The organism is Lactococcus formosensis (genome assembly GCF_037892375.1).
Taxonomy (GTDB): domain Bacteria; phylum Bacillota; class Bacilli; order Lactobacillales; family Streptococcaceae; genus Lactococcus; species Lactococcus formosensis.
Window position 1 is genome coordinate 519,044 of record NZ_CP141721.1, and the last position, 115,343, is coordinate 634,386.

Consider the following 115,343-nt stretch of genomic DNA (forward strand, 5'->3'; position numbering starts at 1 on the left):
AGCTCTTTCCTAAGCGTCTTATTATAGATACATGATTTTGAACAAAGCGACAGCCGCAAGTGCTGCAAGGATAGGTGCTGTAACAGGTACCCATGAATACCACCATTTACTGTCCCCTTTGTTTTCACCTAAAATTGATTTTGGTAAAAGTGAGTGCAAGATACGTGGACCGAGGTCACGTGCTGGGTTCAAACCAGGACCTGTAGGTCCTCCAAGTGAAGCAACCAATACAAGCACGAGGAAGCCAAGAACAACGTGGCTGATTGCTGCTGATGAAGCTGCACCTGATACTGATGCTGCGATTTGTCCAGTAACATCAGCACTCGTTACATCTGCACCTTGTTGAGATGCGTAGTTTGTCATCCAGTTGATTGACTCAACACCACGATAAAGTTTTGTTAAGCCCATCGCTCCAAAGAAGAGAACGAATGATCCAACAAACTCGTTCAAGAAACCATTAACCAAGGCACCTGTATGTGTAGTGATTGTGCCATCATCAACGTTATCGATTGTTGAGAAAGTTCCTAAAATAGCATTTGGATTTTCTGTTTTGAGATAGTAAGGGCGATAAACCATTACAACGATCAACTGACCAAACATCGCTCCAAGAAGTTGAGCAAGAATATAGAATGGCACTTGTGCCCAAGGGAAAAATCCTGATGCTGCAAGTCCAAGTGTAAAGGCTGGGTTGATTTGAGCTGTGACATTCCCTAAAGCTACGGCTGGCAACATTACACCAAGTCCGTAACCCCAAGCGATAATCAACCAAGATTGACCAAAGGCTTTTGTACCTTTAAGTTCAACGTTCGCTACGGCACCATTACCCAAGATAAGCAAAAGGGCAGTACCAATAAATTCAGTGAGATATTTCACTGTCCATGAATAGTCCATGAATTCCTCCAAGTAATAAAAATTAATGACAAAATAAAAACGAGATTAACTAATGTTAAACTCTTTTGTTATACATAGACATTATAGCACGTTTTTTTTATTTTGGCTAAAAAGATGTGAAATCTTGAACAGAAAATTTATTGAGCAAGAAAAATGAGAGAAAACGGCTCTATGTAAGCGATTGCTATAGTCTTTAAAATTAAAAAACAACACTATTTATAAAAGAAAAAAGACTGAATTCAGTCTTTTTAGCTAATATAATCCTCAAAATATTCTGAGTTGTAGACCATAATCCTGTTATCAATAATATCAATAATTTCTTCCGTTTTGAGATCTCGGATGATGCGGTTCACACTATTGCGTGTTGATATACCACAAAAACCAGCGATGTCCTCATTTGTCACCGGAAAATCAATCAGAATTCCGTTTCTTTTCTTTATCCCAAATTCGTTAATTAAGCTATTAATGCAGGCACAAACTGCACCTTTTTTCCCATTGATTGTCATCTTTTGCAAGAGCTCTAAGTTCATGGCTAATCTTCTTTGATAAAAGTCATCAACGATACGGAACAAGGTTAAGTCACTCATCACCCATTTCCAAAACTCTTGACGTTGTACACGATAAAAACTCGCTTCTTCTGATTCGACCCGTACATTGAAAAGCGCTGAGATACCATTTTCTTGCTTTTCTTCCAGCAAGGAAACAAAGTCTGGTTCTGTTACATAAGCAATATTAAACTCACGGCCATCTCTCATAATATTGCTGATTTTAGCTACACCTTCTTTAAGTATATACACGTAATCTGACTCAATACCTTGATACATCACATAACTATGCCGTCTTTGAGTCACAACATTTACTTCTTTTTCTTCCAGTAATCGCAGTAAATATTCTATAAATTCTTTTGTCATCTTCCTTTTTTATTCATCTACTCCTTTAATACAACAGTTATTATACCACCATTTAAACGTGTTTATTAAAATAATGGCTTCAATTTTATATTAAAGCTTTTCTACTCTCCTTACTTATTTTAAAAAAATGTACATACTTTGTCGCTAACATTTGTTACTCTTCGTCTTAAGAAGAATATTTTCTATGGCATTTCGCTCCCTGCGTATTATCGTTCTAATTTGCTAAAGCAAAAAGAACTTTAAGTTGCTCACAACTCGCTTCGCTCCCTGCGTATTATCGTTCTAATTTGCTAAAGCAAAAAGAACGATAATAAAAACATGCTTTTTAGCATGCTTTTAACATTTTATTCATCAACTTGAGTGATGGTACGGATATGGAAGGCAAATTTGCCATTGTCTGTAACCATAAAACCATTATTATCCACAACATGCTGAATGGCTTGATCCATGTTGTCGAACTCTTTTATAATACTGTGTGAATTTGCTTCCCCCATAAAGTTTGGTGTTGCTTTTTCCTCATATGAAGAAATCCCACTGAATTTGAATTTCATAATTATTCTCCTCTCTGTTTTGTTCTTCTTTACTCCTTCATTATAGCACTCTTTTTACCTACTGCTCAACCAAAGCCTTTTTCTTTTTCAATTTTTGCTTCTTCACGTAAGATATATGCCAAAGCGGCAAAGACTCTTTTCTGATATAATGGCTATAATAGTGTATCGAAAGGAAGATATTGCATGAAATTTAATCACTTTTCCATCGTTGAAAAAACCTTTGACGAACAGCTCATTGAGCTAGATCATCTCGGCTTTACTTGGTCTGTTTTTTGGGAAGAAAAGAAAATCCTTAAAAACTTTTTAATGGTTGCGCCTGTCGACAGTGAAAGCATTCAAGCAACACCTACAGCCTCTTTCCAAGAATTCCTAACTTCCGATGAAGTACTCACATGGAATATCTTTTGGGCGGTAAGTTTACAATTACTAGGTTTTGTGCCAAATTTTGAGTTTCAAGTGGACCAAGCAGAAGCTTTTGCAAAATCTGTAAATTTACCGATGGTCGATGAGGAAGCGCTTCACAGTGAAAACCTCATCAGCGCGCTTTACCTCCTTCTTTGTAGCCGTCGCAAAAACGGAATGTCATTGGTTGAACATTGGGTATCTGAAGGTTTGCTTCCTTTAAGCAATACCTATCACTTTTTCAATGATAAATCGCTCGCTACTTTTGATACTGCAAACCTGATTCGTGAAACTGTCTGGGTTGAATCTCAAGTCGATACTTACAATACTGGAAAAAAAGATTTAATAAAAGTTCAAATTATTCGTCCTGTATTCGAGGGGCAATTGCCAGCAGTCATGACTGCAAGTCCTTACCATCTGGGTATCAATGAAATCGCTAATGACAAACAATTGCACGACATGAATGTGTCTTTAGAAGAAAAAGCGCCTGGAAAAATCAAGGTTACAGCACAACTTCCTAATCTTCCAGACTACGAAAAAGAACCTGCCCTAGAAGCTACTCCTGAAACGCCGACTCAAAAGTTCACGCACGGTTGGACTTATTCACTTAATGATTATTTCTTAGCACGTGGTTTTGCTTCACTTTATGTTGCCGGTGTCGGGACTCTGGATTCGGATGGTTTCCAAACTTCAGGTGATTACCAACAAATTTATAGTATGACCGCTGCGATTGACTGGCTCAATGGTCGAGCGCGTGCTTTCTCTTCCCGCAAGAGAACACAAGAAGTGACTGCGGATTGGGCCAATGGTAAAGTTGCGATGACGGGTAAATCCTACTTGGGTACAATGGCTTATGGTGCAGCAACTACCGGCATTGATGGTCTAGAAGTAATTTTAGCCGAAGCAGGCATCACCTCTTGGTACTCTTATTATCGTGAAAACGGTTTGGTGCGCTCACCTGGTGGCTATCCCGGCGAAGATTTAGACGTTTTGGCAGCATTGACTTATTCACGTAATCTTCAGGGCGCTGACTTCCTCGCGCATAATGCGCAATATGAAGCTCACCTTTCGCAAATGCTTGAGGCTCTGGAGCGTTCAACGGGCGATTATAACCAATATTGGCACGACAGGAATTATTTACCTCATGCAAAAAACACCAAGGCAGATGTTCTGATTGTGCATGGTTTACAAGACTGGAATGTTACACCAGATCAAGCCTATCATTTTTGGCAAACTCTGCCAAAAGAAACGGTTAAACACGCCTTCTTACACCGCGGCGCCCATATTTATATGAACAATTGGCAGTCTATCGACTTTAGCGAAACCATCAACAGTTATTTCACCGCTAAACTCTTAGACCGCAAGCTGACTTTGAGCTTACCTCCTCTTGTTTTGCAAGAAAATGGCAAGTCCCAAAGTTGGACAGGCGTAGACGACTGGGGCAGTACAGAGATCGCCAAATGGCCTCTTGGCAAGACGGCTGCTTCCATCCTCACGTTTGAAAATCATTATAACGAAGAAGTTTTCGAGGCCTACAGTAAAGATTTCCATAGTTTCAAAAAGGATTTGTATGAAGGCAAAGCCCAAGCAGCTGTAGTTGACTTAGAGGTTCCGACAGACATGATGGTAAACGGTCAAGTCGAACTGGACCTCAAAATCAAAGTCAACGACAGTAAGGCCCTTCTCTCTGCGCAACTTCTTGACTTTGGAAACAAGAAACGTCTCTCAGAAAACGCACAAACACTGGATCTGAAAGCTCTGGATCGTGGCCGTAATTTTATGTTAGAAAATCTGATGGAAATCCCTCTGGTGGATAGTCCTTATCAACTTATGACCAAAGGTTTCCTCAATCTGCAAAACCGTGAGGATTTGCTTACAATCAGTCCTGTCGAGGAAAACGAATGGATGACAGTAAATCTTAAATTACAGCCGACGCTTCACCAGCTGAAAAAAGGCGACAAGCTTCGTCTCTTGCTTTACAGTACAGATTTTGAACATACTGTACGTGATAACCGTGAGTTGACTTATGAAGTTGATCTTGGTGCTTCTAAGATTATCTTCCCAATTGACTCTAAATAACTGTAAAAAAGCGCCATCATTCTCGATGGCGCTTTTTTATTTTCTATAAATTAAGTTTTTTCTTTTTCATCAGTACAAGACTTGCACCTAGAAGTGTAACGATTCCTGAAACCAAAAGCCACAATCCGAGATTGTCCCCGACGATAGGAAGATTTGCTCTTGATTTGTTGATCAGTTTTCCTGCATCAATCACACCAGTCACACCTTCTTCTACCGTGACCTCTTTTGGCGTTTCATCTAAAACATAACCGTTAGGTGCTTGCGTTTCGATAAAACGATAGCGTCCTGGGCCTGGTACACTTGTAGTAACAAGACCATCAGCACCTGATTGGAGGTTGTCAACTAAAAGTTCCCAAGTTTGACTTTCTGCATTATAAGCTTCGACCTTGAAGACTGCACCTGCGAGTGCATGGTTTTGCTCATCCACTTTGAGAAGTTGGATGGCGTTGCTCTGCACATTTGGTCCTTCTACACGTCTATTTTCCAAAGTTCCAGCTTCAAAGATAGCTTGTTGACCTTCAACTACTGTAACTTCTTTTGGTGTCGTATCTAGGACATAGTTTGTTGGCGCTTGTGTTTCAATGAAGCGGTAGCGCCCATCTTCTTCTACGTCAAGTCTTACGAGACCATCCGCAGTCGATGTCAAGCCTGTCTCAATCGTTTCCCAAGTGCCATTGTTATAGAACTCTACCTTGAAGACCGCACCTGCGAGTGGGTTGCCTGCCTCATCCACTTTTTTCAGTTGGATAAGGGTTCTCATATGATTTTCAATCTCGCCAAAGTAGACCGGATTATCGTTTGTTCCGACACCCCCATCAACGATCGTCTGAACATTACTGATTGGGTTATCTGCCATGTCAAAACCGTCTGGTGCTTTTGTTTCGACAAAGCGGTAATCTCCAGGCTTACCGACCGATGTGTTGACGAAACCTTCTGCATTAGACGTTAGATTAGCAAGGTAAGTTTCCCAACGATTGGTCTCTGGGTTACGTTTTTCTAGTCTAAAGATAGCCCCCGCAACGCCTTGATTATGTTGATCAACTTTTTTCAACTGTACGGGATAAACCATCACAGGTGGTAAGATGGCTGCACCTTGAAGGTAACGGTTATAAATATTAACAGTCACATCATTATTACCGATAAGGCCCGGGATAGTTACTTTGTAGGTCGGTTGTTGCCCTTCTGGTGTTGCTTGTGGGTCTCTTTCGACTTGGGCATTACCTTCAAAGTTGCGCCCTTCAATCTCATAATTGTATTCCTTGATGGTGTATTTACCCGGTAGGAGGCCTGAGATTTTTTCATTTGTCGTTAACCCTGTCAGTTCTCCACGTTCTATACGAATCGCTTCAAAATCAGGATCATCATCCTTCGTTATCTTGATGTAGAAGTCTTCAGGGATTTGATTAAAAGTTACTCCTTCAAAATTCTTCGTCAAGTCGATCGAGCCTAAAGGCTCATAGTAGTTGTCAAAGCGGAAGACGATTTGGCTATCCTCACCTACCGTAACCGTGTGTGAAGTACTGCTGTCTTCGCCAGACTTACCCGCGTTAGCTGGGTTATCTAAATCAATAAAGCGCCAATGAGCCAATCTATGATTGTATCCTTCAACATCCATACCTGTTTCCGTGATTTCATAATCACCTAAAGGTATTTGAGCGAAGTTCACACCAGCTATAGCAACTGCATAGGAGAGCCTTCTTTCATAATAACCCTCTGCATTTAGGCTAAAGTTGAGTGACTCAAGAGTCGTTGCATCAGCACCACTAAATGTCTGCTTAGCTGTTATGGTCATTGCAAAGCTAGCCTCAGCCTGTGCTAAAGCTGCTGCATCCAAGCCATGGAAGACTTTTTGAACACGGAGCAGCTGGGTATCTGCGACTTGAGCATAGAGGTTTACAAAGCTAGCGATACCTGTTCCACCAGGTGGAACCGTTACTCGCTGGGTCGTTGCACCAGGAACATGGATATAATTATCTCCTGTAGTGTTGCTTTCAATATCTCCCCCTGTCTCGGTAACCATGTAAACACCTGGTTGCAAGTTCATAGGTTGTCCATTGGTATCCAAGAGTGTCAGAGTGACTCTACCATCATTAGCTATTGCTTGGTCAAGGACCGCTCCATCATTCAAATCAATCGTAGCCGCACCAACCGTTGTCGGCACTAAGCCAGTACTTATCACTTCAAAGTGTAATGGTGCGAGATTAAGAGAGCCATCTCTAAGAACTGCATCTAGAGTGTTGATATCGATTTTCGTTCCATCTTGACCTTGGAAGATAAACTCTTTCTGGATTTGGACTTGCCCTTGATATTGCAGTTGGAAAGTTCCGTTATTACCGAGGGTATTGACAACGATATTATCCCCTGTAGCTCGCGTTGGATCTGGTGTAATACTTTGTGTGCTGACCCATCCATCAGAAGCTGTTGGGTTTTGGGTTTTGTTAACCACGCGATTGCCATCGACATTTTGATAGAAAGGATTATCCTCACTTGGCTCAAAAGTTGCAAAAGAGTCATTAGCCGTCGCTGGCATTATCCAATCGTTCGACCAGAAGTTTGCAGGTACACTTGCACGATCAGCATTAAAGTCTGTCAAAAGACGTGCCTCGTCCAATGCGACATCAAACTTAACTTGGATCGGTGTTTGGTCTCCCGATACAGTTGTGCTGCCATTATTTGCACTTACTGTCCGCATCGGTAAGAGCTCACTCGGAATCCCCCAATGCACAAACTGATCATTTTCTTGAAGATCACGTGTTCCTGTTTCTCCAATACCGTAATCTGTCTCAACAGTTGTATCACTGAGTGCTGTATTTACACTAAAGAAGAGACGACTGATACTTTCAGCTGAACCAGACACTTCACTATTTACTGTTGCCTGCTGGAAAGGATAGACTTCTACCCTTAGAACGGCACCTGAAGAATCCGTAGCATTTCGGTAGTGACCATAGTTGTCTGCATAGTAGGTAAAACGACCGTTATCAAAAGTAGCAAGAATCGCTGCAACCTCAACACTGCTTGGTGTCAAAGCAACACCGTTTGCTCCACCTTCACCACGCACATACTCCGCCAAAGTTTCAGCAAAGTCTGTTGGCACTGATGTCGAAGGACTAAAGGTGCCCTTATCTGCAAAGGTGATGTTCTTCACCGCAGTAAAGTTCATATAATCGCCAAGAACATCAGAGAAGTCAAGAGAGTCTGAACCTAAATCTCCTTCGGCTTCGCCATCAACGATTGGCTTGTTACTTGTTTCTTGAATACTGTTGGTGATTTGTTGGAACGCTTCGCGCAAGTCTTCAATATTGCTCGCTTCGAAAAAGTCATCAGCATAGGCCAAGTCTGTTGGTGTTGTGAGGCTCGGCGTGGTATTGGCAATATTGACCGTACTTTCTGGCTGATTCCAGCGGTAACCACCAAAGCTTTCACGGTATTGTGCCAAGAAGTTGCCTGTTGTACCACTTGCAAAGTTATTGAGCAATGTCGTCATCGAGGGTGTTGTCACCGTTGGTCCCGGAAGATAGCTTGAATTTCCAGGTAAGAAACTATGACGGATGTTTGGCAAAATCTTGTCTGTATTCGTCGGAATGGGATTTAAGGTCGCATTGATGAGGTTTCTCTGTGACTCTGTCGGTTGAACACCTGTCGAGATGGTAAAGAAGCCTACATCTGCAGCTGGCTGACCTTCAGCCTCACTCGGTGCTGAGAAATACGCATCTAAAATTGTTGTTTTACGATAAGCCGCTGTCAAAGCAGTCATCACAGCAAGTCCTTGCTTACCGTAAGACCCATCCCCATAGAAAGGGCCTTGACCTGGTGCGGCAGCATTATCAATACGATTTCCGTTTGGACCAAGTACAACAGGAGCAGACGAGTCAAAGGCATAGTCAGGACGTCCCATGGTCGGCTTACCATCTGTCAACAAAATCATGTTGGGACGGCGTGTGACGTTAGCTTCTTCTGTCACGTTGCCATCAGTATCTGTTACAGGTACATTAACCTGTTTGTTGCTTGCATTCTCTAGGATACGGGCTGACTCACGAATGCCCCATTGAGTGGGTGTTGAGCCAACGACTGGAATATTAGCGGCTGGGGGAGCTATTGCTCCTTCACCTGCTGCTGTCGCATTCACGTTAACAGAATCACCTGATGAAGCGAGGGTAAAGAAGTTCCCACCTCCATTTGGCGCATAACGACCGAGATCCAAAACTTTTTGCACACGGGCATAACCACCTGTACGACCGCCATAAGCAACAACAGACACACGGTTAAGTGGGTTAGCATCCTGTAAAATACCGATAGCTTCATTAAGCGCATCAACCAGCAATGCAATACGTGAGCGACCAGCTCCTGGATCAATCTTCGTCATAGAGCCAGAAACGTCAATCGTAAAGACCGTATCCGCAGGAATCTGATAGCCTTCGCGCGTTGGCACGCTTTGAGACAAGGCTGATAGTGTAACTTCAAAGTCAGTTGCCCCCCCAAGCGTTCTTACCGTCTTATCTGTCCAGACGCGGCCATCATCAACAGCAGGAAGATTTGAGAAGATATTAGAGACATCATCGCTTGCAGGATCAGCTACCTTACTGCCTGCAATAACTGACCAAGGATAACCAGCCGTCGGCAAGACCGAACTCAGTCCCAGCCCACGTTCTCTTGGCGTTGTACCTCCTAGCGTAGCTGCTGCTTTCTCTGCTTTCTCCGTTTTCTCTGTTTCAGCTTCCGCTTTTTCCTTTTCGGTTGCCTTTAGTGGCACCGTTAAGACTTGATCTCCTAAAGTTACTTGAATCTCACCGTCTGTGATGCTCTCTTTAACGATTTGTAATTTTAGTGAGAAGTTACCTGTACTGGCTTTCGTCAAGCTTAGAACAACTTTATTGTCATCCACTTTATAAGTTGCCTCAGGTATTTCTCCAAGTCCTTCTTCTTGTTCTGTGGCAATAAAATCTGCCCCAGATAGAGTAATCTCTGTGTTTTCGGATGCTTCACTTTCTTTCACCTCGCCTTGGAGGGTAAGAAATTCTGGCTCTGCTTCATTATCCAGCTCAGCCACCGTAAGATTGACTCTTGGCGGTTCTCCCCCAAGGTCTAAGGTATCAGCTATCGCTCGAAGAGATGAACCTGGAAAAATCTGCGCTACAAGCAAAGCAATAGCAGCGATGTTCAATACTTTCGAGAGTAATTTACGCTTCATAAAACGAACTCCTTTGTAGTTTCGATACTTCAAGGGTATTTTTACACATTTTTACCCTATTGTATATTTTATATAACTTAAGTTTAACATAAGTTTACTTTTTGTCAAATCCTTTTCTTTAAATACCCAAACAAACAATAAAGACACATTCGTAATCTTTTTGTATATTTTATTTTTCATCAGCCACAACTCCGTCTATCCAGAAGTTTGCTATAATAAAGCCATGTACAAGTCATTCATTTACGAAAGCTATGGGCTGCCTCATCAGGTATTAACCCTTAAAGAAAGGTGTCAACCAAGTTTACACCCTCAAGAACTCCTTGTAAAAATGCTCTATGCCCCGGTAAATCCTTCGGATTTAATCCCGATGACAGGCGCTTATGCCCATCGGATAAGTTTACCTGCTGTTGCTGGCTATGAAGGAGTTGGGCTAGTAGTCGATGTCGGAAGCTCACTTTCACGAAAGCTTATCGGACAACGCGTTTTACCCTTGGAAGGAGAGGGTACTTGGCAAACTTATGTCAAATGCCCTGCTTCCCATACTTTTGTCATCCCTGAATGCTTAGACTCAATATCTGCCAGCCAACTCTATATTAATCCTCTGACAGCTTGGCTTCTCTGTACAGAAGTACTGAACCTTCATCCTGGGCAAAAACTAGCTGTTAATGCAGCAGGATCTGCTATTGGGCAAGTCTTTGCCCAACTTTCACGCATCTTAGGCTTCGACTTTATCGCTATTACCCGAGATGATAAGAAACACAAACTTTTAAAGGAGCGTGGAGCTCATGAATTACGCACAAACTTAATCAATTTAGAAGTAGATGCTGCTATTGATTGTGTCGGTGGAAAAGCAGGAACTGATTTGGCTGCTTGTGTCCGATCAGGTGGGAGGTTTCAAGCGCTTGGTCTACTTTCAGGTCAACAGGTAGATTGGGCAAAATTAGCCAAACTTCCCATCGACGTCAGCATCTTTCACCTGCGGCATTGGAATACCAAACTCAGTCCTGAAGAGTGGCAAAAAAGTCTGCAAACTTTAGCTAACTTGGTTGTTGATGGACACTTAATCCTCAACCAAGCTGTGGACATTATCCCTTATGACCAACTTATTGAAGCTTTAGAGTATTCACAAAAAAACAAACGCCTGATTTCATTCATACAAAAAACGCACGAGCTTTAACTCGTGCGTTTTTTTATTTTATTCTATTATAAGAATTGAGCCATATGTTCAAGAACTTTTTCTTTACCTAAAAGAGCGATTGTTTCAGGTAATTCTGGACCGTGCATACTACCAGAGGCAGCTATACGGATCGGCATCCAAAGATTTTTCCCTTTAACACCTGTTTCTTTTTGCGTTTCTTTGAAAAGTGGGAAGATGTTTTCGGCAGTGAAATCTTCTAAGTTTTCAAGTTTCGCGCGGAAAGCACCCACCGCAACGGGTGAAGTTTCCAAGTCCATCATTTGACGGGCTTCATCTGTGAGTTCTGGGAATTCACCAAAGAAGAGATCTGTTAACTCAAGAATTTCTTCTGCATACTTCATTTGCGGCTTATAAAGTTTAACCAGTTCTTCTGCACGCGCATCAAAACGGCCAGCTTCTTCAAGGAAAGGTTTTGTCAATTCGAAGACAGATTCAAACTCTGCATGCTTGATGTATTCGTTGTCCATCCATTCCAGTTTCTTTTGGTCAAACGCTGCTGGAGATTTACTCAAACGTTTTTCATCAAAAAGTTTCACAAGTTCTTCTGGGCTGAATTTTTCTTGTTCTCCCCCTGGGTTCCATCCTAAGAGAGCAATAAAGTTGAAGATTGCATCTGCCATGAAACCTTTTTTACGGTAATCTTCGATAAATTGAAGCGTGTTAGTATCACGTTTCGACAACTTTTTACCTGTTTCAGAGTTAATAATTAATGTCATATGGCCAAAGACAGGTGCTTCCCATCCTAAAGCTTCATAAACCATCAACTGTTTCGGTGTATTCGCAATATGATCATCACCACGAATAACGTGTGAAATTTGCATATCATGATCATCTACTACTACGGCAAAGTTGTAAGTTGGATAACCATCGCGTTTTTGAATAACCCAATCACCACCTATATTCCCACCTTCAAATTCGATATCGCCTTTAACCATATCTGTCCATTTGTAGATGGCTGTTTCATTTACAGAAATACGAACAACTGGTGTAATCCCTGCAGCTTTACGTTCTGCAACATAAGCCTCTTTCTCAGCTTCTGTCATCCCTGCATATTCATTAACATAATGAGGTGCAACACCTGCTGCTTCTTGTGCTTCGTGATCAGCTTCAAGCTCTTCTGGTGTTTTATAAGAATAATAAGCTTTACCTTCATTCAAAAGTTGGTCAATATATTTTTGATAAAGTTCTAAACGTTCTGATTGACGGTAATTTTCATGTGTTTCTGGGCTTTCATCCCAGTCAATCCCCAACCAACGTAGGTTTTCAAGTTGAGAGCGTTCCCCATCTTCTACGTGACGTTCACGGTCTGTATCTTCGATACGAATGATGAAATCTCCATTGTAATGACGCGCAAAAAGATAGTTAAAAAGTGCAGTACGGGCATTACCAATATGTAAAAGCCCTGTGGGTGATGGTGCATAGCGCACACGAATGTTATTAGACATATTTTTCTCCTGTTAGTTTCGGTCCTTTTTATTCTACCATATTATGAGCAATGTTTCTAACAGTGAGTCATTATAAAATCATACTGTAATTAAAGAAACACAAGCTTCATTGACTCGACAAGGAGGACCATGTTAGAATAGAGATATGACTAAAATTACATATGACAAAGCAAAAATCACAGACATTGATGATGTGATGCACATTGAAGAGACTTCTTTCCCGGCGGATGAAGTTCTCTCACGCGCTTCAATGTTAGAACGTATCCAAGTCATTCCTGAGCGCTTTTTTGTCGCTCGAAATGAAGAAGGTAAGGTGGTCGGTATCCTTGTGGGCCCAACTTCTGATAAATGTTACCTGACAGACGATATGTTTGAAAAAACAGAAGCAAGTCTTCCGACTGATCGCTTTCAAATTATCGTCAGCCTTGCTGTCGATAGTGAATACCAAGGACTGGGTATTGCTACAACATTGCTTGATTTGATGAAAGAAGCTGCAGCTGAGGAAAGTCGTCAAGGCATCAGCTTGACTTGTGTAGAAAACCTTATTCCTTACTACGAACGCTATGGTTTCGTTTCTAAAGGAATTTCCGACTCACAACTTGCAGGAGAAACATGGTACAACATGGTTCTACCTCTATGAAAAAACGCTGCTTAAGCAGCGTTTTTTTATTTATTCACTTATGACTTCATCAATATCTGTGTAAACCATATTATAGAAGTCAGCTACAGGTTTACATGTCAATTTACCATGGTCCGCATTTAAACCTTCTTTAAGCCCTGGGTTAGCTCTCAAAGCTTCTTTGTAACCTTTGTTTGCTATAGCTAAACCATTTGCAAGGGTTGCATTATTTAAGGCAGCTGTAGAAGTTACGGGAACAGCACCAGGCATATTACCAACACAGTAATGGATAACACCTTCTTCTTCAAAAACAGGATTGTCATGATAAGTCACATGAGAACTTTGACATGTCCCCCCTTGGTCAATCGCTACATCGACAATAACTGCGCCTTTTTTCATCAAAGGCAGATGTTCACGACGAATAAGTTGAGGTGTTGCTGCACCAGGGATAAGCGCTGCACCAATCACTAAGTCTGCTTTTGAAATAAGATCTTTGACTGTGTGATCTGTACTGTAAACAGTATTTACACGTCCCTCATAAAGTTTATCTAGTTCTGTTAAAGCATCTAAATTTACATCTACAGCAGTAACATTTGCATGCATACCAACAGCCATTGCAACAGCATTACGCCCTACAACCCCGGCACCACCAAGTACAAGAACATTTGCTGGAAGAACGCCAGTCACTCCGCCAAGAAGAACACCCCGTCCACCAAAAGGACGTTCTAAATACTTTGCACCTTCTTGAACAGATAGACGCCCCGCGATTTCTGACATTGGTTTAAGTGCTGGGAGAGCACCATTACGGTCACGTATGGTTTCATAAGCAATAGCGACAATTTTCTTATCTAAAACAGCTTTTGTCAGTGCTTTGTCTGCTGCTAAGTGGAAATAGGTATAAAATATTTGTCCCTCACGCATCAACGAATATTCTGGTTCAAGTGGTTCTTTAACCTTAATAATCATATCTGCTGTTTCATAAATATCTTCGGCAGTTGGTAGGATATTACACCCAACTGCTGTGTAAAGTTCATCAGAATATGATGACCCCTCACCTGCTCCTTTTTGAATATAGACATCATGTCCAGCTGCAACATAAGCTGCAGCGAATTCTGGTGCAAGGCCTACACGATATTCGTGTTTTTTGATCTCTGTTGGAACACCTATTTTCATAAATTTATCCTCCATATAGATATATGTTCGGGGCTTTTCCCCTTTTTATTTAAAACCATAATACGATAAAAGCGAGAATGTAACCGCCTTCATACTTAGAATAACATTTCTAAAGTTTTATTGCAACTATGAACTTATACGTATTTTTATTGTTAATGTAACAAAAAAAAAGCAAACTTTTTCAAGTTTGCTTTTTAATTGTCAATCCCAATCGCCTGTCTCAAATTTTACGATATCTCCCGTATAGACATCAATGTAAAACTCATGGGAAAGACCATCTGTTCCACGGTATTCAAGCTCCCAAACACGTGTTCCTGCCTCACGATCAATGCCTGAATGATTACGGAAAGTAGCCTGAATATTTCGTGACTGTAGGTGCCTTTCCGCAATTGCTCGTGCTTCGTCCAGGCCTATCTGCCGACCTTGCTGACCTGCTGCAGGAAGCTGTTCTGGGGCTGCTACTGGTAAATCTTGCGCAGGTGGCGGTGGTTCTTCTTGTACCGGTGGTTGCTCTGCTAAGGGAGGCTCAATGTCAATCACATTCATATCTTCTGCTTGTTGTGGAGGTTGCTGCTGATGCGTGAGTTGTTGGCGCTCTTGTTGTTCCTCAATAAAGTCAAGGGCGATGTACAAACCTCCAAGAGCCAAGATGACCACTCCTGCAATCGAGGCGATGATAATCAAAAGCCTATTTCTGTCCCTCTCCATTTTTTTCTCCTTTCTATATTTTTTATTAGAAAAAAATAAGTTTTTTATTACTTATATTATAACAAAGGACATTTTATAACTAAAAAGATATGCAAACATCAAAATTTTCCATAAATAAAAAGAAGTCCTTGGACTTCATTTAAATTCTATAATCTCAGCTCCATCTCTAAAACTTTCATGGACTAAGGAATGAATCTTAAGTTTGATAATAGCCATATTTGTCGCATTTTCATGTAGTTTAAGCAGATTTGGCTCATGTTTAACAACTTCTTTTGCAGATAAACCTTCTAAAATCTCGGCATCCACCTGATTAGAGGATAAACGCTCCCCTTTTTCCAAGCTGTCAAACCATGTGGTAAAAGAAACCCGAGGTCTGACCTTGATGTTTTGCACCTTACTGGCATGCTTATCAGCAACCATATAAAATACATTTTCTTCATGTACTGATTGGATAAAGCTCATGATTGTCGTTTCTTGCATGCCGTCTTTTGTTTGGCAACTCAAAATGAGGTAACCAGGAAGGCCGGATAATACTTGTCTGACCTTTCCCCCTTGACCTTGCGCACCAACGCTAGTTGCTTTTTTATTGGTTTTCAACACAGTCAACAGGACTAAAGGCAAGGTTAATACTGTATAGGAGACAAGTACAGCCAGAACGAAAGTTAAACTTTTATTTTGTAAAAAATTTGTCGAAACAATACCAGTAAGAACAAGTGCTGCTAGTATGTAGATCAGAAAAAGTTGTAAAAAGCGCTTAAAGTACATATTTCTCCCTATTTTGCATTAACGAGTTCAGCAAAAATCATACGTCCTGCACTTGTTTGCAAGACTTTTGCGACCTCAACCAAAACTTTTTGATCAATCATTTTGGCCGTATCTTCAATGACAATCATCGTACCATCCGGCAAATAAGCCACACCTTGTTGACGTTCAGAACCTTCACGAATAATCGTTACTTCAATCTGTTCTCCAACCACTAGCTGTGTCTTAACAGCATTTGCGAGATCATTAATATTCAAGACAATAACGCCTTGGATTTCCGCGACTTTATTCAAATTAAAGTCGTTTGTAACTAATTTTGCACTGATTTCGCTGGCATAGCGAAGCAGTTTAGTGTCAACCTCACGTATGTCCTTATAGTCTTTGTTTGAAATTTCCACATTGTCAAACTCTTTCAGGGAGTTTACAAGATCTAAACCTCGACGACCTTTGGCACGTTTCAGTGGGTCAGCACTGTCTGAAATAAGTTGAAGCTCTAGCAATACAAAATTCGGCACGATAACTTTATCACTGATAAATCCTGTTTTTAGAACATCCAAAATACGACCATCAATGACCGAACTTGTATCCAAAATCATAGCATGTTGAACTTGAACCTCTTCTTTTACAAGAGGCTTATCCACTGCAGCGACTTCTTTACGTTTACGAAAAACGATTTTAAAGATTTCATCCCCTCGCTTATCAAAAACAGTATAGCCTAGATACAGCAGACCAATAATAAGCACAAAAGAAATAATGTTACTCAATACTGGAATACCGAGTAAAGAGAGAGGAGTGGTTAAAAGCACACCTACGGTCAGACCCAAAATGGCACCAATAAAATTAAACACCATCTTTGAGAGATTGACTCTCGTGATTTTTTGATCTAGTTTTTTCAAAGCTCGCATCAGCAAATTGGACATAAAGAATGATAAAATAACAAAAATAATTGCTCCAATTAACCCATTTACAATTTCCTGATTAAAAGCATTTCCCTCTTGTCTAAAGAGGTGCCATACCCAAGGGAGAGTTGTGATACCCAAAGAGGCACCCACAATACCCATGAGAACATGAATTATCCAACGACGCATAAGACTTCCTTTCCATACATAGCCTCTATTTTTTTATAACTAAAAAGCTCTGTGTCAATTATATCACACATCATAACAAGATACCTGTTTGTCTCATTACAATTATGACAGAATGACTCACAAAGCCTCTTTTTTTAACCAAATACTTTTTTCAAACATTCAGATAAAGTTGTCACACCAACCACTTTCAAGTTTTCTGGAGTATTTACGCCTGCTAAGCTATTCTTAGGCGCATAAACTTTTTGGAAACCTAATTTACTCGCTTCATTAAGACGTTGCTCCATGCGTGTGACACGACGGATTTCACCAGTTAAGCCAATTTCACCAATAAAGCAATCGCGTGCATCTGTTGGCTCTTCTTTGTAGCTAGAAGCAATAGCTACTGCAACTGCTAAGTCAATTGCAGGCTCATCCAATTTAACGCCACCTGCTGACTTCAAGTAAGCGTCTTGTTGCTGCAAAAGAAATCCGGCCCGCTTTTCAAGTACTGCCATGATTAAACTCACACGGTTAAAGTCTAAACCGGAGGTTGTACGTTTGGCATTCCCAAACATGGTTGGTGTAGTCAAAGCTTGAATTTCAACTAATATTGGACGAGTACCTTCTAATGCACAAACAATAGCAGATCCGGTAGAACCCTCGAGACGTTCTTCCAGAAAGACTTCACTCGGGTTGGTTACTTCCACTAAACCACTGCCTTGCATCTCGAAAATTCCAATTTCATTTGTTGAACCAAAGCGGTTTTTGACCGCACGTAAAATTCGGAATGTATTTTGGCGTTCTCCTTCAAAATACAAGACGGTATCAACCATATGTTCCAACATACGTGGGCCTGCAAGTTGCCCTTCCTTGGTAACATGTCCCACAATAAAAGTCGCAATATCGTTAGTTTTGGCCAATTGCATTAATTCTCCTGTCACCTCACGCACTTGACTAACTGAACCCTGGGTACTCTGAATTTCAGGCGTCATGATAGTTTGAATCGAATCTACAATAAGAAAATCTGGCTGTAGACGTTCCACTTCATTTCGGATACTTTGCATATTGGTTTCGGCATAAAGATAAAAATCTGTATCAATGTCGCCCAAACGCTCAGCACGCAGCTTAATTTGTTGAGCTGACTCCTCCCCACTCACATAAAGGACCCGCCCTCTTGAAGCAAGTTGTGTAGATACTTGAAGCAGTAGAGTCGATTTACCAATCCCTGGATCGCCCCCAATAAGGACAAGACTTCCTGGAACAACACCGCCTCCAAGGACTCGGTTAAACTCATCTAGGTCGGTTTCCACGCGCGGTGTATCAAAAAGTTCAACCTGATCTAACTTCATGGGTTTAGAGTGCTGACCTGTCAAACTTACTCTCTGATTTTTTACCTCTTGGACTTCTACTTCTTCCACAAAGGAGCCCCAAGCGCCACAATTGGGACAACGTCCGAGTTTTTTTACTGATTTATAACCACATTCTTGACAAAGAAATGTTGATTTTTTTTTAGCTATTTTTCTGTCCTCATTTCTATTATTCTTATAGACTTTTATTCGTATTTTTGTTAAAATAATTATGGTTTAACTGTAAGCCGCTATAGCTCAGTCGGTGGAGTTGGAAGCACTTCTTCCAATATGTAGATAGAGATTTGCAAAGCAAATCCTCATCTGTTGCTCTCCGAGTGGGCGAAAACACAAATATAGCCGCTGTAGCTCAGTCGGTAGAGCAACACCATGGTAAGGTGGAGGTCGATGGTTCGATTCCATTCAGTGGCATGACTAAATTTTAGCCTTTTGAGGCTTTTTTATTTTCCCTATTATCTGATTATAACATATCAAAAGACGGAGTTCACTGACTGTTTCCCTTTCTTCTCAAAGAATTTTTCAAATCTTTAAAACATCTTCCTTATGATAACTCAATATAATAAAAATGGTAGTGTCGTCACAACTACCATTTTTATTATATTTACTAGAGAAGTACAGTCTAAGACACTCTGTACAGCTTATTTTTAGCTTTAAACAACGTTATTGTCCGAGAAGTTCTTTTACATTTTTTACAAATTCGTCCTTGTCTTTTGATCGTTCCCAGACAGTTAAAATTTCATTATCCGTCATACTGTGGGAATCAATACCCGCTTCATAAAGTGCAATCCGTGCTTGACCTAAGTCCGTGGTACTGCCTGATTCAGTTCTTATCGTGTGATCTGCTTCTGGAGCTTGGGGATCTGGAGATACTTTGGAAGCCTCTGTACTGGTACTATCCTTACTTGTTGATTCTTGTATTTTTTCTGGCTTAGACTGGTCTGCACTTACATCACTTTTTGATGTTTCTGTACTTTCTTTGCTTTTTCCTGCCACTGTACTGGAATCCGTCTGCGGTTTATTATTTGTTTGATGATTTCCACATCCAGATAAACCAAGCATACTGACAACGAGTAGAACTACTACTGATATTTTTTTCATGGTTTTCTCCTACTTAATCGCAAATACAGGACGACCTGCATTCCAATCCATAGCATCTTGACTAGGGCGCCCCCATAATTCACGTAAAGTTGTTTTTCCTGAAGGATAAAATAGCTTCCCATAAGGATCATTAATATTTACTCGTCCATTAGTGGCGTCATAGTCGGAAACGACAACGGCATGACCGATACCCACATTAATATAAAAGATGAGAGGATATCCTGCTCTGAGCAAAGTTTCTGCTCGGTTGATATTACTAATAACCTCTACACCACGCCCATAAGCTTTCGCCGTATTGATCAAATCCTTACCTGAGAGTCCAAAGCTCTCTTGGCTAATCGCATCTGCTTTTTTAGCAACAATTCCTGGATCAACATTTTGTCCATAGCTTCCACGTAGAATCATAGCCAAACTCGTAGGCACACACCCAGAAACTCCTACATTGGAGCCATTCAATCGGTTATTCTTCCATCTTGCATCCAACTGAGAATAATATATTGGTTGATTAGCATATGGCTGAGGTGCTGCAGGAAGCTTCTGATTATTCACTACAACACTATAGAAACGATAGAGAAATGCGGCCATCTCTCCACGGGTAATATCCGCATCAGGTTTAAAAGATGTTGCTGTATATCCTGTCGTTATCCCCTTTGAACTTAGCCAGCCTATATCATTTTTAAACATATGATTTTGGACATCCCAAAATTTTGGATTATATTTTGCAGAAGCAGGGGTTTTTCCTGATTCTTTTGCCATTCTGTGTAGAAAGGCCGCCATTTGTCCACGAGTTACCTTACCATTAGGATTATAGTGAGGGGCTGTCCCATTGGATACTGTTGTCGCTGTCAACCAAAGGATTTGGTTTTTATACTGACTAACGTCTGTATAAACATTGAAAGGTGCTTTGTATGCTGGAGCTCCTGCCAAGCGGTGTAGAAACACAGCCATCTCTCCGCGTGTTACTTTTGCATTAGGGTTATAGGTGGTTGGTGTATAGCCTGTCGTAATGCCACGTCCATAAATCCAGTTGATGTTATTTTTGAACATTGACTGTGAGATATCTCTAAAAGGAGACCCCGAATTTTTTACTGGTAATTGTTTAAGACTGACACCCACTCTCGGGAGATTTTTGCGTGAGAAATACTCTTGGGCAACCGGCTTCTTGCTCACTTCCTTCTCGTTATTTTTCTCCTCTGGTTTTTCGGTTGTGTTTCCTGGAGTTGTCCCTATTTCTTCAGTTTCCTTGTCTGAAGAGTGAGAACTCTGATGGTCACTTTCAGAACCACTTTCTTCAAGAGAGCTATCAGCAGTAGAGCTATTTTCAGAACTTTCTTCTAAACTACTAGAAGCTTCTACCTCTTCTTGTCCGTTACTCGATATCGGGGCACTACTGTCCATATTTGTTGCTATAAGTTCACTGGCACCTACCAAGGTTCCTTGTGTGGACGATAAAAAGAGAGCGCTAAGCATGAGTATTTTTTTATATTTTTTCACAAATGATATTCCTTTTTTTCATAAATTCCTATTCATACGTCCTTAACAAAAAAGCGTCCTCGTGATTTATTACAATCATTCCACACTACAACAGACACTATATCCTCTCCTAAGTTCGTAGTCCATAATTTGATTATACCATATCAAAGGAAAGAATTTTCTACTATTTTAAATTTCACAGTTAAAAAAAGCCCCTTCACATAAAAGAGACAAAAATTTTTTTATAAAAAGCAAAAAAAAAAAACATATTGAGTGAACTACCGAAATAAATATTTCGGCAGACAGAGCTAGACTAAGCAGTGCTACTCGACGTTTATACGTCAACTCAAACACAGCGCCATCATCATAACACTCAATAAGTAATCTTATATAATATTTAAATCCGAACTCTCTTAAACAAGCTCGATGATTGCCATAGGGGCAGCATCACCACGACGTGGTTCAACTTTCAAGATACGAGTGTAACCACCGTTACGGCCTTCGTAGCGTTTAGCAATATCGTCGAACAATTTTTGAAGTGCAGTTGGGAAAGTTTCAGTTTCTTCGTTGAAATCTTTAATAGCGATTTCGTTACGAACGTAAGCTGCTGCTTGACGACGAGCGTGCAAGTCACCACGTTTACCAAGAGTGATCATCTTTTCAACTGTTTTACGGATTTCTTTAGCACGAGCTTCAGTTGTAACGATTGTTTCGTTGATGATAAGATCAGTTGTCAAATCACGAAGCATAGCTTTACGTTGTGAAGATGTGCGTCCAAGTTTACGGTAACCCATTTTTTTCCTCCTGTATTATTTTCGTTTTTTGAGCTCCAAGCCCAAGTCAGTCAATTTAACCTTGACTTCTTCTACTGATTTGTGACCGAGGTTTTTGACTTTAATCATGTCAGCTTCACTCATTTCCACAATATCAGCTACGGTATTGATTCCAGCGCGTTTCAAACCATTATAAGCACGAACTGAGAAGTCCATTTCTTCGATAATTTTATCGAGAACACGTTCTGTTTTAACTTCTTCTTTAGCCACGAGAGTTTCAGATTCTGAAGCTGTTTCTGACAAGTCAACAAACAAGTTCAAGTGATCTGTCAAAATCTTCGCAGAGAGAGACAAAGCATCGTCAGCAACGATTGTGCCGTTAGTAGTGATTTCCAAAGTCAATTTATCGTAAGATGCATCACCACCTACACGAGCTGGTTCTACTTGATAGTTAACTTTGCTAACTGGTGTGTAAATTGAGTCCACAGCAATTGTACCGATAGGTGCACCTTCGACTTTGTTTTCGTCAGCAGGAACATATCCGTAACCTTTGTTTACTGTCATCACAGCACGCATAGAATGACCTTCTGCGATAGAGAAAAGATAATGGTCTTTGTTGACAATTTCGATATCACTATCTGTCAAAATGTCACCTGCAGTTACTGTCATAGGTCCAGTAACGTCAAGCTCAATTTGTTTTTCATTTTCAACGTAAGATTTGATCGCAAGTCCTTTAATAGCAAGGATGATTTGGACCACATCTTCACGTACACCAGGGATTGTTGCGAATTCGTGTTGAACACCTTCAATTTGGATTGAAGTAACAGCAGACCCAGGCAATGAAGACAAGAGAACGCGACGCAAAGAATTACCTAAAGTTGTACCATAACCACGTTCAAGCGGCTCTACTACAAACTTACCGTAAAATTCTGTTTCGTCAAATTTAATAATTTTTGGTTTTTCAAACTCAATCATGTATAGTCTCCTCTAAAAGAAAAGTAAAGTGATTTTGCAACTCACTAACGATTATACACGACGACGTTTTGGAGGACGTGCACCATTGTGAGGTACAGGAGTCACATCACTAATAGAAGTTACGTTAAGACCAGCAGCCGCGAGTGCACGGATTGCAGATTCACGACCTGAACCAGGACCTTTAACTGTAACAGATACTGTTTTCAACCCTTGCTCTTGAGCAGCTTTAGCAGCAGCTTCAGATGCCATTTGTGCAGCGAATGGTGTAGATTTTTTAGAACCTTTGAAACCAAGTGAGCCTGCAGATGACCAAGCAAGAGCGTTACCATGAACGTCAGTAATCATAATGATAGTGTTGTTAAAAGTTGATTGAATGTGGGCGATACCAGTTTCAATATTCTTTTTCACACGACGTTTACGAGTAATTTTTGCCATTTTAACTCCTTTCTAGATTATTTTTTCTTACCAGCGATAGCTTTAGCAGGACCCTTACGAGTACGTGCGTTGTTTTTTGTGTTTTGTCCACGTGTAGGAAGTCCACGACGGTGACGCATACCACGGTAGCTACCAATTTCCATTAAGCGTTTGATGTTGAGGTTTACTTCACGACGAAGATCTCCTTCGAGTTTCAAGCCGTCAAGTTCACGACGAATTGCGTCTTCTTGATCAGATGTAAGATCTTTAGTACGTACATCTTCTGAAACACCTGCAGCAGCAAGCACTTTTTTAGCAGTTTGAAGTCCAACACCGTAAACGTATGTCAATGAAATAACGATACGTTTTTCGTTTGGAATATCAACTCCAGCAAAACGAGCCATAATTTAATAGTTCCTTTCTATCCCTGACGTTGTTTATGTTTTGGATTTACAGGGCAAATTACCATAACACGACCGTTACGACGAATTACTTTACAGTATTCGCAGATTGGTTTAACTGATGGTCTTACTTTCATTGTGTCTTCCTTTCTATGGTTACTGTGCTTTCGCACTCAATGAATGTCCAGGTTATTTAAAACGGTAGGTAATGCGTCCACGTGTCAAATCATATGGTGACATTTCCACTTGCACGCGGTCGCCAGGCAGGATACGGATATAATTCTTACGAATTTTTCCAGAAATCGTCGCCAAAACTTTGTGACCATTTTCAAGTTCAACAGTGAACATCGCATTCGGCATAGTATCAACTACTTTACCTTCAATTTCGATAACATCATCTTTTGCCAAGCAAAAGTACCTCCTTAAAAATCCCCGAAAGATACAAGTGTATCTAAAAAGTCGGACTGATATATTATAGCACACTGACTGACAAATAACAAGTCCTCTATTTATTTTTTTCCTTTATTTTTCTTTCTGTTTTAATATTAACCGGTTGACATTTAATAGGAGGCGTGTTATCATTAACCAGTAAACGAAAGGAGAGGGATTATGCATACAAATTTAGAAACCCAAATTGATCAATTTTTATCTCAAGTCATGCAATTTGCTGAAAACAAGCACGAAATTCTTCTCGGAAAGTGTCAGAGTGATATTAAATTAACTTCTACTCAAGAACACCTCCTGATGCTCCTGAACGGAGAACCAACAACAAATGCTCGGATGGCAGAAACCCTCTCGGTTTCCCCTGCTGCCATCACCAAAGCTTTAAAAAAGTTACAAGATTTAGAACTTATATCGCCCACCAAAAGTGAGACCGATGAACGTGTTGTTTTATGGAATCTAACAGAAAAAGCACTGCCCATTGCACGTGAACACGCTGCACATCACGAGGCAACACTAGACAGTTATCAGCAACTTACACAGAAATATACAGAAGATGAACAAAAAGTAATCCAAGACTTTCTTCATCAACTTGCTGAAAAATTTAAGTAGTTTAGAAAGTAAATAAAAATTATGCCTTATATTGATGTTCAAAATGTAAGCTTTTATTATGACAACAATCCTGTTTTAGAAGATGTGAGTTACTCCGTTAACCCGGGGGAGTTCGTAACTTTGACCGGAGAAAACGGCGCTGCAAAGTCAACGCTAATCAAAATAACGCTCGGTATTTTAAAACCGAAGTCAGGTAAAATCATCATCGCACGCCACGACACACAAAATCGCCGTTTACGTATCGCCTACGTCCCACAACAAATCTCAAGTTTTAATGCAGGCTTTCCCTCAACTGTTCATGAATTTGTTCGCTCTGGACGCTACCCACGCAAAGGTTGGTTCCGTAAACTTAATGCACATGATGAGGAACACGTGGAAGCTGCGCTTAATGCTGTAGGCATGTGGGATTTTCGCCATAAAAAAATCGGAGAACTTTCCGGTGGACAAAAGCAACGTATCATCATTGCCCGTACGTTCGCTTCTGACCCTGATGTATTTGTTCTGGATGAACCAACTGTCGGCATGGACGATGTAACCACAGAAGCCTTTTACGAGCTCATGGCTCATGCTGCACATGAGCATGGTAAAAGCGTCCTCATGGTTACACACGATCCTGATTCTGTTAAAAAATACATGGACCGAAACATCCATCTCGCTCGAGACAAAAATGGAAAATTTGAATGTTTTGAAGTCCATGGCACTCCTAATGGAAAAATGAAAAAGGAGGTAAAAGCTAATGCTTGAAATCCTCTCTTATGACTTTATGCGTAACGCCTTACTGGCGACAACAGCCATCTCACTCTTTGCACCACTTCTCGGTGTTTTCCTTGTCCTTCGTCGTCAGTCCTTACTCTCTGATACACTCTCGCACGTTTCTCTAGCAGGTGTTGCTTTCGGAGTCCTCTTTAGTTTAAATCCTACGTGGACAACTTTAATTGTCGTTATTATTGCTGCTATCTTTATGGAATTTCTCCGGACTGTCTATAAAAATTACCTTGAGCTCGCAACGGCTATTTTAATGTCTGCTGGGCTCGCTTTAGCCATGTTTATTATCAATGTGGCAGGAAGTAAAACCAGCATTAGTATCGACCAATACCTTTTTGGTTCTATTGTAACTATTGCTACCCCACAAGTTGTAATGCTCTACATCATCGCTCTGATTGTTCTTGCTGGATTTATCTTCTTCCTCCGTCCACTTTATGTAATGACTTTTGATGAAGATACCGCATTAGTAGATGGCCTTCCTGTCCGAGCCATGTCAATGATTTTTAATATCGTGACTGGGCTGGCAATTGCCTTGATGATCCCAGCCTGTGGCGCCCTACTGGTTTCCGCAATCATGGTTTTACCTGCTAGTGTTTCTATGCTTATTGGAAAATCCTTTAAAACCGTACTCATCTGGTCGGTCATCATTGGATTTATTGGTATGAACAGTGGATTAATAATTTCTTATTATTTCAATGCACCTGCAAGTTCTGCGATTACCTTGATCTTCGTTGCACTTTTTTTAATTGTTTCCTTATTGAAGCGTCTTTTCCGAAGATAAATAAAAAACCTGAGCTAATGCTTAGGTTTTTTATTTTTAGCCAAGTACAGCCTTAATGTCTTCTGTTACTTTTTCCATTTCTTGTCCACCATCAACAGATTTAACTAAACCAAGTTCTGTATAGTGTTTCAAGATTGGCGCTGATTCTTTGATATTTACTTCTAGGCGATTTTTAACTGTTTCTGGAACATCATCGGCACGTTGATAAAGATCATGTCCACCACATACATCACATGTGCCTTCAACTTTTGTAGGTTTGAAGAGTTTGTGATATGTTGCACCACATGTGCGACAGATATAACGTCCGCTTAAACGTTCGACCAAGATATCTGGATTTACTTCAATATTGATGACAGCATCAAGTTTAATGCCAAGTTCTACCAACATTTTGTCCAAAGCTTCTGCTTGGTCAAAGGTACGTGGGTATCCATCAAGCAAGAAACCTGAAGCTTTAATGTCATCCTGTGCCAAACGTTCTTTGACGATACCGTTTGTTACTTCATCTGGAACCAAAGCGCCTTTGTCGATATAAGATTTAGCAAGTTTGCCCATCTCTGTTTCATTTTTCATCGCTGCACGGAACATATCTCCTGTAGAGATGTGATTTACACCGTAATTTTTGACGATAAATTCTGCCTGTGTACCTTTACCTGCGCCTGGCAAGCCCATGATTAACAAGTTCATTGTTTTCTCCCGTTTTCTTCTTACAAGTTTTACTATAGATGCTGCAACTCTTGCTTATGAGTTTACAGACAACATAATATAAATTATACCTTAATATTTTACCGCATTTCTTACGATAAATAAAGAAAAACCTTGCCGAAGCAAGATTTTTTTAGCCTTCAATCGGATTATCCATAAATCCTTTGTAGTTTTTCTTGTAAAGATAACCTTCAAGCTGTTTAACTGCTTGAATAGCCACCTGAATCAAGATCAGAAGGGAAGTCCCTCCAAGTGCAACTATTTTTGGTAAGCCCCAAATGTTTTGAGCAACGATTGGTAAAATCGAGATAAAACCAAGGAATAAAGCTCCAACTGTTGCTAAACGGATAAGTAAACTTGAAACATATTTCTCCGTTCCTTTACCTGGACGAACTGAAGGGATATATGAACCTTGCTTTTGTAGATTTTCTGCCATCTTTTCTGGATTAACTTGTACAAAAGAGTAAAAGAAAGTAAAGAGAACAATCAATAAGCCATAAAGCAGCATCCCTGTCCATGTGTTATAAGAAAGAGCTTCTTGTAAACTGTTTAACCAACCCACATTGTTACCTTGAGCACGCTGCAAGAACTGCAAAATTGTTGCTGGAGCTGTTGTGATAGAACCTGCAAAGATTACCGGAATAACACCTGCTGGGTTGACACGAAGTGGCAAGTATGAACTTGTAGGTGCACCTTGTGTTAACTTTGTGTATTGAATAGGAACTTTACGCTCTGCTTGTTGTACAAATGTTGTAAAGTAAATAATCAATGCTGAAGCAACAACCAAGATACCGACCATTACCCATGACATTGGAATTTGACTCGGGCGAACATTTACAAACCATTCCGTATAAACTTCATGAATGGCACTTGGTATACCCGAAACGATACCCGCAAAGATGATAACAGAAATACCAGAACCAAATCCTTTTTCATTGATTTGTTCACCCATCCATGTCACAACCATTGATCCTGTTGTCAAAATGACCCCAATCATCAAATAAGTTTGCCAGTTAGGATTTTGTACAATATTTGCCGTGCTCATAGCTTGGAAACCTGCGGTAATACCAATAGATTGAGCCATAGCCAAAACTAAAGTAATATAACGTGTGGCTTGATTAAGCTTACGACGTCCTATTTCCCCTTGTTTTGACCACTCTACAAACTTCGGCAAAATATCCATTTGTAAAAGTTGAACGATAATTGATGCTGTGATGTAAGGTGATACCCCCATAGCAAATAATGAGTAGTTTTGCATGGCATTACCAGACACCAAGTTCATCATGTTCAAGAATGGTAAATCACTCAGGGCATTCAAGTTTTCAACATTGATCCCCGGTACTGTGATATGCGCACCTAATCGAAAGACAAACAGAATAAAGATGGTGAAGATAATCCGTGCTCTTACATCTTTTATTTTGAAAGCTTCCTTTAGAGTTTTGAAAAACATAATTTCCCTCTAAACTTTCTTAAAAATTAACCCTATAAAATAAGCGGTTGAAAATCAACCGCCAATTGAATTATTTTGCTTCAAGAAGTTCTACAGAACCACCAGCAGCTTCAATAGCAGCTTTCGCAGCAGAAGATGCTTTAGCAACATTAACCTTAAGGTTTTTCACTGTCAATTCGCCGTTAGCAAGAACTTTGATACCAGATTTAACATCTTTGATGATTTTAGCAGCTACAAGAGTTTCAGCTGTAACTTCAGCACCATCGCCAAGACGGTTCAAAGTGTCAAGGTTTACGATTGCGTATTCTTTACGGTTTACGTTAGTAAATCCGCGTTTTGGAAGACGACGGAACAATTCTGTTTGTCCACCTTCAAAACCAGGACGTACGCCACCACCTGAACGTGATTTTTGACCTTTTTGTCCACGACCAGATGTTTTACCGTTACCAGATGAAGTACCACGACCTACACGGTTGCGAACTTTACGGCTGCCTTCAGCAGCTTTCATTTCATGAAGTTTCATGTTTTCTCCTTATTTTGTACAATGCTGCCGCCTCGCTCCACTCTAAGGAAGGATGGAGTTCAACTCGCCTGTACTTTTTTCGAATTTTGGGCTTTTAAACCTTTTCCATTTTACTAAATTTACTCTGAAAAAGCAAATCATTCCATAGCTTTCTTTTGAGAGACAGAGATAGAAAAAAGAGTATATCTTTCATACCCTTTTTTTATTTTATTTTGCTGGAACTTCAATTTTTCCTGAAACAATATCAGCTTTTGCTGCTTCAACTGCTTTCCAAGCTTCATCTGAAGCATTATCTCGAGCAAGTGTTACACCACCGTTAGAAAGATCATACTTGAGTTTTTCGCCACCAGGGAATTTTCCTTTTTCTGTTCTATTAGCAATGTCTTTAACTGCATTTCCCACTTCTTTGACTGTTGAAACAAGAACAAAGTTTGATTTTTTACCGTCTTTTGATGTATAACCACCTAGGTATTCTTGGTCTTGGTCAACACCAATAACCCAGACTTTGTCTTCTTCTTTTCTTGTTTCATTTAAATTCTTAGCTTCTGTAAACAAGCCTGTTCCAACGCTACCTGCTGCTTGATAAATAACGTCTGCACCACTTGCATACATTGCAGAAGCCATTGTTTTACCTTTACCTGCATCTGTGAAAGATTGAGCATATTGTACATCAACTTTAATGTCTGGAGATACTGATTTGGCACCCGCTGTAAATCCTGTTTCAAAAGCAGCAAGCACGTCTGACTTGATCCCACCGATGAAACCAACATGGTTTGTTTTACTTGTTTTTGCTGCTGCAACACCCGCAAGGTAAGCTGACTGTTGATCTGCAAAAGTTGCAGAGACAACATTGTCTTTACCTTCGATTACAGAATCAATAACAGCAAATTTTGTATCAGGATTATTTTGTGCGGCTTGAGAAGTTGCTTCTTGTAAGACAAAACCAATACTAAACACAAGATCATAACCACCTGAAACGGCCGAATTAAAGTTTGAAGTGAATTCAGCTGGAGAGTTAGATTGGAAGTAGTTAATTCCTTTTCCTTTTGAAAGCCCGTTATCTTTCCCCCAAGCTTGAAGACCTTCCCAAGCTGATTGGTTAAATGAGCGATCATCAACCCCATCGTTACCTAAAACGAGGGCTGCATTAAGGTCTGTTTTTCCTTGCGATCTTTCTGTATTGCGTCCTCCGCAACCTGCAAGTACAATTACTGATGCAAGTGCTACTGTCGCAAGTGCAAAAATTCGTTTGTTCATTCTTCTCTTCCTTTCACATTTAAAAACAATTATACCTTAAAATTTAATGTACATTTTTACTTATTTTATTCGACATCTTGAAAATTTTTACAATTTCCTCAGAAAAAAAGTCCAGATAATCTGAACTTTTTTTAATTATTATTTAACTTCTTCAATTGTTACCAAGTGTGAAATTGAATTAGCCATGCCGCGAAGCGCTGCATTGTCTTCTTTCACAACTGATGAACCAAGTTTACCAAGGCCAAGTGCAACAACAGTTTTACGTTGTGCAGGGATACGGCCGATTGGTGATTTTACCAATGTAATTTTGATTTGAGCCATGATATCCTCCTTATGCCAAATCGCTTACTGATTTGCCGCGGAGTTCCGCAACTTCTTCAGCGCGTTTCAATTGTTGCAAACCTTCAACTGTTGCACGAACAACGTTGATAGCTGTGTTTGAACCTAATGATTTAGATGTTACGTCAGCAACACCTGCGAGTTCGAGGACGGCACGAACGGCACCACCTGCGGCAACTCCAGAACCTTCTACAGCTGGTTTGATAAGGATTTTACCACCGCCGAATACACCAAGTACTTCGTGAGGTACAGTAGTTCCTACCATAGGAACTGTCACGATGTTTTTCTTAGCTGCTTCGATAGCTTTACGGATTGCTTCTGGAACTTCTTGAGCTTTACCAGTACCGAAACCTACGCGACCGTTACGGTAACCAACTACAACAAGTGCAGCAAAGCGGAGACGACGTCCACCTTTAACAACTTTAGTAACGCGGTTAATACCAACAACGCGTTCTTCGAATTCTTTAACTTCTTCGTTTCTAGCCATTTTAATGATTACCCCTTTCCTTAGAATTTCAATCCAGCTTCACGTGCAGCTTCTGCAAGTGCTTGGATACGTCCGTGATAGAGATAACCACCGCGGTCAAATACAACTGCTTCGATGCCTTTAGCTTTAGCAGCTTCAGCAACAAGTTTACCAACTTCAGCAGCTTGTTCTGTTTTAGTACCAGTCAATTTGAGTGATGATGCAGATGCAAGTGTTACAGCTGCTTCGTCATCAATAACTTGTGCATAAATGTTTGTGTTTGAACGGAAAACGTTCAAACGTGGAGTCTCAGCAGTACCTGAGATTTTTCCGCGAACGCGAATGTGGCGTTTTTGACGGAGTTTGTTTTTATCTGGTTTAGAAATCACAATTCTACCTCTTTAAATATTTTATATTTCGATAGTTTTTGCCATCGATTTTCTTGCAAAAAATGCAAGCGGGAAGTTTCTGTTTGTACAGAATTTTGGCAAACTTACATTCACCAAATGACGGATCATAATCTCAAAGAGATTATTTACCAGTTTTACCTTCTTTACGACGTACGAATTCGCCAACGTAACGAATACCTTTACCTTTATAAGGTTCTGGTAAACGACGGCTACGGATGTAAGCAGCTGTTTGACCAACTACTTCTTTATCTGAACCTGAAACGTTGATGTGTGTAGCATCTGGAACTTCGAAAGTGATTCCTGCTGGAGCTTCGATTTCGTCTGGGTAAGATTTACCAACAGCCAATACAAGTTTTGAACCTTGAAGTTGTGCACGGTAACCAACCCCGATCATTTCGAGTTCTTTACGGAAACCTTCGCTAACACCAACAACCATGTTGTTGAAGTTTGCACGAGTTGTTCCGTGGATAGTTTTCATTTCTTTAGAATCATCCGGACGTTTGAATGTTACTTCAGAACCATTGATTTCCATTGTGATAGCTTCTGCAAATGTACGAGTCAATTCGCCTTTAGGGCCTTTAACTGTTACTGTTGTGCCATTTTGTTCAACTGTTACACCAGCTGGCAAAACAACGACTTTATTACCAATACGTGACATGTTTTTTTACCTTTTCTGTTAAATTATCAAGAGTATTACTACTACCTGTTTTCACAATTATAATACTTTCAGCTTACGGGTAAAAGATTACCAGATGTAAGCAAGAACTTCACCACCGATGTTCTTAGAACGTGCAGCTTTGTCAGTTACAACGCCTTCAGAAGTTGAGATGATTGCTGTACCAAGTCCATTAAGTACGCGTGGTACTTCGTCAGATTTAACGTAAACACGGAGACCTGGTTTAGAGATACGTTTCAAGTTAGTGATAACTTTTTCGTTGTTTTTTCCGTATTTCAAGAATACACGGATAACACCTTGTTTGTTATCTTCAACGTACTCAACGTCTTTCACATAACCTTCAGCTTTGAGGATTTCTGCGATTTCACGTTTGATTTTTGAAGCAGGTGCTTCAACAACTTCGAAACGACGCATGTTTCCGTTACGGATACGTGTGAGGAAGTCTGCAATTGGGTCTGTCATTACCATAATGTAATTTCTCCTTATTTGTAGTTTGGGTTTGTTCAATCCCACTTTCAAATTAATGAGGTCTTTTTAAAAAGACCGAACTTATATAGTTTATCAAATTATTTCTCTCGTGTCAATAGGCTCGGGTGTTTCTTCCTCCATTTAATTTTTGAAAGATAAAAAACACAGCTTCTAAAATATACGCTGTGTTTTCTCATTAATAAAGATATCTCGACTAAAGAGTTATTCTTCTCTCTCTTCCGTTTTTTCCTGAAGAACCGAGGTTTTGGAAAAAGAAAATATTTTAAAGACAAGGAAACTTAATAAGATACAAATAATAAGAATTTCCATCATCTATTCTCCATTTTCTAACCTCTGCATAGTATTTAAAGCTTCTTGCCAGGTTGGCACTGAAAAACCAATAGCTTCTGTTTTCTTTAAACTCAATGCGGAATTATAAGGTCGTTTTATATTTGATGCAAGCTCTACTGAAGCAATGGGTAAAAGCTTGACCTCATCTTTGTGTAAGATATATTTTGCAAAATCAAACCAAGAAAGATTTTCAGTTTCAGCTTTTGCGTTAGACAGATGGTAGATGCCATATTCCGGTTTATGCTGCACCAAGTAAATCATAAAATCAGCTAAAGTTCTGGTCCAAGTTGGACAACCAAATTGATCATCGACCACCATAATTACTTGATCATCTTTATTCTTGGCTTTATTTTTCATAGTGGAGACAAAATTATTACCGTAACATCCAAAAAGCCAGCTTGTACGGATGATATAATGCTCGGTAGTGTTGCTCCGCACAGCATTTTCTCCCAATAGTTTTGTATAGCCATAGTGGGTTTGCGGTTGTGGAAGATCGTCTACTTCCCATTCTTTCCCAAGCGCTAAGTCGCCGCTGAAGACATAATCAGTGGAAACATAGAGTAACAATGCCCCCACCTGCTCGGCGGCTTGCGCGATATTTTCGGTACCAACAGCATTGACCTGCTCGGCTAAATGTCGCTCTTCTTGTTCTGCTTTTTCGACCGCAGTATAGCCTGCACAAAGATAAATAATTTGTGGTTTATGACGAGAAAAATACGCATCGACTGCAACTTTATCGGTAATATCTAGCTCGTGTGATCCCGTAGCCAGATAAGGAATTCTTTGTGCATCAAACCGTAAACAAAGTTCCCGTCCTAATAAACCATTCTTTCCTATAATCAGATTCATTCTTGACTTTCTAGTGACTGAATCACTTCACGCAACAGTTTAACGGAGTTTTTAAAAGCTTTACGTTCGTATGCATCAATGTTTAATTCGATAATTTCTCTTACACCGGTTTGGTTTACAACAGACGGCACACCAGTGAAGATGCCTTCTTCTCCATATTGGCCTTCTAAGTATGATGAAACAGGAAGAACTGCTTGTTCATTATTAAGAATAGCTTTTACTATTCTAGCTGTACTCATTCCGATACCGTAATAAGTCGCCTTTTTACGGTCAATAATTTCATAAGCTGCATTTTTAACCTTGTCTGATAAAGTTTGTAAATCGGCAACTTCTAAGCGGTTGTTTTGCACGATAAACTCAAGAATTGGTTTACCACCAACCGTCGTATGTGACCATACCGCAACTTCTGAATCCCCATGTTCACCAATGATATAACCGTGGATGCTCCGAGGATCCATCTCAAGTTTTGTCGCGAGTTCTTTACGAAAACGTGTCGTATCTAAGGTTGTTCCTGTTCCGACAACCCTTGAAGCTGGTAGACCTGAGGCTTTCCAAGCACAGTAAGTCAGGACATCTACAGGATTAGATGCAATAACAAAGACACCATCAAAACCAGACTTCATTACCTCCTTCACAATAGATTTCATGATTTTCGCATTTGTATCTACAAGTTCTAAACGTGTTTGCCCTGGTTTTTGATTAATTCCTGCTGTAATGACAACCACATTTGCATCTTTGCATTCTTCATAGCCACCAGATTTGACATTTACATTTTCTTGACCCCAAGCAATTCCATCAAGAAGGTCTAAAGCTTCACCCTCAGCCTTTTCCTGATTTACATCGATCAGCACAAGGTCATTGACAATCCCTTGGTTAATCATCGAGTAAGCAATGCTTGTTCCGACAAATCCTGTTCCGACAACGACTACTTTTCTATTTGTTACTTGCATATTTACACTTCCTTCTGTATTATTTCTCTATCTCTATATTAAGCCATAATTAAACATTTGTAAAATGAATTAATTTAATAATAGATATTAATTTATTTAATTAAATTTGGCGTTTATACTGGTGCAGAAAAATACTGCTCATTCGATAATAGCGTGGGGCAAACTGTCGAATATTTTCGGAATGATAGCCCACTAAAAATTTATTGTGATCAACAATCAGAGGTGTCTGTAACATCTCGACGTTTTTACTAAGATAAACAATTGCTTCATTGAAATGCATCTGTTGGAGCTGGAGAATCTTCCAGTGCAAATCCTCGGTGCAGCGTTTCGTAGACTTCACGATGTCATCAATTCCGTTTTCGGTTAATCTAAGCATATACGACAAGTCTTCACAGCTCACACAATCTATCGTACATTTTCGGTAAGGAATATGGTGGGCATTCAGCCAGTTTATCGCCTTTCTACTGGATAAACAAGAGTTGCGATAGTAGATAGTAATCATTTTTTCTCCTTTATTATGTCTGTGTTTTTTCTATAAACATTGTAGAGTTTTCTTTTTAATTTGTAAAATAAATCTATTTAATCTCAAACATTAATAAATATAATCAAAAGTTTCGGTTATTAATTAATATACATAATCACAACTATAAAAAAGATTCATTTTACCTATTTCTGGCTTTGTAGTATACTGAAAGCGTAGTTAATCACTCAATCATGTTAAAGACACCTTGAAAAGTTTTCTGGTCCTTAGAAAAGACCCTTTACCCTAAAAAATTTATGATAAAAAACAATTACAATTCTCTTTTCAATCTGTTAAAAACTTGATTTTAGAGCAGTACTTCCATACTGCTTTTTTTTATAAAAAAAAAGGAATAAATTCCTTTTATTACACTTTATAATCCAATACTTCTGCGATATGAAGGATATCCGTACTTACTTTTCGTAAATTATTAAGAATTCGAATATCTTCAAAGTCTGCTCGTAGTAAATCTCTATTGACTTGAGTAAGATTAAAAATTTCTCGTTCTAACTTTTCAATTTCATAAAGTATTGTTTCTTCTTCCTGATATTTTTTATCTTTAAAGAACATAAAAACTCGATTGAGCATTCTTTCTATTAATGGTACGATGGCCTCCATGACCATCTTAATAGCCAATTCATTTTTTTCCTTGTCGACTTCCTCCTCGGAATAATCATAATCTTTTAGAGTCAGTGCGATGTCTTTTGTACATGCTTCAATCTGAGCCAGATAATTTATTATTTTATACGCTCTTCCGACAGAAATAGCATAACTGTCTTTTAAATCAACTGTATTAAGATTGACAAGTGTACGGTTTATTTCCTGAACTAAGTAGTTAATCAAAGTTTCGTTCGTAAGGATTGTGTTGTCTTTTTTCACACTTTGAGCATTCGTCCCTTCGACAAAATCCTCCTGTACAAGTTCAAATGTTCTTTGAATTTCTTTAAGAATATGCTCGACTTCAATTTCAGGTGTATGGAGTAACCTTCGGTCAATAAATTTTAGTTTGAGCTGTGCTGTACCATCTGGTGTATTTTTAATACTCTTTTCAGCTAGAGCAATAATAAATCTCGAGAGCGGCAGCAAAATAAAAAGTGTTGCAACATTAAAAACAATATGTGCATAAACCAGCTGTAGCGCAATATTCTCGGAAGTATTCTGAATAAGACTCACAAACCCAAAAGGCAAAACAGTCAAAACAGTGAAAATAAGCGCTCCAATAATATTGAACCATACGTGCACCATTGCAGCTCGCTTGGCTGTTTTATTTCCACGGAGTGAAGCTAGGAGAGTCGTCACAACAGTCCCCACATTAAAACCATATAGGATAAATATAGCTTGATGCAAATCTACTACAATCCCCGCAGTAACCATCGCCAATAAAATACCTACTGAAGCAGTTGAACTTTGGATCAAAGCGGTAACAGCAAAACCAACCAATAAACCCACGAGGGGCATTTGCGTATGAGTAAAGAGTTCTGCCATGAGAGGAGCTTCTCTTAAAGGTACCATAGAGACACTCATCAAATTTAGCCCTAAAAATAAGAGCCCAAACCCTAGCAAAATCATCCCCATATGATTGAAAGCTTTGCGCTTCATAAACAGCGTAGCAATCGTGCCGATAAAGATAACAAAGGGAACAATGTCTTGAATATTAAATGTAAATAAAATGCCCGTTAAGGTTGTGCCAGCATTGGCCCCCATAATGATTCCTGTAGCTTGACTCAGATTCATTAATGAAGAATCAATAAATCCTAAAACCATGACCGTTGTTGCTGTCGAACTTTGAATGATAGCTGTTATAATAAAACCTAAAAGAGCGCCAAACCATTTATTCCGTGTTAGACGTTGCAATATTTTTTTTAATTGAGATCCGGCAATCAAGCTTAAACCATCACTCATCAAGCTCATACCGTATAAAAAAAGGCCCAAACCGCCTAATAAGAAAAAGATGTCGTAGATGGTCATCACAAAGTCTCCAGTTTTAATTCATGCTCAATTTGTTATTCCTTATATTTAAGTATATCTCATTTTAATTTCATAAAGAAATAATATCGTAACAAAACCTCTTTTATAAAACAAAAAAACTTTCTCATTTGAGAAAGTATTTTTATATGTTAGAACCACAATCCCCCGTGGAGATTGCATGGGCAATAAGCTAAACTTCTGACATGCCCTTTTTATATCAATTTCAAATTACCAAGATGCTTTCTTAACGCCTGGAAGTTGACCTTTGTAAGCCAACTCACGAAGACAGATACGGCAAAGTTTAAATTTGCGGTAAACTGAATGTGGGCGTCCGCAGCGTTCGCAACGAGTGTAGGCTTGCGTTGAGAATTTTGCAGGGCGTTGGTTTTTAACAACCATAGATTTCTTAGCCATTAGTTATTCTCCTATCCTATTATTTAGCAAACGGCATGCCAAGTTTAGCAAGCAATTCATGTGATTCTTCGTCAGTGTTCGCAGTTGTTACGATAACAACATCCAAACCACGTACTTTATCAACATCATCGTATGAGATTTCTGGGAAGATCAATTGTTCTTTCACACCAAGTGTGTAGTTTCCGCGTCCATCAAACGCTTTGTTTGATACACCGTGGAAGTCACGTACACGTGGAAGAGAAACAGTTACGAGTTTATCCAAAAATTCGTACATGCGTTCGCCACGAAGAGTTACTTTCGCACCGATAGCTTGACCTTCACGAAGACGGAAAGCCGCGATTGATTTTTTAGCTTTAGTAATCAACGGTTTTTGACCAGAGATCAAAGCCAATTCAGCAACGGCTTTGTCAAGGTTTTTAGAGTTGCTTACTGCATCCCCAACACCCATGTTAAGCACGATTTTTTCAACTTTTGGCACTGCCATGATTGAAGTGTAACCGAATTTTTCAGTCAATGCTGGTACTACTTCGTTAGAGTATTTTTCTTTTAAACGATTAGTCATATTCTTTCTCCTTCCCGTCTTAGTCTAGGACTTCGCCTGATTTTTTGTTGAAACGAACTTTTTTGCCGTCAACTTCTTTATAACCAACACGACCAGCTACACCGTTTTTGTCGAGCACTTGTACGTTAGAAACGTGGATAGGTGCTTCGATTTCAAGGATAGCGCCGTTTGGATTAACAGCGTCTGGTTTTTGGTGTTTCTTCATGATAGCAACACCTTCAACGATGACTTTGTTCATTTTTGGCAAAGCTTTGATTACTTTACCTGTTGTACCGCGGTCTTTACCTGCGATAACTTTTACAGTATCTCCAGTTTTTACAAACATTTGATATTCCTTTCTTACGCCCTCTGGGCACCCTACATGTAGGGGACTATTTCTATCTATGATAGAAGTGGATTTATAAATGTGGAATAAAATTCCTTTTGTTGATTTTGACATCAATAGCGGGATACTCTCCCGCTATTTCGACATCCTCTAAATATTAGAGAACCTCAGGTGCCAAAGAAACAATCTTCATGTAACCAGCTTCGCGAAGTTCACGAGCTACTGGGCCAAAGATACGTGTTCCTTTAGGTGTTTTATCGTCACGGATAATAACTGCTGCGTTTTCGTCAAATTTGATGTAAGATCCATCAGGACGTTTAGCACCAGATTTAGTACGAACGATAACAGCTTTAACAACTTCACCTTTTTTAACAGCTCCACCAGGGGCAGCTGATTTTACTGTAGCTACGATAACATCACCAATACCAGCGAATTTACGGCTTGAACCACCGAGTACACGGATAGTCAAGATTTCTTTGGCACCAGAGTTATCTGCAACTTTCAAACGGCTTTCTGTTTGAATCATGCTTTTTTCCTCCTAGTTAGCTTAGATAATTACAGCTTCTTCAACGATTTCGATCAAGCGGAAACGTTTGTCTTTTGAAAGAGGACGAGTTTCCATGATACGTACGATATCACCAGTTTTGGCAGTATTGTTTTCGTCATGAGCTTTGTATTTTTTAGAGTAGTTAATGCGTTTACCATAGACTGGGTGGTTACGTTTAGTTTCTACGACAACTGTGATAGTTTTATCCATTTTGTCTGAAACCACGCGGCCTTGATAAACTTTACGTTGATTACGTTCCATTTATGTATTTCTCCCGATCTATTTAGTCAATTCGCGTTGCACAGTTTTAACACGTGCAATTGTTTTCTTCACTTCGTCAAGTTTCGCTGTGTTTTCGAGACGACCAGCTGCAGCTTGGAAACGAAGTTCAAACAATTCTTTTTTCAATTCAGCTTCGCGTGTAGCCAATTCGTCGATTGACAAAGCGCGGAGATCCTTGAGAAGTGATTTTGTTTCGTTCAATTTCATTCTGCGTCACCTCGTTTTACAAATTTAGTCTTGACTGGAAGTTTGTGAGATGCAAGACGCAAAGCTTCACGTGCTACTTCTTCACTTACACCAGCAATTTCAAACATGATTTTACCACGTTTAACTGGTGATACCCAACCTTCAGGAGCACCTTTCCCTGAACCCATACGCACACCAATAGCTTTGGCTGTGTAAGATTTATGAGGGAAGATTTTAATCCAAACTTGACCGTTACGTTTCATGTAACGAGTCATAGCAATACGGGCTGCTTCGATTTGACGGTTAGTGATCCAGTGAGAAGTAGTCGCTTGAAGACCAAATTCACCGAATGCGATTTCTTTACCGCCTTTAGCTTCGCCACGCATTTTACCGCGGAATTCACGACGGTGTTTTACACGTTTTGGTACTAACATGGATTAATTTTCTCCTTTCACAGATTTTTTAGTTGGGAGAACTTCACCACGGTAGATCCAAACTTTAACACCGAGTTTACCGTAAGTAGTGTCTGCTTCTTCCCAAGCATAGTCGATATCCGCACGCAATGTGTGGAGTGGAACTGTACCTTCAGAGTATCCTTCTGCACGGGCGATGTCCGCACCGTTCAAACGACCAGATACTTGAGTTTTGATACCTTTAGCTCCTGCACGCATAGCACGTTGGATAGCTTGTTTTTGAGCACGACGGAAAGCGATACGTGCTTCAAGTTGTTTAGCAATTCCTTCACCAACTAAGTGAGCATCCAAGTCAGGACGTTTGATCTCAACGATGTTGATGTGAACTTGTTTACCAGTGAGTTTGTTGAGGTCTGCACGGAGTGCATCAACGTTAGCACCAGATTTACCGATAACCATACCTGGTTTTGCAGTGTGCAAAGTAACGATAACTTTGTTTACAGCACGTTCTGTTTCAATAAGTGAAACTGAAGCATCAGCAAGTTTTGTTTGAACGAGTTGGCGAATTGCCAAATCTTCGTGAAGGTAATCCGCATATTCTTTCTCAGCATACCATTTGGCATCCCAGTCGCGAATAACGCCAACACGCATACCAATTGGATGAATTTTTTGACCCACGATTTTACCTCCTTATTCTTTCTCAGCCACTACTACTGTAATGTGGCTAGTACGTTTGTTGATTGGTGAAGCTGAACCTTTCGCACGTGGACGGAAACGTTTCATTGTTGGTCCTTCGTTGACGAAAGTTTCGCTAACTACCAAGTTAGCTTTTTCAAGACCAAAGTTGTTTTCTGCATTAGCGATAGCTGAGTTCATTACTTTAAGAACTTCTGCAGCACCTTTAGTCGGTGTGAATTTCAAGATTGCGATTGCATCCGCAACACGTTTACCACGAATCAAGTCTGTAACAAGACGAGTTTTACGAGGTGAAACGCGAACTGTTTTTGCAGTTGCTTTAGCTGAAGTGATTTCTGCCATTTTGTTCTCCTCCTATTAACGTCTAGTTTTCTTGTCGTCAGCAGCGTGACCACGGTATGTACGAGTTGGTGCAAATTCACCTAATTTGTGTCCAACCATATCTTCTTGAACATAAACGGGAACGTGTTTGCGACCATCGTAAACAGCAATTGTAAGTCCTACAAAGTTAGGGTAGATTGTAGAACGACGTGACCAAGTTTTGATCACTGATTTCTTTTCGGCGTTTTCTTGAGCTTCGACTTTTTTCATCAAATGCTCGTCAGCGAAAGGCCCCTTCTTAAGACTACGACTCATGTTTTTGAGTTCTCCTTTAAATTTGATACCACGCTGGCTACTAGGGCCAGGTTGGCGGATGATTTATATAGACATCTTCTCGACATCTTACTAAAGTTGACAAGTTTTATCAATTTTAGCAAGACGCCGAGAAGGCATCTCAATAAAAATCTTACACACAGATATAAGTTTATCTTTTAAATAAAAGTAATCCTTATCTTATGCTGCAAAATTATTTATCGTTGATACGTTTAACAATAAGTTTGTTAGAACGTGCGTTTTTGTTACGCGTTTTGAGACCAAGAGCTGGTTTGCCCCATGGAGTCATTGGTGATTTACGACCAACAGGTTGTTTACCTTCACCACCACCGTGTGGGTGATCATTCGGGTTCATTACAGAACCACGAACTGTTGGACGGATACCACGCCAACGTGTACGACCGGCTTTACCGTAGTTGATCAAGTTGTGTTGTTCGTTACCAACTGTACCAACTGTAGCACGACAAGTTGAAAGAATCATACGCATTTCGCCTGATTGAAGACGAACAAGTGTGTATTTACCTTCTGTACCAAGTACTTGAGCAGATGTACCAGCTGAACGTACGAGTTGTCCACCTTTACCAGGTTTCATCTCGATGTTGTGGATCAAAGTACCAACTGGGATGTTAGCAAGTGGCAATGCGTTACCAACTTTGATATCTGATTCAGGACCAGATACAACTGTCATACCAACTTCAAGACCTTTAGGTGCAAGAATGTATGATTTGATACCATTTTCGTATACGATAAGCGCGATATTCGCTGAACGGTTTGGATCGTATTCGATTGTAGCAACTTTAGCTTTTACGTTATCAGTTGTACGTTTGAAGTCGATCAAACGGTATTTACGTTTGTGTCCGCCACCATGGTGACGTACTGTAATGCGGCCAAGGTTGTTACGACCAGCGTTTTTGCTAAGACTTACAAGCAAGCTCTTTTCAGGAGTACTTGTAGTGATTTCTGCAAAATCGCTACCAGTCATGTTACGACGACCGTTTGTGGTAGGTTTGTAAACTTTAATTCCCACGATTTTCCTCCTCTATTATTCTGCGTCTTCGCCGAAGATATCAATAGATTTTGAACCTTCAGTCAAAGTGATAATTGCTTTTTTGTAGCCAGGTTTGAAACCTGTGTAACGACCAACACGTTTAGCTTTAGGCTTAACGCTGATTGTGTTTACAGATGCAACTTGAACACCTTCAAATGCTGCTTCAACAGCTTGTTTGATAAGGAGTTTGTGTGCGCGAGCATCTACTTCAAAAGTGTATTTCTTTTGATCCATTGCTTGCATAGAAGCTTCTGTAATAATTGGTTTACGGATTACGTCATAAAGAGACATTATGCAAGAACCTCCTCAATTTGAGACAGAGCTGCTTGAGTAGCAAGAACTTTGTCAGTGTTTACAAGATCAAGTACGCTTACTGAGCTAGCAGTTGATACTTTCACGTTTTTAAGGTTACGAGCAGAGAGTTCTGCAAATTCGTTACCTTCGTTAGGAAGAACAACAAGCACTTTACGTTCGATTGAAAGAGCTTCAAGAACTTTAGCGAATTCGCTAGTTTTTGGTGCTGAGAAGTTCAACTCGTCAACAGCCAAGAGTGTGTTGTCGATAACTTTTTGTGAGTAAGCTGATTTAAGAGCCAACTGACGTACTTTTTGTGGAAGTTTGTAAGCATAGCTACGTGGGTTAGGACCGAAGACAGTACCACCACCACGGAATTGTGGTGAGCGGATTGAACCTTGACGGGCACGTCCAGTTCCTTTTTGACGCCATGGTTTTTTACCGCCACCAGATACGAGTGAACGGTTTTTATGAGCGTGTGTACCTTGACGGAGGCTAGCACGTTGTGAAAGAACGACATCAAATACTACAGTTTCGTTTGGTTCGATACCAAACACTGCATCGTTAAGTGTTACTTCACCAGCTTGTGTGCCGTCTTGTTTAAATAATGATACTTTTGCCATTATAATCTATCTCCTTTCCTTATTATTTAGATTTGATCGCTGATTTAATAACGATCAATGATTTTTTAGATCCAGGTACGTTACCTTTTACAAGGATAACGTTTTGTTCTGGAAGTACTTGAGCGATAACAAGGTTTTGTACAGTAACTTTTTTGTTACCCATACGTCCTGCAAGGCGTTTACCTTTAGGAACTTTGTTAGCTGCAACAGGACCCATTGAACCAGGACGACGGTGGTAACGTGAACCGTGAGCCATTGGCCCGCGTGATTGACCCCAACGTTTGATTGGTCCTTGGAAACCTTTACCTTTAGAAGTACCGGTAACATCAACGACATCTCCAGCTTCGAAAGTATCAACTTTAATTTCTGATCCAACTTCTAAGCCTTCGATTCCTTTGAATTCACGAATGAAGCGCTTAGGAGCTGTGTTAGCTTTAGCTACATGACCTTTGGCAGGTTTGTTAGACAAAACTTCACGTTTGTCATCGAAACCAACTTGAACAGCTTCATAACCGTCTGTATCGACAGTTTTTGTTTGAAGCACAACGTTCGGAGTTGCTTCGATCACAGTTACGGGGATCAATTTACCGTTTTCTGTGAAGATTTGAGTCATTCCCACTTTTTTCCCTAAGATTCCTTTTGACATGAGAATTACCTTTCTTATAATTTAATTTCGATGTTTACGCCACTTGGAAGATCAAGTTTCATCAATGAGTCAACAGTTTTTTGTGTTGGTTCGATGATGTCGATCAAACGTTTGTGTGTACGCATTTCAAATTGTTCGCGAGAGTCTTTGTATTTGTGAGTCGCGCGGATAACTGTGTAGACGCTACGGTCAGTTGGAAGTGGGATTGGACCACTTACTTCTGCGTTTGTACGTTTTGCAGTTTCTACAATTTTTTCAGCAGCAGCGTCAAGGATACGGTGTTCGTATGCTTTGAGGCGGATACGGATTTTTTTAGTTGCCATTTTTTCTCCTTCGTCTATTTGTTAATAGGCTAGCTCAGCGGGAAAACCGACACTGAAGTATGGCAATACTTTCGGGTGTGTCGCAACCTCTCGCTTCGTCGCTAATACTGTAATTTTTACAGCACCTATCTATTCTATCAAAGCGGCTTTGGCTTGTCAAGAGTATAATTCACTTTTATTTAATTTATTTTGCTTCAACTAAAATATGTTCTTGATACGCTTCCCCTTTATTACGCTGATATTTTGCGACAGAATAATTCACATGTTTTTAGAAATACTATATAATAGTAATAAATACATATTAATTTATATAGGAGATCTTATGATTAAAGAATTCAAAGAATTTATTTTACGTGGTAATGTCTTAGACTTGGCAGTTGGTGTTATCATTGGTGCTGCTTTTACGGCCATTGTCACTTCTTTGGTAAATAACCTTATCAACCCACTTATTGGTCTTTTTGTTCAAGATGGTGCTTTAACACAAATGTCAGTTAAGGTTGCTGGTGCAACTTTTGCTTATGGTGCTTTCTTAAATGATGTTTTAAACTTCCTGATTACAGCCTTTGTCATCTTCATTCTCATAAAAGCCATCAACAAACTCTTCCCTAAAAAGGAAGAGGAGGAAGAGATTGTTTCTACTGATGAACTAGATACTTTACGCGAAATTCGTGATCTTTTGAAAGAAAAAGAACTTTCAAAATAAAATTTAATAAAAAACCTCTATTTATATATAGAGGTTTTTTATTTTGTAAGAGATCTTTTTAATCTCCTGTCAAAATTAAATTTTAAAAAAATGAAGCGGAAAAGATTATCTGCAAGTACAGCAAGCCAGATACCTTCTAATCCAAGAGTAAAGGTTTGACTCAGTATATATCCGAGACCCACACGTATAATAAGCATACCAATGATGGTCGTATATAAAGGAAACTTTGCATTGCCTATTCCTTGAAAAGCTGCCGTATAAGTGGTCGTTCCTGTGACAAAAAAAGTTGCCAAAAAAGAAAAAAGAATAACGGTATTACTTGAAGCTATAGCGACAGTATCTGTGGTAAAAAGATTGCTTAAAGATGTAGAGACCAATACAAGAAGCAAACCAATACATAACATCATCCCTGTCGCCAACCAGTAAGTTCTTTTAATATATGATTGAATAGCTACATAGTTATGTTGTCCAAACTCTTGAGCAACCAAAATAACTGTTACAGTAGCTAACCCGAAAGCGGGCATATAGTTGAACTGAGTAATACTTTCCCCAATCGCATTTCCCGCAAAGACACGATCTCCAAGAGATATAATAAGCACCATAATCACCAAATTACCCAAACGCATCGCTAAACGTTTACCAGCAGCAGGAATGGTCAACAAAATCAGTTCTCTACTTATTTTTTCTGAGAAAAAGTTTTTCGTTGGTTGTAAATCCTTATCTTTGAGTTTCTTCCATAGATATAAAAGCGCTACTGCTCTTGAAAGGGTTGCACCTAAGGCAGCTCCCATGATTCCCATGTGAAAAACAAATATCAAAAGAGCTGAGAGAAAGATATTTAGAATATTGGTTAAAAGACTTGCATACATTGGTGTACGGCTGTCTCCATTTGCTCTGATAATAGCCCCAAAACTTGTCATTAAGGCCAGCAAAATAATTGTCCCCCCAACCAGAAGGAGGTACTCTTGACCTAAAGTCGCTACTTCTCCACGCCCGCCAAAAAAATGCACGAGAGGTTGCGCAAAAAGAGCAGTGAGGATTCCAATAGTCCCTCCCAATAAGACCGTCAGTTTTATTCCTGCATTTACCATTTTTTTGGACATTGCACGTGCCAAGAAACTTGATAAAATTGTCCCTAAAGCAATGAAAACGGCCTGATAAACGGTGATAATATTATTGGCTAGTGACACGCCTGCTACAGCTGTGAGGCCAATTCGGGTAACCAGAAAAGTGTCACTAATTCCTACTAGCATTTGCAGAAAGTTCTCAACAACTGCCGGCAGGGCGAATTTTAATATTTCTTTTGTAGATTTCATATACTTAATAAATAAGAGCGCACCCTTAATGATACGCTCTTATTTTTTATCCTTCAACTTCTTCAATTTGGTGTAAGTCAAGTTCTACTGGAGTTTCACGACCAAACATATCGACCATAACTTTAATCTTATCGTCGCCTAGAACTTCAGTAATAGGTGCTTCAAATCCTGAGAAGGCACCATCAATGATACGTACACGTTTACCCACAAAGATATCAAAGTCAATTTCACGTACGACTTTACCCATACCGATAAGGATTTCTTGAATTTCTTCTTCAAAAAGTGGTGTTGGTTTTGAACGGTTACCGTGTGATCCAACGAAACCTGTAACGTTCGGTGTATTACGAACGATAAACCAAGCTTCATCTGTCATGTTCATTTCTACCAAAACATAACCTGGGAAGAGATTTTCTTCAACATCTTTCATCTTACCGTTCACTTCTGAGCGAACTGTTTCTGTCGGAATTTCAACACGAAGAATTTTATCTGCCATGTTATAAAGTTCTGCACGTTCAAGCAAATCTTCTTTTACTTTTTTCTCGTAACCAGAATAAGTTTGAATAACAAACCAGCCTTGGTCAAAACTTGTTAATGTACTTTCGTCCATTGGAGTACCTCTTTATTGTTTTTTATTTTTTTAGTTTCAAATTGATGAGTTCATGTTCTGAACGGATTGTATAAGAAAAAGGCTTTCGCCTCTTTCTTCATTATATCACTAATTACGTACAAATGGAAGCAGATGTTGTACAGCACTTGTGATACCATTTTGTGTTACCCAGTCAAAGATCATCAAAAAGATGAGGAAGAAAACTGTATACTCAATAACCATGAAAAAATCAATGACAGACTGTTTACGTGTCGGCCACGTTGTTAACTTCATTTCTTTGACAACACTTCCAATAAATTTAAACATTTGACTTATCTCGTTTCCTTATGCAAAGTATGCTTGCCACAACGCGAGCAAAACTTCTTAACTTCTATGCGTTTTTCTTTTGCTGTACCTGACAGTTGAAGAGAATAGTTTCTCGAACCGCACACCGTACAGGCTAATCCTGCTTTTTTTAACATGCTATTATTTTAGCAGAACTAAGAGAAAAATACAAATCTCTCTATTTTTTTGTCATATTTTCTAAGACAAGGCGTGTATAATTAATTGCCCCTTGGTCCTTCGGATGGATAGCATCACTATAGAACCATGAACTTTGATTTGCTGATAAGCCATGCCAATCGATGATCGTCAAGTTGGGATACTTCTTCGCCATCGCTTCTAATTGTTCATTGTTATTGCTTTCCCACGGACGTGGCATTTGATTATTAATCCAGAAGACCGGCTTATCGCCAACTTCTTCCATAATCTTTTCCACATAATTTGTATTGCCAACGGTCAGTGTGCCATTAGTTCCAAGACCAATTAAGACAGCATCTGCTTTTTCAACTGCTTCTTTATTCTCTGCTAAAATAGTCGCACCACCATCTACTTGCTCACCAACAACAGCTTTTATCGTCATTCTTGGGAAGGCTTCCTGTAGAGTGGTTGACCCCGCCACCATCACGGAATCACCAACTGCAAAGATTTGCATCTTACTTGCTCTTTCGGCAACCACTGGATCAACGCCATATTTTTCAGCAATTGTCTTCAGTGGCGTGCTGACACGCGCATTAGCAGCTTTTAAGTTTGCAGCTTCAAGCGCTTTTTGTTGTTCCATAATTCGAGCTTCTAAAACCTGCTGATCATGTGGTGATTTTGGAGAAGTAAGGATCATAACGAGTGAAGCAAATACTAAAGCAGACACTAGGATTACACGGACGGGTAAGGCACGCCATTTTTCTTTCTTGACTTGCTCAACTTTTGTCATTACCCAAGGCCATAAGTTACTGTAATCGTAAGCAACAAGCGGGCGTTCAATAAAGCGATATGAAAACTCAGATAGGGCAAGAATCAAGGCCAGCTGCCAAATGACATTGTACCAACTTGTCGGATTAACAACTTTAGCAGCAACCAAAGCAAAGACTGGCAATTGCCAGAGATAAATCCCATAGGAGCGTGATCCAATATAGTCAAAAAGTTTATTTGAGAATATTTTATTTGCTTTTAATCGTGGATGAACGACTAAAAGGATTAACAACATTGTCAAGAGGCTAACAAACCAAAGACCACCGTAGTAGGTAACTGGACTTTGTGCTGGCATAAAAACATACAAGACTAAAGTCAGAGCAAGAACTCCCCATAAAAGATTACGGCCAAAAACTTGCCCCTTCTTATTCAGCTTGGCAGGCATTTTATTCATTGGCCAAATGAAAGCCATACTTGCTCCCATCAAGAGACTGAAGATACGCGTATCTGTTCCATAGTATACACGCGTTGGGTCTTGACCAACCTTATACTGGGCAATCATCAGAATCAATGAAAGGAGTGCTAAAAAGTTTGTCAGAAGGAAATTATGCTTCTGACTTCGAATGACTTTCACCAAGAAAATCATGATAAGCGGCCAGAAAATAAAGAATTGTCCTTCAATCGCCAGATAATATATATGCTTAAAAGGTGATTCTCCTGCGGCATCAGCAAAATAGGAGGATCCCTGCTGAATTTGCCACCAGTTTTGCACCATAAAAATGCTTGAAAGGAAGTTGGATCTGAGACCCTTCATCTGATTTTGTTGGAAGAAAAACAAATAGGGCGAAACAATCAAGAAAACAGCCAAGAGCATGGGATAAATACGTTTGGCTCTCTTCCCCCAAAACTTAAGTGGTCTTATCTTTTTAGTTTTAGTATATTCTCTTAGTAGTGAATCCGTGACTAAGTAGCCGGACAACACAAAGAAGAGAACAACGCCTAAAAATCCCCCTTGGATTTTCTGTGGATAAAGATGATACAAAATGACAGCAAGAACCCCAAGGGTACGTAAGCCATTAAAACCTGTTACGTAGCGTTTTTTTGCTTCCAAAACTGTCCTCCTTCTAAAAAGTAAGCTTCACTTTTATTATTCTCTTTTTATATTTTTATTCCAATAATTTTTTACATATATTTGCAAGAAAAAGAGCCGTGGCATGACTCTTTTTCTCACCTATGCACTACCCTTATTCTATCACTTTTCATGCTGTTTTAGAACAATTTACCTACCAAAAAAACCAGTAATTTTATCCCAAACATCTTTGGTAGCATTTTTAGCATCATCTACTGTTTTTTGGAAATCAAATCCGCTACCTTTTTCAGAAGAATCATTGCTAGAATCTTCTGTTTGTGGCATATTTCCTGAACTGTTTTGTGCACTTTGCTCTTGATAAACAATTGCATCTTGTTGATCACGTAGAGCTGTCCAAGATGGAGTTATCGGTGCGATATTATGCATAGCATAGGCATTTTCAGCTGTAAAGGCAGTTCCATCTGTATAAGGGAGCAAATAGCTGGCTATATTCCGGAAGATGACTGAAGGTTGCCCCTCAGAAGAACCTTGTAGTTGTTGCTGCTCATTTGTCTCATTCGGGAAACCAATCCATAGTGCAATCGCAATATCAGGTGTATAACCAACCACCCATTGGTCTGTCGTATTATTTGTTCCTGTTTTACCTGCCATTGCGTAACTTGCCGGTGCAGCATTCCAAGCTGAACCATTGGTAAATGTTCCCAACATCATCGAATTCATCTTCTCTGCTACTTCTTTGGTCATGATCCGTTTCTGTGTCACGTTGGCTGTTGCGATTGTATCCCCAGCCGCATTTTCGATTTTAGTAATCAAATGCGCGCTGTTCATTACACCTTCGTTCGCAAAAGTTGCAAATGCTTGCGCCATTTCCCAAGGATTGGTTTCAATACCAGAACCTAGAACGGTTGGAAGAATGTCATTATCTTTCGTAAGATTTAAACCAAACTCGCGACCAACAGCATTCCCTTTTTCTGGAGTGATGTCGCGATAAGTATTAATTGCAGGAATATTGTAAGAGTTTGCCAGAGCTTGATACATTGGTACAGTCCCAAGATACTCACCGCTGTAATTTTGTGGTTGCCAGTTATTCGGATAGGTTGTTGGTTTATCCTCCAATACTTTATCAATTGGCCAACCTGCTTGAACTGCTGGCAGATAGGCTATTAGCGGCTTGATAACTGAACCTGTCGAACGTTTTGATTGTGTGGCATAATTGAAGTCAAGGAAGCTGTTATGGTCTTCCGAAGTGACATTGCCGACAAGAGCTTCGACTCCCCCTGTTTTCGGATTAATTGCCACCGAACCAGACTGTGCATGCGTTCCGTCCGCAGCTTGTGGGAAAAGTGCAGCATTGTCATAAGTAACCTGCATCCCTGCCTGCTTGTTCTGATCCAAAGTTGTATAAATCTTATAACCGTCATTCATAATGTCCTGCAAGCTAAGGCCGTATTTACGTTCAGCTTCCGCAATCACAGCATTGAAATAGCTTGGGTACTTATAAGCTTCTGACTGAGAAACATAAGTATCTTTTACCCGAGAGGCCAGATTGACCGATGCATAACTGTCTGCTTCGGACTGCGTGAGGTAGCCTGCACTGACCATATTCTGCAGTACCGTATCTCGTCGCGGTGTCGCATATTTCCCATCCTGATAAAGCGGGTTATAAATTTCTGGGCCTTTCAGCATCCCCGCAAGTGTAGCGGCCTCATCTACGGTCACTGCATCTGCTGATACTCCAAAGTACTTCCGACTAGCATCTTCAATCCCCCAAACACCATTTCCAAAATAAGCGTTATTCAGATACATTGTAAGAATATCTTGTTTACTGTAGTGTTTATTAATTTCTAAAGCGAGGAAAAATTCCCGAGCTTTACGGTCAATCGTTTGTTTCTGAGTAAGGTATGCATTTTTGGCCAACTGCTGTGTGATGGTAGAACCACCACCAAAACGTCCCAAGGTAACAACTGCCAAGCTAAAACGGCTCAGATTAACTCCATGGTTCTTATAAAAAGTGCGGTCTTCGGTCGCGACAACTGCATTTTTAATATTGTCGCTTATCTCGTCAAACTTAACTGTAGACCCTTTACTTCCATAAAGTAACCCTGCCTCATCGCCATTTTTATCCACAATTTGTGTTTGCGCATCAATAGATTTTTGTAAAATGGAAACATTGGCCGTTTTTGCCAAATAGAACAAGTAAGAACCAACAGCAAGAATCATAACTAAAATAGCAATAATCGTAATTTTAGTTAAATTATACTTCTTCCAGAAACGTTTTACTGGGCGTAAAAATTGCCTTATTTTATCTGTATAAGGCGCCATCAATCTCAAATATTTTTTTATACCCTTAAGGTCTTCAAGCGGAACTTCCGCTTCTTTTATTTCTTTTTCTTCTATATTATTATCTTCGATTTTTTTAGACAATTTCTTGTTTTTAGCACGTCGGCTAAAATTTTGATCTTTTTCTGACATGATTTTTTAAAAATCCTTTTGCATTCTATATTTTGCCTATTCTAACAAAAAAACCTTTGTGTTACAATATTCTATATGAAATTTAGTTTAATTTTACCAAAAAATATTAAAAAGCAAAGTGTTTCGCATTTACTTGAACAGACTTGGCTTATCCCTCGTAAACAAAGGCATCTGCTACGTACGAAAAAACATGTCTTCCGTAACGGTCGTTTAGTAAACTGGGAGGAGCATGTGGAACCCCAAGACGAAATTACCCTTATTTTTGATGTCGGCGATTTCAAGCTACTTGATGTTCCAGAAGGAAATCCCCAACTTGCTCATATCTTATATGAAGATGAACATCTTGTGATTGTCAATAAACCCGAAGGTATGAAAACTCATGGCAACACGTCTGAGGAAATCGCCTTACAAAATCACGTGGCAGCTCGTTTGAAGCACCCCGTACATGTCGTTTACCGCTTGGACACGGAAACTTCTGGAGCAGTCCTCTTTGCCAAGAATCAATTGATCTTGCCCATTCTAGGTAAAATGTTTGAGGAAAATAAAATCCATCGCTCTTATTTGGCACTCATACAAGGTTATTTTAACGAAAAAAGCTTAATCCTCAATAAAAATATCGGAAGAAATCGTCACAATAGAAAAAAATACATTACCAGTGAAAACGGGAAAAGAGCTATTACGCATGTAACTGTACTCGAAAAAGGACGTCGAAACAGCCTTGTGAGCTGTACTCTAGATACCGGTCGTACACACCAAATACGTGTTCATCTTTCCAGTGAAGGGCATCCTATCATCGGTGATCCACTCTATAATTCAGCGTTAAAAAATCAGCGCATGATGCTTCACGCAGAAAAAATATATTTCACACATCCATTTACGGAAGAATCAATTGTAGTTATAGCACCTAGCCAAACTTTTTATCATGACAAAAAAAGCCTACTTTAGATAAAGTAGACCTTAGGAGTTTTATGAAAAGATTTTTTTAGGAAGGTCTTTATTATAGTGGACGCTTCTTAAAATAAACTTAAGTGTTATTTAATTGTTTCTTTCAATGATTTTAGATTTTCTTCCATAATTGTCAGGTAACTTTCACCTGATTTTTTTTGTTCATCGGTCAAGCCCTCAACAGGGTTAATCACCAACAATTTAGCTCCTGCTTCCTTGGCTAAAGTTTCTGCAAGCTTACTGCTAGAATTATCTTCAAAATAAACAGTATTTAAATTTGCTTTTTGCATCTCATTTTTTAGTTTAATCAATGTCGCACTTGAAGGTTCCGCTTCAGGGTCGAGGCCTGTAATAGCAATGGTTGTCAAACCATAATCACGCCCCAGATAGCCAAAAGCTTCGTGCTGTGTAATAAATGTTTTATTCTTAGCATTTTTCAATTGATCAAAATCTTGGTCTATTTTTTTCAACTTCCCAATATACTCATCAGCGTTTTTAGTAAAGTCTTCTTTATATTCGGGGAATTTTTTTGATAATTCGTCTGCAATGTAGCGAACTTCAAGTAGAGCTGCTTTAGGGCTTACCCATGTATGCGGGTCATCACCAATTTTTTCTACGGGTGTACTTGCTTCTATTTTAACACCTTTATTTTTTACAGAAGGGGCCCATTTTTCAAGATATTTTGAATTATAAATAATGGCATCCGCATTTGTCAAAATGGTCATGTCTTTTGCACTTGGTTCAAAATCATGCGCTTCTTGATTGGCCGGAACAATATTAACAATGTCAACTTTATCACCAGCAACAGCTTTTGTAAACTCATACATTGGCTCAAAAGATGTCACAATTTGTGGTTTATCACTTGCTGTTTTTTGGCAAGCTGTCAAAAAGAGCAAGACTGGGATAAGCAATAAGAGGGTATATTTTTTCATAAAGCTAGTATAATATAAATCCAAAATAATGTCAACTGGTTAACTACCGGTTAACTAATTTTTTATTTGATATGTGTCTTCTCTCGCTCGAAAAGCTTTTCTCTTAACTGCATTTGGAGCTGCTCTCGTTGTAGTAAGCGCTGTTTCCTAGCATTAATTGCTCCTTGAAAATAATACTGTAAAAGTAAACTGAAAAGAAGGGAGATTACCAATGTATAGAGCAAAATACTAGCTTTTAGCTTTCTTTTTCTGAAAACTTGTAAAGGAATATGCGGTCTCCTCCTTTTTCAAAAGATAAAGTAATTGTTATCTGCTCCCCCTCTTGATCAATCTTAGCCTTTTTTAAATGATGAATCAAGGGTTGATAACCTCGACCATTAGCATTGGTTTTACGAAAATCGCCCTGAGATGAAAGGCCAAATCTCAGATGAACGTGTTTACGAACATAAAGATAGTTGTTTTCCACCTTATCTAAGCTTGCTCCCTCGAGTTCACTTCTTAACAGACTGCAAAAAAGTTGCCAGTCTTGGGTATAGTCTGTTGTTGCACGTTTCACTTCTTCATGAAAAATTTTCGTCATATCTAGAAATAAGGAAAAAGTGCCCGCTAACACGAGTAAAGCGAGTAATGCCTCCATGAGAGTAAAAGCCGTAACATTATTTTTTTTCAAGAACAATTAATACCTCTCCTGATTCACGGACAGTCATTTGCGAAGTAGTTTCCTCAATCGAAATCTGCACACCATTTAAGTTTAAATGTTTTTTCCCCGTGTTTATTGCCATATATGCAACATTTAGAGCCTCTATTTCCCTATTTTCCATCTCTGTCTGTTTCTTAACCTGAATAACTTGTTCTAAAACAACCGTGACAAAAAAGACAAGCAAACTCATAGCAACCAAGCTTTCCAGTAAAAGATAAGCCTCAAGTGATTCTCTTCTTATATTTTCCACTTCCAATTTCCAATTGATAAGAGATCGTTTTTTTCTGATAGGGAAGAAATATTGTGATTTTTTGTAGGCTCGAATTGCCTGATTTTTGATCAAAAGTAATAGAGAAATCATTTATTTCAGCCTCCTCTGGGACTTTCAACATTTCTTCTTGGCTATATAGTGTGCCATTACGCGCACTCAATGTCTGTCGCTGCCCCTTTAGTCCAGCCATGCGCTGGGTATCCTTATACAGACGTTCAAATTGTAAAATAAAAATCTCTGAACGTGCTATCCTCACACTTTGTTTCACCGAACTTGAAAATAGAAAAAGAACAAAAGAGCATAGGAAAAGAACGAGTAAACTCTCCAGTAAAGTTAAAGCTTTAATTCGGGACATTACGTTTTGCATTAGGGTTCTTAGTATAATAATCATTGTAGCTATCGGCTTGCTTCTGTGTAATTAACCCACCGGAGACAAGTTTCCCTAAACTTGGACCATCCTGTTTATCAAGTTGATAAAGTTCGGCTTGCCCTTCGACAACTTTAACAACTGCTGCTTGACCTGTATTTTGGATATTCTTCTTTTCTTTAGCCAAGTTTGGAACAAACAATAAAAGTAAAACACTGATAATAAGTAAGACGACAAGCATTTCAATTAAAGTAAAAGCTTTGAACCTCTTTTTTTCCATTTCTTCCTCCTTATTCTTTCAAATCAAGTTTCCCATATTGCTATATATAGGAAGTAGCATTGCAGCATAAATTAATATAATCAACAAACCCACCAGCAAGAAAACAATAGGCTGGATAAGTTGCATTGCTCTTTCGACTCTTTCAAAAAAGAGCGACCAGCTTTCTTCAGAAAAAACCATTAACTCTTGCCCTAGCTTAGCCTTTAGTTCACCATATTCCACAATTAATGCCAGCTCCTTGGTAAATATGGGGTAAAATCGAAGAGCATCTTCAAACTTCTGACCACTATCTAATATTTGAAGGAATTCAACACCAAATTCTTTGAAGATTCGACTTTTTTGTTCTTGCATAATGAAACAAATCTGACGTAAGTCAACTGCTTGGGCAATTAAGTTTCCCCATTCTCTTGAAAAATAAGCCGTCAAATAAAGCTGGACAAAACGGCCAACAAAAGGTATTTTAACCATCAGCCTCATCGCTTCTAAAGCAGTTTTTTTCTTCCAATAGTATCTGCACAGGTAAAAGAAAACAAGCAAACCGAAGAGGCACCCTAAAAAGATGGTCGGAAGATTTTGTATAGCATAAGTTGCTAATCCTCTGTTTTCGTCCAGTTGAGGCAGTAAATAATTTTTCAAGCCTAGCATGATAAAGATTAGAAATGCCAGAAGAACGAGCGGGTAAGTGGAGACTTGGATGAGCTTTCTGCGGATGTTCAAAACGCGTATCAGTTTTTCTTCAATCAGCCCCAAAGTATACTCAACATTCCCATGAGACTCGGCCAAAGAGAGCTGAGTCACAATATCCTCATAAAATTTGAGCTTCGCTAAAATACCAGAGAAACTTTGTCCATTGAGTAAACCTTCACGCATTTTGGAAATAAAATATGCCTCCGTTAATCCCGACCGTTCAAGAAAATCAATAATTTCAGAGAGGTGGAAACCACTTTTGAAAAGATTATTCATGAGTTGAATAAGTTTAATCTGCTTCGCTAAACTCAATTTTTTCACGCGCAGCTGTAGCAGCTGAGATAAATCCATCTGCAACCAACTGATCAATCTGGCCATTCCATTCGTCTGGTTGCCATTCTTCAAACTTTTCTTTTTCACAAACAAGTAATCCCTTTCCTGCAATTAATCGCTGATAAATCACTCGCTGAAGACTGGATTGTAGTTCCCAATCAGTTAATCCAAGTTCTTTTAGGCGTGCAACTACACCCGATATTGAGCGTGCATGAACAGTGGAGAACACCGTATACCCAGTCAAGCTTGCACGAAGCACAGCCTTAGCCGTCTGACTGTCCCTAATTTCACCAACAATGAGTAAATCAGGTCTATGGCGAAGAGAAAGTTTAATCAAGGCATCGTAATCATTCCCTATAACTTTATTGACTTGAAGTTGTAAAAACTCAGCTTCCACTAACTCCACAGGATCTTCTATACAAATAACTTGTTGATCCTTAAAATACTCTCTTGCAAACTTGTACATAAGGCTGGTCTTACCTGACCCCACAGGTCCTGAAAACAGATAAAGTCCTCTTCCACCCATAAAAGTGCTAAAAAGCTCTGAGTTCCAAAAATAAAGTTGGTTTTGTTGATGATGCAAGAATCGAATAACCATACTTTCTTGACCATGAAAATCCCCGACAGTAGATAAACGTAAGCGTTGCTTACCTTTATCTAAGCTATAAGTGCAAGCCCCCAACTGTACCCGTCTACTTTCTCCTAGATTCATACCAGATAAAAATTTCATATGAGCGATCAGAGCTTGCCCTTCTTCAAGGGATACTTCTTCTTCAAATCTCCTTTCTGTTGCTGTACGAAAATATAGAGAATACCTCCCTTCTAATGCTACTAAGTAAAGATCATGCACCATCTGATCTACTGCTTTTTGTAAAAGAGTTTTTGCCAAAACCTGTATCATCATTGCCCTCCTTAGCTAAGCTTATTTATTAATACGATAAAGTTAGCAAGTTATCACAATTTTTTCAAAAAAATGAGCAGAAAATTTATAATAAGCTTTGTTGAATACTTAATATCCTTTCTCGATGCCGAATAAAGGCAAGAGTAATAAAAAAAACCTGCCCAAAGGCAGGTTCAAAATTTTCAATTAGAATTTTTTACGTTTACGTGCAGCTTCTGATTTACGTTTAGCTTTTACAGAAGGTTTTTCGTAGTGTTCACGTTTGCGGAGCTCTTGAAGAGTTCCAGCTTTTGTTACTGAACGTTTGAAACGGCGGAGAGCGTCGTCAAGCGATTCATTTTTACGAACGATAGTTTTTGACATTGATTTCACCCCATTTCATTTTCGTATTTACTCTTAAAGAGCACTCCTAATATTCTATCAAATGGCTGTAGGTTTGTCAACTGGATATATAAAATAAAAAAGCAGATTACCTCTGCCTTTTCGCTTATTGTACGGAATAGTTTGGAGCTTCTTTTGTAATTTGAACATCATGTGGGTGTGATTCTTTCAGACCAGCACCTGACATTTCGATAAATTGTGCTGACTCATGTAAAGCAAGGATATCAGCTGCTCCAGTGTAGCCCATACCTGACTTCAAGCCACCAACCATTTGGAAAACGATATCGGTCGCTGTACCTTTATAGGCTACCCGACCTTCGATACCTTCAGGAACCAATTTATTTGCTTCATTGACAGAGCCTTGGAAGTAACGGTCACTTGAACCTTTCTTCATTGCTGCAAGTGAACCCATACCACGGTATGTTTTAAATTTACGTCCTTGGAAGATTTCGAACTCACCTGGTAATTCGTCTGTACCGGCAAGCATTGAGCCAAGCATTACTGCATCGCCTCCTGCTGCCAAAGCTTTAACGATATCGCCAGAGTATTTGATTCCGCCATCGGCGATGATTGTTTTACCGTATTCACGCGCAACTGCTGCCGCATCATAAATAGCTGTGATTTGTGGCACACCAACACCTGCTACAACACGTGTAGTACAGATTGAACCTGGACCAATTCCGACTTTAACAACATCAACACCAGCTTCAAAGAGTGCGCGTGCACCTTCACCAGTAGCAATATTCCCTGCAATCAATGTACGTTCTGGGAAGTGTTCACGAATTTCTTTGATTTTACGTAATACACCTGCTGAATGACCGTGCGCAGTATCGATGACAATAGCATCGGCACCAGCTGCAAAGAGAGCTTCTGCACGATCAAAAGTATCAGAGGTTACACCAACGGCTGCCGCAACCAAAAGACGACCTTGGCTATCTTTTGCAGCATTAGGGAATTCAATCACACGTTCAATATCTTTGATTGTGATCAAACCTGCCAGCTTACCGCTCTCATCAACTAACGGCAATTTTTCAATTTTGTGTTTTTGAAGTGCTTCCTCAGCTTCACGCAATGAAGTACCAACAGGCGCTGTAATCAAGTTTTCAGAAGTCATGACATTTTTGATTTCTTGATTATAGTTCGAAACAAAACGAAGGTCACGGTTTGTCAAGATACCTACAAGTTTACGATTTTCCAATGTTTCAACAATTGGTACACCTGAAATACGGTAAGTAGCCATCAAATTCTCTGCTTCTTCAATCTTATGCTCAGGTGTCAAGAAGAATGGATCAGTAATAACGCCAGACTCTGAACGTTTTACTTTGTGCACTTCTTCAGCCTGCTCAGCGATACTCATATTTTTGTGAATAACACCAAGTCCGCCTTGACGTGCCATTGAAATTGCCATTTTACTATCTGTTACAGTATCCATTGCAGCAGATATCATCGGAATATTCAATGTCAAGTTCTTCGCTAGTTTGGTACTCATGTCCACCTCGTTTGGTAGTACATGCGATTCCGCTGGAATCAATAACACATCATCAAAAGTGTAACCCTTCTTCAAAAACTTTGTTTCCCAATTTGACATTAAATTTATCCTCCAAATATATATTTTTACTATTCTATCACTATCTTTTAGGTATTTCAATGATTTTTTACCATATTTGTCAATATTTTTTGTAAACTACTTTTTTTGATTTAAGCTTTTTGTTAAAATAAAAGATGGTTAATAAAAAAAGTAAAAATAGTAATGAGGAAATAATGTTCACTTTAAAAAAAGCAACCATATTTACCGGATTATGTTTCATAACACTCGCTGCTCATACAGCACAAGCAGATACTGCTGAAGTACCTGTGGACAATCACCCGATGGGGTATTACGCTGAAGTACAAACCGAAGAAAATCCAATGACCGCTCCTATTGATGCTCAAGGAAACTTAGCACCCGTCGATGAAGAAGGGCAGACAGTAAAGGACGAAATCCCAGAAGAACCTGAAACTCCAAAAGTTTCCAGCAGAATGCGTCGCTCCATTGCCGACGAGGAGGAGACTGCTCAAGCCAGTTTAAGAAATGCCCCATCTGACCTGGTGTCCAATGATACAAGTCTACCACGAAAAGATGCTGTCGATATCGCCTCTTGGCAAGATTGGATGACACAGAGTGATTTCAATCAACTTAAAGCACAAGGTGTTAAGACAGTGATTGTTAAACTGACAGAGAGCACAACCTATGTTAACCCCGCAGCTAAAGCTCAAATTCAGATGGCTAAAAATGCTGGACTAACTGTTGCTGTTTACCACTTTTCACATTTCTCAGAGTCAGGAAAAACGGCTCAAGCGACTGTTAACAATACTGCACGAGCAGAAGCTAATTTCTTTGCAAATGTTGCTAAACAGTACGGCCTTTCAACAAGTACTGTCATGATTAACGATGCCGAGTATGTTCCAAAAGATAGCGTGGGAACCATGCCTTACTGGGACTGGACGGTTGCCTCACAAAACTTTGCGGATCAACTTAAAAAGCAAGGCTTTGCTATCACACGTCATTATGCTTCAAAAGCTTGGGCTGTAGATGGTGTTGGACAGATGGAACCAAGTAAATTAGGTGCAAAAAATCTTTGGATTGCACAATATCTTTACGGTAAACCAAGTTCTGGTAATCTCCAAAACACACAATTTGGCTCATGGCAGTATACGAGTCAGATGTACTTCACTAATTTTAGTCGACGTAGTCCTTTGGATGTAAGTATTGATTATGCTAATATCTTTAGCAATGGTAAACTTCCTAGAATACCTGTGAAATTTGTTAATCTTCCCGTAAAACATCCCGGGACTTCACCATTTAAAGACATCTCTCACTCTATCTATAAAAATTATATCAACTGGAATTATAGTGTCGGTATTACCACAGGTTATACTCCAACGACTTATAACCCTGATGCAAATGTCACGCGCGGAGAGATGGCTGTCTTTATTAACCGATTAGCAGGCTTACCAAGTTACAATCCTCCATTTAACGTTTATACTGATGTTAACCAATATAAAAATCAAATCCTATGGTTGACAGCAGCAAACATTTCAAATGGTACAGCACCGCACTACAATCCAAATGGAAATGTTACACGTGGTCAAATGGCAGCCTTCTTGCATCGTACAGCTAAAGCTATGGGGAAAGCACCAGCTTCAGGAACATATACTTCTTCTTTCCAAGATATAAATGGTAATATGTTCAAAAATGATATCAACTGGTTGAAATCAAAAGGGATTACTACAGGTTATACTCCAACAACCTTTAGACCTGATGCTAGCATCACTCGCGGAGAGATGGCAGCATTTCTTAATCGCTTCTACAATACTTTAAAATAAAAAAAACTGCGAATAATATCGCAGTTTTTTTATAGATAATTGATACCGAATAAAGTGGCAAAAACTAATATAAAATTAGAAATAAAGGCCAAACCTACAGTTAAATAGAGTAAGGAATGTTTAGATGAAACCTTAAGGGGAATGGACGTATTAGCTATACCTAAAAGGAGCAAAGGAATAAAGGGGGTAAAATATCTCCCTTGTTGACCATAAATTGAGCCCACCACGATATTATTAGGTGCAGGATTATGCCCACCACCTAAAAACGATAGAAAACCATGATAAACGCCTAAAAAGTTTGCAAGAAAGACTCCTAAAGCACCTAAACTCAATAGTTTTGACGTTACGAACTTCTCTTCAGCAAGCATTACGAGTAGCAAAAGAATATACCAAGCGCCAGCTACCCAATAAGGCATATGATTATAGGCGGGGTAGGGCGAAGCAAGTAAACCGATAAACATGTTGTTTGTTGACAGACCTGGTGCTAAATTTACAGTAAAATTAATAACGAGACGGTAAGCAGAAAATAATAAACTAGGTTTAAGAGCGAAAGCAACTCCTAAGGATAAAGCAAACAGCCCTAGACCCATAACACTCAAAATTATAAGTTTTTTATTGCTTAAGTTAATGAAAGTATTCTTCCCAAGCTCTTTTCGGCGTTGGAGAAATAGTATAAAAATCACCAGCGGAAAAAGAGCGACTAAAATCTTTATATTTGTTTTGGTCCCTACCATAACGAAAGCCGTAGTTGCAAGCATCCCTAGGCCATACTTCCAATCTAGATGCTTAGCCTCGTAAACATTAATCGTAATCATAAAGACCAATAATGCCGCAATATAAGAAAGTGTATCATAGGATAAACTTGCCATTGTAGCTGCGATCACAGGTGACAGAGAAAGTGCCATAAAAAGCAACTTGCCCCGCTTCACATACTTAATAATCATGCAAATCGCAAAACTAGCAATTAAACTAGACACTAATCGTCCGACAACAACCATAACACCAACAGATGGATAAATATGGTAACCTAGCCATACCCCAAGAGCTGGTACAACATGCCCTAGAAAATTAAAATTTAAAATAGGGGGTATGCTATTCGTTCTTGGAATTTTTTCTATCGGCATTTTCACAATTTGATTTTCAAAGTACTTCTCAAACCAATTGCCTCGTTGATAGGCAACTTTTTGAACGCTCATACTTGTTCCCACAGGTTCACCATAGGCAGACAAGTCATTACTAAGACGTGCAATGTTCGAGCTCACTGAATAATGCCATTGACCATCTGGTTCGCTAAACAAGGGCATTCCAACAGAAAGAATGAATCCGATTACTACTGCTACTGTGAAATAAATTTTATGAAGATTTTTCTCAGTATTTTTAATTTCTTTAATTTTCATCACCCCTCCTTACAAAAATTTAATGACCACAAACACACTGACAACACTTAAGATAATTAGAACTATAATACCAACACTTATTTTTTTAAGAACATCTCTCTCCTCTACCGCATCATCACTAATTAGCAGCGTATGATATTCATTTTCCCCTGCTGAAAAATCTGGAATAGTACCATTAAGAGTCGGAAGAGGTGTATCTGATTTTGAAAGTGTACTTTCACTCATAAGCGTGCCATCTCTCGAAATTCGATTAGAATAGTCTACATCAAAATAATGAATTTTATTATTTTGCTTATAGTTTTGTGCAGCCTTCGTTTGGTATAGAAAATACTTTTCACCCTTACTTAGTCCATAGATTTGAATAAGAGAGCGGTTAATCTCTTGATTATTATTGATTTCAAAGTTAAATCGAGTCGTAGCTAGAGGAATTTCTATACTACCAGAAGTAATTATATATCTTCGTCCTCCTTTAATCACTTCACCAATAGAAGCAAGATCATCGTTCAAATGATTTACGGTTTTCCAAGAGCCATCAGATAAATAAATTTCTTTAGCATCACCTCTTACACGTCCAAGAACATACTCTGCACCCGATTCCAAGGATAATTTTTGACCATCAAACATTGCAAAGTTAATTCCAGAAGTAACTAGGTTAGGGCTCGTCGCTAGTTCTACTCCATTCCCTGTTTGATTTGTTGTTGCTTGTAATTTTAGATTAAGATTAAGCGTATTCGTCGATGCAATCAATGCTTTATTCATATGTGCCTTTATTACAACATCTACATCTTGATCTAAATTTTTACCAAAGCCGACAGTTGCAGCCACAACAGGTGATGGGGCATTTGCTGTAGCTTCATCGAATGCAAGTTCATTTAGAGCAATACTTACTTCAGGATTTGAACTTTCAATCGAATCAATAACCATCTGGGAGTTTGCAGGCAAAGATAAAGTCAAGCCATCTGTCATCTCTAATAAGTGTTTCTTAATCACAAGACGGTAGTCTAAATTACGGTCTAGAGAAATGACATACTGTCCAAAATTCGTTTTTTCTTCCGGGGTAACACCTTCTAATTTAAAATCTAAGTCAGGACTAGTGTTTTCCAAATCAATATTAAACATTTGACCACTTTGTCGCACATCAATGAGCTTCACATAGTTCAGTTGAGCATTTAAAATAGCTGTTAAACCCGGGCTTATACTCGTTTCTGCAATTCCCTGTTGGTCGGTGAATTTATTTGAATATTTTCCAGGCTGATAAAAAGCAACAGGTGACTCTGGTATATTTGAAGTCTCTAAGTTTAATTCGGAAATAATCGGCTTCCCATTAGAAACCAAGATACTGTTCATAACTTTTCTAGCATCTGTGTCATTCAGTGTAATACCTGGACCAAACCTTAAACCATTATCAAAAAGAACTTCATTTCCTTGAACTTTCATCCATGATGGTGCATTTTGGAGAAAAGTCTTCCAAGCTCCCCCTTCCAGAAATTTTTGCGAGAATTGCCCCATCTTGATTTGTTGCATAGCAACCTCGACATTCAAGGCATTGAACGAAGTATTTATAACTGGCGTACCATTATTGCTCACTTCAATCCTTGTAAATAGCTTATCTGCTTGTGCAGTCTGTGCTTTTACTGGGACAAATAGCACGTTCAGGGAAAGAACGCCAAAAATCATACACAAAATCATGTATGACATCCTTCTTTTTAATCGTAGTATATTTTTTTCTAACATGGGTTCTCCATTTGCACCTATGAATCTTTATTCTTTTTCTTGATACATTTCCCAAAGGTCTTTTTTTATTTTAGAAGAAGATGTTTTTCCACGTGGAAAATACATTGTTTTTAAATTTGGGAATTGTTCTTTAAGACCATCAAATTTGCCCCGCCAGTCGTCTCCCATGGCAAAAATATCAACGTCAAACATATCAATATAGAGCGCTTTATCATCCCATGACTGCTCTGGTACAACTAAGTCAACATAGCGGATAGCTTCCAAAATATATTTTCTTGTATCATATTCTTGATAAGCACGTTTTTGCTTTTCATTCCAGTTAAACTCATCCGTAGAAACCATAACAATCAAGCGATCACCAAGATTACGCGCATTCTTAAGCATATTGATGTGACTCTCATGTATAATATCAAATGTTCCTGCAACTAAGACTGTTTTCATTATTTTTCCTTTCAATCCTTCTACTTAAAATTTATATTTAAACTTCCAGTATCGATAAAATAGCCATCCAAATGGAATCATTGATTGCACAAGAAACTTTTGATCACTTTCTTGAACAATCTCTTTTCTCCTCTTATGTGCGACATATCCGTACGCAGTATATAGAAGGGTATTTTTTAAACGAAGTTTTAAGGTAAATTCATTTGTCATCGCCATCTTTGCGTTTAACATTGCTCCAAGTGGATTATTGATGAGTAACATTCTGCCAGAACTTGTATAACCATCTGCAAGGTATTCTGTAATATAAATAATTTTATTAATGAAAAGTGAATCTCCCTTTTTAGCCATTTCTTTCCAAGCAACTCCCTCACTCATGAAACGTTTACCAGGAATATCTGGAAATGGAGTTGACTTCATAATTTGAGCATCTAGGGTTTCAGCCTTATCCCCTTTTATTCCCATATTATACCTAACCTCATTGAAGTTCTTAATGAGATAATTTTCTGGATATTCTTCTCCTATTACTTCTGTATCACTATATCCTCTTAGAAATGTAATACCAATAAGTTTATTTTCTACTACAATATGCCAAGAATTAAGAATTGTTTCCACTGCATCAGGAGTCAAGTAATCATCACTGTCTACAATAAATACAGCATCAGTTGTTACTGCCTTAGCCCCTGTATTTAAAGCGCGATGCTTCCCTCCATTTTCTTGCTTGATGTATATAATCTCTATCTTTTTTTCTTTGATAAAATCATTAATTAATTCTTCAGTATTATCACTGCTTCCATCATCAACTACTAACCATGTAAATTGCAAATTAGTTTGCTTGGTTAAGCTTTCATAAAGTTTAGGCAAAATATATGCTCGGTTATACGTAGGGGTAAGAATTGTCAAACTATATTCCACATTATACTCCTTGTTTTTTATACGTTTGATTCATAATAAAACCTAGAATCAAAACTGTCATACGGTATCCCAAAACCTTATACATTAAACGGATGGGACGTGTACTCGGGTTCAGTTCCGTTTTAATCAAAAAGGAGTAATCTTTTAACCTTATCAAAATATCGTCAGAAATTAACACCCCTCGATTCATTGCTTCTTTTACTTGTCCTAACAATACTATATAAGGATAGGCTAAATAGGCGTCATAAGAGAGTTGGCGAGAAGAATCGGCTATAGTCTCTCTTTTTTTGACAGCCTCTGTTAACACATGGAAAGAGTAATCAATAGTTTGTTTAGTTAATCTTTTAGCGGTGATGCTATTTGGGTGTTTAACATATGCATAAAATTTCTTATCATACCAGTCAAAAGTCTCAGCAACCCTTAAAAGATCCGCAGTAAATCCTGTATCTTCTGTTTGGCGTACATCAGGGAAAGAAATTTGATTATCAATAATTAACTGCCTTTTCACAACTTTAGTCCAAGCAGATCTTGTTAACTTATCTTTCTTAATTAAAGTGTTTAGTACATTATCGCTCTTATCAATTTCTTCTTTTGTTAGATCAGAAGAAAGATTACCAAAATCTCCTCCCTTATAAATGATATGATCAAAAAATAAGATATCCGCTTGAGATTTTTCCAATATACCAGCTATTTCTTCAAGACCTTCGCTTATCAGATAATAGTCGTCACTGTCTGGAAACAGTAGATAATCTCCAATAGCATGTGTAATCCCATTATTTCTGGCACCTGCTGCCCCTGTATTTTGTTGATGAATGACCTTTACGCGCATGTCAGATTCTTGTATTTGGTTACAAATTTCTCTTGAGTTATCTGTTGAACCATCATCAACCAATAATACTTCTATATTTTTATAGGTTTGAGTTAAGATAGAATCAACACAACGTTGAATAAAGTTTGCTGCATTATATACTGGTATTATTACACTAAATTTCATGATTTCTTTCTTGTATCTACTTATTTTTTCCAAAACCACTTATAATAATCATGATTCACTCTCTCATTTTCGGGAGGTAGCTTCATATAATCACCATACTGACGTGAGAGATAAGCATCATGATTCTTCAGTTTACGAGAAACCAAGTGCTCAAATTTTACATCTTCATACTCTTCCCATATTCTTTTTGGAAAAATTGCATTTTTATAACCCGTATAAAGATAAGAGATTAAACTATTATCCGTGTCATTATATTTCTGCATGAAGATATCTAATTGTTCAGCTAAAGTGCGGTATTGTCCACGATATTTGAGATGTTGGGGCATCCATAAAACTAACTTTCCCCAAACATAAAGTTTCTTACTTGCACTGGTAAAGTCTAAGCCATGAGGATTAGAAGCTGTTAATTGGATAGCTTTTTTCAAAAACTCTTTTTTAAAACTCTTCCGTTCTTTCGCATCATCTGGCAAGATATCCATCGGAAAAATATCTAAAAAGACTCCCGTGCCTCTATTCAAATTATCGATTTTACTCTCAAATGTTGTACGTGTATCATATAACTTTGCAAAAGGAAGGTAGGTTTCTCTTACTTTATAATGAAGCAAAGCGTACTTATCATCGGGAAGTTTTTCAATCAAAATCTTAATGAGACGTTCATAGTTTGATCTTGTAAGCTCAATATCAATATCGTCATCCCAAGGAATATAACCTCCATGGCGAATGGCTCCAATCAAAGAACCACCAGCTAAAGTATATTCAATACCATTTTCTCGACAAATAGCATCAATATAAGTCAATTGATCAAGCTGTATTTCTCGAAGTTCTTCTTGAGTTATCTCTTTCATTTTTTCTCGTCCAATTCTTTGAAAACTTTTACGAAACTATCGGTTGACTGCTCCCATGTAAAGTTTTCTACTACATTCTTAGATACTTTTTTCTGTATGCGTCTCATTTTTTCTTTATCTGCGATGAGATTTTTCAGTGTCTGAAGTAAGGCAGTTTCACTGTTTTCAATAATGAAACCATAACTTTCATCCGGCATAATATCTCGTGCCCCACCAACAGTTGGAGTTGCGATTACAACGTTTTCTAACATTGCTGCTTCTAACATCGCTGTAGCAAAACCTTCACTACGAGACATTAGTACAAAAATATCTGATTTTGCGTCTAATTCTAATACTTTTTCATAAGGAAGACGTCCTAAAAAAGTGATATTTTCTTGCTGATATTGTGTCTGAACATCTTTTAAAAGTGGGCCATCACCAGCAATGATTAGTTCCAAATCTTCTCTCTCTTTTGAAAGCTTTTCAAAAGCAGAGAGAAGAATTTCAACCCCTTTCATCTGTGGAATCAATCGTCCAGCATAAGAAATAACAACTTTATCTTGAACTTTTTCTATTTTTTGATTATTATATTCATCAATGGAGACTGCATTCGGCAGTGTACCTTTGGCTGATATGTTAAAGTTTTTTAACCATTCGGAAGCCTCGTTGGATACACCATAAAAAAGAGAAGTATTTTTCTTTACTTTTTTAATTAACCAATGCTCAATTTTCTGTAAAAAGAAATCTAAAGCTGATTGGTTCAGCGTAAGGTAAGAAGAACCATGTTCGATAACAATCGCTTCTTTTCCTTTTTTCTTTGCCAATTCAGTACCCAGTAAGGCAGGTAGATGAAAGCGCGTATTGGCAATATAATAATCAATAGGTTCATCTGAAATTTTCTTTATTAAAGAATGATATAAGGCATTTTTTTTCAAAAATGGATATCTGTTTTTCCAAATATTTTTTACAGGAAGACGATAAATTTTTATTCCATCTTGTATCTCTTCGTTAAGCAAATCATCACTATGCTGAGTCGTTACTATGATAACATTATATCCCCGCTCGTGCAGCTTTTTACTTACATTGTAGGTATAGCGTTCGACACCCCCTAAATGAGGCAGGTAATATCCATTAAAAATCGCAACTGTTTTATTCATTATTTTTCACCAATTGTTTTATATTTTTCAAATCACCAGAGAAGTATAAGAAAACTACGCTTAAAACTAGCCAAATACTTCCTCTCACAAGGAGGGTAACAAAGGAATTTAAAATATTAGTAAAATCTTGTGTGAAATATAAAACTGCATAAAGTAATATTCCAAGTAGGAAAGGCTTTATTAGATTGCGAATAATCGAGCTAAGATGCCCCTCTAGTGCACGGGTCATCAATAGACTTCCTGAAATAACAAAATTTATTATATAGGAAATTGAAACTGCGATTGCCACAGTATCTATTGAACCAAAGGAAATTCCAACTATAATGCTTATACAAATTGTTCCTAAAGAAACTAATCCATTAAATGATTGGATTCTCACAAGATTTCTAGCTTGCCATATGGCTGGCATCATCTGTGCTAACATCTGTGCCCAAATACTTAAACTTAAATATTTCAAAGGAACGACTGCTCCACCCCATTGGTTACCAAACAATAAGTAAATGATTGGTTCAGCATTAAGTGAAAAGAAAACAGACACAGGAATAGCAATGAAAGCTAGGATTTGGCTAATTTTTAAATAAGTATCTCTGATTAAAGGGATATTTTTTTCGTGTTCTGCCAATATTGGTTGTAACACAGGGTTGACAACACTTAGAAATACAGTTATTGGAAGTGAAAGTAATTGATAACTTCTTGAATAATTTCCTAAGGGTTTTGCACCAAAAAACTTACTGACAAGTAAATTGTCGAAGTTACGATAAAAGTAGTTTAGTAAAAGGAAGCTCGTTTGATGCTTTACAAAAGAAAAAATTTTCTTCATTGGTTCAAGATGCATTGATCTTGTAAACTTAATGTCTACCAGTCGTAAATTCAACACGAGAATAATTGTTTCAATCATCGTAAAGGTGATTACCAGTGAATATATTCCTGCGTGCAGGAATGCTAAAGCAATACCCATTATTCCACTAAGCACACTTGCACTAGCTAATCGAAGACTAATTGCCTTAAATCGTTTTTCCTTGCTGAGAATACCATTTGGAACCTGATTCATTGCAGAAGTCAGAATAATAAGTGACATTGACCAACATATAGGAATATAGATAGAATTATTAAAAATTGTTGATAGTGTAAACCCACCAACAATACCAAAAAACAGCGATGCAATCACACCAATTAAGATTGTGTAATTAAAAATCACTCCATAATCTTCATCTTTTAACTCTTTGTTTTGCACAATTGCAGGTGATATAGCTGTACCAGTTAACAGTTGAAAAAACAGAATTAATACCTGTACTGTAGTTACAATCCCTATTTGCTCAGGTGTCAATAAGCGGGAAAGGACCATATTAAGGACAAGTTGGACAACTACGGTACTATATTGAGCAATTGCTGTGAAAAATATTCCTGATTTAAAATCGTTTTTCATTTATGAAATTCATAATCTAAGTACTCTTTCATGCCACTCTCAAGATTATACTTTGGACTATACCCTATTTTCTTTAATTTTTGAATACTGCTAATTGAAAGCTTAATATCGCCTTCTCTTGGTGCCACGTATTCTATATCTAGTTTCTTGTTTAAGTTTCTTTGAGCCAAGTGAATCAAATCGTTCAGAGTTGTTTTTATTCCTGTTCCAACATTATACACTTGCCCTAACGATTGGTCCGATGTCGCAATAAGAAGCAATGCTTGTAGAACATCATCAATATAAACAAAATCACGGGCTTGCTCTCCATCACCAAAAATTTTTAAAGGTTTTTGGTTTTTCAAACGATCAACTAAAATCGAAATAAAACCGGAGTAAGGGGAGTTTGGATTTTGTTTTGGACCATAGACATTGAAAAATCGTGTCGCACTTGCCGGAACTTTATAAAGATCATTGTAAACCATCGCCATTTTTTCTGAAGCAAACTTATCAACCGCATAAGGGGTTAAGGGGCGAATGATACTCTCTTCTTGCTTTGGAAGAGTTGGCTCATCACCATAAACTGCTGCACTTGAAGAAAAAACCAATCGTTTCAATGATTTTTTGTTTTCTCGAAGAATTTCTAAAATCATCATTGTGCTGTCAAAATTAACCTGATGTGTTTCATATGGACGCGCAACCGAATCTGCCACAGAAGCTACTGCTGCTAAATGGAAGATATAGTCAAAATCATTTTCTTCAAACACCCTCTCAAGTAAAGACTTATCCGTTACAGATCCCTCTATTTTTGTTAAGCTTTTTGAATCATCCAGGTTAGAAAAGGACCCCATCGAAAGATCATCAATAACAACTATTTTGTTATCAGGAAGAAGTTTATTCGCTAAAGACGAGCCAATAAACCCCGCTCCACCTGTGATTAGAATACTATTATTTTTTATCATTTTTCTCATCCTCTAATTCTTTTAAAGCAATTTCTTGCACAATATTCTCAATTTTTTCTTCTAGCTTACTCATAGTGATTGAATTCAGGAATAACTTAAAAAGCAAAACAAAGATAATAACAAGAAATACCATATTACTTTGTGAATAAACACCAGCTAAGTGTGTGATTATTCCGAGATATTGTGGAAAAATGCTTGTAATTAGTAAAAATAGCGAAAAAAGCACCCAAAACAATGAGTGATTAATCTCAATCTGCCCTTTACGAACCTTTCTCGCTACATAATAAGTAGTTAAGAATGAACCTATAATTAGAATAATACGTAATGTAAGAGTCATTGTCCGCTCACTTTCTAAATGGTTGAAGAATTAAAATTGAAATCGCCACTCGTATCATATATTGGATACTACGGCGAAGGTTAAGATAACTTTTACCTGCTAATCGCTCCTGCATTTTTACCTGTGCCTCTACCACCGAAAAACCTTTTTTAATAAAATAACTTACAGTTTCCGGCTCAGGAGTCATATTGGCGCTTGTAGTATAAAATTCAATTGATTGTTTATCAAATAAACGCATACCACTTGTTGGATCATTGACTATTTGGCCTGTAGTTATTTTGATTGCGGTAGAAATCAGTGTATTTCCTATCATACGTAAACTATTGGGACGCTTTTCCGTCACAAATCGACTACCAATAACAACGTTAGCGCCTTTCTCTGCTTCTTCTACCATTGCTGGAATATAATCTGGAAGGTGCTGACCATCCGCATCGAATTGGATAGCGAAATCATAATTATGTCGAGCTGCATATTTCATGCCTGCCATAAAACCACCTGACAATCCAAGATTGGTACGGAGATTGATTACATCAACATTCATTTTTCGTACAAGCTGATAAGTTTGATCTTTTGATCCATCATTAACTACAAGGTAGTCCGTTTTAAAGTTCAATTCATTATTTGAAATAAATGTACGAATGGAATTAATAGTGTGTTCAATACTTTCTTCTTCATTATAAGCGGGGATAATAAGTAAAACTTTTTTCATTTTCTTTTCCTAGGATGTACGATGTTAACCATTAATAAAATATAATTGTAGGGATTATCGAACATACACTATTCAAACTCTTTTCTAATGGTTATTCACTATCTGCTTAATATTAATTTAAGCAAAATGCTCCATCTGATTCCAGAATCTTTTTTCAAGAAACCTTTAATAATCATTTTACCATATTTTCGTTTAAGTTGACAGAGCAAGTATGGCTTGTAGATTTTATAAAATCTATACTCGCTACTAAAAATACTATAAAATCTTTCCTCCGATAGACTGGTCAAATCTTGAACAGAAAGTTGATGGCTCAGTTTACATTGCAGTACTTTTACCTTCTTATGACTCGAAATTATTTTTGAAAAGAGCCAATGGTCAAGGTAGTCCAGTGGGAACTCTTTTGTAAAGCCACCGATCTTTTCAAGAAAAGACCTGTTCAAGGTTAGTGTACTGGATATTCCAGAAATATCTTGGTGGTAGGTACCTGCTTCTCTTGGGTAGAGCAGCATATCTAAAGTTTCACTTGCTGTGGGAGAAATCTGTGCCTCACCATCATATATTGTCGCACAATAAGCAACGATGTCACTGTCCCTTACTTCACTTTCTAACTCGGAAAATAAGGCTATTAGATAGTTTTCTGTAAGACATGTATCATCATCCAAAAGCATCATCCACTCGTCCTCTGACAAAGAACGAGACGTCTCATATGCTATACGAGTGCCTCGTTCTTTATGATCTGAGTTATAAAGATATGTGAATGAATGAAAAGGAAGCAGAAGGTCTAAATCTGAATAATCGACAGCTCCGTTATCAAATACAACAACATTGAGCTTATTTTTGATAGCATCATTAAGTTTTACGAGTGCTTCAAAAGATTCTGTTTCTGTGAATTTTTGGGCGTAAGCAACCAAACAAATTGTTATCTTCATTTTTATCGTTTCTTCATTTTTAAGAGCACTTTTTTCATTGCTCTTTTTAGCTCCGACTTAAGAGAACTTGTGTTGGATGAGTTCAAAGTCAACAAACTCTCAATATGCCGCACAGTTTTCTTCTCACTACCCTGTATTTTTTCAGCATCATCAATAAAGGCTTTGTAAACAAACTCGAGTGAATATTTTTCTCTCACTTCAGAAATCTTATCAAGACTGTTTTGCTTTTGTTCCGTAAAATTTTCCAGACTATGGCTGAGTTTTTCAGATAAGGCTTGAATATCTCCTAAAGGATACTTTTCACCTTCTTGAAAAATCCTGTGAGCCGATTCATACCCAGGATTGTCTGATATGATAACGGGAAGCCCCTTAAGTAAAGCTTCAATATAGACCAAACCAAAAGTCTCCATGGATGAGCTACTCACAAAAATATCCTTATCGGTGAGTGCCTCCCACGGATTTTCCAAATAACCAGTCAATGTCACATTTTTCAAATGATGCTGCTTAATATACTGCATACACTTGATTTTATACTCCTCATCTTGGGCACCGACAAAAAGAAGTTCGACATCTGTTTTACCCGAATGTTTATAAGCTTTTAAGAGTTCCAACTGATTTTTTCCTTCAGTCAAACGACCTACAGACACAAAACGGATTTTTTCTCCTGCTCTTAACGGTAAGCTATCCACTTCACTATAAGGGATAAATGACTTGATCTCCTTATTTTCAAAAAGAAGATTTAATTTTTGGTTCAGAAGACCCGTTACGCTGTAAATCTCCGTTGCGTACTCTTCTATAAAATCTATCTTATCAAGATAATATGCAAACTCATTTTCTGGAAACTCATGGATAAACCAAAAATGCGGGATGGACTCACAGGCGGCTGCAAGAGCTCCCTGAAACATATTTACTGTGTTAGTAACTACTAAGTCTATCTTATTTTCCTGAATCAGTTTTCTGATTTGTGCAATATTCTCCCGATAATAAAATGCACGAATACTGGCATTTTCTGGAAGTCCTCCCGGTGCATCTTCCCACCACCATTTTCCTGCGGGCAGAATATAGGTTGAAATTCCTGAAGACTCAAATTTATTTTTGTAACTTGTTTTGTCTTCCCCTTGATAACCTGGTGCGACATTGATAACTTTATGCCCACGCTGAACAAGCGCAGTCATTAAATAAAAAATTGAGACCTCCGCCCCATTATCGAGGGTACCTGTCGGAGAAACGAATAAGATATTTTTCATTGTTCTTTCCTTCTTATTTGGAATGTGATACCTACGAACTCCTCAAGGTAACAATTACTGGTAAAACACTTCTGTTCTCTCGGCTATTGCTCTATACTCTTGGTAAAGGCATCGGCATGCTTTTCAACTGTACAATGCTTCAACACAAAACGATACGCGTTCTCAGCAATCACTTTTCTTTGTTCTGCATTTTCAATCAGCATCTCCAATTTTTGATACCATTCTTCTGGCTGAGCCAAGAGACCCGTTCTTTCGTCTTCAATCATCTCCTCAAAAGACCCCAGATGACTAGCTAGAGTTGGAACTTTCACAAGTGCAGCTTCCAACCATTTGATTTCTGATTTTGCTTGATTAAATACATTATCTACCAGCGGGGCGAGGTTAATATCCATTTGACTGATAAGCTTTGGAAGTTCTTTCCAATCAACATAAGGGTTCATTTTGATTTGTCCTGCAAATTGTTTCATGTCCTGTGGAAGATCAAGATAACCTACTAAATGAAGTTCTACTTGTGGATATTTTTCTAAAATTTGGACAATCGCTGGCTTAATCATTTCAAAATTTTCATTGTGTGTGATTGAACCAGAAAAATAGCCTATTTTAACTGTTTGATTATTTTCTGAATAATCTTTGAGTGTCTGTTGACTAATGTGTACCAGCTCTTCACTGGCAAGATTTCTGTTTAATAATACATTGGAATTGTAATTTTGTAGCTCCTCTTTAAGAGCCCGCGTTGTTGTGATGACTTGATCACAAAGCGCCATCATTTTACCATAAGAGTGAACTCCCGCGTCATACGCAGCCTTATCTACCTCTGAGAGGTTTTGCGTATAAGTCAGCTGGTCCGTATATTTAGTATCAATAACGAGATCATCAATATCATAATAAACAGGCTTATGGTATTTTTTCGCAAGTCGGCACAGTTCTCGGAGTTCCTCGGAGTAACCTGTACGATAAATAATAATATGACTCGCATGTTCTGCATAACCCATCTGAAAGCTTGAAGCATTCACTACCCATACGTCAAAGCCAAGTGATTTTAACTGTGCAGCTTTATTTTCGACACGATATCGTGTACACTGTGGAATAGCATTTTCGACACCGTCAATGATTAATATATGTTCTTTCGTCTTTTTATTCTTGACGTCCTCCATGATACTATCAATAACAGCTGGCGGATAGGAGGTGTTTGTTTTTATGTAGTCAATTAAGGCAGGAACCTCTGTTTCCCTTGTGATACCTTGCCAAGCAAACTTGTCGTTGTCGTAATTTGAAAATGCTGTATACTTTACAAGAGGCACATTGAAATCTCGCAGCATAACAAGTGGGTGCACATACATCGCACTGTCGTCATTATTATGACTCACTGCACCATGTTTGAAGCCTAGATTTTCAAAATGTTTTGTAAATACCGTTTCATGTTTCCCAATCGCCTTATTTCTAGAATTAGTATCTACCATTTTTTCCCAGTATTTTAGGAAACTCTCATGGGTAAACATACTTTTTTCAATAACAAGGAAGTAGGATTGGAGGTGAATGGGAATGGTTTTATATTTGTTATAACCTGTGAAATCTGCTTGGGGTTTACCATAGGAAATACCCCAGAAGTCCAATTTCTGCTCAGCCATTTCTTTGAATGTAATTTCTAAGTCTGTAAATGGTCCAACATTCGTATCATTAATAAGCAGAAGCTCATCATACTGAGCAAGCTTTGTTTTACCCAAAGATAAAATACCATGCCTAAAAGCTGCTGTGTCATAACCTTCATTAGGACGAACACTTACTGTGCCAAAAGAGTCCAGGAGTGTTTTATCTTCTGGTGTGAGAGAACCATTGACTACAATCACCGTTTCTTGTGATAGTTTCATCAAGGCTTCAAGAAAAATCAGTTTATACTCCTGGAGCTTTTCACCATTGGCATAGATGACATAAACAAGAACGCGTTTAGGATTGTTATAGTTATTGATACGACGTGATCTATTGCGCACCAATCCTAATACTTCTTTTTTCATTTTGAGCACAGGATGAAAATTCGCTCTGACTTTCTTATAAATTTTTAGAGGTGCTTTCACTAATAGCTTAGGATGCTTTAAAACAAAAAGCAAGCGTTTCATATTGTGGACAAGAATATTTCCTAATCTATAACTTCTTGATTGAGTAATATCTTGGACTTCTTGCTTTTGACGCTGCAACTCTCTTTCTTTATTTTGCAGTTCTTGCTCCAAATCTCTTATCAATACAAGTCGTTCATCTGCAACCTCAGCCATGTCTCTGTAACGGCTTGCACTTGATAGGAGATTTCTTTTAATCGTCTGCTCGTACCTATCTCCAAGAATATTTCTATACTTATTCAGAATATACAGATAATCATCAAAATATCGGCCCAAATCGTCTCTTTGACTTCGTGAAGTTTCGAGTACACGATAGTTAAGTTTCGTTTCTCTGACAAAATAAGCAGTTGCACCTTTGTTAAGCAAAAGATTGAGCCAAAAATCATAATCTTCTAAGCTGCTCAAATTTTCATCAAATCTTGTATCTCCAATAACTTGAGTCTTGACTAAAGAAGACATATCGATAACATTCTGCACCAACTCTTCATCAAGCAGAAAATCAAGATTCTCATGTAAAATATTACGTTGTACTTCAAAGTCCCACAATTGGCAGTAGGCAATATCTGCATCACCTTGTTTTTTTGCTTCACTGAGTAGGATTTCCACATGATTTTCGTTTAAGAAATTATCACTATCAACAAATAAAAGATAGTCGCCAGTGATTTTTTCTAAAGCAGCATTTCTTATCTTGACCACGCCTTGATTTTCATCTGAAAAATAGTAGGTCTCTACAAAGGGAGATTCTGGAAGTAGTGAAGCAATGATTTCTCCTGAACGATCTGTTGAACCATCATTAAAGATAATGAGCTCAATATTTTGATAGGTTTGTTCAAAGATACTTCTTAGACAATGCTCAATATATTTTTCATGGTTATAGCAAGTGACCACAACTGAAATCTTATCATTCATAGTTTCTTATATTCCTTTTTTAGACAACCCCTGTCGGTTTTATTCTGAGAACAAAGCCTCGATAGAAGACGATTAAGAGATAGAGTACCATTATCGTAATCGTGGAAACTTTAGCAATGGTGGCTACTGTTTTTTCTGAAAGTTGGATATTGTGTTTTGCTCCTAAATTTTGGAGAGCTGGGAGAAAGAAAATAATAAATGGCTGTAGATAACGACCAGATAGTTCATCAAATACAGGGAGAGCCCTATTTCCAACATAAATGGCTGCGAATATCCCTACCCAGTTGATGAGATAAGTCATACCCGAGCTCCAAACTGTCCATTTGGAATATACTTGGGGTAGCTCTCCCATAGCTACCCAACAGAGTAAAAGTACCCAGATGATATTGAAAAAGTCTGGTAGATTCATCGGGGTAATCATCCACATTCTACGCGCATTAGGCCCCATTGTCGCAAAATTGAGGTAGTTATGAAAAAAGACTTTTGTAAAATTGACTAAACCTAATTTTTCATTGAAAACAACCAAAGCCGCAATAATTAAGAGCGTAAGTACAAGAGACAAAGCGATTTTTATCCCTTTCTTCATCTTTTGAACATAGGTAACTAAAGGTCTATAAAACATCGGCAAGCCAATGAAAGCAAACATTGAGAAAACATAATTCTTCTTTGCTAAAAAGAGCAGTAAAATCGTTACTAGACTATAAAGTTTCTGCTTTCTGCTTAATTCTTTAAAACTTTTAACTTGCGTCAGTTCTAAAAAGTTTAGTGCAAACATCGCAAATACGATAAAGCTAAAAATATCATAGCTTGGACTGGCAACCTTCATGAGGTAGGGCACTGTGAACAGCATGACCAGAAGCCACTTCCCTTGCTTGCTTTTCTTAATAATAAAGTAGAAACAAAGAGCAAAGAAGAGCAGGTTAGCTAGTCTGCCACCATAGTCCATCACCCCAATACTTGGGTAAATAAAACGTGCGATGAGCACACCAAGGGAGGCAGGAAGATGCATCAGATTGACTGGGGCGAAGCTGTTTCCGTTATTAATTAAGTTAAAACGTACTCCATCATTTTCTAAGTCAACTTTTTTTAAAATAGTATCCTTGATACTGATACCTGCTGTGCTGCCCGTCGCCCCTCCGATGGCTTCACCTTCCATCATACGAAGATGAGGTTTACTCATCACTTCGGGATGCGTTGATGAAAACTGATTATAGGCATAACTAAGATGGTAGCCTTCGTCTCCTGTCGACAGTGGCGTAGTGAGGAAGGTGGAAAAGACACCAAAAATGAGCACAACTATGATAAAGAATTTTTCTGCTGGGAGTTTTAATTTTTTATTGTCCGTCGTGTTCATTCCTTCTCCTTATGAAATTATCTTTAATTTAGCTAATAATGAATAGATGTAGTTTGTTTTTCGGTATGGGAAAGCTTTTAATAAAGCTTCTTGTTTTTCTTGAAGGGCCTCAATCGGTTGATAGTCTTGGATCAGTTGTTCTTGGTAATCTTGAGTCAACATCAGGTCTAAATCAGCCAATTGATGCTGTTTTCCGATAGCTGAGTAATAATCTTCAAATTTAAAATCTCCTCCGACAAGTCGATCAGACAAGTTCATATGCAAGTTCGGAATACCAAAACTATCCGCAACAATTAAGCCATGAAGTGATGAAGAAAAAACAAGATTACAAGAGGTAATATCAGTAATAACATCTTGCGGTGTACGTAATACATCAATGATTTTAAATCGTGAATCTGCAGCAAGTTGTTTAATGAGAGGATGGTCTGCTTCCTCGAAATGGGGAATAATCCCTACTTTATTTTCCTTAACTGGACTTTCCTTGTAAACTTTATTAACAAGTATACCCGGATCCCCTAAAGGAAGGGCCGGGAGTTTCAAATCTTTTTGCGTTAATTTTCCACGTACCGCATGAAATTTTAATTTCGAAAAATTGAGCGTAGAAAAATCATGAAGCGGGTAAGTTTCTTTAATCGAACCCACACTTGCTTGGAGCGGGTAGATAGTACCACTGCCCCAAATATGCATTTTTTTTCTTGGACGATGATGCTCTAAATCCAGCAAAATATGTAACAGACTGCCGACGGAAATCATATCAGCTTTTGTTATATCTGGTTCATAGACCACTTCGATATAGGAAAACAGATTTTGGATGAGTTCTGGGCCGAGCTCATCTCCAAAATTAGGTTGACCCCCTGGTGCTTTCCATGAATACAGTTTGATTTTCTTTTTTGGTATCATTTGATTTCTTTCAGGAGTCCATAAGTTCGCTTGTCTGAAGAGTCTCGGTAAACGAAACTGAGCATTGGTGAAGCGGTAAGGAGTTCTGTTTCAATAAAGCCATCCTCTGCCACACGATGTTTCAAGCGGATGGTTGCGACTAAACCAAACTCTGTATTATGAAAGTTTCTCATCGGAATTTCAATGGTATCTAACGTATGGATTGGTACCGCACCACTATCATAGATTACTCCACCACGTTTCACGTCATGCAAACTATAAGAAATAAATAAGTCGGACGCCTCAAGACTTTCATCGTACAATTCAATATTTAGGTTTGCACTGAAAAACTCATCAGGTTTTGAAAGAGAGAGTGCAGAGGTCGGTTCGATGGTAACTTTTGCAGCTACTGCTTCAGCTTCTCCGCCTTTCAAGTTATTTCTTGCAAGATTATCCTCAGAATATTTATTGGTAATGTCCTGGATATTCCCTTTTTCGAGAATTCCATCTTTAATATAAACGGCTTTATTACAGTATTTCTGTACAGCATTCATATCATGAGTGACCAAAATTGTTGTTTTTCCTGCTGCTTTACGCTCTAAGAAATAGTCATTACATTTACGTTGAAAAGCCTCGTCACCGACAGCGAGAACTTCATCAAGTACAAGTACATCCCCCTTAGCTTTTATGGCTACCGAAAAAGCCAAGCGAACCTGCATACCACTTGAATAGTTTTTGAGTTTTTGATTCATAAACTCATGGAGTTCTGAAAACTCAACGATATCCTCATACATATGATCAATCTCTTCTGTTGAGAAACCAAGCATAGCCCCGTTCAGATAAACATTCTCCTTACCTGTAAGTTCGGGGTTAAAACCAACACCTAACTCTATGAAGCTGACCAGTTTACCATTAATCGTTACAGTACCTTGCTCTGGCGTGTAAATTTGAGAGATAATTTTTAAAAGCGTTGATTTTCCAGAGCCATTACGACCAACAATTCCAAAAAAATCGCCTTTTTCAACAGTAAAGTCAATATCTTTGAGAACATGTTGTTCTTTATATCCTTTAATGCCTCGCATACGGTTGACTAAAGTTGTACGCAGACTGTTACTTGCTTCTGTTGGGAGGCGGAAGTATTTACTGACGTGATCTATTTTTACTGCTACTTCTGACATTTCGTCCTCCTTAAATGATTTCCGCAAATTTATTGGAATTCTTGTTAAATACCCATAATCCTAAACCAAAGACGAGCACAGAAAGAACGTAGGGAATAGCAATAACTACAGGATTATCCCACAGTTGCCACAAGGTTGGATTCGTATTGTTACTAAAGGTCAAGACATAACGCATATCTTGAATGATTTGTGCCATTGGGTTGAGCATTTGAATCTTTGCTACCTCCAAATGATTGGTTGAGATTTGTGTGATCGGATAGATAATCGGTGTACCATAAAAACCTGCCTGCATGATGACTTCCCAAATCGGACCAAGATCTCTAAAATAGACAAAGAAAGTGGCAAGCATAAAGGCAACCCCTGTCGTAAAGAGCACAAGCTGAAGAAGAAGTGGCACAATAAAAATGACAGTCCATGAGATATGCACACCATTAATTAAAGCAAATATAGTAACCACGGCAAGTGAAATCATTAAGTTAATGAAAGCATTTATCACTACCGAAAAAACGATGACTGATTTTGAAAAATTTACTTTTCTTAACATGTCTCCGCGAGTAACGATAGAAAGCATACCTACCCCGGTTGTTTTACCAAAGAAACTCCAGATGGTAACACCTAAGAGCAGCGCTACAGCAAAGTGAGGAATAGCTTCACCAAAACGCATAAAACGCACGAAGACCAAGTACATAATCAAAAAGAGCATTACGGGCTTGAGGATTGACCATAAATACCCAATAGCACTCCCTTGATATCTAAGTTTGAAGTCTGTTTTAATCAGTTCTTTAAGTAGAATTCGATTTCTACGGCTGAAGAAATTCATTTATTTTTTCCTTTATATGCAAATTTTGTAAGAATCAGAGTACGGAAGATTTTTGTATGATAATTTTTATTCTTTCGTAAGTTATACTGATTGAGTGTTTGACGGCGCTTTTCCTTTGGCATATCGAGCAAATCAACATAAGTTTGAATAAGTTCCTTATTTGCTAAGGATAGCTTGTCTGTTTTCTCTACTAGGAGTTTTTGTGCCTGTTTTTGACTAGATTCAATAAGCCACCAGTATTTTTCGAACCAAAGATATGGACGTAACCACTTTTTCATTCGCTTGGTCCACGTCCTTGCTCCAAGAACATTAGCATCATGTTGCCGATAGAGGTGCGTTGGCTGGTCAATATAAACTAATTCTCCTATTGCCGTAGCTAGAAGCGCTAAATACCAATCATGCATGATGATGTCCTCAGTGGTTTGCCACTCTTCTGCTAAAGCATGATTAATCATGCTCGCGCCTCCAGTAACGGTGTTTTCTGTGAGTTCTTGAACCAGTTCCGTATTGGCATGATCGGACTGACTGCGAATCATACTTTCCGATAAGATATTGAGCTGTTTATCTACAACCTTAAGGTCCGTGTAGTACATGGTAGGAATATTCTTATCATGTTTTTCTGCTTCTGTCAGAATAATTTCCAATTTTTCTGGCAGCCAGTAATCATCTTGATCAGCAAAAAAATAAAAATCGGCAATATCAGCTTTTACCAATTGATAAAAAGATTGAATGACACCAACGTTTTTGGCCTTAATTACTTTAATTCGATGGTCTTCACTGGAAAAATGCTCGACTATTTTAACAGTTTCGTCCTTGGACCCATCATCTCGAATAATTAGGTTCCAATCTTGAAAAGTTTGTTTCTGAATGCTTTCAATTTGCTCCGCGACAAACTTTTCACCGTTGTAAGTTGACATTAAAATATTAACTTTGGGCATGTTGAGAGGCCTCTTTCGGTTTCAGTCGCTTATTTTTGTAAATAAGGCTTCATACTGGGCACAAATGTGTTCCCATGTGTATTTTTCTTCAATAATTTGTCTAGCTTTGTTTTGTAAATCTTGACGTGTAACAGTAGTTATTTTTTCAACTTCTGAAAGTATGTCAGAAAGGTTTTTCTTATCAAAATAAATGACAGAATCTCCCGCAGTCATTCGATTAAAATTCACGTCAAGGACGATATTGACGGGAGTCGACCACATGGCTTCAAGGAGACCTGGATTGGTTCCTCCTACCTCATGACCGTGCAAGTAAGCAAAAGCCTTCTCGCGGATAAAACGCAATTCATTTTGATCATAAACTGTGCCCACAAATTTGACACGTGGATCCTTGTCAAAATTTGTCTTAGCACGAAGTTCTTCATAATAGGAATTCCCTTCGTGATTAGTAATAATCACTAAATCCCTTTTCGTTTGACTTTTCATAAAGTCACGAATAAGTAATTCATAGTTGTTTTCAGGTACAAATCGTCCCACAATCAAATAATAATCACTAGTTTTATATTTTATCAGATTTTCTGATTCTGTCAAATTTGAATTGAACTTCTCTGTACCGTAGGCAATCACTTTACTCGTGACCTGTCCATATTCTGCACGTAAATAATCAAGAATGCCTTGATTATCACTGATAATCATATCCGCACAACGAACCATTTTTTTTTCTGCGTGTTTAAGATAGCGGCGCACAGGTTTCGGCCACTTGGTACGTTTCCACTCAAGCCCATCTGGATTGACAAGAAGTTTCCCGCCGACCTTATGAATTTTATGTGCATAGTGACCAATAATACCACCTATCGTATTTCCTAATATATAGAAGATTGGTTCAATAATTTGTTCATCTTTAATTTGTTTAAGGGCTGCATTAATTGCTAAAACATCGTAAGCAATCACACGCGCTGGTCCAATGCTCGGTACATTAATGACAAAGCAATCAGCCCCTAGATAATCAAAATGACCATCCACAACTTCTATATCTGAATTCTCGCTTTGACAAGCCACATGATATTTAATATTTTGATTACTTTGGTGTTTAACCAACTCTTCTACAAAAGTCTCAAACCCTCCATACTTTGCTGGTAATCCACGACTACCAATAATAAAAATGTGTTTTTTCATGTTTTTATACGTTTGCAAGCGCAAACTTCTAACCTCTCAAAGCGAGAATTCTGCCCTAAAGACAGAATTTCGCTGTTTTTTTATCATCTACAAAACTTATCGATGCGTTATTTATTTTGCTGTTTCGCCTTTGACTTTATCTTTATTTTCTCTTAAGTCACCGATAGTCAGCAATTGTGCAAGAGCTTCTTGCCATGTTGGAATATTAAACCCTGTAGCTTTTGCTTTAGCAAGACTCATTGTTGAGTTAAATGGTCGTTTTGCTGCTGAAGGAAAGCTACTTGAATCCACAGGTTTTACAACTGTATCTGTATCTTTCAAAATTTCTTTAGCAAAATCAAACCACGTCACATCTTCACCAGGCGCAGCATCGTTTGTCAGGTGATAATAACCTGCTTCTGCTTGTTGATCAACCAAGTACACCATAAACTCTGCTAATGTACGGGTCCAAGTAGGTCTTCCATGTTGGTCATTAACAACCGTGATTTCTGGAAAACGTGTAGCGAGATTTTGCATTGTAAAAACAAAATTTGGTCCGTAACTCCCAAATACCCATGCGGTACGAATCGTATAAAATTTCACACCAGAAGCTTCAACTGCTTGCTCCCCAAGTAATTTTGTACGTCCATATTCTGAAACAGGACCTTTGGGCGCATCAACTTCCCATTCTTGACCAACAGGTAAATCGCCATTGAAAACATAGTCTGTTGAAATATAAACAAGTGTTGCTCCAACGCGAGCCGCTGCCTCAGCCACATGACGTGTGCCATCAACATTAATTTTTTCGTTGAGTGCTTTGCCTTCATCTTCGGCTTTGTCTACAGCAGTGTATGCAGCACAGTGATAAACCAATTCTGGCTTATTTTTGTCAAAGAAAGTATCAACAGCAGCTTTGTCTGTAATGTCAAGTTCATTGACATCTGCTGCAAAGTATTTTACATCACGTTCATCAAGAAGATGGCGTAACTCGGTACCAAGTTGACCATTTCCACCAGTAATTAAAATCATATTTATTCCTTTATCTTAGAGAACTTTTTGGCTTTCAGCATATTTTGCCTCAACAGCAGCTTTTTCTGCCTTCCACCAGTCTTGATTTTCAGTATACCAATCAATCGTTGCCTTCAAGCCTGACTCAAAGTCTGTGTGCTTAGGCTCCCAGCCAAGTTCTGTACGAAGTTTTGTATTGTCAATAGCGTAACGTAAATCATGGCCAGCACGGTCAGTTACACGATCATAATCGTCAGCTGCTTGTCCCATTTCCGTTAAGATTTCTTCTAAAACTTCTTTATTATTTTTTTCACCATCGGCTCCGATAAGATAAGTCTTACCCATACGACCTTTAGTCAAAATTGCCCAAACACCAGAAGAATGGTCTTCTGTATGGATCCAGTCACGCACGTTTTTACCATCGCCATAAAGTTTTGGTTTAATCCCTGATAAAATGTTTGTAATTTGACGTGGGATAAATTTTTCGATGTGTTGGTAAGGTCCATAGTTATTTGAACAGTTTGAAATTGTCGCTTTCAAACCAAATGAACGTACCCAAGCACGAACAATTAAGTCTGATGCTGCTTTAGTCGAAGAGTAAGGACTTGATGGATTGTAAGGTGTTTTATCAGTGAATTTCTCACCTTCGCCTTCGCCGTGTCCTGGTAAATCTTCGCGGTAAGGCAAATCACCATAAACTTCATCTGTCGATACATGATGGAAGCGTAAATCATATTTACGTGCCGCTTGAATCAAGGTATATGTCCCGATAAAGTTCGTTTGGATAAACTCATCTTGTGATTTAAGTGAGTTATCGTTGTGGCTTTCTGCCGCGTAATGCACAATCGCATCTGCCTTAGAAGCAACTTGATCCACAATCTCTGGGTCTGCAATATCACCAACCACAAGCTCTACACGATCCCCAAGAATCATGTCAATATTGGCACGATTTCCCGCATAAGTTAATTTATCTAAAACGGTGATATGTACATCTGGATGATTATTATAAACGTAGTGTACGAAATTTGAACCGATGAATCCAGCGCCACCAGTGACTACGATGTTTTTAAATTCAGTCATTGTTTTTCCTCTAGTATATTTTTATTGCAAGCGATAGTCTTGTCTGAATTTCTGTGCTGACACAATTTTTAAATATTTGCCATTAAACACCAGAAACTCATCTTGAGCAGCGTTAATTTTGATTAGTCCACCAGTATTAACAATACGTAATGTTTTATCATTTAACCAAGAAAATCCACCTGAAGCAAAGGCCTTCTTTACCCATACAGGCTGCTCGTTATCTTTATTCACTTGCCAAAACTCTAGTACTTTTTTACTTTGTAGATGTTTCGCTTTCATGTTAACCGAGTAAATCTGCAGTCAAGGGTTTTACATCTGTAAGCAGTGGATGATTTTTATCTGCTTCACTCACTTCAGCATTGGCAAGGTCTTCCCATTCAATGCCTAAAGTTGGGTCTGCATAATTGACGAAGGCGTATTTTGGCTTAAGCTCCAAAGCCCAGTAGTCATTAACTAAGTAAGAGTAAGAAACGGTATCACTTAAAACTTGGAAGCCATTGGCAACGCCACGTGGTACGAAAATACCCTTACTGGCATCAATCACTGTTTGATAAACCTGACCAAAGCTCTCACCTTCACGAAGGTCTACCCATGAGCCTAGAACACGCCCGCCATCCGCTACGGAAATGTATTTGTCCCATGGTTCTGCATGCAACCCTCGTAAAACATTCTTACGTGAGAAAGAAACGTTATTTTGTAACTTTCCTTCTGCGAAGAATTTTTCTGGGAAACCGAGTGGGAGCATTTTTTCTTTTTGAAAGTTTTCTTTAAACCAGCCGCGATTATCACCATGAACCGGGATGTCAAATTCTAACATACCTGGAATAGCTTCGATTTTGCGTGCTGCGAGTTCTTTTCCAAAAAAGTTATCCGTCATTTATTTCTCACCTACTAATTTAAGTAAATATTTACCGTATGCGTTTTTCTTAAGCGGTTGCGCAAGTTCACGTACAGCTTCTTCCGAAATGTAGCCCATACGCCACGCAATTTCTTCAAGGTTAGCAACCATAACGTTTTGCATACGTTGAACTGTTTCAATATATTGCGCTGCTTCAAGCAAACTTTCATGTGTCCCTGTATCGAGCCATGCAAAACCACGCCCCATAAGTTCGACAGAGAGATCACCTCGTTCAAGATAGGCCTTATTCACATCCGTGATTTCCAACTCTCCACGTGGTAAAGGTTTGATGTTTTTCGCAATCTCTACAACATCATTATCGTAGAAATAAAGCCCTGTTACAGCATAGTCAGATTTTGGCACTTCTGGCTTTTCTTCAATCGAAACAGCATTCATGTCTTTGTCAAACTCGACAACGCCAAAGCGCTCTGGGTCTGGCACTTGATATCCGAACACAGTTGCTCCTTTTTCTTTGGCTGCAGCTGCTTGGAGTAGCTTAGACATTCCTGGGCCATGATAAATATTGTCTCCTAAAATAAGAGCAACCGAATCATCACCAATAAAGTCCTCACCGATGATGAAAGCTTGAGCCAATCCATCTGGACTTGGTTGAACAGCGTACTGTAAATTAAGACCAAATTCAGAACCATCTTGCAAGAGTTCTTGGAAACGCGGTGTATCTTCTGGTGTTGAGATAATCAAAATATCTTTGATTCCAGCCAACATCAATGTAGATAGCGGATAATAAATCATTGGTTTATCATAGACGGGCATCAATTGTTTACTTGCTGCACGAGTCAGTGGATACAAACGCGTTCCCGATCCACCTGCTAAAATAATCCCTTTCATGAGATACCTCACTTTATTTCTTCTATTTTATTATAGTTAATCAGCACAATTATAGCATATTTTTACTTTTATTTCATTCCAATTCTGCCCAAAGCAGGAGCAAAAAGGACTAGAAGCAACGCTCTAGTACCTTTTATTTAGTGTATTCCCTTATAATTTTTTAAATATAAATACAGATCCCTTAGAAAGTAAATATTGTATAAGAGGTGTAGCAATAACAAATGGGATAAGTAATGTAAAATGAAGCGGACTCGGCCATGCCAAATTGAGGAAGTCCGTACCCACAATTAAAGCTACAAAAAACGACAGCTGCGTAAGCGTGAAAATCCATAAGCGATAGCGCTTAATAGGCCAAAATATCTTGCGTTGCATCAAAACATAGTTCCACGCCGAAAAAAGAACTGTCATCATAGCAAGCTCCGGATGTGAAATCCCCAAAGCCTTCCCTATTGTAACAATAAGGATTGCTCCTACTGCAATACTGAAACCAACGGGAAAGGCGCGCTCAAATAGCGTTTGCAAAAAACTTCCTTCTACTTTGGAGAAATCTGACTCAAAACTCAAGAAAAAAGAAGGAATTCCGACAAAAAATGCGGTCAAAACAGTAAGCTGAATTGGCTCGAAAGGATAGACATTCCCAACAGCCAAAGTCAAAACAGTCAAAGCTATCGAAAACATCATCCGCACCATTAACAAGGAGCCTGTACGTGTTAGATTATTAATCACACGCCGCCCTTCATTTACAATATAGGGCATTGCCGAGAAATTATTATCCATTAAAATAAGATTTGCCGTTTGTTTCGCTGCTTCACTACCTTCGCGCATGGCAATTGAACAATCAGCTTCCTTAAAGGCCAAAATATCGTTGACACCATCTCCCGTCATCGCTACTGTGTGTCCCTGCTTCTTCAGGATTTGCACCATCATTTTTTTCTGTTGTGGGGAGACACGACCAAAAATTTGAAAATTTTCTACTGCAAACTCTAGTTCTGCATCTGTTTTTATTTGACTGGCATCAACATATTGCTCAGCATCTGGTAAGGAAACAGCCTTCGCAATTGCCGATACGGTCACAGGGTCATCCCCAGAGATAATCTTACAGCGTACACCTTGCTTTTTAAAGTAAGCCAATGTCTGTTTGGCATCGTCACGTAAAACATCAGAAATAACAATGAGCGCTTCTGCAGTTAGGTCTTCAGGAAGTCGGTCTCTATCAAGTGCTTGTTTTGAGCGGGCCAACACTAACACACGATAACCCTTTTCTGCATACTTTTGTGCGTGCTGTTCTAACACGGTATTTCCCTTTGGAAACAAAAACTGCCAAGCACCTAAATAAAAGGTCCCTTCTGTAAACTCAACTGCGCTGTATTTTCTCTCAGAAGAAAATGGCAACACTTGAGAAACATTATAATTCTTTAATGAAGCAAAATACTTCCTTAAGGCTTGGGCAGTGACATTTTGATCTGGAAGAATCTCTAGTAGGTTCCCCATAACATGAGCAATGTGTTGCTCCGAACATTCAGCCAAACTCTCGATATGTTCTACCTCCATCTCACCTGTCGTAATAGTCCCCGTTTTATCCAAACAAAGCACATCCACTCGTGCAAGTGCATCGATCGTATGGAGCTCTTGAACCAATACTTTTTGCTTCACTAAATTGATAACACCTAGCGTTAAAGCCATACTGGTCAATAAAATCAAACCTTGCGGGAACATCCCCTCTAAAGCAGCAACTGTTCCCAAAACAGCCTGTTTGTGCCCCGTATCAATGACATAAAATAACTTGAGGTAAAGCATAATGCCCAACGGAACCATAATAAAACTCACGATGCGTACAACCTTTGCTAAACTGTCACGCAACATTCGCTTCTGTTTCTTTATTTTTTGAGCTTCATGGGCCAATTGATGAATATAATTGTCTTTTCCTACATGAATAACCCGTGCAACTGCTGTGCCACTTGTGACAAAACTTCCAGAAAAAAGTTTCGCTCCCTCTTTTTTACTCAGCGCATCTGCCTCGCCAGTAAGCAAAGCTTCATTAACTTCCAGTTGACCTTCAATGATTTGGCTGTCACACGGAATTTGATCCCCAAGTCCCAGAAGAATAATATCATCAAGCACAAGCTCTTCTTGTTTTAATTCAATCTGTTTCCCTTGACGAAAAGTCTTGACCTTACTTGTATTCAATAAAGAAAGCTTGTCGAGCAAGCGACGTGCTTTAATTTCCTGATATAAACCAATTCCTGCATTTACCGCAACAACAATAATGAAAAGCGCATTTCGATGCGAGCCCACTGAAAGCACTAAAATAAAAAGGAAAATATTGATTAAGTTAAAAAAAGTCAGCAAATTACTCGCAAAAATTTGGCCGTATGTTTTACTGCTCTCATTCTTTGCGATATTGACCTGACCTGAATTTAAACGTTTCTCAACTTCTTTTTGTGTCAAACCTTCATATTTAAATAGCATAAGCTCTCTCCTAACTCTTATTCTATCCTAACATTATTAGAGAAGCAAACACCTTACATTTTCGAAATAAAACCCCGTCACAATGAGGACGAGGTGAATTGGTTTATTTTGTTTGACGTGCCATTGAAGACTGTACATTGAATTTACGTTGAATAAGGAAGCGAATCCCCATCACAGCTGCCCCAAGAATAATCGTCAGGTAAGGCGCAAGTACGATATTGATGGATTTTGGTAAGAGGGCTACTAAGACAGAAACACCTGCCCATGCAACCATCGCGACAGCTAACATCGCAAAACCTTTACCTTTTTTCTGTGGGCGTTGTGCACTATAGAAGTATTTGTACATCCAGTACATCACCAAACCAGCGAGAGCGGAAGAGGCCAGCGTTGTCAAAAGACCGTAAACACTTGCTTGTGGTTGGAAGAGACCCATCAATCCCATAACCACTGAAATCACACCAAAAAAGAGTAAAGCACTATCTAACCACATCAAGAAGGGCGATTCATTTTTCGCTGTTTCCTGACGTTTCACCTTATCTTCTTCAGGTTTATACTGTGTCGCAAATTCCATTGGTGCCCCCAATAATTTGCGGGCTAGAATGCCTTCCTTTTGTCCTTCGATGATTTTTGGCAAGATTTCAGCAAGTATTGTTTTGATTTCCTCGTCTGATTTTCCTAAAAGCATCAATTGCTTTGTTACGTTATGTACATATTCGCTATTTTTGGCAGTGAGTTGCTCGATTAGATTTTCCATATCTCCTATTATATAAAAATTTTGGTGAAATTTGGAAATAAAACTTGATTTTTTTAATAAAAAAATGTTATACTAATTTGGTATGTTATTTTGAGGGTTTCTGTAAGAATTGTGTTTCAGATCTGAATTTTTAGAGATGCTCTTTAAAAAAAGCATAAAATTTTTAAGGAGGAACCAAACCATGTCAAAAGAATGTTATTTTACTGGTCGTAAGACTGTATCAAGTAATAACCGTTCACACGCTATGAACCAAACTAAACGTGTAGTTAAACCTAATCTTCAAAAAGTTCAAATTCTTGAAAACGGTAAACTCAAAACTGTATGGGCTTCAGCTAAAGCATTGAAAAAATTGCCTGCAGGCGTTGAGCGTGTATAATTGGATAAAATAAAGAAAGCTAGTGAATTTTATTTACTGGTCTTTTTTATTCTCTTCTCCTTATTCAATACTTCAGAAGCCAAAGGTCATGACTAACGATTGATCTTTGGTTTTTTATCTTCTAAAACTCTTTCAGCTCATGTGCTTTTCCTAAAGCACTTACACGGCTAAATTGACCAAAAAACCAACAAAACAACTGTTCTATTTTACAAAATTATGATAAAATGAAGTGATACATAAATTATTATGGAGGAAAGTGCTGTATGATTCAACAGCACGCATATGAAAATGACCGTTACTATTAATACTCAACATGGTAATGTTGACATTGCAACAGATGTTATCGCTACTGTTGTAGGTGCAAGCACTACTGAAATTTTCGGCGTTGTCGGCATGACAAGCAAAAATGCTGTAAAAGACAATTTCCGTAATATCCTCGGACAAGAAAACTATTCTAAAGGTGTTGTCGTTACGACAACCGATAACCAAACAATCATTGGTGTTTATGTTGTTGTCAGCTATGGTGTTAAAATTAGCGAAGTTGCCAAAAACATCCAAGAACGTATCCGTTTTAATCTGGAAAATCAACTTGGCATTGTAGCAGCTAAAGTCAATGTGTATGTACAAAATGTGAAGGTGGTCGAAGACTAGTGTCAAATATTAACGCAAGTAAATTTCAAGAAATGATTCAGGCGGCAGCAAGTCGCCTTAACGAACAAGCTGAATATGTCAATTCTCTGAATGTCTTTCCTGTCCCAGATGGAGATACAGGAACAAACATGGGGATGACAATCACAAATGGTGCCAAAGATGTCGCTGAAAAACCAGCCGAAACTGTTGGTCAAGTTGCTCAAATCCTTTCCAAAGGTTTGCTCATGGGCGCTCGTGGTAACTCTGGAGTTATCCTTAGTCAAATCTTCCGCGGTTTTGGACAATATGCTAAAGACTACGATGAACTTGATGGTATTCATTTAGCTAATGCTTTGCAAAATGGTGTTGAAGTCGCTTATAAAGCGGTTATGAAACCTGTTGAAGGTACAATCTTAACTGTTTCACGCGGTGCTGCAGAACTTGCAAATCGTAAAACTAATGAAACTGACGATGCAATAGCTATTATGGAAGCTGCTCTTGAAGGAGCTAAAATCGCTTTAGCAAAAACTCCGGATATGTTGCCGGTCCTTAAAGAAGTCGGTGTTGTCGATTCAGGTGGTCAAGGTTTAGTTTATATCTACGAAGGATTCTTGATGGCTCTCAACGGTGAATTCGTCCCTGAAAATCCTGAGCAAGGCTTAGGTGCCATGGACCGCATGATCAACCTTGAGCACGAGTCTGAAACAAGTGTTGCGGGTGCTTCCACAAGCGATATCAAATACGGCTACTGTACAGAGATTATGGTCGAATTAGGCCAAGGTCCAACAGCACGTGAAAGTTACGATCACGATAATTTCCAAGCTTACTTGGCGGGTATCGGTAATTCACTTTTAGTTGTTGATGACGAAGAAATCGTTAAAGTCCATGTCCATACTGAAGATCCTGGTCTTGTTATGCAAGAAGGCCTTAAATATGGTCGTCTGGTTAAGGTTAAAGTTGACAACATGCGCCTCCAAAACGAAGGTGTTGCTGAAAAAGAAAAAACAAACAACATCAGCACTTCTACTTCTAAATCTGACTGGGGATTAATTGCCATCGCTGCTGGTGATGGTCTTGCTGACATTTTCCGTGAAATGGGTGTACAGCATGTCGTTTCTGGTGGTCAAACAATGAACCCATCAACAGAAGATATTCTCAAAGCTATTGAAGCTGTCAATGCCGAAAAAGTTATTATTCTTCCAAATAATAAAAATATCTTCATGGCTGCCAAATCTGCCGCTGAAGTTTCAGACATCCCTGTTGAAGTGATTGAAACAGCAACTGTCCCTCAAGGTTTTACTGCCTTGCTCAGCTTTGACCCAACAAAATCAATTGAAGAAAACAAAGAAAATATGACTGCTTCTTTGGCAGACGTACAATCTGGTGCAGTGACACAAGCTATTCGTGACACTAATATTGATGGTATTGACATCCACAAAAAAGATACCCTTGGCATGGTCAACAATAAAATTGTCGCTTCAACCAAAAAAATGAACGACGCTATCTTTGCTGCTTTTGAAAAGATGATTGATGAAGACAGCGAGATTGCAGCAATTTATATTGGCGCAGATGGTAAGAAATCAAATGCAGAACGTATCGCCAAAGAACTAGAGAAGCGTTATCCAGAACTTGAAGTAGAGATTCATGATGGTAAGCAACCCGTTTATCCATACATTTTCTCTGTAGAATAAAACAAAAAACTAGCCTCTCAAAGCTAGTTTTTTTGTGTGTTTTGTTTTCACGTGAAACATTCCTTTTTTTATTAGGCGCTCCCATACACAAATTTCCTCGAAATTACAAGTAATTCGTGTTATACTTATTGTAATGTCAAATACTTTTTACATTCACTAAAGGAGCATGCATGAAAACACTGAATACTGCCCGTATTGGTCAAATATATTATGTAAGTAAAATATTAAAATCTGAGCATGCTGGAAAACTTCGAGAGCTTGGTTTTACCCCGGATAAAGAAGTTGTTCTAATGTCCATGGATGGGGAAAATGCGCTTTTAAAGATTGGTCAGACACGTCTAGCATTGAGTAACCTCTATCTTAATACTATTTTGATTAAAGATGAACAATCAAATGAAGAACTTATACCTCTTTCATCTTTGAATACCGGACAAAGTGGTGTTGTCCGAATGCTTGATGGCCAAGGAGAAATAAAGCGCCGGCTTATGGATATGGGAATTACGAGAGGGACACGTATCTCTGTACATAAGCTTGCACCTTTAGGAGATCCCATGGAACTCCATCTTCGTGGTTACTCTCTATCTTTAAGAAAGAAAGATGCTGAAAAAATAAAAATTGTTAGCCAAGACTAAAAGGAAATACAGATGACTAAAATCGCTTTATTGGGAAATCCCAACAGTGGAAAAACAAGCATTTTCAATATAATAACTGGCAGTAATCAGCAGGTAGGAAACTGGCCAGGTGTAACCGTCGAGTGTAAAACAGGACGCTATAAAAAAGACAAAAATATCGCGATTCAAGATTTACCTGGAACTTATTCTCTTTCCCCTTATACTTTAGAAGAACAAGTTACACGAAATTATCTCAGTGAAACACCCCCAGATGTGCTTCTCAATATTATAGATGCAACAAATCTTGAACGCTCACTGTATCTCACATTGCAACTCATGGAGTTTAATATTCCTATCGTTGTCGCTTTAAATATGAGCGACTTGCTAGAACATCAAGGTAAACAGATTGATATCGAAAAATTGTCCTATAGTTTAGGTTTACCTGTCGTACTTACGAGTGCTCTAAAGAAGAAAGGACTAGACGAGGCTATTCGGAAAGCTTGTCAGCCTCTTGAAATCACTCCTTTAGATTATGATCATCGTCTTGAAAGCGCCTTGGCAGAAATTCAAACGATTTGTCCCCAAGCCAAGAATCATTTTGACCAAATTAAACTTTTCGAAGGAGACAGTTTAGCCTTAGCCTCCCTCACTGCCTCACAACGGCAAGAATTAGATGAAATCGTAGCGATTACCGAAAGAATTATGGGCGATGATCGTGAGTCAATCATCGTCAACGAACGCTATGATTTAATTAGCCAAATTATTCGTTTGGTTGTTACAAGTACGAAAAAAGGACAACTTAACCTAACAGATAAAATCGATCGTATCGTTACCCATAAATGGCTGGGACTCCCTATCTTTATCCTCATCATGTGGTTGGTCTACTTCTTGGCTATACAAGTCATTGGTACACCTGCTAGCGATTGGCTTAACGATAACTTTTTTGGTGGTTTTTTGCCAGATGTTTTACACCAAGCAATGGATAGCTTGGCGATTGTTCCTTGGGTCCAATCTCTACTCCTCGATGGTGTCCTCGCCGGAATCGGTGCTATCCTAGGCTTTGTTCCACAAATCTTCGTTCTATTCCTCCTGTTAGGCTTTCTTGAAGATTCAGGCTATATGGCTCGTGTCGCATTTGTCATGGATCGTATTTTTAGAAGGTTCGGCTTATCTGGTAAATCCTTCATCCCTATGTTGATTTCTTCTGGCTGTGGTGTACCGGGAATTATGGCTACACGTACTATTGAACAAGAAAGAGACCGAAAAATTACCATCATGGTTACCACCTTTATGCCTTGCTCAGCCAAGTTGCCAATCATTGCCTTAGTTTCGGGGGCCTTTTTTCACTCTACCAGCTGGGTTGCACCTAGCGCTTACTTCTTAGGTATGGCCATGATTATTCTCTCAGGGATAATTTTGAAAAAAACAAGAATGTTCGCAGGAGATACTTCCGCTTTCATCTTGGAATTGCCTACTTATCATCTGCCTCATTTTCCAACCGTCTTTAAATATGCGTTTGATCGAGGATTGAGCTTTATTAAACGCGCCGGGACAATTATTTTTGCGCTCAATGTTGCGCTCTGGTTCTTGTCAAACTATAGCTTCACTTTACACCAAGTTGAACCTGGTCAATCAATATTAGCAACACTCGGAGGGTACTTGAGTATTGTTTTTGCTCCTTTAGGCTTTGGAGAGTGGAAAGCAACGGTAGCTACCTTGACCGGTTTAATTGCCAAAGAAACTATTGTCGGAACTATGAGCCAATTGTACGCCCAAGGTGCAGAGGTAGAAAATAACGGACGAGCCATTTGGACGGCTCTACAAAATAGCTATACACCACTGGCCGCTTATTCTTTACTTGTCTTCAACCTGTTATGTGCACCCTGTATTGCTGCGATTTCGGCAATTTATAAGGAGATGGGGGAAGTTAAATGGACTTTACGCGCTGTGGGCTTTCAAACCGCTGTGGCTTACAGTATGAGTTTCATCATTTATCAGTTGGGCTCTGCCTTTTTTACGCAGTCCATTAGCATTAGTACATTGCTTGCAACACTGCTCTTGGTTTTCGGTCTTTATCTTATCTTCCGTAGACCAAAATCTACATCGAACAAGGAGGAACTTTCTCTTGAACTTAGCTAGTATCATTCTTTTATCTCTTATTTTAATCGCAGCTTTCTTTTCAATACGTAAAACAGTACGGAGCAAAGGGGCTTGCGATGACTGTACCACTACAACCTGTCCTGTTAAGGGTATTTCTGCCCTAGAAACCCCATCGAAAAAAGACTGTTGTGAATAATAAAAAACTTCCATTTAGGAAGTTTTTATTTTACTCTCAGAAAACTAAAGCCAGTACCATCAGTATAGCCTGTAGTAAAGAAAAGACCATTAATATTTTCACTGAAGCAATAAAAGTTTCACTTTTTACTTGTCTCTGCAGATAAGGGCGTGCTTGTTTAATGATGAAAGGCAAGAGTATAAACATAAGCAACATCAGCGGAGAGATTAACCCCAGAACAACTGCCACAACGATAAAAATGTATGCCAGTACAATAGCTGATGTCCACCAGCGGAGAGCATTCTTTTTCCCGATATAATGCACAATAGTATAACGATGATTACCTTCATCCTCTTCCAAATCACAAGTGTTATTTGCCAGCATCAAGTTTGCAATTAACAAGGTACTTGGTAAAGCAACAAGGAAGGTTGAAGCCAAAGTTCCAAAATTCCAAATAAAAACCGTACTCGTATTGATGTACACACATATCAGAAAAATCAAGTAGCCCATTGTTAAACCACTGGCCAGCTCACCTACAGGTAAACTTGATAAGGGTTTTGGTCCAGCTGAGTAAAAGATACCAATAAAGTAGCAGAAAAGTCCGAGCCAAAACACCGGCCAGCCCACAAGTCCTGCCACAATTAATCCTAAAATCAAGGAAATAGAGAAGAAGAAAAGTAATAAGCCCTTTATCAGCGACAGCGAGAGATTTTCTCGTCCGATGATATTGGTATTTTTCTTGTAATCTTCTGTATCTACAGCCTTATGATAATCATTGTAGTTGTCCCAGATGTCTACAAAACAGTTAAAGCAAAACATAGCTACAAAGTAGATGATTAATGGGCCAAAATTGGCTATTTGATAATGGTAAAGTGAATAAGCAACTCCCAGTATAAAAGGAAAAATGCTCGCTGTTTTAGCTTTCAGCTCAATAAGCTCAGCAAATATTTTAAAGTTCATTTTTAATAATTTCTTTGTAATAAGGTTTGGGTAACTTCCATCAAAATTTCACGGTTACGAGATTCTGGGAATTTCTCTATTTCAAGTAGTGCTTGATCTGTCAGATGTTTCGCTAAGAAAAGACTTCCTGTAATGCCTCCTAGATCAGTTACCAATTCGGAAAATTCGATACATTCTTGACGGCTCAGTCCTTCTGGCGCTTCCAGATAAGGTAGGACTTTCTCAGGCGCTTCTTCTTTTGCTAGCAACAAGGGTAAAGTATAAATCCCTTGACGAAAATCCGTCAATATGGGCTTGTCAGCCTCTTCCAAGCCGACTGTAAAATTAAGTACATCATCATAAATCTGAAAAGCAAGACCAATCGCTAAGCCAATTTTTCGTGCAGACCGTTGCATCTGCTTGTCACCACCAGAGAAATACACACCCTCCAAGCAAGCCAAGCTCAATAGTTCAGCGGTTTTACCACTGATAGCTTTTAGATAGCGTCTAATACTGTTATCGGCATTAAAAGCTGATTGCATCTGTGTAAGTTTACCTTGAAGTATCTTTTTCATCGATCTTGCATTCCGCGGCAAAAATGGCGTCGCTGCCATCGTTTCACAAAGCAACTCGAAGTAAACCGTATAAATAAAATCACCCGTGTATACTGCAACATCCTTGCCAAATTGTGCTTCTACACTTGGCAGACCTCGACGCAAAGGAGAATCATCAATAACATCATCATGGATCAACGTTGCCGAATGTAACAACTCCAAACTGGCTGCTATTTTAACCAAACGTTCTTCGTCTTCTATCTCGTCCTCAACTAAACCAGAGAATAGAAAAAAAAGCGCTGGCCGAACCATTTTACCTCCGCGCGTCGTAAACTTTTGTAATGCGTCACGTATATCTGTATTATTTACCGCTAAACGTTCTGTCATCATAGTTTGTACTGCGATAAGTTTTTCCTTAATTTCAGGATAGTCCTGCCAAAAATCTAGCACTTTTTCCCCTTACTACCTTATATCTATCGTTTTTATATCTCTCTTATTCTAGCAAAATCCACCTTAAATTTCGATATAAACGACTCACTTTTTTCTCTTACTACTTATTATCGAATTTCAATAATATTTTGTTGTGGCAAGCGGTAACTTGCTTGACCTTTTGCTTCTGATGAACCCAGTACAACCAAGAGCTCTGGACGGTAACGTTTATCGACTTCAAGAATTTCGTTCACGCGCTCTGTACGTTCAAAACCAAGGATAATATTGCCTTCATAACCTCTATTTTTGATGACATACATAAGATTCATCGTCACAAAACCGATATTCAGTGACAAGTAGCTTGCTTCCATCATCTCATCCATATTTTCGAACATTTGTGGATAACGACTATTGAAACGTTGCAGTTGTTCACTGTCCATTTCACCGGCGCCTGTACGTGCAATTTCACTTGAGCGTTCGGAAAGATTAGTATCACTAAAAATAGCAATGACTGCTCCTGCCTCTTTCACTTGCTGACCATTTTTTCCATTAACAACGGATAGAAGTTCTTGACGTTTTTGTTCACTCTCGACAATAACAAAATGCCAAGGTTGGATGTTATGTGCAGAAGGTGCTAAACTTGCAGCAGAGATAATCTGTTTCACATCTACTGTTGGTATTTTTTTACCATCAAATGTTTTTACAGCGTGGCGTTCTTTATTAATTTTTACAAAATCCATGAATATCCTCCTCTCATTATTGTACCAAATTTGCATATTTTTAGTATATAAAAAAGGGGTAAATCCCCTCTATTATCCTATTTGTTATATTCTCGCAAAAATTGAGACAAAGCAGACAAACCTTCGCGTAATGTCTTTTCATCCGTACAATAGCCTAAACGTGCATAGCCTGGCAAGTCAAACCTATTTCCCGGTACTAAAAGGACACCTTTGTTTTTAAGCAAGGCCACACAAAATTCTTCTGTTTGGGACGGATCGAGCGTTTCAAATTTCACAAAGCTTGTCGATACTGCTTTAGGATATATCATTGATACCAGTGGCTCATGTTCCACCCACTCTCGAAGTATTTGCAAATTATTAGTGACAATTTCTTTATTGCGCGCCAGCACTTGATCACGGTGCTTTAAGACTAAGGTTCCTAAGGCGTCGTCAAAGACTCCACAACAAATCATTGTATAATCACGGTATTTACGAAACTCATCTGCTAGCTTTTCATCTTGAGTCGCTACCCAACCTAAACGTACACCAGGTACAGAATATGTTTTAGAAAGTGAGTTTGTCGAGATACCTTTTGCATACAAGTCAACAATTGGCGCATAGTCTTCCGAATCATCAAGAGGCAAGTAAACCTCATCAACCAAGACATATGCCCCAACGGTTTGAGCTAGCTTAACAACCTCTTCCAAAAAGGCGCGGTTTAAGGTTGTACCTGTTGGATTATTGGCATTGTTCAAACAAATCATCTTTGTATTTGGTCGAATCATCTGACGAAGTTCATCCAAGCGTGGATACCAGTTTTCAGCTTCATAAATTTGCCAGAACTCAAGTTCTGCTCCTAAAGAACGTGGAATATCATAGAGCTGCTGGTAGCTAGGATACTCTGCAATCACATGATCTCCCGGCTCGATCAAGCCATACAAGACCAGATGATTAGCACCCGTTGCGCCATTTGTCGCCAAAATATTTTCTGCTGGAACTTTCGTATAAAGTTTGGAAACTTCTTGCTTAAATTCAGGAGAGCCTTCAATCCAACCATAGTTAAATTTTTCCTGCATCAAGCGAGACATAAAGCTTTGGCCCTTGTCTTCTTCCAGATTTAATATTTCTTGCAGCGTCATGGATGAAATCGTTGATTGCGCAATGTCATAAACTGCTTCTTTTTCCCATACGTTGAGCCATTCTTCTACTCCAAAACCATCTATCTTCATATGTGCCCTCCTAAATATCAATTATAGTATAAGTATAGCATTGTGCGTCCAGTATTTTAAAGCAATCTTCCATTGGAAAAAAGATTGTCTTTGTATTGTCATTAGGGTGTAACGTCATAATCTCATGCTCTTCTAACATTTCACGGTCAAAATAAACATGTAGATTCGCCTGCTTATTGTCCACCAGCCCAAAGATCGAAACAATCCCCGGCTGTAAATCAAGCATCTTTTCCAACCGTTCCTCTGATACAAAATGGAGACGATTTACTTTAAGTATCTCTCCCAGTTTGTTCATTTCAACTCGCTTACTGTCATCCATAATAACCATGTAGAATTGCGTAGATTTTTTATTAGCCAAAACCAAAGTTTTCGACCTACAACCTTCATGTCCTTCAATATAATGGTCAGATTCTTCTGTAGAATGACTGGCCGGATGCTCGACAATTTTATAGGGAATTTCGAGCTGAGCCATTAACTTCTCTACTTCTTTAAAGTCTCTCATTCAGCCTCCTTATATAAGAAAAAGGCCGCGCAAAACACGACCTCTTTAATTTTAATCAGCAACAATTGTTGTTCCTGAACCGTTTGCCAAGAAATCTTCAAGATTTTCAAGGGAAGTAATTGTAGCGGCACGACCTGTACGTTCCACAAAAGCCATGGCTGCTTCAACTTTTGGTTTCATAGAGCCTGTAGCAAATTGACCGTCTTCCAAGTAGGCACCAATTTCAGACAAAGTAACTTTTTCTAATTTCTTTTGATCTGGTTTGTTGTAATTAACAAAAACATTGTCCACACCTGTCAAAATCACTAACTCGTCACCATCCACAAGCTCTGCCAGTTTAGCTGCTGAAAAGTCCTTGTCTATTACAGCCTCCACTCCTGTGTATGTACCGTCTTCATGCTCAACTACAGGGATACCGCCGCCGCCAGATACAGTAGTTAAAACTGCAGCATCTAACAGTGGTTTGATGGCTTCTGCTTCTACAATACGTTCTGGTTTTGGACTGGCAACAACACGACGATACCCACGACCTGAATCTTCGACAAATTTCCAATCTGGATATTGTTTCAACATTTTGTTCATCTGTGCTTCGTCATAGAATGGGCCAATCGGTTTTGTTGGGTTTTCAAACGCAGGATCGTTACTGTCCACCACGACACGTGTGACAACAGAAGCTACAGGAATTCGTTCCAAGCCTTCTTTGATTAAAGCTTTAGTAAAGGCTTGAGTCATCCAGTATCCGATTTGCCCTTGAGTCATAGCCACAGCTGTATCTAAAGGCATCGCAGGATTTTTAGCACTGTCTGATCCCAGTTGTTGCAAAAGTAAATTACCAACTTGAGGGCCATTACCATGCGTCACAACCATTTCTACATCGTTATCCTTAATGAGCGGAATCAATTGACTCGCTGTAACTTCAAGTGCTTCTTGTTGTGCTTGAGCTGTTGGATCATCTGTCAAAATAGCGTTACCGCCAAGAGCAACTACAATACGTCTAACCATAATTATTTTCTCCTATTTTATATTATTAAAGCGCTTACTTTGCGCTTGAAAGAATAAAACTTTTGATTGCTCAAAAATTTTACTCTAAATTTTCTTTTTAAATACCAAGTAACTCTCTCAAACCAAACTGATTAGCAAGCAAGCCATAAAGAGCCAGCAAAGCTGCGAGAGTAAAGATAATAATAGCAAACCATTCGCCTGTTGAAATAGTTCTGTTGTTTTCACGTTTTGCACGGATATAGAGGACAAAACCAACAACATACAGAATAGAAGCCATCCAAACGAACTGCCAACCACTCAGGTAAAGGGCAATGATTTGGAATGCCATAGCAAAGAAACCAATCAACACATTCTTAGTTGATTTTTCAACTAAACCAACTTTTAACAGATATGCACCGACAAGGGCATAGCAGACCATAATTACTGCAGTACAGAGGTAAACAAAGACATTGTAAGCATCTGAGGCAAAGTAAGTGATGATGATAAAAAGCTGTACAAAACCTTGAGTCAGAAGTAATGAATTAACAGGTGCACCAGCTTTATTTTCTTTTCCAAACCAAGCAGGCAAGAGCTTTTGCGAAGCCAACTGAGAAGTTGACTCAACTGGAAGCATGGTCCATGATAGCCAAGCTCCGAGAAGCGAGATGATCAGCCCAATAGCCATCAAATTACCACCCCAAGGGCCAACCATTTCACGTAAGATACCAACCATACCTGGTTGTGGCATACTTGCAAGCTGTGCTTGATCCAAGTACCCATAAGGTAAGAGCGAAAGCAAGATATAAATCACTAGCAAAGTAAACAATCCAATAATTGAAGCTTTACCAGCATCTGATTTTTTCTTAGCACGGTCGCCCATCATTGCCGCACCTTCAATACCAACGAAGACCCAAATCATAACCATCAAGGAACTTTGAATCTGTCCGATTAATCCTGAGGCAGTCATCTGAGTAAATGCTGCTGATCCATCTGCATTAATGACGACATTTTGCCAAAAATGTTCTGTAAAGACTCCTGCTTTAAACATAACAATGGCAACAATGGCAAAAATTGCGATTGGAATTAATTTAGCAATAAGTACAATAGCATTGATTACTGCTGCCCCTTCAACCCCACGAATAACAAGTGCAGTTAACGACCACGAAACGACTGAAACAACGATGACTGATAAAAAGGTCAAAGAACCGTCTTCATTAGCAAAAACACCAGGAAAGAAATAGTTGACAGATGTCATCATCAAAACAGCGAAAGCCACGTTACCTGCCCAAGCAGACAACCAGTAACCCCAGCCTGATAAGAATCCGGCAAAATCACCAAATCCTGCGCGGGCGTAATCTGAAACACCGGAGAGTTCTGGTTTATTCACAACGAGGTGATTTAAGCTCAAAACGAGCATAAGAATACCAAAACCAATAAAGAGCCATGAAATGACCACACCACCTGGTGTAGCTCCATTTGCCAAGTCGTTCGAGAGGTTAAATACCCCTCCACCAATAGCTCCGGATACGATAATTGCGACGAGGGCCATGAGCCCTATTCCTTTTTTATTTTCTACTTCCATATTACTTCCTATTTTTTTTCATAAAGTCATATGCTTTAAAAAAGTCTCCAATTATGAAAATATACGAGGTCTGACCTTTTCAAAACAAGAGTTATAGAGGGAACCAAAAATATTTTTTCCAGATTTGTGCAAACTTCCCACCGGTATTAGGAAGTGGAAAGTCTGTCAAATCCGGAAAAAATCAAATTCAAAATTTATTATTTGATACTTGGTACATCTGGAATAAAGAGGTTACCCAAAGTTGCTGCCATGATTGCCTTGATTGAGTGCATACGGTTTTCAGCTTCTTCAAATTGACGTGCATATTTAGAACGGAATACTTCGTCAGTAACTTCCATTTCAGTCAAGCCATACTCTTCTTTAATTTCTTTACCATATTCAGTTTCAGTGTCGTGGAAAGCTGGCAAGCAGTGCATGAAGATGAGCTCTTCATCTGGAGTTCCAGTCAATTTCATCATATCCATTGTGATACGGTATGGAGTGAGTAGTTCCACACGTTCTTCCCAGTTTGATTCACCCATTGATACCCATACATCTGAGTAGATAATGTTTGCACCTTTAACCCCTGCTTCAATATCTGCAGTTGTTTCTGGTTTTGCACCTGACTCAGCTGCAAATTTGCGTGCAATTTCCATTACTTCTTCTGAAGGTTGAAGTGATTCAGGCGCTACAATAGTTACGCTCACTCCAAGCATCGCTCCTGTTACGATAAGAGAGTTGGCCATGTTATTACGACCATCACCAACATAAGCAAGTTTAAGACCTTTAAGATAGCCAAACTCTTCTTTGATTGTCATGTAGTCTGCAATCATTTGAGTTGGATGCCAATCATCAGTCAAGCCATTCCATACAGGAACACCTGAGTATTTTGCCAAGTCTTCGACTTCTTTTTGTGAGAAACCACGACGTTCAATCGCATCAAACATTGATCCAAGAACACGGGCAGTATCTTCAGTAGATTCTTTGATACCAAGTTGAATATCATCCTTACCAAGATACTCTGGGTAAGCCCCGAGGTCGATAGCTGCAGTTGTAAATGCGGCACGTGTACGTGTAGAAGTTTTAGCAAAAAGCAAGGCAATATTTTTTCCTTCAAGATAGTGGTGAGGAATGTTATTTTTCTTCAATGCTTTTAAGTGAATAGCGAAGTCAACAAGATATTGAATTTCTGCAGGTGTAAAATCTTTTTCTGCTAAAAAAGAACGGCCTTGGAAAACTGAGTTAATTTTTGGTGTTTGCATTTAATTTTCTCCTAAATATAATTTTTTTATTTTTTAAAATAAGGACATTTGCTTGTGTTGTAAGCAATAAGGTGTCAACAAGGTTGACAGAGCTGTAAACCAAGCAAATAAAGAGTGGGTATTTGATTAAATATCTTCACGCCACAATGGTTGAGACATACAACGTGCCCCACCACGACCACGTGCCAACTCACTTGAAAGAATCTCATGGACTTTGATACCATGTTCTTTAAGTAATTCGATTGTGACATAGTTACGGTCATAAGTAACAATTTCACCAGGAGCGATAGCTAATGTGTTTGAACCATCATTCCATTGTTCACGTGGTGCAACGATTGGATCACCATTACCACATTCAATCAAGTCAAGTTCTGAGAGTTCCAACACTTTCTTAAGAGCAACTTTAAGATCTGTCAAATGTTCAATTTCCACATCTCCATCTTTACCCGGACGTAAGATGAATGCATTGATATTTCCAGAACCATCAAAGATTCCCGGGAAGACTGTAAACTGATCATGATTAATCATTGTAAACACTGTATCCAAGTGCATCATTGCGTGATTATGCGGAATTTCAACAGCAAGTACAGTGTCAAAGGTTGACAATGGGTTTGCAAACAATTCTTTTGCTAAAGCTTGAATTGTTTTAGATGAAGTACGTTCAGACACACCAATAGCTACAGTGTGTTTGTTTAATACGAGTTCATCACCACCTTCGATACGTGTTGTATGGTTACGATCTCGCCAAATTGGAGTATCTTTAAAACGTGGGTGATGCGCCATTACATATTCAGTAATCAATGATTCAGGTTGACGTGCTGGGAAAGTCATTTTGTTGATGGTCATCCCTACACCCATAGATGCTTGTGGATCACGCGTGAAGTAAGCATTTGGCAATGGATTGAGGTAGAAATAGTTTTCGGCATCAGATCCAGCCATATCGCTAAGAACTGTACGTTTTAGGTCCAATTCATTTTTACGAACACCGGCATAAATCTTGTCAACCATTGCTTTTGTGTCCATACTTGACAAGTACTCAGTCAAACCTTCAAGTGTACGCCCTGGACGATATCCAGCTTCATGTAAGAGACGGGCCAAGAAATCTTTTTTAACACTTTCCGTTTGAAAAACATCTGTGGCAAGATCTTCTATGTAGACTGTTTCTGCCCCATTATCACGTAATGTTTGAGCAAAGAAATCGTGTTCCTTCTGCGCAATTTTCAAGTAAGGGATATCATCAAACAAGAGTTGGTGCATTGTGTCTGGTGTGATGTTTTCGACTTCAGCACCTGGACGATGAAGGAGAACTGATTTAAGTTTTCCGATTTCTGAGTTGACATTGATTGCTTTTTCCATGAGATAAGCATCCTTTCTTTTATATAAAACTATATATTAAAATTGTAAAAGCGCTTTCAACACCTTTTATTATAGTCTAATCTTTTTTTGAATGCAAATTGAAGATTATTATAATAATGCGCTTTCATTTTGTTAAAAATAATAAATATACAAAAAGAAACCAGTAATAGCAAGGTTGAGCCTTTGCACTGGTTTCTTTTATCATTTTGTTATTTTTCTTTGTTTTTTCTAATTTGTTTGCTTCTGAGTTGGCCACAAGCAGCATCAATGTCTGTACCATGCTCTTGGCGCACAACACAGTTGATGCCATTTTTCTTGAGCACATCATAAAATTTCGCAGTATCATTTCGTGTTGAGCGTTCATATTTGATATGTTCAGCTACAGGATTATATGGAATAAGATTGACATATGAAAGTTTATTTCGTGGTTTTATTAAATCAGCCAATTCTTGAGCAATTTCTGGAGTGTCATTTTCTCCGGAAAGCATGATATACTCATAAGTTACACGACGATTTGTTGTTTCAGTATAATAATCTATCGCTTCAAAAAGTTTTTCTAGTGGTGCACTACGTGTGATGCGCATCAAACTTGTACGTAATTCATTGTTTGGTGCATGTAAAGAAATAGCCAAGTTCACTTGTAAGTTTTCATTTGCAAACTCTTTAATTTTTGCTGGCATGAAACCACACGTTGACACAGTAATATGACGTGCTCCAATAGCAAGGCCGTTATCATCATTAATTGTGCGTAAAAAGTTCATTAAGTTTACATAGTTGTCAAATGGTTTACCGATACCCATAACTACAACGTGAGAAACACGCTCATCTTGGCCTTTTTCATCGAAGTATTTTTGGACCAACATAATCTGAGCGACTATCTCTCCTGCTGTCACATCACGCTCTTTTTTTAGAATACCAGAGGCACAAAACGTACAGCCCATGTTACATCCTACCTGAGTAGTCACACATACAGATAAGCCATAAGATTGGCGCATCAATACAGTTTCAATCATCATTTTATCTGGTAACATAAAAAGATATTTAACTGTTCCATCTTCCGACTCCTGCACAACGACTTGCTCCAGAGGATTCATAATAAAATGCGCATTCAACTTTGCGATAAAATCCTTTGATAAGTTTGTCATCTCTTCAAACGTTTGAACACGTTTTCGGTAGAGCCAATCCCATACTTGAGTTGCACGAAATTTTTTTTCACCATTTTCAATCGCCCAATCAATAAGTTGATCACGTGTTAAGCCATAAATTGTTTGTTTTTCCATTATATCTCCGATATTTTTCACAAAAAAACTTTTAGAGAATTTTTTTGCATATTATTCAATACATTTTTAGACACTTTTTATAGTTTTGTCCATTTTATTTTTTTGAACGTTCGCGTATTACAAAATTAGATTTAGAGGTTGTATATTTCTCATTTTTCTCATTTTGTTTTACCTTAGCTGGTTTCTTGCCTGATTTTTCGCGAATTTCAAATGATTTTTTCTCATTTTTCTTTTGCTTTTCTTGAGGACTTCGATTTTTATTGCGATTATTTCGACGTCGTGGCTTTTCAAATTTAGGTTGACGTGGCTTGTCTTCAAAAACACGTTCGGATGTGTAAGCTTCATCTTGTGACCGTACACGTCGTAAAACAAAATAAGCACAGCCATAATTACAATATTCATTAATGTAATCTTCTAGTCGATCAATTTTGTTTTCCGATTGCATTTTTTTTCTACTTACTGAAAAAAAGCCTTTTAAACGGAGCTGTTCAAAACCCCAATCTCCCACAATGTAGTCATATTTATCGAAAATATCGCTAAATCGCTGCTCCAACTTTTCAGCATCAAATCCTTCACGATAATTGTAAACCAGATGAAAAGTTTTACCGCCTACTTTTACAATATCATCTGTAGCAGTAACCCGCTCTCCAGGGAAACGATTATAATTTAATTTTGATTCGTCAACTTCTTTTGGCACTTCCCTCTCCCCCTTCTCTTATTGTTCATTTTCTCGTTTTTTAATTCATTTGCTACTATTTCACGTAGAAAATACGGAAAAAGTATTTCTGCTTTCTCTTGCTTTTTCAACAAAGGAAAATACCAAGCAAAGAGATACTGGTCAGGAACGACTATACTATAAGATTCAGTATCAAGCACAGGCGTACTTCCATAATAGAAACTCCCTCTATCGAAACTTATTCCTTGAAAGATAAGTCGTCCAAATCGTTTACCTCGAAAACCCATACCGCGAATATTTTGCCCCGACAGCATTGCAGATACATCAAGCATTTCGAGTAAAACTTCTTTCAATGCCTTCCCGCTCATCGTAAGCCGCACTAAACGCATGGAATGGGGCAAAAATTGGTGTAAATCATCTAAAGTAAGGTGGTGTGGCAATGCTTCTGTAACTAAGAGTCCGGTATTCAAAACACAGGCTCCTACCTTGCCATATCGGGCAAGTAACTCTGCAATAAAATGGCTGGCATTATAGTCAGGATAAACATTGGTCAGGCTATAAGGAATTTCTCCGACAGTCTTGCCTTGCAACATTTTACGTCCTTTCAACTCCCACAAGTTGATGTGTAAAGCATCACTTTTTTCTTTTTTTAGCGTGTTGGTAGCAATCGTGGAAATTTCTGAAGCAATTACTTTGTTATTTTGGTCAAAGGTAAGATTGATTTCTCCGATATGCTCCCCGTATCTTCCTGCAGCCGCAAGTAAGGTGTCATGTAATTCTGCCCCATTTTCAAAAAGATGATGCGTATGGCTTCCAATAATTAAATCGATATCGTATTTTTCAGTAATTTTTGCATCCACGGTTTTTCCCAAATGGCTCAAAAGAATCGTAAAATCACAATCCAGTGGCAAAAGCTGATCCAAGCAAGCTAAAGGATCAATAATATCCCAACCTGCTTGTAAATAAGCCGAATAAGGAGCTGTCAAACCAATGATTCCGATACGCATTCCCCAACTGCTTTCAATAATTTTAGGACCTTGAGTAAAAGGCATATTACTGATATTCGAAAGCAATATATCAAAGTCTGCTTGATTATATAAACAACTTAGCCTTTCATGAGTTAAGCCTAAACCTTCATTGTTGCCGAGAGTTGCTGCTGTCAAATCCAGTTTATTCATCAGAACAACGTTAATCTGCCCTTCTGTTGCCTCGGTTAAAGGATGTACCCGGTCAACATTATCCCCTAAGTCAAATCGCAAGACATCTGGATGCCCAACTGATTTTTCCGCAAAAAAACGCTCAATCACTGGAAATCGTTCCAAATGCGAGTGCAGATCGTTCAAGTGAATAATGCGCAATGAATTCATTTTACCATTATAGCACAAAAAAGACCGCTAAAGCGGTAGTTTTTGTAGTTTTATATTTTTATCTTTAAATCGAAAGTAGGGCATTATTTCTATTTTCCTGTGGAGCCAAAACCACCAGTTCGTGTAGATTTGACCACTTCTTCGTCTCCATCAGCAACCAAGAAAGGCATAAAGACTGCTTGAACAATTCTCTCACCTTTTTCCAAGATAACTTCTGACTCCGTAATGTTTTTCATCTGAGCAAAGATCTCACCTTCATTCCCTGGGTTATTGTAATAGTCACCATCAATGACACCTACCGAGTTAATCATCACCAAACCTTTTTTACGCGGATTTGACGAGCGATCAAACAGATACAGAACTTCTCCTGCTTGCATATATGCTTTCAACCCTGTAGATACCAGCTTGATTTCACCAGGTTTAATGGAAATGTTTTCAGCCACTGATAAGTCATAGCCTGCCGCATGCCTGGTCGCACGCATTGGTAATTCTAGGTTTTCATTTTTGTATTTACTTACTATTTCAAATCCACGTGTTTTCATAATTACTCCTTATTGTTTACTTTATAAATGGTAAAACCAGAAAAACGATAAATAAGACAACGACCGTTACTCCTGATAAAATTCGATTTTGCATTGGTATAGAATTCTTGAAATATTTGGGTGGAAAAACAGGAGCTAAAAGAAGTCCGCCCACTGCTCCTCCAACATGTGACCAAATATTGACCGAGCTAAGATTAAACATATTGAAGAAAAGATTGATTACAATCAAAATGGTAAATGTCTTGCCAATCTGTTTTAGCATCGGATGCCCTGTAAAGAAGCCGATTCCCGCAATTGCTGCAAAAAGGCCAAAGATCGACGTGGATGCTCCTGCAGATAAGGAGTTGGGCGAAAAAATAAAGGTTGCGGCATTACCAAAAATACCTGAGAGAATATATATCAAACTGAAATTAAGGCTACCAAATACAGCTTCAACCTGACGTCCGATAAAAAAGAGCGTCAGAGTATTCATAAGAAAGTGCGTCCATCCAATATGAATAAAAATTGGTGTAACAAGGCGCCACAATTGAGTTGGATCAGCTAAAATGGCTGGTGGAAATAATGCACCAGTGTTAAAAAGATTAATAGCCGAGGTTGCAGCTAAACCATAACGTAAAAATTGATAAAGCCAAACCATCGTTGTTAAAAGTGATAAAATATAAGTCGCTTTATGCTTCATAAAGTCTTTTTTTATCATATCAATGTTCATAAGTAAATATTTCTCCTATGCTTATATCATGAGGTTCTGGATGAAAGTCTTTGTGTTGGAAATCATAACATAGACTAACTGTCTGTCCAGAAAAGCTTGCCAGATAACGGTCATAATATCCCGCACCAAAACCAATCCGATAGCCTTTCTTATTCCAAGCCAAACCGGGGACCAAAATCAAATCAGGGATAATTTCATTTTCAGACTTAGGTTCTAGTATACCAAATTTTGTACGTTCTAAGTTATTTTTGTCGTACTTTACAAAAATCATCTGACGATTAGCGAAAGTTTTTGGTATAACTATTTGTTTATCTTCTTGCTCAAAAAGGTCTCCCAAATCAAATTCAAACTCTTGCGGCATATAGAGCGCAACAGTCTTCGCGCTCTTCCATTGTTCTGAAGCAAGCAGCTCTGCAATAATTTTCTGACTTTGGCGGCTTTTGTCAGCAAAATCAAAACTTTTCAGTAAATTTATCATTTCTTTTCGAATTAGCGCTTTCTTTTCCATACTTTATATGGTATCATAAAGCTGTAAGTTTTTTTCAAGTTAACGTTTGTGCTTTTTGTTACACGCTTTCCGACGATAAGATTTACCAAACTAAAGAAAGGATGTATTCAAATGGCACAAGGAACTGTAAAATGGTTTAATGCTACTAAAGGTTTTGGCTTCATTACAACTGAAGAAGGCAACGATGTATTCGTACACTTCTCAGCTATTCAAACTGATGGCTTCAAAACTCTTGATGAAGGCCAAAAAGTTAGCTTTGATCTTGAAGAAGGCCCACGTGGACCTCAAGCAATCAATGTTACTAAATAATTGGTAATTAAAGCACCTTTACGGTGCTTTTTCTTTTTGTTTAAACACCACAATAAAAGCAGCTATGCTATTGTTTTATAGATATAAAAAGTTTACAATGTATAAAGCAAAGAATTTAGGAATATTATGAAAGATTTAACAAAAGGAAACATTCTTAAGGGTTTAATTACCTTCACCCTCCCCTTGCTCTTGGGAAACTTTTTTCAAGTGCTCTATAATACCGCAGATACACTAATCGTTGGTCAAACTTTAGGGAAAAACGCCCTTGCTTCTGTAGGAGCTACAGGGTCCATCAACTTTTTAATCGTTGGTTTTGCTCAGGGTATGACCGCTGGACTCACGATTATCACTGCGCAACGCTTTGGTGCCAAAGATGCACATGCTGTCAAAAAGTCCTTTGTGACAGGGCTGTATTTTACGATAGCTATCTCGCTCTTGCTCAGTGTCTTATCGGTCCTATTTGTGGGGCAATTACTCCAACTTATGCAAACTCCTGCTGAGATTTACGAAGGTGCACATACTTTTTTGAGTATTATGCTAGGTGGACTTACAGCGACCACACTATATGCTTATTATTCAAATGCGCTCCGTGCCTTAGGTGATTCCAAGACACCACTCTATGCACTTATCGTCGCCAGTATTTTAAATATAGGCTTTGAGTATTTCGCAATCCTCGTTCTCCATTTAGGCTTAGCAGGGGCAAGTGCAGCTACGATTTTGGCCCAATGTATCTCTGTGCTCTATCTGATTTTACACATTAAACTCAAGGTGCCTGAGTTACATCTTAATCGCAAACTCCTTGCTTACAATGCACAAGAAATACGTACACATGCGCGCTTAAGCATCCCCATGGGATTTCAATCTAGTATTATCGCCATTGGCTCTATTACGCTTCAAGTAGCGCTTAACACTATGGGAACAAATGCTGTCGCCACTCAGGCTATTGTTTCTAAGATTGATCAAATCGCGATGCTGCCAATGATGTCGATTGGGCTTGCCATGGCTACTTTTGGAGCCCAAAACTATGGTGCAAAACAATATCGACGAATAAATCAAGGGCTTTTCCAAGCTCTACTCATTGCTGTTTCTTGGGCGATTGGCTTTGCCCTTCTTTTAGTAAGCTTGAACTACTACTTCACTACTGCTTTTATCTCACCAAACCAAACTGCTGTTATCGATATGGCTAGACATTATTATATTGTAAATGGTGGCTTCTACTGGCTACTTGCTATTCTCTTTGTCACGCGCTCCACACTACAAGGCTTGGGCAATGCGCGCATTCCGACGATTTGTGGTGTGGCAGAGCTAGTTATGCGTGCCGCAGTGGCTATCATCGGTGTTAATCTCTTAAATTACACCGTGATTATTTCATCTAATCCTGCTGCTTGGATTGGATCAACCGCTATTTTAATCCCCACAACTATTCGGATGGTCCGTCGCTTTAACCGAGAAAACACACAAGAAAAAATCGTTCTTCCTTGAACGATTTTTTATATTAGTCTTTATCCAATTCTTGATAGAGCAGTTTTTGCGCTACTGTCGGATTAGCTTGTCCTTTTGTAGCTTTCATGAGCTGACCAACTAAAGCTTTAGCTGCATTTTCCTTACCGCCACGATAATCCGCAACAGATTGTTCATTTTTAGCAAAGACTTCATGAATAATTGGCAAGAGTACAGCTGGATCAGAGATTTGAACCAATCCTGCCTTCTTAACAAAAGCTTCTGCTGATCCGCCGTTTTTAGCTAATTCGAGGAAGACTTTCTTCGCAATTTTAGATGAAATTGTCCCATCCGCAATCAAACGCAACATTTCTGTGAGATTTTCTGGGGTTAAGTGAATATCTTTAAGTTCCAGATGTGCTGTGTTCAAGTACTGAGCAACTTCACCTTGAAGCCAGTTGGATACCAATTTGGCATCACCACCTAGTTTAACAGCTGCTTCAAAGAAATCAGAGACATCTTTTGAAGTTGTCAACTGGCGTGCATCATATTCACTGAGGCCCATTTCCTCTACATAACGCACACGACGCGCTGCTGCGAACTCAGGAAGTTCCGCACGTACTTCATCAATCCAAGATTCAGAAATTTCAATACGTGGCAAATCTGGCTCAGGGAAATAACGGTAATCCGAAGCCCCTTCTTTAACACGCATCAAGATAGTTTCACCTGTTTTATCATCAAAACGGCGTGTTTCTTGACGAATTTCACCACCAGCACGAAGAATCTTCGCTTGACGCTCAATTTCGAAGGCTAAGGCTTTCTTCACATTACTGAAAGAGTTCATGTTTTTCACTTCTGTTTTAACACCAAACTCTTCTTGGCCATAAGGACGCAATGAAATATTGGCATCACAACGCATTGATCCCTCTTCCATCTTCACATCAGAAATACCTGTGTAGAGAATCAACTCACGTAATGCTGTTAGATAAGCATAAGCTTCATCAGCGCTACGCATATCTGGCTCAGAGACAATCTCAATCAATGGCACCCCTTGACGGTTCAAGTCAACATAAGAGTAGCCATCGGTTCCGTGCGTATTTTTACCGGCATCTTCTTCAATATGTGCACGCTCAATACGTACAGTCGATTTAGTACCGTCTTCAAGTTCAATTTCAATAGAACCATTGTAACCAATAGGTTCATCTGCTTGTGAAATTTGGTAAGCTTTAGGATTATCAGGGTAAAAATAATTTTTACGATCAAAGTGCATACTCTTTTGAATCGACATATTCATGGCAAGAGAAGCTTTCATCCCAGCAACGACAACACCTTTGTTCAATGTTGGCAAAACCCCTGGCATTCCCCAGTCAATAACATTCGTATTGACATTTGGTTCAGAGCCAAATTCAGCTGGAGTTGGGCTGTAAATTTTTGAGTTTGTATTTAACTCAACATGGACTTCAAGTCCAATGACTGTTTCAAAGTTCATCTTATTTTGCCCCTCCTTCTGTAAAGATAATTGGTTTTTTCTTATGATGATCTGTCGTTGCTTCGAACGCTGCTGCGACTTGATAAATTGTCTCCTCATCGTAGCGTTTACCAATCAATTGCATACCAACAGGTAGACCTTCGACATAACCCGCCGGAATCGAAATCCCTGGTAAACCTGCAAGGTTGACTGGAATAGTTAAAATATCTGAGAGATACATTTGAACAGGATCTTTTGATTTTTCATCGAAGCCAAAGGCAACCGTTGGAGCCGTTGGGCCAAGAATCAAATCATAATCCGCAAATACTTTATTAAAGTCTTCGATAATCATTGTACGCACTTGACCGGCCTTTTTAAAGTGCTTATCGTATGCCCCTGCAGAAAGACTAAATGTACCTAGCATAATGCGACGTTTGACCTCATCGCCAAAGCCTTCTGAACGTGATTTCACATAGACATCTTCAAGGTTTTCGATATCCTGTGCACGATAACCATAACGAATACCATCGAAGCGTTGGAGATTTGAGCTCGCTTCTGAAGAAGCGATGATGTAGTAAACAGCTACCCCATACTTGCTATGTGGCAAGCTCACTTCTTCAACAATAGCCCCTAAAGATTCTAAGTGTTTCGCCGCCGCCATAATTTGCTCTTTGACTGCTGGATCAATGCCTTCACCAAAGTATTCTTTAGGCAAAGCAATCTTCATTCCTTTAATATCTTGTCCTATTTTTGAACCAAAATCTGGTACAGCTACTTCTGAACTTGTAGCATCTTTAGCATCACTACCTGAGATAACATTTAAAAGTTGTGCATTTTCTTCAACAGTAGCTGAAAAGGGACCAATTTGATCAAGTGAACTAGAAAAAGCAATCAAACCATAACGAGAAACACGTCCGTAAGTTGGTTTCAGACCCACAATACCACTGAACGAAGCTGGTTGGCGAATCGAACCACCTGTATCGGATCCCAATGACAAGCGTACTTGTCCACTCGCAACAGCACTAGCTGAACCTGAAGATGATCCACCAGGTACTTTTGTTTGATCCCACGCATTGTACGTTGGCTTAACAGAAGAAGTTTCCCCTGAGCCCCCCATTGCGAATTCGTCCATATTGGCTTTACCAATAATAACCATGCCATTGTCATAAAGCTTTTCAACGACAGTTGCATCATAAGGTGGGATAAAACCAGAAAGAATTTTACTTGCTGCAGTTGTTTCAATATTCTTAGTAACAATATTGTCTTTAACTGCTAAGGGAATACCGTCTGTAAGTTTTGCTGCATCAATCCCACGCGCATCAATAGCAGCTGCTTGCGCTAGTGCTTCCTCATCTAATACAGAAACAAAACTGCCCATTGCTGCTTCACGTGCATGCACATCATCCAATGTCGCCTGTGTCAAGTCAACAGCAGAGATTTCCTTTTTCACCAAGAGGTCATGCAACTCTTTAATTGTTTTATTATTCAATGCCATTATGCATCTCCTCCATCAGCCAACATTGCGGGAACCTTAATAAAGCCATCTTGCTTCGTTGGTACATTACGCATTAATTCATCACGGTCATCACCCGGTACAGCAATATCTTCACGCATGCGGTTTAAGTTATCCGCAACGCTCATCGTAAATTCTACATTTTCCGTATTGACTTCCTCTAACTGCTCCACCATTTCGATAATTTTATCGAGTTTATCCGTCACAGCATCAAGTTCATTTTTCTCAAATTTAAGCTTTGACAAAGTTGCCACATGCTCCACTTGTTCTTTTGTAATCTTGCTCATGTTATTTTCCCTAACTATTAAAGATTTTCATTCTCAATTATAGCAAAAATCTTTAAAAACTGATACAG

The 115,343-nt window shown here is 38.7% G+C and carries 122 protein-coding genes and 1 tRNA gene; 17 read left to right on the forward strand and 106 right to left on the reverse strand.

Features of this window, described 5'->3' with window-relative positions; translation table 11 throughout:
* Nucleotides 1-21: 21 nt before the first annotated feature.
* The 3 genes from gla to VNN39_RS02505 all read right to left on the reverse strand — a co-directional run bounded on the left by gla (nt 22) and on the right by VNN39_RS02505 (nt 2,353).
* A complete protein-coding gene (gene gla / locus VNN39_RS02495; protein ID WP_003133793.1) occupies nt 22-891 on the reverse strand; it encodes an aquaglyceroporin Gla in 870 nt (289 codons plus the stop codon).
* A 248-nt stretch (nt 892-1,139) separates the two neighbouring features.
* Entirely contained in the window at nt 1,140-1,802 is a 663-nt protein-coding gene (locus tag VNN39_RS02500) for a Crp/Fnr family transcriptional regulator (RefSeq protein WP_019335976.1), read from the reverse strand.
* A 344-nt stretch (nt 1,803-2,146) separates the two neighbouring features.
* The gene (locus VNN39_RS02505; RefSeq protein WP_213495770.1) at nt 2,147-2,353 is read right to left on the reverse strand and encodes a hypothetical protein; all 207 of its coding nucleotides are present in this window, start codon (nt 2,351-2,353) and stop codon (nt 2,147-2,149) included.
* A 183-nt stretch (nt 2,354-2,536) separates the two neighbouring features.
* Here VNN39_RS02505 and VNN39_RS02510 point away from each other — a divergent pair, with 183 nt between their 5' ends.
* Nucleotides 2,537-4,834, forward strand: coding sequence for a Xaa-Pro dipeptidyl-peptidase (locus VNN39_RS02510; protein ID WP_339007202.1), 2,298 nt, complete (start codon nt 2,537-2,539; stop codon nt 4,832-4,834).
* 43 nt (nt 4,835-4,877) lie between these two features.
* Here VNN39_RS02510 and VNN39_RS02515 read toward each other — a convergent pair whose 3' ends face one another.
* A complete protein-coding gene (locus tag VNN39_RS02515) occupies nt 4,878-10,022 on the reverse strand; it encodes a SpaA isopeptide-forming pilin-related protein (RefSeq protein WP_338997815.1) in 5,145 nt (1,714 codons plus the stop codon).
* A gap of 223 nt (nt 10,023-10,245) precedes the next feature.
* Here VNN39_RS02515 and VNN39_RS02520 point away from each other — a divergent pair, with 223 nt between their 5' ends.
* On the forward strand, nt 10,246-11,199 hold the full coding sequence (locus tag VNN39_RS02520; RefSeq protein ID WP_165714265.1) for a zinc-dependent alcohol dehydrogenase family protein: 954 nt from the start codon (nt 10,246-10,248) through the stop codon (nt 11,197-11,199).
* A gap of 26 nt (nt 11,200-11,225) precedes the next feature.
* On the opposite strand, the gene gltX is transcribed toward VNN39_RS02520, so the two are convergent.
* The gene (gltX, locus tag VNN39_RS02525) at nt 11,226-12,665 is read right to left on the reverse strand and encodes a glutamate--tRNA ligase (RefSeq protein WP_096368771.1); all 1,440 of its coding nucleotides are present in this window, start codon (nt 12,663-12,665) and stop codon (nt 11,226-11,228) included.
* A 145-nt stretch (nt 12,666-12,810) separates the two neighbouring features.
* Between gltX and VNN39_RS02530 the strand changes: the two genes are divergently transcribed.
* Nucleotides 12,811-13,305 (forward strand): GNAT family N-acetyltransferase, encoded by a 495-nt coding sequence (locus VNN39_RS02530; RefSeq protein ID WP_017368775.1) that lies wholly within the window; start codon nt 12,811-12,813, stop codon nt 13,303-13,305.
* A 30-nt stretch (nt 13,306-13,335) separates the two neighbouring features.
* On the opposite strand, the gene ald is transcribed toward VNN39_RS02530, so the two are convergent.
* From ald to radA, 5 genes are all read right to left on the reverse strand, one after another.
* Entirely contained in the window at nt 13,336-14,457 is a 1,122-nt protein-coding gene (gene ald / locus VNN39_RS02535) for an alanine dehydrogenase (protein ID WP_165711795.1), read from the reverse strand.
* A 201-nt stretch (nt 14,458-14,658) separates the two neighbouring features.
* A complete protein-coding gene (locus VNN39_RS02540; RefSeq protein WP_165711794.1) occupies nt 14,659-15,165 on the reverse strand; it encodes a PepSY domain-containing protein in 507 nt (168 codons plus the stop codon).
* 135 nt (nt 15,166-15,300) lie between these two features.
* A complete protein-coding gene (locus VNN39_RS02545) occupies nt 15,301-15,930 on the reverse strand; it encodes a pyridoxamine 5'-phosphate oxidase family protein (protein WP_213495779.1) in 630 nt (209 codons plus the stop codon).
* An 8-nt stretch (nt 15,931-15,938) separates the two neighbouring features.
* Nucleotides 15,939-17,015, reverse strand: coding sequence for a PIN/TRAM domain-containing protein (locus VNN39_RS02550; RefSeq protein WP_096368774.1), 1,077 nt, complete (start codon nt 17,013-17,015; stop codon nt 15,939-15,941).
* Nucleotides 17,016-17,149: 134 nt separating this feature from the next.
* Nucleotides 17,150-18,511: a DNA repair protein RadA gene (gene radA / locus VNN39_RS02555; protein ID WP_338998082.1), complete on the reverse strand. Its 1,362-nt coding sequence runs from the start codon at nt 18,509-18,511 to the stop codon at nt 17,150-17,152.
* 188 nt (nt 18,512-18,699) lie between these two features.
* On the opposite strand from radA, the gene VNN39_RS02560 reads away from it, so the two are divergent.
* A tRNA-Thr gene (locus tag VNN39_RS02560) sits at nt 18,700-18,772 on the forward strand.
* Nucleotides 18,773-19,021: 249 nt separating this feature from the next.
* On the opposite strand, the gene VNN39_RS02565 is transcribed toward VNN39_RS02560, so the two are convergent.
* The 8 genes from VNN39_RS02565 to infA all read right to left on the reverse strand — a co-directional run bounded on the left by VNN39_RS02565 (nt 19,022) and on the right by infA (nt 23,903).
* Nucleotides 19,022-19,459, reverse strand: coding sequence for a hypothetical protein (locus tag VNN39_RS02565; protein ID WP_165713373.1), 438 nt, complete (start codon nt 19,457-19,459; stop codon nt 19,022-19,024).
* A 9-nt stretch (nt 19,460-19,468) separates the two neighbouring features.
* The gene (locus VNN39_RS02570; RefSeq protein ID WP_165711791.1) at nt 19,469-20,953 is read right to left on the reverse strand and encodes an S-layer homology domain-containing protein; all 1,485 of its coding nucleotides are present in this window, start codon (nt 20,951-20,953) and stop codon (nt 19,469-19,471) included.
* A gap of 392 nt (nt 20,954-21,345) precedes the next feature.
* Complete coding sequence (gene rplQ, locus VNN39_RS02575) at nt 21,346-21,726, reverse strand: 50S ribosomal protein L17 (RefSeq protein WP_003133776.1); 381 nt, start codon at nt 21,724-21,726, stop codon at nt 21,346-21,348.
* Between the two features lie 15 nt (nt 21,727-21,741).
* The gene (locus VNN39_RS02580) at nt 21,742-22,680 is read right to left on the reverse strand and encodes a DNA-directed RNA polymerase subunit alpha (protein ID WP_003133775.1); all 939 of its coding nucleotides are present in this window, start codon (nt 22,678-22,680) and stop codon (nt 21,742-21,744) included.
* Nucleotides 22,681-22,731: 51 nt separating this feature from the next.
* Nucleotides 22,732-23,115, reverse strand: a complete 384-nt coding sequence (gene rpsK / locus VNN39_RS02585; protein WP_003133774.1) for a 30S ribosomal protein S11 — start codon at nt 23,113-23,115, stop codon at nt 22,732-22,734.
* Between the two features lie 17 nt (nt 23,116-23,132).
* On the reverse strand, nt 23,133-23,498 hold the full coding sequence (gene rpsM / locus VNN39_RS02590) for a 30S ribosomal protein S13 (protein ID WP_003133773.1): 366 nt from the start codon (nt 23,496-23,498) through the stop codon (nt 23,133-23,135).
* Nucleotides 23,499-23,515: 17 nt separating this feature from the next.
* On the reverse strand, nt 23,516-23,632 hold the full coding sequence (rpmJ, locus tag VNN39_RS02595) for a 50S ribosomal protein L36 (protein WP_014024193.1): 117 nt from the start codon (nt 23,630-23,632) through the stop codon (nt 23,516-23,518).
* 52 nt (nt 23,633-23,684) lie between these two features.
* Nucleotides 23,685-23,903 (reverse strand): translation initiation factor IF-1, encoded by a 219-nt coding sequence (infA, locus tag VNN39_RS02600; RefSeq protein WP_003133772.1) that lies wholly within the window; start codon nt 23,901-23,903, stop codon nt 23,685-23,687.
* A gap of 201 nt (nt 23,904-24,104) precedes the next feature.
* Between infA and VNN39_RS02605 the strand changes: the two genes are divergently transcribed.
* Genes VNN39_RS02605 through VNN39_RS02615 form a run of 3 tightly spaced genes read left to right on the forward strand, consistent with a single transcriptional unit; the run spans nt 24,105 to nt 26,094 of the window.
* Nucleotides 24,105-24,548: a zinc-dependent MarR family transcriptional regulator gene (locus tag VNN39_RS02605; RefSeq protein ID WP_338997816.1), complete on the forward strand. Its 444-nt coding sequence runs from the start codon at nt 24,105-24,107 to the stop codon at nt 24,546-24,548.
* Between the two features lie 21 nt (nt 24,549-24,569).
* Nucleotides 24,570-25,292 carry a metal ABC transporter ATP-binding protein gene (locus VNN39_RS02610; RefSeq protein WP_165711790.1) on the forward strand — a complete coding sequence of 241 codons (723 nt, stop codon included), beginning with the start codon at nt 24,570-24,572 and terminating at the stop codon, nt 25,290-25,292.
* Nucleotides 25,285-26,094 carry a metal ABC transporter permease gene (locus VNN39_RS02615; RefSeq protein WP_165711789.1) on the forward strand — a complete coding sequence of 270 codons (810 nt, stop codon included), beginning with the start codon at nt 25,285-25,287 and terminating at the stop codon, nt 26,092-26,094. Before VNN39_RS02610 ends, VNN39_RS02615 begins: the two co-directional genes overlap by 8 nt.
* A 36-nt stretch (nt 26,095-26,130) precedes the next feature.
* Here VNN39_RS02615 and VNN39_RS02620 read toward each other — a convergent pair whose 3' ends face one another.
* The 28 genes from VNN39_RS02620 to rpsJ all read right to left on the reverse strand — a co-directional run bounded on the left by VNN39_RS02620 (nt 26,131) and on the right by rpsJ (nt 44,036).
* Nucleotides 26,131-26,778: an adenylate kinase gene (locus VNN39_RS02620; RefSeq protein ID WP_017368764.1), complete on the reverse strand. Its 648-nt coding sequence runs from the start codon at nt 26,776-26,778 to the stop codon at nt 26,131-26,133.
* Nucleotides 26,779-26,929: 151 nt separating this feature from the next.
* Nucleotides 26,930-28,246 (reverse strand): preprotein translocase subunit SecY, encoded by a 1,317-nt coding sequence (gene secY / locus VNN39_RS02625; RefSeq protein ID WP_017368763.1) that lies wholly within the window; start codon nt 28,244-28,246, stop codon nt 26,930-26,932.
* Between the two features lie 70 nt (nt 28,247-28,316).
* Nucleotides 28,317-28,769 (reverse strand): 50S ribosomal protein L15, encoded by a 453-nt coding sequence (gene rplO / locus VNN39_RS02630; protein WP_003133763.1) that lies wholly within the window; start codon nt 28,767-28,769, stop codon nt 28,317-28,319.
* 207 nt (nt 28,770-28,976) lie between these two features.
* Nucleotides 28,977-30,026, reverse strand: coding sequence for a BMP family lipoprotein (locus VNN39_RS02635; protein ID WP_017368762.1), 1,050 nt, complete (start codon nt 30,024-30,026; stop codon nt 28,977-28,979).
* Nucleotides 30,027-30,164: 138 nt separating this feature from the next.
* Nucleotides 30,165-30,347 (reverse strand): 50S ribosomal protein L30, encoded by a 183-nt coding sequence (gene rpmD / locus VNN39_RS02640; protein WP_003134512.1) that lies wholly within the window; start codon nt 30,345-30,347, stop codon nt 30,165-30,167.
* Between the two features lie 10 nt (nt 30,348-30,357).
* Nucleotides 30,358-30,852 carry a 30S ribosomal protein S5 gene (gene rpsE / locus VNN39_RS02645; RefSeq protein ID WP_339007205.1) on the reverse strand — a complete coding sequence of 165 codons (495 nt, stop codon included), beginning with the start codon at nt 30,850-30,852 and terminating at the stop codon, nt 30,358-30,360.
* Nucleotides 30,853-30,872: 20 nt separating this feature from the next.
* Nucleotides 30,873-31,220 (reverse strand): 50S ribosomal protein L18, encoded by a 348-nt coding sequence (gene rplR / locus VNN39_RS02650; RefSeq protein ID WP_003133759.1) that lies wholly within the window; start codon nt 31,218-31,220, stop codon nt 30,873-30,875.
* A gap of 142 nt (nt 31,221-31,362) precedes the next feature.
* Complete coding sequence (rplF, locus tag VNN39_RS02655; protein ID WP_338997817.1) at nt 31,363-31,899, reverse strand: 50S ribosomal protein L6; 537 nt, start codon at nt 31,897-31,899, stop codon at nt 31,363-31,365.
* Between the two features lie 87 nt (nt 31,900-31,986).
* Entirely contained in the window at nt 31,987-32,385 is a 399-nt protein-coding gene (gene rpsH, locus VNN39_RS02660; protein ID WP_003133755.1) for a 30S ribosomal protein S8, read from the reverse strand.
* A 333-nt stretch (nt 32,386-32,718) separates the two neighbouring features.
* Complete coding sequence (gene rfbD / locus VNN39_RS02665; RefSeq protein ID WP_338997818.1) at nt 32,719-33,585, reverse strand: dTDP-4-dehydrorhamnose reductase; 867 nt, start codon at nt 33,583-33,585, stop codon at nt 32,719-32,721.
* Entirely contained in the window at nt 33,582-34,535 is a 954-nt protein-coding gene (locus VNN39_RS02670; protein ID WP_338997819.1) for an L-lactate dehydrogenase, read from the reverse strand. Before VNN39_RS02670 ends, rfbD (VNN39_RS02665) begins: the two co-directional genes overlap by 4 nt.
* Before the next feature lie 100 nt (nt 34,536-34,635).
* Nucleotides 34,636-35,037 carry an ArsC/Spx/MgsR family protein gene (locus VNN39_RS02675; protein WP_096368786.1) on the reverse strand — a complete coding sequence of 134 codons (402 nt, stop codon included), beginning with the start codon at nt 35,035-35,037 and terminating at the stop codon, nt 34,636-34,638.
* Nucleotides 35,038-35,421: 384 nt separating this feature from the next.
* Entirely contained in the window at nt 35,422-37,023 is a 1,602-nt protein-coding gene (locus VNN39_RS02680) for a Na/Pi symporter (RefSeq protein WP_338997820.1), read from the reverse strand.
* A 228-nt stretch (nt 37,024-37,251) separates the two neighbouring features.
* Nucleotides 37,252-37,437, reverse strand: a complete 186-nt coding sequence (locus VNN39_RS02685) for a type Z 30S ribosomal protein S14 (protein ID WP_003129946.1) — start codon at nt 37,435-37,437, stop codon at nt 37,252-37,254.
* 19 nt (nt 37,438-37,456) lie between these two features.
* Nucleotides 37,457-37,999, reverse strand: coding sequence for a 50S ribosomal protein L5 (gene rplE / locus VNN39_RS02690; protein WP_003133751.1), 543 nt, complete (start codon nt 37,997-37,999; stop codon nt 37,457-37,459).
* A 19-nt stretch (nt 38,000-38,018) separates the two neighbouring features.
* Nucleotides 38,019-38,324, reverse strand: coding sequence for a 50S ribosomal protein L24 (gene rplX, locus VNN39_RS02695; protein ID WP_003133750.1), 306 nt, complete (start codon nt 38,322-38,324; stop codon nt 38,019-38,021).
* A 157-nt stretch (nt 38,325-38,481) separates the two neighbouring features.
* Nucleotides 38,482-38,850: a 50S ribosomal protein L14 gene (gene rplN, locus VNN39_RS02700; RefSeq protein ID WP_003133749.1), complete on the reverse strand. Its 369-nt coding sequence runs from the start codon at nt 38,848-38,850 to the stop codon at nt 38,482-38,484.
* A 21-nt stretch (nt 38,851-38,871) separates the two neighbouring features.
* Nucleotides 38,872-39,132, reverse strand: a complete 261-nt coding sequence (gene rpsQ, locus VNN39_RS02705; RefSeq protein WP_003133748.1) for a 30S ribosomal protein S17 — start codon at nt 39,130-39,132, stop codon at nt 38,872-38,874.
* 18 nt (nt 39,133-39,150) lie between these two features.
* A complete protein-coding gene (gene rpmC, locus VNN39_RS02710; protein WP_003133747.1) occupies nt 39,151-39,360 on the reverse strand; it encodes a 50S ribosomal protein L29 in 210 nt (69 codons plus the stop codon).
* Nucleotides 39,357-39,773: a 50S ribosomal protein L16 gene (rplP, locus tag VNN39_RS02715; RefSeq protein ID WP_003133745.1), complete on the reverse strand. Its 417-nt coding sequence runs from the start codon at nt 39,771-39,773 to the stop codon at nt 39,357-39,359. The genes rpmC and rplP overlap by 4 nt, the downstream gene beginning before the upstream one ends.
* A gap of 3 nt (nt 39,774-39,776) precedes the next feature.
* Nucleotides 39,777-40,430: a 30S ribosomal protein S3 gene (rpsC, locus tag VNN39_RS02720; RefSeq protein WP_003133744.1), complete on the reverse strand. Its 654-nt coding sequence runs from the start codon at nt 40,428-40,430 to the stop codon at nt 39,777-39,779.
* A 12-nt stretch (nt 40,431-40,442) separates the two neighbouring features.
* A complete protein-coding gene (gene rplV, locus VNN39_RS02725; RefSeq protein WP_003133743.1) occupies nt 40,443-40,790 on the reverse strand; it encodes a 50S ribosomal protein L22 in 348 nt (115 codons plus the stop codon).
* 15 nt (nt 40,791-40,805) lie between these two features.
* A complete protein-coding gene (gene rpsS, locus VNN39_RS02730; RefSeq protein ID WP_003133742.1) occupies nt 40,806-41,084 on the reverse strand; it encodes a 30S ribosomal protein S19 in 279 nt (92 codons plus the stop codon).
* Between the two features lie 211 nt (nt 41,085-41,295).
* The gene (gene rplB / locus VNN39_RS02735; RefSeq protein WP_096368789.1) at nt 41,296-42,129 is read right to left on the reverse strand and encodes a 50S ribosomal protein L2; all 834 of its coding nucleotides are present in this window, start codon (nt 42,127-42,129) and stop codon (nt 41,296-41,298) included.
* Between the two features lie 15 nt (nt 42,130-42,144).
* Complete coding sequence (locus VNN39_RS02740; protein WP_003134519.1) at nt 42,145-42,441, reverse strand: 50S ribosomal protein L23; 297 nt, start codon at nt 42,439-42,441, stop codon at nt 42,145-42,147.
* Entirely contained in the window at nt 42,441-43,067 is a 627-nt protein-coding gene (gene rplD, locus VNN39_RS02745; RefSeq protein ID WP_003133739.1) for a 50S ribosomal protein L4, read from the reverse strand. The genes VNN39_RS02740 and rplD overlap by 1 nt, the downstream gene beginning before the upstream one ends.
* A gap of 22 nt (nt 43,068-43,089) precedes the next feature.
* Nucleotides 43,090-43,713, reverse strand: coding sequence for a 50S ribosomal protein L3 (gene rplC / locus VNN39_RS02750; protein WP_339007207.1), 624 nt, complete (start codon nt 43,711-43,713; stop codon nt 43,090-43,092).
* A gap of 14 nt (nt 43,714-43,727) precedes the next feature.
* The gene (rpsJ, locus tag VNN39_RS02755; RefSeq protein ID WP_003129973.1) at nt 43,728-44,036 is read right to left on the reverse strand and encodes a 30S ribosomal protein S10; all 309 of its coding nucleotides are present in this window, start codon (nt 44,034-44,036) and stop codon (nt 43,728-43,730) included.
* Nucleotides 44,037-44,358: 322 nt separating this feature from the next.
* On the opposite strand from rpsJ, the gene mscL reads away from it, so the two are divergent.
* Entirely contained in the window at nt 44,359-44,739 is a 381-nt protein-coding gene (mscL, locus tag VNN39_RS02760) for a large-conductance mechanosensitive channel protein MscL (protein WP_165711783.1), read from the forward strand.
* 38 nt (nt 44,740-44,777) lie between these two features.
* Here the strand turns inward: mscL and VNN39_RS02765 are convergent, their stop codons facing one another.
* The 6 genes from VNN39_RS02765 to VNN39_RS02790 all read right to left on the reverse strand — a co-directional run bounded on the left by VNN39_RS02765 (nt 44,778) and on the right by VNN39_RS02790 (nt 51,451).
* Nucleotides 44,778-46,055, reverse strand: a complete 1,278-nt coding sequence (locus VNN39_RS02765) for an MATE family efflux transporter (protein WP_339007209.1) — start codon at nt 46,053-46,055, stop codon at nt 44,778-44,780.
* A 46-nt stretch (nt 46,056-46,101) separates the two neighbouring features.
* Nucleotides 46,102-46,662 (reverse strand): transcription termination/antitermination protein NusG, encoded by a 561-nt coding sequence (nusG, locus tag VNN39_RS02770; protein ID WP_003133733.1) that lies wholly within the window; start codon nt 46,660-46,662, stop codon nt 46,102-46,104.
* A gap of 108 nt (nt 46,663-46,770) precedes the next feature.
* Complete coding sequence (gene secE, locus VNN39_RS02775) at nt 46,771-46,968, reverse strand: preprotein translocase subunit SecE (RefSeq protein WP_003133731.1); 198 nt, start codon at nt 46,966-46,968, stop codon at nt 46,771-46,773.
* 5 nt (nt 46,969-46,973) lie between these two features.
* Nucleotides 46,974-47,123, reverse strand: coding sequence for a 50S ribosomal protein L33 (rpmG, locus tag VNN39_RS02780; RefSeq protein ID WP_003134525.1), 150 nt, complete (start codon nt 47,121-47,123; stop codon nt 46,974-46,976).
* Between the two features lie 41 nt (nt 47,124-47,164).
* Complete coding sequence (locus VNN39_RS02785; protein WP_339007211.1) at nt 47,165-49,000, reverse strand: acyltransferase family protein; 1,836 nt, start codon at nt 48,998-49,000, stop codon at nt 47,165-47,167.
* 168 nt (nt 49,001-49,168) lie between these two features.
* Complete coding sequence (locus VNN39_RS02790) at nt 49,169-51,451, reverse strand: PBP1A family penicillin-binding protein (protein WP_096368794.1); 2,283 nt, start codon at nt 51,449-51,451, stop codon at nt 49,169-49,171.
* Nucleotides 51,452-51,526: 75 nt separating this feature from the next.
* Between VNN39_RS02790 and VNN39_RS02795 the strand changes: the two genes are divergently transcribed.
* Nucleotides 51,527-52,396 (forward strand): RluA family pseudouridine synthase, encoded by an 870-nt coding sequence (locus VNN39_RS02795; protein WP_338997824.1) that lies wholly within the window; start codon nt 51,527-51,529, stop codon nt 52,394-52,396.
* Between the two features lie 86 nt (nt 52,397-52,482).
* Here the strand turns inward: VNN39_RS02795 and VNN39_RS02800 are convergent, their stop codons facing one another.
* The 9 genes from VNN39_RS02800 to guaB all read right to left on the reverse strand — a co-directional run bounded on the left by VNN39_RS02800 (nt 52,483) and on the right by guaB (nt 58,836).
* Nucleotides 52,483-53,328, reverse strand: coding sequence for a metal ABC transporter solute-binding protein, Zn/Mn family (locus tag VNN39_RS02800; RefSeq protein WP_017368750.1), 846 nt, complete (start codon nt 53,326-53,328; stop codon nt 52,483-52,485).
* Between the two features lie 235 nt (nt 53,329-53,563).
* Nucleotides 53,564-54,004 (reverse strand): competence type IV pilus minor pilin ComGF, encoded by a 441-nt coding sequence (gene comGF, locus VNN39_RS02805; protein ID WP_017368749.1) that lies wholly within the window; start codon nt 54,002-54,004, stop codon nt 53,564-53,566.
* Complete coding sequence (comGE, locus tag VNN39_RS02810) at nt 53,985-54,218, reverse strand: competence type IV pilus minor pilin ComGE (protein ID WP_243416060.1); 234 nt, start codon at nt 54,216-54,218, stop codon at nt 53,985-53,987. The genes comGF and comGE overlap by 20 nt, the downstream gene beginning before the upstream one ends.
* 31 nt (nt 54,219-54,249) lie before the next feature.
* On the reverse strand, nt 54,250-54,666 hold the full coding sequence (gene comGD / locus VNN39_RS02815; RefSeq protein WP_165711775.1) for a competence type IV pilus minor pilin ComGD: 417 nt from the start codon (nt 54,664-54,666) through the stop codon (nt 54,250-54,252).
* Complete coding sequence (gene comGC, locus VNN39_RS02820; RefSeq protein WP_017368746.1) at nt 54,641-54,946, reverse strand: competence type IV pilus major pilin ComGC; 306 nt, start codon at nt 54,944-54,946, stop codon at nt 54,641-54,643. The genes comGD and comGC overlap by 26 nt, the downstream gene beginning before the upstream one ends.
* Nucleotides 54,947-54,964: 18 nt before the next feature.
* Nucleotides 54,965-55,984 (reverse strand): competence type IV pilus assembly protein ComGB, encoded by a 1,020-nt coding sequence (gene comGB, locus VNN39_RS02825; protein WP_338998085.1) that lies wholly within the window; start codon nt 55,982-55,984, stop codon nt 54,965-54,967.
* Nucleotides 55,923-56,867 (reverse strand): competence type IV pilus ATPase ComGA, encoded by a 945-nt coding sequence (comGA, locus tag VNN39_RS02830; protein ID WP_338997825.1) that lies wholly within the window; start codon nt 56,865-56,867, stop codon nt 55,923-55,925. The genes comGB and comGA overlap by 62 nt, the downstream gene beginning before the upstream one ends.
* Nucleotides 56,868-57,053: 186 nt before the next feature.
* Nucleotides 57,054-57,230 carry a 30S ribosomal protein S21 gene (gene rpsU, locus VNN39_RS02835; RefSeq protein ID WP_003134539.1) on the reverse strand — a complete coding sequence of 59 codons (177 nt, stop codon included), beginning with the start codon at nt 57,228-57,230 and terminating at the stop codon, nt 57,054-57,056.
* A gap of 124 nt (nt 57,231-57,354) precedes the next feature.
* A complete protein-coding gene (guaB, locus tag VNN39_RS02840; protein WP_339007213.1) occupies nt 57,355-58,836 on the reverse strand; it encodes an IMP dehydrogenase in 1,482 nt (493 codons plus the stop codon).
* A 173-nt stretch (nt 58,837-59,009) separates the two neighbouring features.
* Between guaB and VNN39_RS02845 the strand changes: the two genes are divergently transcribed.
* The gene (locus VNN39_RS02845) at nt 59,010-60,614 is read left to right on the forward strand and encodes a GH25 family lysozyme (protein WP_339007215.1); all 1,605 of its coding nucleotides are present in this window, start codon (nt 59,010-59,012) and stop codon (nt 60,612-60,614) included.
* Nucleotides 60,615-60,643: 29 nt separating this feature from the next.
* Here VNN39_RS02845 and VNN39_RS02850 read toward each other — a convergent pair whose 3' ends face one another.
* From VNN39_RS02850 to VNN39_RS02980, 27 genes are all read right to left on the reverse strand, one after another.
* Nucleotides 60,644-62,011 (reverse strand): DUF2142 domain-containing protein, encoded by a 1,368-nt coding sequence (locus tag VNN39_RS02850; RefSeq protein WP_096368802.1) that lies wholly within the window; start codon nt 62,009-62,011, stop codon nt 60,644-60,646.
* 9 nt (nt 62,012-62,020) lie between these two features.
* Nucleotides 62,021-63,745, reverse strand: coding sequence for a surface protein (locus tag VNN39_RS02855; protein WP_338997828.1), 1,725 nt, complete (start codon nt 63,743-63,745; stop codon nt 62,021-62,023).
* A gap of 27 nt (nt 63,746-63,772) precedes the next feature.
* Entirely contained in the window at nt 63,773-64,186 is a 414-nt protein-coding gene (gene tagD / locus VNN39_RS02860; RefSeq protein ID WP_096368804.1) for a glycerol-3-phosphate cytidylyltransferase, read from the reverse strand.
* A gap of 24 nt (nt 64,187-64,210) precedes the next feature.
* A complete protein-coding gene (locus VNN39_RS02865) occupies nt 64,211-65,098 on the reverse strand; it encodes a glycosyltransferase family A protein (protein ID WP_338997829.1) in 888 nt (295 codons plus the stop codon).
* Nucleotide 65,099: 1 nt separating this feature from the next.
* Nucleotides 65,100-66,092 carry a glycosyltransferase family 2 protein gene (locus VNN39_RS02870; RefSeq protein ID WP_270264590.1) on the reverse strand — a complete coding sequence of 331 codons (993 nt, stop codon included), beginning with the start codon at nt 66,090-66,092 and terminating at the stop codon, nt 65,100-65,102.
* Nucleotides 66,093-66,112: 20 nt separating this feature from the next.
* Complete coding sequence (locus VNN39_RS02875) at nt 66,113-66,937, reverse strand: LicD family protein (RefSeq protein WP_096368807.1); 825 nt, start codon at nt 66,935-66,937, stop codon at nt 66,113-66,115.
* A complete protein-coding gene (locus VNN39_RS02880) occupies nt 66,934-68,073 on the reverse strand; it encodes a glycosyltransferase family 4 protein (protein WP_270264592.1) in 1,140 nt (379 codons plus the stop codon). The genes VNN39_RS02875 and VNN39_RS02880 overlap by 4 nt, the downstream gene beginning before the upstream one ends.
* On the reverse strand, nt 68,066-69,499 hold the full coding sequence (locus tag VNN39_RS02885) for a lipopolysaccharide biosynthesis protein (protein ID WP_017368735.1): 1,434 nt from the start codon (nt 69,497-69,499) through the stop codon (nt 68,066-68,068). Before VNN39_RS02885 ends, VNN39_RS02880 begins: the two co-directional genes overlap by 8 nt.
* Nucleotides 69,496-70,440: an NAD-dependent epimerase/dehydratase family protein gene (locus VNN39_RS02890; protein ID WP_096368810.1), complete on the reverse strand. Its 945-nt coding sequence runs from the start codon at nt 70,438-70,440 to the stop codon at nt 69,496-69,498. Before VNN39_RS02890 ends, VNN39_RS02885 begins: the two co-directional genes overlap by 4 nt.
* Complete coding sequence (locus VNN39_RS02895; RefSeq protein WP_017368733.1) at nt 70,427-70,777, reverse strand: DUF2304 domain-containing protein; 351 nt, start codon at nt 70,775-70,777, stop codon at nt 70,427-70,429. The genes VNN39_RS02890 and VNN39_RS02895 overlap by 14 nt, the downstream gene beginning before the upstream one ends.
* Nucleotides 70,778-70,784: 7 nt before the next feature.
* Nucleotides 70,785-71,486, reverse strand: coding sequence for a glycosyltransferase family 2 protein (locus VNN39_RS02900; protein ID WP_339007218.1), 702 nt, complete (start codon nt 71,484-71,486; stop codon nt 70,785-70,787).
* A 98-nt stretch (nt 71,487-71,584) separates the two neighbouring features.
* Nucleotides 71,585-72,415, reverse strand: coding sequence for a glycosyltransferase (locus tag VNN39_RS02905; protein WP_270264595.1), 831 nt, complete (start codon nt 72,413-72,415; stop codon nt 71,585-71,587).
* Nucleotides 72,416-72,417: 2 nt separating this feature from the next.
* Entirely contained in the window at nt 72,418-73,662 is a 1,245-nt protein-coding gene (locus VNN39_RS02910; protein ID WP_338997830.1) for a glycosyltransferase family 4 protein, read from the reverse strand.
* An 83-nt stretch (nt 73,663-73,745) separates the two neighbouring features.
* Nucleotides 73,746-76,682, reverse strand: coding sequence for a rhamnan synthesis F family protein (locus VNN39_RS02915; RefSeq protein WP_338997831.1), 2,937 nt, complete (start codon nt 76,680-76,682; stop codon nt 73,746-73,748).
* Between the two features lie 19 nt (nt 76,683-76,701).
* Nucleotides 76,702-78,036, reverse strand: coding sequence for a DUF2142 domain-containing protein (locus VNN39_RS02920; protein ID WP_165713356.1), 1,335 nt, complete (start codon nt 78,034-78,036; stop codon nt 76,702-76,704).
* A 9-nt stretch (nt 78,037-78,045) separates the two neighbouring features.
* Nucleotides 78,046-78,936 carry a polysaccharide pyruvyl transferase family protein gene (locus VNN39_RS02925; RefSeq protein ID WP_017368727.1) on the reverse strand — a complete coding sequence of 297 codons (891 nt, stop codon included), beginning with the start codon at nt 78,934-78,936 and terminating at the stop codon, nt 78,046-78,048.
* Nucleotides 78,933-80,093 carry an ABC transporter ATP-binding protein gene (locus VNN39_RS02930; protein WP_165713355.1) on the reverse strand — a complete coding sequence of 387 codons (1,161 nt, stop codon included), beginning with the start codon at nt 80,091-80,093 and terminating at the stop codon, nt 78,933-78,935. Before VNN39_RS02930 ends, VNN39_RS02925 begins: the two co-directional genes overlap by 4 nt.
* Before the next feature lie 10 nt (nt 80,094-80,103).
* Nucleotides 80,104-80,913, reverse strand: coding sequence for an ABC transporter permease (locus VNN39_RS02935; protein WP_339007219.1), 810 nt, complete (start codon nt 80,911-80,913; stop codon nt 80,104-80,106).
* Nucleotides 80,910-81,851, reverse strand: a complete 942-nt coding sequence (locus VNN39_RS02940; RefSeq protein WP_096368819.1) for a glycosyltransferase family 2 protein — start codon at nt 81,849-81,851, stop codon at nt 80,910-80,912. The genes VNN39_RS02935 and VNN39_RS02940 overlap by 4 nt, the downstream gene beginning before the upstream one ends.
* A gap of 21 nt (nt 81,852-81,872) precedes the next feature.
* Nucleotides 81,873-83,024 (reverse strand): beta 1-4 rhamnosyltransferase Cps2T, encoded by a 1,152-nt coding sequence (gene cps2T, locus VNN39_RS02945; RefSeq protein ID WP_338997832.1) that lies wholly within the window; start codon nt 83,022-83,024, stop codon nt 81,873-81,875.
* Between the two features lie 111 nt (nt 83,025-83,135).
* On the reverse strand, nt 83,136-84,032 hold the full coding sequence (gene rfbD / locus VNN39_RS02950) for a dTDP-4-dehydrorhamnose reductase (RefSeq protein WP_096368821.1): 897 nt from the start codon (nt 84,030-84,032) through the stop codon (nt 83,136-83,138).
* A 15-nt stretch (nt 84,033-84,047) separates the two neighbouring features.
* Nucleotides 84,048-85,091 (reverse strand): dTDP-glucose 4,6-dehydratase, encoded by a 1,044-nt coding sequence (gene rfbB, locus VNN39_RS02955; RefSeq protein WP_338997833.1) that lies wholly within the window; start codon nt 85,089-85,091, stop codon nt 84,048-84,050.
* A gap of 21 nt (nt 85,092-85,112) precedes the next feature.
* Complete coding sequence (locus VNN39_RS02960) at nt 85,113-85,370, reverse strand: hypothetical protein (RefSeq protein ID WP_165711758.1); 258 nt, start codon at nt 85,368-85,370, stop codon at nt 85,113-85,115.
* Nucleotide 85,371: 1 nt separating this feature from the next.
* A complete protein-coding gene (locus VNN39_RS02965; protein ID WP_096368823.1) occupies nt 85,372-85,968 on the reverse strand; it encodes a dTDP-4-dehydrorhamnose 3,5-epimerase family protein in 597 nt (198 codons plus the stop codon).
* Complete coding sequence (gene rfbA / locus VNN39_RS02970) at nt 85,969-86,838, reverse strand: glucose-1-phosphate thymidylyltransferase RfbA (RefSeq protein WP_339007221.1); 870 nt, start codon at nt 86,836-86,838, stop codon at nt 85,969-85,971.
* 150 nt (nt 86,839-86,988) lie between these two features.
* Nucleotides 86,989-89,307, reverse strand: a complete 2,319-nt coding sequence (locus VNN39_RS02975) for an HAD-IC family P-type ATPase (RefSeq protein ID WP_338997834.1) — start codon at nt 89,305-89,307, stop codon at nt 86,989-86,991.
* A 103-nt stretch (nt 89,308-89,410) separates the two neighbouring features.
* Nucleotides 89,411-90,061 carry a DUF1129 domain-containing protein gene (locus VNN39_RS02980; RefSeq protein ID WP_017368716.1) on the reverse strand — a complete coding sequence of 217 codons (651 nt, stop codon included), beginning with the start codon at nt 90,059-90,061 and terminating at the stop codon, nt 89,411-89,413.
* 181 nt (nt 90,062-90,242) lie between these two features.
* Between VNN39_RS02980 and rpmB the strand changes: the two genes are divergently transcribed.
* From rpmB to feoB, 5 genes are all read left to right on the forward strand, one after another.
* Entirely contained in the window at nt 90,243-90,437 is a 195-nt protein-coding gene (rpmB, locus tag VNN39_RS02985) for a 50S ribosomal protein L28 (protein ID WP_339007223.1), read from the forward strand.
* A 288-nt stretch (nt 90,438-90,725) separates the two neighbouring features.
* Entirely contained in the window at nt 90,726-91,088 is a 363-nt protein-coding gene (locus VNN39_RS02990) for an Asp23/Gls24 family envelope stress response protein (protein WP_026063759.1), read from the forward strand.
* Nucleotides 91,088-92,758 carry a DAK2 domain-containing protein gene (locus tag VNN39_RS02995; RefSeq protein ID WP_270264604.1) on the forward strand — a complete coding sequence of 557 codons (1,671 nt, stop codon included), beginning with the start codon at nt 91,088-91,090 and terminating at the stop codon, nt 92,756-92,758. Before VNN39_RS02990 ends, VNN39_RS02995 begins: the two co-directional genes overlap by 1 nt.
* A gap of 170 nt (nt 92,759-92,928) precedes the next feature.
* Nucleotides 92,929-93,390, forward strand: coding sequence for a ferrous iron transport protein A (locus tag VNN39_RS03000; RefSeq protein WP_165711754.1), 462 nt, complete (start codon nt 92,929-92,931; stop codon nt 93,388-93,390).
* A gap of 12 nt (nt 93,391-93,402) precedes the next feature.
* Nucleotides 93,403-95,508: a ferrous iron transport protein B gene (gene feoB / locus VNN39_RS03005; RefSeq protein ID WP_338997836.1), complete on the forward strand. Its 2,106-nt coding sequence runs from the start codon at nt 93,403-93,405 to the stop codon at nt 95,506-95,508.
* A gap of 193 nt (nt 95,509-95,701) precedes the next feature.
* On the opposite strand, the gene VNN39_RS03010 is transcribed toward feoB, so the two are convergent.
* The 15 genes from VNN39_RS03010 to VNN39_RS03080 form a co-directional block, all read right to left on the reverse strand.
* A complete protein-coding gene (locus VNN39_RS03010) occupies nt 95,702-96,604 on the reverse strand; it encodes a prenyltransferase (protein ID WP_338997837.1) in 903 nt (300 codons plus the stop codon).
* 2 nt (nt 96,605-96,606) lie between these two features.
* Nucleotides 96,607-97,587, reverse strand: a complete 981-nt coding sequence (locus VNN39_RS03015; protein WP_339007225.1) for a polyprenyl synthetase family protein — start codon at nt 97,585-97,587, stop codon at nt 96,607-96,609.
* A 107-nt stretch (nt 97,588-97,694) separates the two neighbouring features.
* A complete protein-coding gene (locus VNN39_RS03020; protein ID WP_017368710.1) occupies nt 97,695-98,306 on the reverse strand; it encodes a nitroreductase family protein in 612 nt (203 codons plus the stop codon).
* A 77-nt stretch (nt 98,307-98,383) separates the two neighbouring features.
* Nucleotides 98,384-99,514 (reverse strand): aminotransferase, encoded by a 1,131-nt coding sequence (locus VNN39_RS03025; RefSeq protein ID WP_338997838.1) that lies wholly within the window; start codon nt 99,512-99,514, stop codon nt 98,384-98,386.
* 10 nt (nt 99,515-99,524) lie between these two features.
* Nucleotides 99,525-100,016 carry a prolyl-tRNA synthetase associated domain-containing protein gene (locus VNN39_RS03030; protein WP_165713344.1) on the reverse strand — a complete coding sequence of 164 codons (492 nt, stop codon included), beginning with the start codon at nt 100,014-100,016 and terminating at the stop codon, nt 99,525-99,527.
* Nucleotides 100,017-100,067: 51 nt separating this feature from the next.
* The gene (arcC, locus tag VNN39_RS03035) at nt 100,068-101,018 is read right to left on the reverse strand and encodes a carbamate kinase (RefSeq protein WP_213495848.1); all 951 of its coding nucleotides are present in this window, start codon (nt 101,016-101,018) and stop codon (nt 100,068-100,070) included.
* 97 nt (nt 101,019-101,115) lie between these two features.
* A complete protein-coding gene (locus VNN39_RS03040) occupies nt 101,116-102,579 on the reverse strand; it encodes a basic amino acid/polyamine antiporter (RefSeq protein ID WP_017368706.1) in 1,464 nt (487 codons plus the stop codon).
* Nucleotides 102,580-102,776: 197 nt separating this feature from the next.
* Nucleotides 102,777-103,820, reverse strand: coding sequence for an ornithine carbamoyltransferase (argF, locus tag VNN39_RS03045; protein ID WP_338997840.1), 1,044 nt, complete (start codon nt 103,818-103,820; stop codon nt 102,777-102,779).
* 126 nt (nt 103,821-103,946) lie between these two features.
* Nucleotides 103,947-105,176: an arginine deiminase gene (arcA, locus tag VNN39_RS03050; RefSeq protein ID WP_096368833.1), complete on the reverse strand. Its 1,230-nt coding sequence runs from the start codon at nt 105,174-105,176 to the stop codon at nt 103,947-103,949.
* Between the two features lie 209 nt (nt 105,177-105,385).
* Nucleotides 105,386-106,456, reverse strand: coding sequence for a 23S rRNA (adenine(2503)-C(2))-methyltransferase RlmN (gene rlmN, locus VNN39_RS03055; protein ID WP_338997841.1), 1,071 nt, complete (start codon nt 106,454-106,456; stop codon nt 105,386-105,388).
* 94 nt (nt 106,457-106,550) lie between these two features.
* A complete protein-coding gene (locus VNN39_RS03060; RefSeq protein ID WP_165713340.1) occupies nt 106,551-107,153 on the reverse strand; it encodes a YutD family protein in 603 nt (200 codons plus the stop codon).
* Nucleotides 107,123-108,499, reverse strand: coding sequence for a bifunctional UDP-sugar hydrolase/5'-nucleotidase (locus VNN39_RS03065; protein WP_338997842.1), 1,377 nt, complete (start codon nt 108,497-108,499; stop codon nt 107,123-107,125). The genes VNN39_RS03060 and VNN39_RS03065 overlap by 31 nt, the downstream gene beginning before the upstream one ends.
* Before the next feature lie 89 nt (nt 108,500-108,588).
* Entirely contained in the window at nt 108,589-109,041 is a 453-nt protein-coding gene (locus tag VNN39_RS03070; protein ID WP_338997843.1) for a dUTP diphosphatase, read from the reverse strand.
* Nucleotides 109,042-109,057: 16 nt separating this feature from the next.
* Nucleotides 109,058-109,750: a rhomboid family intramembrane serine protease gene (locus tag VNN39_RS03075; protein ID WP_017368700.1), complete on the reverse strand. Its 693-nt coding sequence runs from the start codon at nt 109,748-109,750 to the stop codon at nt 109,058-109,060.
* The gene (locus VNN39_RS03080; RefSeq protein ID WP_096368838.1) at nt 109,740-110,258 is read right to left on the reverse strand and encodes a 5-formyltetrahydrofolate cyclo-ligase; all 519 of its coding nucleotides are present in this window, start codon (nt 110,256-110,258) and stop codon (nt 109,740-109,742) included. The genes VNN39_RS03075 and VNN39_RS03080 overlap by 11 nt, the downstream gene beginning before the upstream one ends.
* Nucleotides 110,259-110,369: 111 nt before the next feature.
* On the opposite strand from VNN39_RS03080, the gene VNN39_RS03085 reads away from it, so the two are divergent.
* Both VNN39_RS03085 and VNN39_RS03090 read left to right on the forward strand, forming a co-directional pair.
* Nucleotides 110,370-110,567: a cold-shock protein gene (locus VNN39_RS03085; RefSeq protein ID WP_003133641.1), complete on the forward strand. Its 198-nt coding sequence runs from the start codon at nt 110,370-110,372 to the stop codon at nt 110,565-110,567.
* Nucleotides 110,568-110,693: 126 nt separating this feature from the next.
* Nucleotides 110,694-112,049, forward strand: coding sequence for an MATE family efflux transporter (locus VNN39_RS03090; protein ID WP_213495862.1), 1,356 nt, complete (start codon nt 110,694-110,696; stop codon nt 112,047-112,049).
* A gap of 13 nt (nt 112,050-112,062) precedes the next feature.
* Here the strand turns inward: VNN39_RS03090 and gatB are convergent, their stop codons facing one another.
* Genes gatB through gatC form a run of 3 tightly spaced genes read right to left on the reverse strand, consistent with a single transcriptional unit; the run spans nt 112,063 to nt 115,275 of the window.
* Entirely contained in the window at nt 112,063-113,496 is a 1,434-nt protein-coding gene (gene gatB, locus VNN39_RS03095; protein WP_338997844.1) for an Asp-tRNA(Asn)/Glu-tRNA(Gln) amidotransferase subunit GatB, read from the reverse strand.
* Between the two features lies 1 nt (nt 113,497).
* On the reverse strand, nt 113,498-114,970 hold the full coding sequence (gene gatA / locus VNN39_RS03100; protein ID WP_165711745.1) for an Asp-tRNA(Asn)/Glu-tRNA(Gln) amidotransferase subunit GatA: 1,473 nt from the start codon (nt 114,968-114,970) through the stop codon (nt 113,498-113,500).
* A complete protein-coding gene (gene gatC, locus VNN39_RS03105; RefSeq protein ID WP_017368695.1) occupies nt 114,970-115,275 on the reverse strand; it encodes an Asp-tRNA(Asn)/Glu-tRNA(Gln) amidotransferase subunit GatC in 306 nt (101 codons plus the stop codon). Before gatC ends, gatA begins: the two co-directional genes overlap by 1 nt.
* Nucleotides 115,276-115,343: the final 68 nt, after the last annotated feature.

Excerpts from the sequence above, each read along its gene's own strand:
- rpmG (WP_003134525.1), bottom strand. The coding sequence starts at position 47,123 with ATGTTAAAAAAAGCAGGATTAGCCTGTACGGTGTGCGGTTCGAGAAAC.
- arcC (WP_213495848.1), bottom strand. The coding sequence starts at position 101,018 with ATGGTTAGACGTATTGTAGTTGCTCTTGGCGGTAACGCTATTTTGACA.
- rpsS (WP_003133742.1), bottom strand. The coding sequence starts at position 41,084 with ATGAGTCGTAGTCTTAAGAAGGGGCCTTTCGCTGACGAGCATTTGATG.
- VNN39_RS02890 (WP_096368810.1), bottom strand. The coding sequence starts at position 70,440 with ATGATAAAAAATAATAGTATTCTAATCACAGGTGGAGCGGGGTTTATT.
- VNN39_RS03030 (WP_165713344.1), bottom strand. The coding sequence starts at position 100,016 with ATGAGAGACTTTAAAGAAGTAGAGAAGTTAATGGCTCAGCTCGAAATT.
- VNN39_RS02855 (WP_338997828.1), bottom strand. The coding sequence starts at position 63,745 with ATGTTAGAAAAAAATATACTACGATTAAAAAGAAGGATGTCATACATG.
- VNN39_RS02990 (WP_026063759.1), top strand. The coding sequence starts at position 90,726 with ATGACCGTTACTATTAATACTCAACATGGTAATGTTGACATTGCAACA.
- VNN39_RS02615 (WP_165711789.1), top strand. The coding sequence starts at position 25,285 with ATGCTTGAAATCCTCTCTTATGACTTTATGCGTAACGCCTTACTGGCG.
- secE (WP_003133731.1), bottom strand. The coding sequence starts at position 46,968 with ATGTTTAAATTTATTGGAAGTGTTGTCAAAGAAATGAAGTTAACAACG.
- VNN39_RS02765 (WP_339007209.1), bottom strand. The coding sequence starts at position 46,055 with ATGAAATCTACAAAAGAAATATTAAAATTCGCCCTGCCGGCAGTTGTT.
- rplV (WP_003133743.1), bottom strand. The coding sequence starts at position 40,790 with ATGGCAGAAATCACTTCAGCTAAAGCAACTGCAAAAACAGTTCGCGTT.
- rfbB (WP_338997833.1), bottom strand. The coding sequence starts at position 85,091 with ATGACTGAATTTAAAAACATCGTAGTCACTGGTGGCGCTGGATTCATC.
- mscL (WP_165711783.1), top strand. The coding sequence starts at position 44,359 with ATGATTAAAGAATTCAAAGAATTTATTTTACGTGGTAATGTCTTAGAC.
- rplO (WP_003133763.1), bottom strand. The coding sequence starts at position 28,769 with ATGAAACTTCATGAAATGAAAGCTGCTGAAGGCAGCCGTAAAGTTCGC.
- VNN39_RS03010 (WP_338997837.1), bottom strand. The coding sequence starts at position 96,604 with ATGAACTTTAAAATATTTGCTGAGCTTATTGAGCTGAAAGCTAAAACA.
- VNN39_RS03065 (WP_338997842.1), bottom strand. The coding sequence starts at position 108,499 with ATGAATTCATTGCGCATTATTCACTTGAACGATCTGCACTCGCATTTG.
- rpsK (WP_003133774.1), bottom strand. The coding sequence starts at position 23,115 with ATGGCAAAAATTACTCGTAAACGTCGTGTGAAAAAGAATATTGAAACT.
- rfbD (WP_096368821.1), bottom strand. The coding sequence starts at position 84,032 with ATGATTTTAATTACTGGTGGAAATGGTCAACTTGGTACCGAGTTACGC.
- nusG (WP_003133733.1), bottom strand. The coding sequence starts at position 46,662 with ATGGACGAAAGTACATTAACAAGTTTTGACCAAGGCTGGTTTGTTATT.
- VNN39_RS02540 (WP_165711794.1), bottom strand. The coding sequence starts at position 15,165 with ATGGAGAGGGACAGAAATAGGCTTTTGATTATCATCGCCTCGATTGCA.
- VNN39_RS02670 (WP_338997819.1), bottom strand. The coding sequence starts at position 34,535 with ATGCAAGTAACAAATAGAAAAGTAGTCGTTGTCGGAACAGGATTTGTC.
- VNN39_RS02675 (WP_096368786.1), bottom strand. The coding sequence starts at position 35,037 with ATGATTACTATCTACTATCGCAACTCTTGTTTATCCAGTAGAAAGGCG.
- VNN39_RS02935 (WP_339007219.1), bottom strand. The coding sequence starts at position 80,913 with ATGAATTTCTTCAGCCGTAGAAATCGAATTCTACTTAAAGAACTGATT.
- rpsQ (WP_003133748.1), bottom strand. The coding sequence starts at position 39,132 with ATGGAACGTAATCAACGTAAAGTTTATCAAGGCCGCGTGGTTTCAGAC.
- VNN39_RS02895 (WP_017368733.1), bottom strand. The coding sequence starts at position 70,777 with ATGACTCTTACATTACGTATTATTCTAATTATAGGTTCATTCTTAACT.
- rpsM (WP_003133773.1), bottom strand. The coding sequence starts at position 23,498 with ATGGCTCGTTTTGCTGGAGTTGATATTCCAAACGAAAAACGTATCGTT.
- VNN39_RS02960 (WP_165711758.1), bottom strand. The coding sequence starts at position 85,370 with ATGAAAGCGAAACATCTACAAAGTAAAAAAGTACTAGAGTTTTGGCAA.
- argF (WP_338997840.1), bottom strand. The coding sequence starts at position 103,820 with ATGCAAACACCAAAAATTAACTCAGTTTTCCAAGGCCGTTCTTTTTTA.
- gatA (WP_165711745.1), bottom strand. The coding sequence starts at position 114,970 with ATGGCATTGAATAATAAAACAATTAAAGAGTTGCATGACCTCTTGGTG.
- rpmC (WP_003133747.1), bottom strand. The coding sequence starts at position 39,360 with ATGAAATTGAACGAAACAAAATCACTTCTCAAGGATCTCCGCGCTTTG.
- VNN39_RS03090 (WP_213495862.1), top strand. The coding sequence starts at position 110,694 with ATGAAAGATTTAACAAAAGGAAACATTCTTAAGGGTTTAATTACCTTC.
- VNN39_RS03025 (WP_338997838.1), bottom strand. The coding sequence starts at position 99,514 with ATGAAGATAGATGGTTTTGGAGTAGAAGAATGGCTCAACGTATGGGAA.
- rplN (WP_003133749.1), bottom strand. The coding sequence starts at position 38,850 with ATGATTCAAACAGAAAGCCGTTTGAAAGTTGCAGATAACTCTGGTGCC.
- VNN39_RS03085 (WP_003133641.1), top strand. The coding sequence starts at position 110,370 with ATGGCACAAGGAACTGTAAAATGGTTTAATGCTACTAAAGGTTTTGGC.
- comGC (WP_017368746.1), bottom strand. The coding sequence starts at position 54,946 with ATGGAAAAAAAGAGGTTCAAAGCTTTTACTTTAATTGAAATGCTTGTC.
- VNN39_RS02530 (WP_017368775.1), top strand. The coding sequence starts at position 12,811 with ATGACTAAAATTACATATGACAAAGCAAAAATCACAGACATTGATGAT.
- rpmB (WP_339007223.1), top strand. The coding sequence starts at position 90,243 with ATGTCAAAAGAATGTTATTTTACTGGTCGTAAGACTGTATCAAGTAAT.
- VNN39_RS02940 (WP_096368819.1), bottom strand. The coding sequence starts at position 81,851 with ATGCCCAAAGTTAATATTTTAATGTCAACTTACAACGGTGAAAAGTTT.
- comGE (WP_243416060.1), bottom strand. The coding sequence starts at position 54,218 with ATGAGTTTGCTTGTCTTTTTTGTCACGGTTGTTTTAGAACAAGTTATT.
- VNN39_RS03020 (WP_017368710.1), bottom strand. The coding sequence starts at position 98,306 with ATGGATTTTGTAAAAATTAATAAAGAACGCCACGCTGTAAAAACATTT.
- VNN39_RS02545 (WP_213495779.1), bottom strand. The coding sequence starts at position 15,930 with ATGTACTTTAAGCGCTTTTTACAACTTTTTCTGATCTACATACTAGCA.
- feoB (WP_338997836.1), top strand. The coding sequence starts at position 93,403 with ATGACTAAAATCGCTTTATTGGGAAATCCCAACAGTGGAAAAACAAGC.
- VNN39_RS02880 (WP_270264592.1), bottom strand. The coding sequence starts at position 68,073 with ATGAATAAAACAGTTGCGATTTTTAATGGATATTACCTGCCTCATTTA.
- VNN39_RS02875 (WP_096368807.1), bottom strand. The coding sequence starts at position 66,937 with ATGAAAGAGATAACTCAAGAAGAACTTCGAGAAATACAGCTTGATCAA.
- VNN39_RS02740 (WP_003134519.1), bottom strand. The coding sequence starts at position 42,441 with ATGTCTCTTTATGACGTAATCCGTAAACCAATTATTACAGAAGCTTCT.
- rfbD (WP_338997818.1), bottom strand. The coding sequence starts at position 33,585 with ATGAATCTGATTATAGGAAAGAATGGTTTATTAGGACGGGAACTTTGT.
- VNN39_RS03040 (WP_017368706.1), bottom strand. The coding sequence starts at position 102,579 with ATGGAAGTAGAAAATAAAAAAGGAATAGGGCTCATGGCCCTCGTCGCA.
- rplD (WP_003133739.1), bottom strand. The coding sequence starts at position 43,067 with ATGGCAAAAGTATCATTATTTAAACAAGACGGCACACAAGCTGGTGAA.
- arcA (WP_096368833.1), bottom strand. The coding sequence starts at position 105,176 with ATGGAAAAAGCAATCAATGTCAACTCAGAAATCGGAAAACTTAAATCA.
- gatB (WP_338997844.1), bottom strand. The coding sequence starts at position 113,496 with ATGAACTTTGAAACAGTCATTGGACTTGAAGTCCATGTTGAGTTAAAT.
- VNN39_RS02620 (WP_017368764.1), bottom strand. The coding sequence starts at position 26,778 with ATGAACTTGTTAATCATGGGCTTGCCAGGCGCAGGTAAAGGTACACAG.
- VNN39_RS02510 (WP_339007202.1), top strand. The coding sequence starts at position 2,537 with ATGAAATTTAATCACTTTTCCATCGTTGAAAAAACCTTTGACGAACAG.
- gatC (WP_017368695.1), bottom strand. The coding sequence starts at position 115,275 with ATGAGCAAGATTACAAAAGAACAAGTGGAGCATGTGGCAACTTTGTCA.
- rplC (WP_339007207.1), bottom strand. The coding sequence starts at position 43,713 with ATGTCAAAAGGAATCTTAGGGAAAAAAGTGGGAATGACTCAAATCTTC.
- rpsH (WP_003133755.1), bottom strand. The coding sequence starts at position 32,385 with ATGGTAATGACAGACCCAATTGCAGACTTCCTCACACGTATCCGTAAC.
- cps2T (WP_338997832.1), bottom strand. The coding sequence starts at position 83,024 with ATGAAAAAACACATTTTTATTATTGGTAGTCGTGGATTACCAGCAAAG.
- VNN39_RS02965 (WP_096368823.1), bottom strand. The coding sequence starts at position 85,968 with ATGACGGATAACTTTTTTGGAAAAGAACTCGCAGCACGCAAAATCGAA.
- VNN39_RS02680 (WP_338997820.1), bottom strand. The coding sequence starts at position 37,023 with ATGACCATCTACGACATCTTTTTCTTATTAGGCGGTTTGGGCCTTTTT.
- VNN39_RS02910 (WP_338997830.1), bottom strand. The coding sequence starts at position 73,662 with ATGAAAAATATCTTATTCGTTTCTCCGACAGGTACCCTCGATAATGGG.
- guaB (WP_339007213.1), bottom strand. The coding sequence starts at position 58,836 with ATGTCAAATTGGGAAACAAAGTTTTTGAAGAAGGGTTACACTTTTGAT.
- VNN39_RS02550 (WP_096368774.1), bottom strand. The coding sequence starts at position 17,015 with ATGCGTCGTTGGATAATTCATGTTCTCATGGGTATTGTGGGTGCCTCT.
- VNN39_RS02635 (WP_017368762.1), bottom strand. The coding sequence starts at position 30,026 with ATGAACAAACGAATTTTTGCACTTGCGACAGTAGCACTTGCATCAGTA.
- VNN39_RS02885 (WP_017368735.1), bottom strand. The coding sequence starts at position 69,499 with ATGAAAAACGATTTTAAATCAGGAATATTTTTCACAGCAATTGCTCAA.
- rpmJ (WP_014024193.1), bottom strand. The coding sequence starts at position 23,632 with ATGAAAGTAAGACCATCAGTTAAACCAATCTGCGAATACTGTAAAGTA.
- rpsE (WP_339007205.1), bottom strand. The coding sequence starts at position 30,852 with ATGGCTAGAAACGAAGAAGTTAAAGAATTCGAAGAACGCGTTGTTGGT.
- VNN39_RS02980 (WP_017368716.1), bottom strand. The coding sequence starts at position 90,061 with ATGGAAAATCTAATCGAGCAACTCACTGCCAAAAATAGCGAATATGTA.
- comGA (WP_338997825.1), bottom strand. The coding sequence starts at position 56,867 with ATGATACAGGTTTTGGCAAAAACTCTTTTACAAAAAGCAGTAGATCAG.
- VNN39_RS02795 (WP_338997824.1), top strand. The coding sequence starts at position 51,527 with ATGAAATTTAGTTTAATTTTACCAAAAAATATTAAAAAGCAAAGTGTT.
- rpsJ (WP_003129973.1), bottom strand. The coding sequence starts at position 44,036 with ATGGCAACTAAAAAAATCCGTATCCGCCTCAAAGCATACGAACACCGT.
- VNN39_RS02930 (WP_165713355.1), bottom strand. The coding sequence starts at position 80,093 with ATGTCAGAAGTAGCAGTAAAAATAGATCACGTCAGTAAATACTTCCGC.
- VNN39_RS02845 (WP_339007215.1), top strand. The coding sequence starts at position 59,010 with ATGTTCACTTTAAAAAAAGCAACCATATTTACCGGATTATGTTTCATA.
- VNN39_RS02975 (WP_338997834.1), bottom strand. The coding sequence starts at position 89,307 with ATGCTATTTAAATATGAAGGTTTGACACAAAAAGAAGTTGAGAAACGT.
- VNN39_RS02915 (WP_338997831.1), bottom strand. The coding sequence starts at position 76,682 with ATGAATGATAAGATTTCAGTTGTGGTCACTTGCTATAACCATGAAAAA.
- VNN39_RS02870 (WP_270264590.1), bottom strand. The coding sequence starts at position 66,092 with ATGAAATTTAGTGTAATAATACCAGTATATAATGCAGCAAACTTTATT.
- tagD (WP_096368804.1), bottom strand. The coding sequence starts at position 64,186 with ATGAAAACAGTCTTAGTTGCAGGAACATTTGATATTATACATGAGAGT.
- rplF (WP_338997817.1), bottom strand. The coding sequence starts at position 31,899 with ATGTCACGTATTGGTAATAAAGTCGTTGTTTTGCCAGCTGGTGTAACA.
- VNN39_RS03000 (WP_165711754.1), top strand. The coding sequence starts at position 92,929 with ATGAAAACACTGAATACTGCCCGTATTGGTCAAATATATTATGTAAGT.
- VNN39_RS02515 (WP_338997815.1), bottom strand. The coding sequence starts at position 10,022 with ATGAAGCGTAAATTACTCTCGAAAGTATTGAACATCGCTGCTATTGCT.
- VNN39_RS02610 (WP_165711790.1), top strand. The coding sequence starts at position 24,570 with ATGCCTTATATTGATGTTCAAAATGTAAGCTTTTATTATGACAACAAT.
- rplQ (WP_003133776.1), bottom strand. The coding sequence starts at position 21,726 with ATGGGTTACCGTAAACTTGGACGCACATCTTCACAACGTAAAGCTATG.
- ald (WP_165711795.1), bottom strand. The coding sequence starts at position 14,457 with ATGAAAATAGGTGTTCCAACAGAGATCAAAAAACACGAATATCGTGTA.
- VNN39_RS02920 (WP_165713356.1), bottom strand. The coding sequence starts at position 78,036 with ATGAACACGACGGACAATAAAAAATTAAAACTCCCAGCAGAAAAATTC.
- rfbA (WP_339007221.1), bottom strand. The coding sequence starts at position 86,838 with ATGAAAGGGATTATTTTAGCAGGTGGATCGGGAACGCGTTTGTATCCA.
- gla (WP_003133793.1), bottom strand. The coding sequence starts at position 891 with ATGGACTATTCATGGACAGTGAAATATCTCACTGAATTTATTGGTACT.
- VNN39_RS02565 (WP_165713373.1), bottom strand. The coding sequence starts at position 19,459 with ATGAAAAAAATATCAGTAGTAGTTCTACTCGTTGTCAGTATGCTTGGT.
- VNN39_RS02505 (WP_213495770.1), bottom strand. The coding sequence starts at position 2,353 with ATGAAATTCAAATTCAGTGGGATTTCTTCATATGAGGAAAAAGCAACA.
- secY (WP_017368763.1), bottom strand. The coding sequence starts at position 28,246 with ATGTTTTTCAAAACTCTAAAGGAAGCTTTCAAAATAAAAGATGTAAGA.
- VNN39_RS02500 (WP_019335976.1), bottom strand. The coding sequence starts at position 1,802 with ATGACAAAAGAATTTATAGAATATTTACTGCGATTACTGGAAGAAAAA.
- VNN39_RS02605 (WP_338997816.1), top strand. The coding sequence starts at position 24,105 with ATGCATACAAATTTAGAAACCCAAATTGATCAATTTTTATCTCAAGTC.
- rlmN (WP_338997841.1), bottom strand. The coding sequence starts at position 106,456 with ATGGAAAAACAAACAATTTATGGCTTAACACGTGATCAACTTATTGAT.
- VNN39_RS02520 (WP_165714265.1), top strand. The coding sequence starts at position 10,246 with ATGTACAAGTCATTCATTTACGAAAGCTATGGGCTGCCTCATCAGGTA.
- VNN39_RS02800 (WP_017368750.1), bottom strand. The coding sequence starts at position 53,328 with ATGAAAAAATATACCCTCTTATTGCTTATCCCAGTCTTGCTCTTTTTG.
- rplE (WP_003133751.1), bottom strand. The coding sequence starts at position 37,999 with ATGACTAATCGTTTAAAAGAAAAATACTCTAACGAAGTAGTACCAGCA.
- VNN39_RS03080 (WP_096368838.1), bottom strand. The coding sequence starts at position 110,258 with ATGGAAAAGAAAGCGCTAATTCGAAAAGAAATGATAAATTTACTGAAA.
- comGB (WP_338998085.1), bottom strand. The coding sequence starts at position 55,984 with ATGGATTTATCTCAGCTGCTACAGCTGCGCGTGAAAAAATTGAGTTTA.
- VNN39_RS02900 (WP_339007218.1), bottom strand. The coding sequence starts at position 71,486 with ATGAAAAAAGTTTTACTTATTATCCCCGCTTATAATGAAGAAGAAAGT.
- VNN39_RS02685 (WP_003129946.1), bottom strand. The coding sequence starts at position 37,437 with ATGGCTAAGAAATCTATGGTTGTTAAAAACCAACGCCCTGCAAAATTC.
- VNN39_RS02905 (WP_270264595.1), bottom strand. The coding sequence starts at position 72,415 with ATGAAGATAACAATTTGTTTGGTTGCTTACGCCCAAAAATTCACAGAA.
- comGD (WP_165711775.1), bottom strand. The coding sequence starts at position 54,666 with ATGCAAAACGTAATGTCCCGAATTAAAGCTTTAACTTTACTGGAGAGT.
- gltX (WP_096368771.1), bottom strand. The coding sequence starts at position 12,665 with ATGTCTAATAACATTCGTGTGCGCTATGCACCATCACCCACAGGGCTT.
- rpmD (WP_003134512.1), bottom strand. The coding sequence starts at position 30,347 with ATGGCTCAAATCAAAATTACATTGGTAAAATCACCAATCGGCCGTATC.
- VNN39_RS02790 (WP_096368794.1), bottom strand. The coding sequence starts at position 51,451 with ATGTCAGAAAAAGATCAAAATTTTAGCCGACGTGCTAAAAACAAGAAA.
- VNN39_RS03075 (WP_017368700.1), bottom strand. The coding sequence starts at position 109,750 with ATGAACATTGATATGATAAAAAAAGACTTTATGAAGCATAAAGCGACT.
- VNN39_RS02850 (WP_096368802.1), bottom strand. The coding sequence starts at position 62,011 with ATGAAAATTAAAGAAATTAAAAATACTGAGAAAAATCTTCATAAAATT.
- VNN39_RS03070 (WP_338997843.1), bottom strand. The coding sequence starts at position 109,041 with ATGAAAACACGTGGATTTGAAATAGTAAGTAAATACAAAAATGAAAAC.
- VNN39_RS02580 (WP_003133775.1), bottom strand. The coding sequence starts at position 22,680 with ATGATTGAGTTTGAAAAACCAAAAATTATTAAATTTGACGAAACAGAA.
- rpsU (WP_003134539.1), bottom strand. The coding sequence starts at position 57,230 with ATGTCAAAAACTATCGTTCGTAAAAATGAATCGCTTGACGACGCTCTC.
- VNN39_RS02925 (WP_017368727.1), bottom strand. The coding sequence starts at position 78,936 with ATGATACCAAAAAAGAAAATCAAACTGTATTCATGGAAAGCACCAGGG.
- rplP (WP_003133745.1), bottom strand. The coding sequence starts at position 39,773 with ATGTTAGTACCAAAACGTGTAAAACACCGTCGTGAATTCCGCGGTAAA.
- rplX (WP_003133750.1), bottom strand. The coding sequence starts at position 38,324 with ATGTTTGTAAAAACTGGAGATACTGTAAAAGTTATCGCAGGTAAAGAC.